The sequence below is a fragment of the Streptomyces sp. NPDC046716 genome, assembly GCF_040645755.1.
Taxonomy (GTDB): Bacteria; Actinomycetota; Actinomycetes; order Streptomycetales; family Streptomycetaceae; genus Streptomyces.
This window is the reverse complement of sequence record NZ_JBEYYU010000021.1, coordinates 44,726-130,675: the sequence shown is the minus strand read 5'-3', so window position 1 is coordinate 130,675 and position 85,950 is coordinate 44,726. Positions and strand designations below refer to the sequence as shown.

74 protein-coding genes, 1 tRNA gene and 1 riboswitch are annotated in these 85,950 nt (G+C 72.0%); of the genes, 53 read left to right on the top strand and 22 right to left on the bottom strand.

Translation table 11 applies throughout. The features are described 5' to 3' along the window. Nucleotides 1-105 precede the first annotated feature (105 nt). Nucleotides 106-1,587 (bottom strand): MFS transporter, encoded by a 1,482-nt coding sequence (locus tag ABZ930_RS18155; protein ID WP_361548794.1) that lies wholly within the window; start codon nucleotides 1,585-1,587, stop codon nucleotides 106-108. Nucleotides 1,588-1,880: 293 nt separating this feature from the next. Between ABZ930_RS18155 and ABZ930_RS18150 the strand changes: the two genes are divergently transcribed. From ABZ930_RS18150 to ABZ930_RS18135, 4 genes are all read left to right on the top strand, one after another. After that, a complete protein-coding gene (locus ABZ930_RS18150; protein WP_361548792.1) occupies nucleotides 1,881-2,669 on the top strand; it encodes an ABC transporter ATP-binding protein in 789 nt (262 codons plus the stop codon). Further along, entirely contained in the window at nucleotides 2,666-5,248 is a 2,583-nt protein-coding gene (locus tag ABZ930_RS18145) for an FtsX-like permease family protein (protein WP_361548790.1), read from the top strand. The genes ABZ930_RS18150 and ABZ930_RS18145 overlap by 4 nt, the downstream gene beginning before the upstream one ends. A 567-nt stretch (nucleotides 5,249-5,815) precedes the next feature. Further along, nucleotides 5,816-6,688: a 2-dehydropantoate 2-reductase N-terminal domain-containing protein gene (locus ABZ930_RS18140; protein ID WP_361548788.1), complete on the top strand. Its 873-nt coding sequence runs from the start codon at nucleotides 5,816-5,818 to the stop codon at nucleotides 6,686-6,688. A gap of 41 nt (nucleotides 6,689-6,729) precedes the next feature. Further along, on the top strand, nucleotides 6,730-8,001 hold the full coding sequence (locus ABZ930_RS18135) for a glycosyltransferase (protein WP_361548786.1): 1,272 nt from the start codon (nucleotides 6,730-6,732) through the stop codon (nucleotides 7,999-8,001). A 910-nt stretch (nucleotides 8,002-8,911) separates the two neighbouring features. Here ABZ930_RS18135 and ABZ930_RS18130 read toward each other — a convergent pair. Beyond that, the gene (locus ABZ930_RS18130) at nucleotides 8,912-9,070 is read right to left on the bottom strand and encodes a hypothetical protein (protein ID WP_361548784.1); all 159 of its coding nucleotides are present in this window, start codon (nucleotides 9,068-9,070) and stop codon (nucleotides 8,912-8,914) included. Between ABZ930_RS18130 and ABZ930_RS18125 the strand changes: the two genes are divergently transcribed. The 5 genes from ABZ930_RS18125 to ABZ930_RS18105 all read left to right on the top strand — a co-directional run bounded on the left by ABZ930_RS18125 (nucleotide 9,054) and on the right by ABZ930_RS18105 (nucleotide 17,101). After that, nucleotides 9,054-10,820 carry a right-handed parallel beta-helix repeat-containing protein gene (locus ABZ930_RS18125; protein WP_361548782.1) on the top strand — a complete coding sequence of 589 codons (1,767 nt, stop codon included), beginning with the start codon at nucleotides 9,054-9,056 and terminating at the stop codon, nucleotides 10,818-10,820. The two genes, ABZ930_RS18130 and ABZ930_RS18125, sit on opposite strands and share 17 nt — an antisense overlap. A 70-nt stretch (nucleotides 10,821-10,890) precedes the next feature. Next, on the top strand, nucleotides 10,891-11,775 hold the full coding sequence (locus tag ABZ930_RS18120) for a polysaccharide lyase (protein WP_361548780.1): 885 nt from the start codon (nucleotides 10,891-10,893) through the stop codon (nucleotides 11,773-11,775). A gap of 125 nt (nucleotides 11,776-11,900) precedes the next feature. Beyond that, entirely contained in the window at nucleotides 11,901-15,434 is a 3,534-nt protein-coding gene (gene mfd / locus ABZ930_RS18115) for a transcription-repair coupling factor (protein ID WP_361548778.1), read from the top strand. Nucleotides 15,435-15,578: 144 nt separating this feature from the next. After that, nucleotides 15,579-16,316, top strand: coding sequence for an HNH endonuclease family protein (locus ABZ930_RS18110; RefSeq protein WP_361548776.1), 738 nt, complete (start codon nucleotides 15,579-15,581; stop codon nucleotides 16,314-16,316). 23 nt (nucleotides 16,317-16,339) lie between these two features. Further along, nucleotides 16,340-17,101: an N-acetyltransferase gene (locus tag ABZ930_RS18105; RefSeq protein WP_361548774.1), complete on the top strand. Its 762-nt coding sequence runs from the start codon at nucleotides 16,340-16,342 to the stop codon at nucleotides 17,099-17,101. Nucleotides 17,102-17,148: 47 nt separating this feature from the next. Here ABZ930_RS18105 and ABZ930_RS18100 read toward each other — a convergent pair whose 3' ends face one another. Continuing rightward, nucleotides 17,149-17,994, bottom strand: a complete 846-nt coding sequence (locus ABZ930_RS18100) for a DUF4190 domain-containing protein (RefSeq protein ID WP_361548772.1) — start codon at nucleotides 17,992-17,994, stop codon at nucleotides 17,149-17,151. Nucleotides 17,995-18,197: 203 nt separating this feature from the next. Here ABZ930_RS18100 and ABZ930_RS18095 point away from each other — a divergent pair, with 203 nt between their 5' ends. From ABZ930_RS18095 to ABZ930_RS18070, 6 genes are all read left to right on the top strand, one after another. After that, on the top strand, nucleotides 18,198-20,297 hold the full coding sequence (locus ABZ930_RS18095) for an N-6 DNA methylase (RefSeq protein WP_361548770.1): 2,100 nt from the start codon (nucleotides 18,198-18,200) through the stop codon (nucleotides 20,295-20,297). 121 nt (nucleotides 20,298-20,418) lie between these two features. Beyond that, entirely contained in the window at nucleotides 20,419-21,105 is a 687-nt protein-coding gene (locus tag ABZ930_RS18090; RefSeq protein WP_361548769.1) for a hypothetical protein, read from the top strand. A 5-nt stretch (nucleotides 21,106-21,110) separates the two neighbouring features. After that, entirely contained in the window at nucleotides 21,111-22,670 is a 1,560-nt protein-coding gene (locus ABZ930_RS18085; RefSeq protein ID WP_361548807.1) for a serine/threonine-protein kinase, read from the top strand. A 105-nt stretch (nucleotides 22,671-22,775) separates the two neighbouring features. After that, a complete protein-coding gene (locus tag ABZ930_RS18080) occupies nucleotides 22,776-23,612 on the top strand; it encodes a glycoside hydrolase domain-containing protein (protein ID WP_361548767.1) in 837 nt (278 codons plus the stop codon). A 146-nt stretch (nucleotides 23,613-23,758) separates the two neighbouring features. Next, nucleotides 23,759-24,433 carry a SurA N-terminal domain-containing protein gene (locus ABZ930_RS18075; RefSeq protein WP_361548765.1) on the top strand — a complete coding sequence of 225 codons (675 nt, stop codon included), beginning with the start codon at nucleotides 23,759-23,761 and terminating at the stop codon, nucleotides 24,431-24,433. Between the two features lie 37 nt (nucleotides 24,434-24,470). Further along, the gene (locus ABZ930_RS18070) at nucleotides 24,471-25,442 is read left to right on the top strand and encodes a nucleoside triphosphate pyrophosphohydrolase (RefSeq protein ID WP_361548763.1); all 972 of its coding nucleotides are present in this window, start codon (nucleotides 24,471-24,473) and stop codon (nucleotides 25,440-25,442) included. Nucleotides 25,443-25,454: 12 nt separating this feature from the next. Here the strand turns inward: ABZ930_RS18070 and ABZ930_RS18065 are convergent, their stop codons facing one another. Beyond that, the gene (locus ABZ930_RS18065) at nucleotides 25,455-26,690 is read right to left on the bottom strand and encodes a cytochrome P450 (RefSeq protein ID WP_361548761.1); all 1,236 of its coding nucleotides are present in this window, start codon (nucleotides 26,688-26,690) and stop codon (nucleotides 25,455-25,457) included. A gap of 330 nt (nucleotides 26,691-27,020) precedes the next feature. Here ABZ930_RS18065 and ABZ930_RS18060 point away from each other — a divergent pair, with 330 nt between their 5' ends. From ABZ930_RS18060 to ABZ930_RS18020, 9 genes are all read left to right on the top strand, one after another. Further along, the gene (locus ABZ930_RS18060) at nucleotides 27,021-28,025 is read left to right on the top strand and encodes a transglycosylase family protein (protein ID WP_361548760.1); all 1,005 of its coding nucleotides are present in this window, start codon (nucleotides 27,021-27,023) and stop codon (nucleotides 28,023-28,025) included. Between the two features lie 181 nt (nucleotides 28,026-28,206). Continuing rightward, nucleotides 28,207-28,364, top strand: a riboswitch (cyclic di-AMP (ydaO/yuaA leader). Nucleotides 28,365-28,368: 4 nt separating this feature from the next. Then, nucleotides 28,369-29,070: a transglycosylase family protein gene (locus ABZ930_RS18055; RefSeq protein ID WP_361548758.1), complete on the top strand. Its 702-nt coding sequence runs from the start codon at nucleotides 28,369-28,371 to the stop codon at nucleotides 29,068-29,070. 276 nt (nucleotides 29,071-29,346) lie between these two features. Next, the gene (gene eno / locus ABZ930_RS18050) at nucleotides 29,347-30,633 is read left to right on the top strand and encodes a phosphopyruvate hydratase (protein WP_207827959.1); all 1,287 of its coding nucleotides are present in this window, start codon (nucleotides 29,347-29,349) and stop codon (nucleotides 30,631-30,633) included. Between the two features lie 123 nt (nucleotides 30,634-30,756). Next, nucleotides 30,757-31,257: a septum formation initiator family protein gene (locus ABZ930_RS18045; RefSeq protein WP_361548756.1), complete on the top strand. Its 501-nt coding sequence runs from the start codon at nucleotides 30,757-30,759 to the stop codon at nucleotides 31,255-31,257. Between the two features lie 26 nt (nucleotides 31,258-31,283). Beyond that, nucleotides 31,284-31,817 (top strand): DUF501 domain-containing protein, encoded by a 534-nt coding sequence (locus ABZ930_RS18040; RefSeq protein ID WP_361548754.1) that lies wholly within the window; start codon nucleotides 31,284-31,286, stop codon nucleotides 31,815-31,817. Then, complete coding sequence (locus tag ABZ930_RS18035) at nucleotides 31,814-32,758, top strand: Ppx/GppA phosphatase family protein (RefSeq protein WP_361548752.1); 945 nt, start codon at nucleotides 31,814-31,816, stop codon at nucleotides 32,756-32,758. Before ABZ930_RS18040 ends, ABZ930_RS18035 begins: the two co-directional genes overlap by 4 nt. A 41-nt stretch (nucleotides 32,759-32,799) precedes the next feature. Continuing rightward, nucleotides 32,800-33,534, top strand: a complete 735-nt coding sequence (locus ABZ930_RS18030) for a hypothetical protein (RefSeq protein WP_361548750.1) — start codon at nucleotides 32,800-32,802, stop codon at nucleotides 33,532-33,534. 378 nt (nucleotides 33,535-33,912) lie between these two features. After that, nucleotides 33,913-35,310 carry an NAD(P)/FAD-dependent oxidoreductase gene (locus tag ABZ930_RS18025; RefSeq protein WP_361548748.1) on the top strand — a complete coding sequence of 466 codons (1,398 nt, stop codon included), beginning with the start codon at nucleotides 33,913-33,915 and terminating at the stop codon, nucleotides 35,308-35,310. A 231-nt stretch (nucleotides 35,311-35,541) separates the two neighbouring features. Next, nucleotides 35,542-36,843: a cyclopropane-fatty-acyl-phospholipid synthase family protein gene (locus ABZ930_RS18020; protein ID WP_361548746.1), complete on the top strand. Its 1,302-nt coding sequence runs from the start codon at nucleotides 35,542-35,544 to the stop codon at nucleotides 36,841-36,843. Between the two features lie 98 nt (nucleotides 36,844-36,941). On the opposite strand, the gene ABZ930_RS18015 is transcribed toward ABZ930_RS18020, so the two are convergent. Continuing rightward, nucleotides 36,942-39,488, bottom strand: coding sequence for an FtsX-like permease family protein (locus ABZ930_RS18015; RefSeq protein ID WP_361548744.1), 2,547 nt, complete (start codon nucleotides 39,486-39,488; stop codon nucleotides 36,942-36,944). Nucleotides 39,489-39,606: 118 nt separating this feature from the next. Continuing rightward, the gene (locus ABZ930_RS18010; protein WP_361548742.1) at nucleotides 39,607-40,377 is read right to left on the bottom strand and encodes an ABC transporter ATP-binding protein; all 771 of its coding nucleotides are present in this window, start codon (nucleotides 40,375-40,377) and stop codon (nucleotides 39,607-39,609) included. A 408-nt stretch (nucleotides 40,378-40,785) separates the two neighbouring features. On the opposite strand from ABZ930_RS18010, the gene ABZ930_RS18005 reads away from it, so the two are divergent. From ABZ930_RS18005 to ABZ930_RS17995, 3 genes are all read left to right on the top strand, one after another. After that, a tRNA-Leu gene (locus ABZ930_RS18005) sits at nucleotides 40,786-40,868 on the top strand. A 258-nt stretch (nucleotides 40,869-41,126) separates the two neighbouring features. Continuing rightward, on the top strand, nucleotides 41,127-42,302 hold the full coding sequence (locus ABZ930_RS18000; RefSeq protein ID WP_361548740.1) for a 4-hydroxybenzoate 3-monooxygenase: 1,176 nt from the start codon (nucleotides 41,127-41,129) through the stop codon (nucleotides 42,300-42,302). Between the two features lie 136 nt (nucleotides 42,303-42,438). After that, nucleotides 42,439-43,335 carry a Bax inhibitor-1/YccA family protein gene (locus ABZ930_RS17995; protein WP_361548738.1) on the top strand — a complete coding sequence of 299 codons (897 nt, stop codon included), beginning with the start codon at nucleotides 42,439-42,441 and terminating at the stop codon, nucleotides 43,333-43,335. 82 nt (nucleotides 43,336-43,417) lie between these two features. On the opposite strand, the gene ABZ930_RS17990 is transcribed toward ABZ930_RS17995, so the two are convergent. Further along, nucleotides 43,418-43,648, bottom strand: a complete 231-nt coding sequence (locus ABZ930_RS17990; RefSeq protein ID WP_018529767.1) for a DUF4287 domain-containing protein — start codon at nucleotides 43,646-43,648, stop codon at nucleotides 43,418-43,420. Nucleotides 43,649-43,735: 87 nt separating this feature from the next. On the opposite strand from ABZ930_RS17990, the gene ABZ930_RS17985 reads away from it, so the two are divergent. Then, nucleotides 43,736-44,050: a hypothetical protein gene (locus tag ABZ930_RS17985; protein WP_361548736.1), complete on the top strand. Its 315-nt coding sequence runs from the start codon at nucleotides 43,736-43,738 to the stop codon at nucleotides 44,048-44,050. Between the two features lie 132 nt (nucleotides 44,051-44,182). Here ABZ930_RS17985 and ABZ930_RS17980 read toward each other — a convergent pair whose 3' ends face one another. The 3 genes from ABZ930_RS17980 to ABZ930_RS17970 form a co-directional block, all read right to left on the bottom strand. Next, nucleotides 44,183-44,989, bottom strand: coding sequence for a hypothetical protein (locus ABZ930_RS17980; RefSeq protein ID WP_361548734.1), 807 nt, complete (start codon nucleotides 44,987-44,989; stop codon nucleotides 44,183-44,185). Nucleotides 44,990-45,266: 277 nt separating this feature from the next. After that, nucleotides 45,267-46,487 carry an acetyl-CoA C-acetyltransferase gene (locus tag ABZ930_RS17975; protein WP_361548732.1) on the bottom strand — a complete coding sequence of 407 codons (1,221 nt, stop codon included), beginning with the start codon at nucleotides 46,485-46,487 and terminating at the stop codon, nucleotides 45,267-45,269. Nucleotides 46,488-46,913: 426 nt separating this feature from the next. Further along, the gene (locus tag ABZ930_RS17970; protein ID WP_361548731.1) at nucleotides 46,914-47,930 is read right to left on the bottom strand and encodes an SGNH/GDSL hydrolase family protein; all 1,017 of its coding nucleotides are present in this window, start codon (nucleotides 47,928-47,930) and stop codon (nucleotides 46,914-46,916) included. Nucleotides 47,931-48,118: 188 nt separating this feature from the next. Between ABZ930_RS17970 and ABZ930_RS17965 the strand changes: the two genes are divergently transcribed. Further along, entirely contained in the window at nucleotides 48,119-49,510 is a 1,392-nt protein-coding gene (locus ABZ930_RS17965) for a cystathionine beta-synthase (RefSeq protein ID WP_361548729.1), read from the top strand. Nucleotides 49,511-49,829: 319 nt separating this feature from the next. Here ABZ930_RS17965 and ABZ930_RS17960 read toward each other — a convergent pair whose 3' ends face one another. Continuing rightward, nucleotides 49,830-50,702 (bottom strand): MurR/RpiR family transcriptional regulator, encoded by an 873-nt coding sequence (locus tag ABZ930_RS17960; RefSeq protein WP_361548727.1) that lies wholly within the window; start codon nucleotides 50,700-50,702, stop codon nucleotides 49,830-49,832. Between the two features lie 141 nt (nucleotides 50,703-50,843). Then, nucleotides 50,844-52,322, bottom strand: a complete 1,479-nt coding sequence (locus ABZ930_RS17955; protein WP_361548726.1) for an aromatic amino acid ammonia-lyase — start codon at nucleotides 52,320-52,322, stop codon at nucleotides 50,844-50,846. A gap of 171 nt (nucleotides 52,323-52,493) precedes the next feature. On the opposite strand from ABZ930_RS17955, the gene ABZ930_RS17950 reads away from it, so the two are divergent. The 6 genes from ABZ930_RS17950 to ABZ930_RS17925 all read left to right on the top strand — a co-directional run bounded on the left by ABZ930_RS17950 (nucleotide 52,494) and on the right by ABZ930_RS17925 (nucleotide 57,896). Then, nucleotides 52,494-53,654: an ABC transporter ATP-binding protein gene (locus ABZ930_RS17950; RefSeq protein ID WP_361548724.1), complete on the top strand. Its 1,161-nt coding sequence runs from the start codon at nucleotides 52,494-52,496 to the stop codon at nucleotides 53,652-53,654. Next, the gene (locus ABZ930_RS17945) at nucleotides 53,651-54,295 is read left to right on the top strand and encodes an ABC transporter permease (protein ID WP_361548722.1); all 645 of its coding nucleotides are present in this window, start codon (nucleotides 53,651-53,653) and stop codon (nucleotides 54,293-54,295) included. The genes ABZ930_RS17950 and ABZ930_RS17945 overlap by 4 nt, the downstream gene beginning before the upstream one ends. A gap of 5 nt (nucleotides 54,296-54,300) precedes the next feature. Beyond that, nucleotides 54,301-54,981, top strand: a complete 681-nt coding sequence (locus ABZ930_RS17940; protein ID WP_361548720.1) for an ABC transporter permease — start codon at nucleotides 54,301-54,303, stop codon at nucleotides 54,979-54,981. A gap of 11 nt (nucleotides 54,982-54,992) precedes the next feature. Beyond that, entirely contained in the window at nucleotides 54,993-55,937 is a 945-nt protein-coding gene (locus ABZ930_RS17935) for an ABC transporter substrate-binding protein (RefSeq protein WP_361548718.1), read from the top strand. Between the two features lie 19 nt (nucleotides 55,938-55,956). Continuing rightward, the gene (locus tag ABZ930_RS17930) at nucleotides 55,957-57,378 is read left to right on the top strand and encodes a cytosine permease (protein ID WP_361548716.1); all 1,422 of its coding nucleotides are present in this window, start codon (nucleotides 55,957-55,959) and stop codon (nucleotides 57,376-57,378) included. A 68-nt stretch (nucleotides 57,379-57,446) separates the two neighbouring features. Then, the gene (locus ABZ930_RS17925; protein ID WP_361548714.1) at nucleotides 57,447-57,896 is read left to right on the top strand and encodes a hypothetical protein; all 450 of its coding nucleotides are present in this window, start codon (nucleotides 57,447-57,449) and stop codon (nucleotides 57,894-57,896) included. An 8-nt stretch (nucleotides 57,897-57,904) separates the two neighbouring features. On the opposite strand, the gene ABZ930_RS17920 is transcribed toward ABZ930_RS17925, so the two are convergent. Next, the gene (locus ABZ930_RS17920) at nucleotides 57,905-58,690 is read right to left on the bottom strand and encodes an SDR family oxidoreductase (RefSeq protein ID WP_361548712.1); all 786 of its coding nucleotides are present in this window, start codon (nucleotides 58,688-58,690) and stop codon (nucleotides 57,905-57,907) included. A 102-nt stretch (nucleotides 58,691-58,792) separates the two neighbouring features. Here ABZ930_RS17920 and ABZ930_RS17915 point away from each other — a divergent pair, with 102 nt between their 5' ends. Next, a complete protein-coding gene (locus ABZ930_RS17915; RefSeq protein WP_361548710.1) occupies nucleotides 58,793-59,635 on the top strand; it encodes a helix-turn-helix transcriptional regulator in 843 nt (280 codons plus the stop codon). 81 nt (nucleotides 59,636-59,716) lie between these two features. After that, entirely contained in the window at nucleotides 59,717-60,286 is a 570-nt protein-coding gene (locus tag ABZ930_RS17910) for a hypothetical protein (protein WP_361548708.1), read from the top strand. 30 nt (nucleotides 60,287-60,316) lie between these two features. On the opposite strand, the gene ABZ930_RS17905 is transcribed toward ABZ930_RS17910, so the two are convergent. The 5 genes from ABZ930_RS17905 to ABZ930_RS17885 form a co-directional block, all read right to left on the bottom strand. Then, nucleotides 60,317-60,691: a hypothetical protein gene (locus ABZ930_RS17905; protein WP_361548706.1), complete on the bottom strand. Its 375-nt coding sequence runs from the start codon at nucleotides 60,689-60,691 to the stop codon at nucleotides 60,317-60,319. A gap of 71 nt (nucleotides 60,692-60,762) precedes the next feature. Continuing rightward, complete coding sequence (locus ABZ930_RS17900) at nucleotides 60,763-61,299, bottom strand: roadblock/LC7 domain-containing protein (protein ID WP_361548704.1); 537 nt, start codon at nucleotides 61,297-61,299, stop codon at nucleotides 60,763-60,765. A gap of 65 nt (nucleotides 61,300-61,364) precedes the next feature. Continuing rightward, nucleotides 61,365-62,138 carry a transcriptional regulator gene (locus ABZ930_RS17895; RefSeq protein ID WP_361548702.1) on the bottom strand — a complete coding sequence of 258 codons (774 nt, stop codon included), beginning with the start codon at nucleotides 62,136-62,138 and terminating at the stop codon, nucleotides 61,365-61,367. Continuing rightward, on the bottom strand, nucleotides 62,135-62,548 hold the full coding sequence (locus tag ABZ930_RS17890; RefSeq protein ID WP_361548700.1) for a hypothetical protein: 414 nt from the start codon (nucleotides 62,546-62,548) through the stop codon (nucleotides 62,135-62,137). Before ABZ930_RS17890 ends, ABZ930_RS17895 begins: the two co-directional genes overlap by 4 nt. A gap of 263 nt (nucleotides 62,549-62,811) precedes the next feature. Continuing rightward, on the bottom strand, nucleotides 62,812-64,185 hold the full coding sequence (locus tag ABZ930_RS17885; RefSeq protein ID WP_361548698.1) for a diaminopimelate decarboxylase: 1,374 nt from the start codon (nucleotides 64,183-64,185) through the stop codon (nucleotides 62,812-62,814). Between the two features lie 168 nt (nucleotides 64,186-64,353). On the opposite strand from ABZ930_RS17885, the gene ABZ930_RS17880 reads away from it, so the two are divergent. The 3 genes from ABZ930_RS17880 (at nucleotide 64,354) to hutI (ending at nucleotide 68,330) form a co-directional block, all read left to right on the top strand. Further along, a complete protein-coding gene (locus ABZ930_RS17880; protein ID WP_361548805.1) occupies nucleotides 64,354-65,565 on the top strand; it encodes an allantoate amidohydrolase in 1,212 nt (403 codons plus the stop codon). Then, nucleotides 65,556-66,902 carry a formimidoylglutamate deiminase gene (locus ABZ930_RS17875; RefSeq protein WP_361548803.1) on the top strand — a complete coding sequence of 449 codons (1,347 nt, stop codon included), beginning with the start codon at nucleotides 65,556-65,558 and terminating at the stop codon, nucleotides 66,900-66,902. Before ABZ930_RS17880 ends, ABZ930_RS17875 begins: the two co-directional genes overlap by 10 nt. A gap of 255 nt (nucleotides 66,903-67,157) precedes the next feature. Then, nucleotides 67,158-68,330, top strand: coding sequence for an imidazolonepropionase (hutI, locus tag ABZ930_RS17870; protein WP_361548696.1), 1,173 nt, complete (start codon nucleotides 67,158-67,160; stop codon nucleotides 68,328-68,330). 20 nt (nucleotides 68,331-68,350) lie between these two features. On the opposite strand, the gene ABZ930_RS17865 is transcribed toward hutI, so the two are convergent. Continuing rightward, nucleotides 68,351-69,490: a peptidoglycan bridge formation glycyltransferase FemA/FemB family protein gene (locus tag ABZ930_RS17865; RefSeq protein WP_361548695.1), complete on the bottom strand. Its 1,140-nt coding sequence runs from the start codon at nucleotides 69,488-69,490 to the stop codon at nucleotides 68,351-68,353. 232 nt (nucleotides 69,491-69,722) lie between these two features. Between ABZ930_RS17865 and ABZ930_RS17860 the strand changes: the two genes are divergently transcribed. Both ABZ930_RS17860 and ABZ930_RS17855 read left to right on the top strand, forming a co-directional pair. Beyond that, complete coding sequence (locus ABZ930_RS17860) at nucleotides 69,723-70,391, top strand: DUF4097 family beta strand repeat-containing protein (RefSeq protein WP_361548693.1); 669 nt, start codon at nucleotides 69,723-69,725, stop codon at nucleotides 70,389-70,391. Between the two features lie 17 nt (nucleotides 70,392-70,408). Next, a complete protein-coding gene (locus ABZ930_RS17855) occupies nucleotides 70,409-71,239 on the top strand; it encodes a class I SAM-dependent methyltransferase (RefSeq protein WP_361548691.1) in 831 nt (276 codons plus the stop codon). 113 nt (nucleotides 71,240-71,352) lie between these two features. Here ABZ930_RS17855 and ABZ930_RS17850 read toward each other — a convergent pair whose 3' ends face one another. Next, nucleotides 71,353-72,282: an RNA polymerase sigma factor SigF gene (locus ABZ930_RS17850; RefSeq protein WP_361548689.1), complete on the bottom strand. Its 930-nt coding sequence runs from the start codon at nucleotides 72,280-72,282 to the stop codon at nucleotides 71,353-71,355. 264 nt (nucleotides 72,283-72,546) lie between these two features. On the opposite strand from ABZ930_RS17850, the gene ABZ930_RS17845 reads away from it, so the two are divergent. The 6 genes from ABZ930_RS17845 to ABZ930_RS17820 all read left to right on the top strand — a co-directional run bounded on the left by ABZ930_RS17845 (nucleotide 72,547) and on the right by ABZ930_RS17820 (nucleotide 77,962). After that, nucleotides 72,547-72,918 (top strand): STAS domain-containing protein, encoded by a 372-nt coding sequence (locus ABZ930_RS17845; protein WP_361548687.1) that lies wholly within the window; start codon nucleotides 72,547-72,549, stop codon nucleotides 72,916-72,918. 243 nt (nucleotides 72,919-73,161) lie between these two features. Beyond that, entirely contained in the window at nucleotides 73,162-73,653 is a 492-nt protein-coding gene (locus tag ABZ930_RS17840; protein WP_361548686.1) for an ATP-binding protein, read from the top strand. Between the two features lie 147 nt (nucleotides 73,654-73,800). Next, the gene (locus ABZ930_RS17835; protein WP_361548684.1) at nucleotides 73,801-74,532 is read left to right on the top strand and encodes an LPXTG cell wall anchor domain-containing protein; all 732 of its coding nucleotides are present in this window, start codon (nucleotides 73,801-73,803) and stop codon (nucleotides 74,530-74,532) included. Then, the gene (locus ABZ930_RS17830; RefSeq protein WP_361548682.1) at nucleotides 74,533-75,486 is read left to right on the top strand and encodes a hypothetical protein; all 954 of its coding nucleotides are present in this window, start codon (nucleotides 74,533-74,535) and stop codon (nucleotides 75,484-75,486) included. It begins immediately after the preceding gene. Then, the gene (locus tag ABZ930_RS17825) at nucleotides 75,483-76,604 is read left to right on the top strand and encodes a hypothetical protein (protein ID WP_361548680.1); all 1,122 of its coding nucleotides are present in this window, start codon (nucleotides 75,483-75,485) and stop codon (nucleotides 76,602-76,604) included. Before ABZ930_RS17830 ends, ABZ930_RS17825 begins: the two co-directional genes overlap by 4 nt. Before the next feature lie 38 nt (nucleotides 76,605-76,642). Continuing rightward, nucleotides 76,643-77,962: a hypothetical protein gene (locus tag ABZ930_RS17820; RefSeq protein ID WP_361548801.1), complete on the top strand. Its 1,320-nt coding sequence runs from the start codon at nucleotides 76,643-76,645 to the stop codon at nucleotides 77,960-77,962. Between the two features lie 69 nt (nucleotides 77,963-78,031). Here ABZ930_RS17820 and ABZ930_RS17815 read toward each other — a convergent pair whose 3' ends face one another. Next, nucleotides 78,032-79,525: an oligopeptide:H+ symporter gene (locus ABZ930_RS17815; protein WP_361548678.1), complete on the bottom strand. Its 1,494-nt coding sequence runs from the start codon at nucleotides 79,523-79,525 to the stop codon at nucleotides 78,032-78,034. Nucleotides 79,526-80,020: 495 nt separating this feature from the next. Here ABZ930_RS17815 and ABZ930_RS17810 point away from each other — a divergent pair, with 495 nt between their 5' ends. Then, entirely contained in the window at nucleotides 80,021-80,698 is a 678-nt protein-coding gene (locus tag ABZ930_RS17810) for a response regulator transcription factor (protein WP_018529729.1), read from the top strand. Between the two features lie 169 nt (nucleotides 80,699-80,867). Next, the gene (locus tag ABZ930_RS17805) at nucleotides 80,868-82,136 is read left to right on the top strand and encodes an ATP-binding protein (protein WP_361548676.1); all 1,269 of its coding nucleotides are present in this window, start codon (nucleotides 80,868-80,870) and stop codon (nucleotides 82,134-82,136) included. 8 nt (nucleotides 82,137-82,144) lie between these two features. On the opposite strand, the gene ABZ930_RS17800 is transcribed toward ABZ930_RS17805, so the two are convergent. Then, a complete protein-coding gene (locus ABZ930_RS17800) occupies nucleotides 82,145-82,681 on the bottom strand; it encodes a GtrA family protein (protein WP_361548674.1) in 537 nt (178 codons plus the stop codon). Between the two features lie 183 nt (nucleotides 82,682-82,864). Between ABZ930_RS17800 and ABZ930_RS17795 the strand changes: the two genes are divergently transcribed. From ABZ930_RS17795 to ABZ930_RS17785, 3 genes are read left to right on the top strand one after another with little or no spacing between them, the layout of a single operon-like run. Next, a complete protein-coding gene (locus ABZ930_RS17795) occupies nucleotides 82,865-84,004 on the top strand; it encodes a 5-(carboxyamino)imidazole ribonucleotide synthase (protein ID WP_361548672.1) in 1,140 nt (379 codons plus the stop codon). Further along, nucleotides 84,001-84,525: a 5-(carboxyamino)imidazole ribonucleotide mutase gene (gene purE, locus ABZ930_RS17790; RefSeq protein ID WP_361548670.1), complete on the top strand. Its 525-nt coding sequence runs from the start codon at nucleotides 84,001-84,003 to the stop codon at nucleotides 84,523-84,525. Before ABZ930_RS17795 ends, purE begins: the two co-directional genes overlap by 4 nt. Nucleotides 84,526-84,538: 13 nt before the next feature. Further along, nucleotides 84,539-85,726, top strand: a complete 1,188-nt coding sequence (locus ABZ930_RS17785) for a dipeptidase (protein ID WP_361548668.1) — start codon at nucleotides 84,539-84,541, stop codon at nucleotides 85,724-85,726. Nucleotides 85,727-85,950: the final 224 nt, after the last annotated feature.

Sequence of the window (85,950 nt, the reverse complement as noted above, 5' to 3'; positions counted from 1 at the left end):
CGGCAGCGCCTCCGCGATGAGCTGCGGGGTGAACCCCTCGTCGACGACCCCTTCGGGGGCGCGGGGAACTGCGCGAGAAGCGGCCACCGGCCCGCGGGCGAACGACTACCTGGGGGCGCGGGGAACTGCGCGTTCCGGCTGGGCCGCGGGCTGCGCCGAGAGGACCGGGAAGCGGCGCGGGGCCAGGGCCACCAGGACGGCCAGCGCCACAGCGGCAGCGCACGCCGCGCCGATGTACACGGCGTCGACGGCCGCGTCGATCGCCCGCCGCACCCCGTCCGCACCGGTGTCCCGGGCCACCGCGTCGAGGTCGGTGCCGGCGCCGAGCCGGTGCGAGATCACCCCGTTGGCGACGGCGCCGAAGACCGCCGCGCCGACCGTCTGCCCGATCTGCCGGTAGAAGAGGATCGACGCGGTGGCGGTGCCGCGCTCCGCCCAGCCGACCGTGGACTGCACACCGATGATCAGCGGCAGCTGGAACAGGCCGAGCGCCGCCCCGAGCAGCAGACTCAGCAGCGTGGGCTGCCAGACGGCGCCGGGGTAGGGCAGCAGCGGGAACGCGATCAGCAGTCCGAGCGCCGCCGTCATCCCGATCAGCGCCGTGTCCCGGAAGCCGATCCTGCGGTACACGTGCTGGCTGAGCGCCGCCGAGACCGGCCAGCTCAGCGTCATCACCGAGAGCACGAACCCGGCGGCCGTGGCGGAAAGGCCGAGCACCGACTGCGCGTACGTCGGCAGGAACGTGGTCGGCGCGACCATCAGGAACCCCATCGCGCACAGCGCCAGATTGACCGCGGCGATGGTGCGCCGCCGCCACACCCACCCGGGCAGGATGGGCTCCGCGGCCCGCCGCTCGATCAGCACGACCGCGCCGATCAGCGCAACGCCCGTACAGAGCAAAGCGATCGAGGTCCCCGAGCCCCAGGCCCAGGCCACCCCGCCCTGCACCAGCCAGGTCAGCAGCACCCCGCCCGCCGCGAACACCGCGAGCGCGCCCGCCCAGTCGATCCGCGGGCGCGGCGCGGCCTCACGGGCCGGCTCGTGCAGATGCCGTACGACGAGGAACAGCGCGACCGCGCCGATCGGCAGGTTGATCAGGAAGATCCAGCGCCAGCCCGCCGTCGACGCGAGCAGCCCGCCGAGCGCCGGGCCGAGGACGGACGACGTCGCCCACACCGTCGACAACTTGGCCTGGATCTTGGGGCGTTGTTCGAGCGGATAGAGGTCGGCGGCCAGTGTCTGCACCGTGCCCTGGATCGCGCCGCCGCCGAGGCCCTGCACCACCCGGAAGGCGATGAGCGCGCCCATGTTCCAGGCGCTCGCGCAGAGCAGCGACCCGGCCAGGAACAGCACGCTGCCCGCGATCAGGACGGGCTTGCGGCCGAGGGTGTCCGACAGCCTGCCGTACACGGGCAGCGTGACGGTCACCGCGAGCAGATAGCCGGAGAACAGCCACGAGAAGACCGAGAAGCCGCCGAGGTCCCCGACGATCTGCGGGACCGCCGTGGAGACGATGGTGGAGTCGAGCGCCGCCAGCGCCATCGACAGCATCAGCGCGGCGACCACCGCTGTCTTCTTCTCCGGCATGTGTTCCCCCTGCACGTATCTACGGTCCGGAGCTTATGCGGGTGGAGGCGACCCTGAGTAGGGCTCCACCGAGGGGTGGACTCCCCCTAGGGGTACCTCCGTAGATCGGACCGGGGACGGTTCGTCCCGCCGGAGGACGAGCGGGGCGGGGGTTCTTCCTACCTTCGAGGGGTGGGGTTTTCCCCCGGGAAAGACGGTGACTTCCACCAGCGCGCCCGGGGCCCCGCGTCACCAGACTTGAGAGCGCAGCGCGGACAGGTGTGGATCCGCGTAACCGACATAGGAGACTTACCGTGACATCGGCTGTGACCATTCCCAGGACCGGGGGCACTGGAGAGCGTACGGCCGTTGCCGCGCGGGCGCGGCAGGTCGTGAAGGCGTACGGGTCGGGGGAGACCCGCGTCGTGGCGCTCGACCATGTGGACGTGGACATCGCGCGGGGGCAGTTCACCGCGATCATGGGCCCGTCGGGCTCCGGCAAGTCCACGCTCATGCACTGCCTCGCCGGGCTCGACACCGTGACCTCCGGCCAGATCCACCTCGACGAGACCGAGATCACCGGCCTCAAGGACAAGAAGCTCACGCAGCTGCGCCGGGACCGGATCGGCTTCATCTTCCAGGCGTTCAACCTGCTGCCGACGCTGAACGCGCTGGAGAACATCACGCTCCCGATGGACATCGCGGGCCGCAAGCCCGACCGTGCCTGGCTGAACCAGGTCGTGGAGACCGTCGGCCTCGCCGGGCGGCTCAAGCACCGGCCCACCCAGCTCTCCGGCGGACAGCAGCAACGCGTCGCCGTGGCACGGGCGCTGGCCGCACGGCCCGAGATCATCTTCGGCGACGAGCCGACCGGAAACCTCGACTCGCGGGCCGGCGCCGAGGTCCTCGGCTTCCTGCGCCGCTCCGTCGACGAGCTCGGCCAGACCATCGTGATGGTCACCCACGACCCCGTGGCCGCCGCCTACGCCGACCGCGTCCTGTACCTGGCCGACGGCCGCATCGTCGACGAGATGCACCGGCCGACCGCCGACGCCGTCCTGGACCGCATGAAGGACTTCGACTCCCGGGGCCGTACGTCATGAGTGCCAACACCGTCATGAAGACGTCGCTGCGCAACTTCGTCGCGCACAAGGGCCGGATGGCCCTCTCGGCGATCGCCGTGCTGCTGTCCGTCGCGTTCGTCTGCGGGACGCTCGTGTTCACGGACACGATGGACAAGACCTTCGACAAGCTGTTCACGGCCACGTCCTCGGACGTCACCGTCAGCCCGAAGGACTCCGGGACCGAGGGCAGCGCGACCGGCCGTCCCGAGTCGCTGCCCGCCTCCACCGTCGCCGCCGTGGCGAAGGCGAAGGGCGTCAAGTCGGCCGAGGGCGCGGTCAGTTCGATGAACGTGACCGTCGTCGACTCGAAGAACAAGAACATGGGCTCGGAGAACGGCGCGCCGACCATCGCGGGCGACTGGACCAGGAACGACCTCCGCTCCATGGAGATCGCCTCCGGGCACGCCCCGCGCGGCCCGACCGAGGTCATGGTCGACGCCGACACCGCGAAGAAGCACCACCTGAAGCTGGGCGACGAGCTGCGCACCATCGCCGCCACCGGCGACCTCAAGGCCCGGATCGTCGGCGTCGCCGCCTTCAAGGTCACCAACCCGGGCGCGGCCGTCGTCTACTTCGACACCGCCACCGCCCAGCGCGAACTCATCGGGAAGACCGGGCGGTTCACGCAGATCAACGTCGTCGCCGCCACCGGCTACACCGACGCGCAGGTCAAGGCGAACGTGAAGGCCGCGCTCACCACCCCGTACAAGATCCAGACGCAGCAGGAGGCCGCGGACGCCAACGCCTCCGACGTCTCCTCCTTCATGGACGTCATCAAGTACGCGCTGCTCGGCTTCGCCGGGATCGCGTTCCTCGTCGGCATCTTCCTGATCATCAACACGTTCTCGATGCTGGTCGCCCAGCGCACCCGCGAGATCGGCCTGATGCGCGCCATCGGCTCCAGCCGCAAGCAGGTCAACCGGTCCGTGCTCGTCGAGGCGCTGCTGCTCGGCGTCGTCGGCTCCGTCGTCGGCGTGGCCGCCGGTGTCGGACTCGCGGTCGGCCTGATGAAGCTGATGTCCGCCGCCGGCATGGACCTCTCCACCGACGACCTCACCGTGAAGTGGACGACCCCGGCGATCGGCCTGCTGCTCGGCATCGTCGTCACCGTCCTCGCCGCCTACCTGCCCGCACGACGGGCCGGCAAGGTCTCCCCGATGGCCGCCCTGCGCGACGCCGGCACCCCCGCCGACACCAAGGCCGGTGTCGTCCGCGCCGTCCTCGGCATCCTCCTCACCGGTGGCGGCGGATACGCGCTCTACCTCGCCACCCAGGCCGACAAGGCGAGCCAGGGCTCGCTGTGGCTCGGCGCCGGCATCGTCGCCTCGCTCATCGGCTTCGTCGTCGTCGGCCCGCTCCTCGCGGGTGTCGTGGTCCGCGTCATCAGCGCCGTGCTGCTCCGCTTCTTCGGCCCCGTGGGACGGATGGCCGAGCGCAACGCGCTGCGCAACCCGCGCCGCACCGGCGCCACCGGCGCGGCCCTGATGATCGGCCTCGCGCTCGTCGCCTGCCTCTCCGTCGTCGGCTCCTCGATGGTCGCCTCGGCCACCGACCAGCTCGACAAGTCGGTCGGCGCCGACTTCATCGTCGAGCCCGCCAACGGCGCCATCACGCCGCAGGCCGCCGCCGACCTGAAGAAGGTCACGGCGTCCGGGGACGTCAGCCACGTCACCGAGGTCAAGTACGTGAAGACGACGCTGACCACGCCCGGCGGGGTGAAGGAGGAGGAAGAACTGGTCGCGGCCAGCCCCTCCTACGCCCAGGACCTGCGCCGCGAGACCACCTCCGGCGAACTGACGGCCGCGTACGGGAAGAACGCGATGTCGGTCGGCTCCGAGTTCGCCGAGAAGAACGGCCTGAAGGTCGGCGACCTGATGACCGTCGCCTTCGACCACGGCCGCACCGCGAAGCTGAGGATCGCGGCGATCACCTCCGACGACACGGTCTTCGACAAGGGCGCGATGTACACCGACATCGCGACCGCGACCCGGTATCTGCCGAAGGACCGCGTCCCGCTGAACGGGATGATGTTCGCCAAGGCCGCCGAGGGCAAGGCCGACCAGGCCTACGCGGCGCTCAAGAAGTCCGTCGCCGCCGACCCGACCGTCAAGGTCAAGGACCAGACCGACTACAAGGAGACCCTCAAGGACCAGATCGGCCAGCTCCTCAACATGATCTACGGGCTGCTCGCCCTCGCGATCATCGTCGCGGTGCTCGGCGTCGTGAACACCCTGGCCCTGTCGGTGGTGGAGCGCACCAGGGAGATCGGTCTGATGCGGGCCATCGGCCTCTCCCGCCGCCAGCTGCGCCGCATGATCCGGCTGGAGTCCGTGGTCATCGCCCTCTTCGGCGCGCTGCTCGGTCTCGGCCTCGGCATGGGCTGGGGCGCGACCGCCCAGAAGCTCCTCGCCCTGGAGGGCCTGGGCGTCCTGGAGATCCCCTGGCCGACGATCCTCTCGGTCTTCGTCGGCTCGGCCTTCGTGGGACTGTTCGCGGCGCTGGTCCCGGCCTTCCGGGCGGGCCGGATGAACGTCCTGAACGCGATCGCGACAGACTGACGCGTTCCTTTCCCGGGGGACGGCTCCCGGCGCACCCACCGTGCGCCGGGAGCCGCTTTCATGTCCCGGAAGGTACGGACTGCGGGGGAAAATCCCTGCTGACAGGAAAACTCACCTTTTTGAGACATGCGCAATTAGTAGCCATATCTCAATTCTTCTGGCCCTCCGGGGGGTTCAGGTCCTAATGTCTGACCCGGAGGGGTGAACGCCCGAGGGCGTTCAACATTCATGCAATGCAGGGGGGTTGAGGGGGAGTGCTCTCGTCTTCGCCCGCGGTCGCCCGCGCCGCCGATGCCATCGGCCATGAGCTGCGGGAATCCGGGGGATCGAGAGCACGGGTGGCGGACGGATCCAGAGCGAACCGGCCCTGAGCCGGCGCTCCGGCGTCCGCTCCAGAAATTCACTTTTCCGCGCCCGTATGCCGGTCCTCTCTCGATCTTCCCGGTCTTCTCCGGTCCTTCCAGGCCCCTTTGCGGGCCTTTGCAGGCCGGCCATGGGCGCATTCCTGTGACGTTTCCGCCCGCGCGGTCCACAGGGCCGCGCATTCGACCGGGAGACGAACTCGCCATGTCAAGGATCTTCATCGTCGGTTCCGGCGTCGTCGGTACCGCCACCGGCAAGGGTCTGCTTCGTGCCGATCACGAGGTGACCTTCGTCGACGTGTCGGCCCACCGCCTGGACCACCTGCGGTCCCAGGGACTCGACGCCCACGACTCGCTCGACCTGAAGGGGGCGCCCGACGCCTTCATCTTCCTGACCCTGCCCACCCCGAGCACCGGCCACGGCTACGACCTGAGCGCCTTCCAGGACGGCACCGCCTCGGTCGGCCGGGCCCTGTCCGACGCCACCGCCCCGCACGTCGTCGTGGTCCGCTCCACCGTGCCGCCCGGCACCGCCGAGGGCATGGTCAAGCCGCTCCTGGAGAAGTACTCGGGCCGCACGCCCGGCGAGGACTTCACGCTCGCCAGCAACCCGGAGTTCCTGCGCGCCGCCTCCGCCGTCGAGGACTTCCGCCATCCCTGGATGACGGTCATCGCGGCCCGCAGCACCCGCACCCGCGAGCGGCTCGCCGCGCTCCTCGCCCCGTTCGGCGGGGAGATCCGCTTCTTCACCGACCCGGCCGAGGCCGAGTTCGTGAAGTGCGCCCACAACATCTACAACGCGACGAAGATCAGCTTCTGGAACGAGATGTGGCTGGTCAGCCGCACCCTCGGCCTCGATCTGGACCCGATCGCGCAGACCGTGGCCCGCTCCGCCGAAGCCTCGTACAACCCGTACTACGGCATCCGCGGCGGCAGCCCGTACGGCGGTGTCTGCCTGCCCAAGGACACCCGCGGGTTCCTCGCGCTCGCCGACGGCCTCGGGGTCGACATGCCCCTGCTCACGGCGGTCGTCCAGGTCAACGAGGTGCTGTCCGCCTCCAGTCTCGGGCGGCCCTGACCGCCGCTTCCGCGCCATCACCAGGAGGACGGACACGGATCATGAGCAGATTCCTCGAGTTCGTCGACAGCGCGCTCGGCGATCTCCGCTACTACCTCGTCTACCTGCCGCTCGGCATCATCGGCCTGGTCCGCTGGGCCTCCTGGCTGGTGCGGCGGGTGCCGGCGGCGCTGTACCGGCCGGCCCGCGGCGACGTCCGGGCCACGCTCGGCGTCGTCGTCCCCGTCTACCAGGAGGATCCGGAGATCTTCCGCCTGGCCATCGAGTCCTGGCTGGCCAACGAGGTCGACGAGGTGGTCCTGGTCATCGACGTCACCGACGACGTCTGCCGGCGGGTGGCGGAGGGCTACCCCGTGACCGTCCTCGTCACCGATGTACCGGGCAAGCGCGACGCGCTCCGGCGGGGCTGGGAGGCCTGCCGGTCGGAGCTCGTCGCGCTGGTCGACTCCGACACGGTCTGGGCCGACGACGTCGCGGCCGAGGTGCGCAGGCCGTTCGCCGACCCGCGGGTCGGCGGGGTCGGCACCCGGCAGAACGTCTACAACCCCCGCGGGTTCCTCCAGCGGGTCAACGACATGTTCCTCGACTACCGGTACTTCGACGAGAACGCCGCGCAGACCGTCCTCGGCCGCGCCGTCTCCTGCCTGTCGGGGCGCACCGCCGTCTACCGGCGCGCCCTGCTCCTGGAGATCTCCGACGACTTCATGCGCGAGACCTTTCTCGGGGTGCCGTGCATGTCCGGCGACGACAAGCGGCTGACCACGCTCGTCCTGGAGCGCGGGCACCGCACCTACATGCAGCGCTCCGCGCGGGTCTGGTCGACGTTCCCCGGCACCCTGCGCGTCTTCTGCAAGCAGCGGCTGCGCTGGGCCCGCAACACCTGGCGCTCCGATCTGAGAGCCCTGTCGCGGCGCTGGGTCTGGCGGCACCCGTTTCTCGCCTACAGCATGATCGACAAGAGCGTCAGCAGCTTCACGCTGCTGCTGTCTCCGTTCTTCATGACGTACGCGATCGTCCGCCAGGACTGGTTCTTCGTCGCCTGCCTGGGCGGCTGGTGGTGGGTCAGCCGCTCGATGAAGATGCTGCCGCACCTCGTGCGCCGGCCCACGTCGTTCTTCCTGGTGCCGGGGTTCGTGGTGATGTCCTTCCTGATGGCCCTGATCAAGATCTGCGCCCTGCTCACCGTGCGCCGCCAGCGCTGGCTCACCCGCCAGGTCTCGGTCGAGAACGGCGTCGTGGTCCGCACGGCCCCGGCCGCCGGGACGCCCGCGTCGTCCTCGGCGCCGTCGTCCGGAGCGGGGGCGGCGGCGTGAGGCGCCGCGGGGTGGGGGGCCGGGGTGCGTGGTTGCGGGGTGCGGGTGCGGGTGCGGGCGCGAGGCGGACGGGGGGTGCGGCTGTGCGGAACGGTGCGAGGAGGGCTCGGGGTGCGGGCGGCGCCGGGGGCGCGGCCGTACGGAAGGCGGCGCTCGGGGTGTCGGCCGCCGTGCTGCTGGTCGCACCCGTGGTGGTGCCGGGGGTGACGGCGTCCGCCGGGTCGCCGACGGCTTCGCGGCCGGGGGAGCCGGGGGTTCCGGGCGACGCGGGGGAGCTGAATGCGGGCTCCCCGGGGTCGGCCGGGGCTTCCGGGGAGCCGGCCGCGGGGTCCGGGGGGCCGGGTGCGGGTTCGGGTCCGGGGGCGGCGACCGGGGTTGCCGGGGCGCGGACTTCGGGCCCGGGTGCGTGGACCGGGGATCCGGGGGGTCCGGGTTCGGGTCCGGGGGATCCGGGCGGGGATCCGGGGGCGCCGACTTCGGGCCCGGGGGAGCCGACGGGAGACCCCGGGAATCCGGGTTCGGGTCCGGGAGAGCCGACGGGGGATCCGGGGGGTCCGGGGCGTCCGACCTCGGGTCCGGGAGATCCGGGGGGTTCGGGGCCGGGGCCGGGGGAACCGAGCGGGGATCCCGGGGCGCCCACTTCGGGTCCGGGGGAGCCGACGGAGAATCCAGTGGGTCCGACCTCGGGCCCGGGCGAGCCGACGGGAGATCCCGGGGGTCCGACCTCGGGCCCGGGGGAGCCGAGCCAGGGGCCGACTTCAGCGCCGGGTGAGCCGACGCAGGCGCCGACCTCGGGCCCCGGCGAACCAAGTCAGGCGCCGACCTCGGGCCCCGGCGAGCCCAGTCAGGGCCCGACATCGGAACCGGGTGAGCCGACGCAGACGCCGACCTCGGGTCCGGGTGAGCCGAGTCAGGCGCCGACCTCGGCGCCGCCCGAACCGACGCAGGCGCCGACCTCCTCCGCCCCGGCCCAGCCGGCCCCGGCACCGACCACCTCCGCGCCGGCCCAGCCGACGCGAGGCCCGACAAGGTCGCCCGGGGTGCCGACCTCGGTGCCGACGGCGCCCACCCCGGTGCCGGTGGCGCCGACGCGGGCGCCCGAGGTGCCGGTGCCGGAGCGGCCCGGGACCGAGCGGGCCCGGGCGGGGCGGGATCCCGACGTCGCGGCCTGGACGCGCAACGGCAGGCCCGAGCGGCTGGTCGTCCTGCGGCCGGGCACCATCGCGCTGGTGCAGCGCGGAGCCGTGGTGCGGCGGCTGTATCCGGGACCCGGCGCCGTCACCCCGGGCTGGCTCGCCGCCAACGCCGGGGCGGGCTGGATCACGTACCACCCGGGACGGCACCCCACGATGCGGGTGCGCGCCGCGATCCTGCTCGCGCCGGGCAGCGCCCTGCAGATCCGGCCCGCCGACGGCACCGTCCTGCTCTCGACGGGACGGACCGCCGCCTCCGGCACCTGGATCAAGGGCTCCCGCGCCCTGCTCGACCTGACCGGCGCCACCCTCCGCTCGACGGGTCCGGGCCCGGCGCGGCCCTATCTGGCGATGGGCGCGGGCGGCCGGATGGACATCGTGCGCTCGACCGTCACGGGGTTCGGCCGTGCGGGCCCGGCCGCGCAGTCCGGGGTCACCTGGGGCCGGGGCAGCACCGGCCGCGCCGTCGCCTCGACGTTCCGCGGCAACCGCACCGGGCTGCGCCTCACCGGCTCCCGCGGGGTCGGGCTCGACCGGGTCACCGTGACCGGGTCGGCCGAGGACGGCGTCGTCCTGAACGGCGACCGCGGCACCACCGTGCGCACCCTGTCCGCCGTGGCCGGCGGGCGGCACGGCGTCGTCGTCGGCGGCACCGACGGCCGCGTCCTGACCGGCGTCACCACCCGCGCCAACCGCGGTACGGGCATCAAGGCGACGGCCCAGCGCCGCCTCACCCTGACCCGCCCGGCCGCGTACGGCGACGGAGGCGGCGGCATCCGCCTGATGTCCTGCGCCTCCTGCACCGTCCGCGGGGCCGTGGTGGGCGCGACACCGGCCGCGCTCGTCGTGCTCGGGGCGGGCTCCCGGGTGACCGTGAGCGAGCCCGACCTGGCCGGCGACGGCAGCGGTACGGGGATCTCGCTGGCCGCGGGCATCGACGGCGCGACCGTCCGCGGCGGCAGGGCGACCGGTTTCGCCCGCGCCGTCGAGGTCGCCGGGGCCCGGGTCGTCGTCGACGGCACCGCGCTCGACGACTGCGTCACCGGAGTCGCCGTGCGCGGCCGGGCCGGACCGGTCGCGCTGCGCGGCCTGGACGTACGGGCCCGCCGGTTCGGGATCACCGCGTCCGGGACGACCCGGGACGTGTCCCTGACCGGGGTGCGGATCGGCGGCACCGCCGTGAAGGGACTGTCCTCGGCGTCACCGGGGCTGCGGGTCAGCGGCGGATCGGTCACCGGCGCCCGTACGGCCGTCGACCTGCGCGGCTCGGCCCGCCTCGACCAGCTCACGGTCAGCGGGGCCCGGCGCGGGGTGCACCTCGCCCCGCAGGCGCGGGTCACCGCCGTCGGCCTGGACGTGCTGGCCCGGCGCAAGGGCGTCGACGCCGAGGCGGGCGCCCGCCTCGACCTGACCGACTCCCGGGTGCGGGCGGCCGTCGCGCTCTCCGGGGACGGCTCGGTGCGCCGGCACGGCGCCACCGAGATCAGCCTGCCGCCCTTCCCGTGGCTCGGCCTCGCCGCGCTGGTCGCACTCGGCCTCGCGGTACTGCTCCAGACCGTCCACCAGGTCCGGCACCGCAGCACCGCGCCGCCACGGGTCGCGAGCCATGTCCGAAACACGGCGTGACGGCACACCGAGAACCGGAGGGAACGGCGCACGAGCGGCACAGTGGACGGGGGCAGGGAAGGGGGCAGCCATGCGCAGGCGGCAGTTCATCGTGGCGGGGGCCGCCGCGGCCGGAGCGGTGCTCGTCGGATGCTCGTCCGACTCGGGGGACGACGACCCGTCCCCCACCGCCCCGCCCGCGCCCACCTCCCCGACGGGCCCGCCGCCCACCGGTGGCGCGCGGGCCGTGGCCCGGTTCTTCGGGGCGCAGGTCAGCGCCCGGCACGCCGGTTCGTTCGGCCTCGACCGGGCCGAGCTGCTGACCGGCGGCGGGCCGGTGCCGGGCCCGGTCCTGCGGGTGCACTACCCGGCCCGCTCGGCCAGCCCCACGGTGGCCCGCACCTACGACCGGCCCCAGGGCGGCGTCCAGGTCTACCTGCCGCTGCGCTCCGGCCCCGTCGACCGGCTGCACCTGCGGTACTGCCTGCGCTTCCCGGCCGGCTTCGACTTCGTCAAGGGCGGCAAGCTGCCCGGCCTCTACGGAGGGACGGCCACCAGCGGCGGGCACATCCCGGACGGCGACGACGGCCTGTCCACCCGCTACATGTGGCGCTCCGGCGGCCGCGGCGAGGTCTACGCGTACCTGCCCACCTCGAAGGTGCACGGCACCTCGCTCGGCCGCGGCTCCTGGTCCTGGCCGGTCGGCCGCTGGACCTGCGTCGAACAGTCCGTGGTCCTCAACCGCTCCGGCCGCCGCGACGGCTCGGTCACCGTGGACCTCGACGGACGCCGGGTGCTGCACCGCGACGGCCTGGAGTTCCGCACCACCGACGAGCTGCGCATCGCGGGGGTCTTCTTCTCGACGTTCTTCGGCGGCGGCGACCCCAGCTGGGCGACCCCGCGCACCCAGTACGCGGACTTCACCGCGTTCACCGTCGCCTCCCGCCCCATCGGCCCGCCGCCCGGTCTCCGCTAGGCCCGGGGCCGCCCGGTCCCGTCCGGCGACGGTCGGTCCGGCGACGTACTCTGGAGAACCCCGGCCCGTGAGACGTGTCGGGCCCTTTGCGTTGCCCACCCCGGACGGGAAAGGCCTAGGCCCCCATGAGCCTGCACGGACTGCTCGACGCCGTCGTCAAGGACGCGGCCCTCACCGAAGCGGTGAAGGCCGCAGGCGACGGCAACCGCATGCACATCGACCTGGTGGGCCCGCCCGCGTCCCGCCCCTTCACGGTGGCCGCGCTCGCACGCGAGGCGAAGCGGCCCGTGCTCGCCGTCACCGCGACCGGCCGGGAGGCCGAGGACCTCGCGGCGGCGCTGCGCTCGCTGCTGCCCGCCGACGGCATCGTGGAGTACCCGTCCTGGGAGACGCTGCCGCACGAGCGCCTCTCCCCGCGCTCCGACACGGTCGGCCGCCGCCTCGCCGTGCTGCGCCGCCTGCGCCACCCGCGCGCCGACGACCCGGAGACCGGCCCGGTCTCGGTGGTCGTCGCCCCGATCCGCTCGGTGCTCCAGCCGCAGGTCAAGGGCCTCGGCGACCTGGAGCCGGTGGCGCTGCGCACCGGCGAGTCCGCGGATCTGAACGAGACGGTGGAAGCGCTCGCCGCGGCCGCCTACGCCCGCGTCGAGCTCGTCGAGAAGCGCGGCGAGTTCGCCGTGCGCGGCGGCATCCTCGACGTCTTCCCGCCGACCGAGGAACACCCGCTGCGCGTCGAGTTCTGGGGCGACGACGTCGAGGAGATCCGCTACTTCAAGGTCGCCGACCAGCGCTCCCTGGAGGTCGCCGAGCACGGCCTGTGGGCGCCGCCCTGCCGCGAGCTGCTGCTCACCGACGACGTGCGCGCCAGAGCGGCCGAGCTGGCGGAGCAACACCCCGAGCTGGGCGAACTGCTCGGCAAGATCGCCGAGGGCATCGCGGTCGAGGGCATGGAGTCGCTGGCCCCCGTCCTCGTCGACGACATGGAGCTGCTGCTCGACGTGCTCCCGGCCGGGGCCATGGCGGTCGTCTGCGACCCCGAGCGGGTGCGCACCCGCTCGGCCGACCTGGTGGCGACGTCGCAGGAGTTCCTCCAGGCGTCCTGGGCGGCGTCCGCGACCGGCGGCGAGGCCCCCATCGACGTGGGCGCGGCCTCGCTGCGCTCCATCGCCGACGTCCGGGAGCGGGCCCGCGAGCTGGGCATGATGTGGTGGTCGGTGTCGCCGTTCGCCGCCGACGCCTCCGGGCTCGACGCGGACACGCTCCAGCTCGGCATGCACGCCCCCGAGACGTACCGGGGCGACACGGCCCGCGCCCTGGCCGACACCAAGGGCTGGCTCGCCGACGGCTGGCGCGCGGTCTACGCCACCGAGGGGCACGGCCCGGCCTCCCGCACCGTCGAGGTGCTGGGCGGCGAGGGCATCGCCGCCCGCCTGGAGAAGGATCTGGGCGAACTGGTGCCCTCGGTCGTCCAGGTGGCCTGCGGCAGCCTCGAATTCGGCTTCGTGCACCCGGAGTTGAAGGTCGCCGTCCTCACCGAGACGGACCTCACCGGCCAGAAGACGGCCGGCAAGGACGGCCAGCGGATGCCCGCGCGGCGTCGCAAGACCATCGACCCGCTCACCCTCGAGTCCGGCGACTACATCGTGCACGAGCAGCACGGTGTCGGCCGCTACATCGAGATGGTGCAGCGCACGGTCCAGGGCGCGACCCGCGAGTACCTCGTCGTCGAGTACGCGCCCGCCAAGCGCGGCCAGCCCGGCGACCGGCTGTACATCCCGACCGACCAGCTGGAGCAGATCACCAAGTACGTCGGCGGCGAGGCCCCGACGCTGCACCGGCTCGGCGGCGCCGACTGGACGAAGACGAAGGCGCGCGCGAAGAAGGCGGTCAAGGAGATCGCCGCCGACCTGATCAAGCTGTACAGCGCGCGCATGGCGGCGCCGGGCCACGCCTTCGGCGCGGACACGCCCTGGCAGCGGGAGCTGGAGGACGCGTTCCCGTACGCGGAGACGCCCGACCAGCTGACCACGATCGCCGAGGTCAAGGACGACATGGAGAAGACGGTCCCGATGGACCGGCTGATCTGCGGCGACGTCGGCTACGGCAAGACGGAGATCGCCGTCCGCGCGGCCTTCAAGGCGGTCCAGGACGGCAAGCAGGTCGCGGTCCTCGTGCCCACGACCCTCCTCGTCCAGCAGCACTTCGGCACGTTCTCCGAGCGCTACTCCCAATTCCCGGTCAGCGTGAAGGCGTTGAGCCGTTTCCAGACGGAGACGGAGTCCAAGGCGACGCTCGAAGGGCTGCGCGACGGTTCGGTCGACATCGTCATCGGCACGCACCGCCTGTTCTCCTCCGAGACCAAGTTCAAGGACCTGGGCCTGGTCATCGTCGACGAGGAGCAGCGGTTCGGCGTCGAGCACAAGGAGCAGCTGAAGAAGCTCCGGGCCAACGTGGACGTGCTGACGATGTCCGCGACCCCCATCCCCCGTACGCTCGAAATGGCCGTCACCGGCATCCGCGAGATGTCGACGATCACGACGCCGCCCGAGGAGCGCCACCCGGTCCTCACCTTCGTCGGCCCGTACGAGGAGAAGCAGATCGGCGCGGCCGTCCGCCGCGAGCTGCTGCGCGAGGGCCAGGTCTTCTACATCCACAACCGCGTCGAGTCCATCGACCGCGCGGCCGCCCGGCTGCGCGAGATCGTGCCCGAGGCGCGCATCGCGACCGCCCACGGCCAGATGTCCGAACAGGCCCTGGAGCAGGTGGTCGTGGACTTCTGGGAGAAGAAGTTCGACGTCCTCGTCTCCACGACGATCGTCGAGTCCGGCATCGACATCTCGAACGCGAACACGCTCATCGTCGAGCGCGGCGACAACTTCGGCCTGTCCCAGCTGCATCAGCTGCGCGGCCGGGTGGGCCGTGGCCGCGACCGCGGTTACGCGTACTTCCTGTACCCGCCGGAGAAGCCGCTGACGGAGACCGCCCACGAGCGCCTCGCGACCATCGCGCAGCACACGGAGATGGGCGCCGGCATGTACGTCGCGATGAAGGACCTGGAGATCCGCGGCGCCGGAAACCTGCTCGGCGGCGAGCAGTCGGGCCACATCGCGGGCGTCGGCTTCGACCTGTACGTGCGCATGGTCGGCGAGGCCGTCGCGGACTACCGGGCCTCGCTGGACGGCGGTGTGGAGGAGGAGCCGCCGCTGGAGGTCAAGATCGAGCTGCCGGTCGACGCGCACGTCCCGCACGACTACGCGCCGGGCGAGCGGCTGCGCCTCCAGGCCTACCGCTCCATCGCCTCCGCGAACTCCGAGGAGGACGTCACCCACGTCCGCGAGGAACTCACCGACCGCTACGGCAAGCTGCCCGAGCCGGTCGAGAACCTGCTGCTCGTCGCGGGCCTGCGCATGCTGTCCCGTGCGTGCGGGGTGGGGGAGATCGTCCTCCAGGGCAACAACATCCGCTTCGCGCCGGTGGAGCTGCGGGAGTCGCAGGAGCTGCGCCTGAAGCGCCTCTACCCCGGCACGGTCATCAAGCCGGCCACCCACCAGATCCTCGTCCCCCGCCCGAAGACGGCCAAGGTCGGCGGCAAGCCGTTGGTCGGCCGCCAACTGCTCGCCTGGGTGGGCGAGTTCCTGACGACGATCCTGGGGTCGTGACGCCGCGCGTCCCATCCGTCGGCCGGACATCCGCGCGCCCGGGGCACCCCCGCATCCCCCGGGCGACGCGGGGCATTCGATACCGTGAACCGGCGTAACCGGTACGACGGGTAACAGAAGTGAACATGTGGGAGGGGTGTCGTGATGCGAGGCGCGGGGCGGGGTGTGGTGGCCGTCGTGCTGGCCGCCGTGGCGGTCACCGGCTGCAAGGCCGAGCTGGACGCGGGCGGGGACGGGACCGAGAGCGGGAAGCCGGGAGCCGGGGCGCAGGGCAAGGCGGGCAGTGCGCTGGCCGCCGTCGACGAGCTCACCGTCAAGGGGCGGGCGCCCAAGACCGGTTACTCGCGGGAACGATTCGGCACCGCCTGGGCCGACACCGACTCCAACAAGTGCGACACCCGTGACGACATCCTCAAGCGGGACCTGAAGGACGTCCGGTTCAGCGACGGCACGTGCAGGGTCGCGGGCGGCACGCTCTCCCCCGACCCCTACGGCGGCAAGGACATCACCTTCACCCGCGGCGCCAGCAAGGTCGACATCGACCACCTGGTCGCGCTCTCCGACGCCTGGCAGAAGGGCGCCTTCCAGTGGGACCCGAGCAAGCGCATCGCGCTCGCCAACGACCCGCTGAACCTGCTCGCCGTCGACGCGAGCCCCAACCGCAGCAAGGGCGACGGCGACACCGCGACCTGGCTGCCGCCCAACAAGGGCTACCGGTGCAGCTATGTCGCCGGGCAGGTCGCCGTGAAGAAGAAGTACGGGCTGTGGGTGACCGGCGCCGAGCGCGACGCCATGAAAAAGGTGTTGACCGGGTGCCCGGACCAGAAGCTACCGTCGGGCGGCAATCCCACCGAGGCACCCGCGCGCTTCCACGCCCGCTGAGCCGTTCCCGAAAGACGTACGACATGAGCGCCGAGCCGGACCTGACCCTCACGACGCTCGCCGAGCGGCCCGGACTGCGCGAGGCGATGTGGACGATGGAGGACACCTGGCCGGTGTTCGTGCAGCACGATGCGGTCGGCTGGTCCTTCATGGGCCGGATCGCCGTCGACTTCCCCGAGTACGTCGTCGTCGCCACGGACGAGGCCGGTGACGTGGTCGCCAAGGGTGTCAGCGTGCCGTTCGCGCAGCACGTCGAGGGGCGCGGGGGAGTGCTGCCGGACCGCGGCTGGGACCGGATGGTCCAGTGGGCGTTCTCGGACCTGCGGCGCGGAGTCGAGGCAGACACCGTCAGCGCCGTCGAGATCACCATCGTGCCGCGCATGCTGGGCCGCGGCCTGTCCGGACGGATGCTCGCGGCGATGCGGGAGAACGCGCGCTCGCGCGGCTTCGCCGAGGTCGTCGCGCCGGTGCGGCCCAGCGCCAAGCACCGGGAGCCCGCGGCCCTGATGAGCGAGTACGCGTACCGGACGCGGGAGCCGGACGGGCTGCCGGAGGACCCCTGGCTGCGGGTGCACGTCCGCGCGGGCGGTGTCATCGACAAGGTGGCGCCCGCCTCGATGACCGTGTCGGGTTCGCTGGACGAGTGGCGGCGGTGGACCGGGCTGCCCTTCGACACCGCGGGGCCCGTCGAGGTGCCCGGTGCGCTGGTCCCGGTGCACTGCGCGCCGGAGCGCGACAACGCCGTCTACGTCGAGCCGAACGTGTGGGTGCGGCACGCGCTCTGAGCGCGTGCCGCACCGCGGGCCCGACCCCCCTCGGGCCGTCCTGAGGGTTACAGCTTCAGGTCCCACTGCGTGCCGTCGTACTCGAAGCTCGGCGTGACCTCGACCGTCAGGTTCCTGGCGTCCGCCGGGGCGTCGAAGGCGTAGACGACCGTGGCCTTCTTGCCGGGCAGGATCGTGCCGTTGAAGCCCGCGCCGACCTTGTCGTCGAAGATCGCCTCGGCGGTCACGCCCTCCTTGCCGGCGCGGGCGTCCGCGGTCAGCAGCGTCGCGTCGAACTTCGCCTTGCTGTCGTTGGTGACCGTGACGGTGACCTTGTACGCCTTGTTGCCCTTGGTGTGGCCCACGGCGTACTCGTTCGGGTTGAACGTCACCGCGTTCGACACCGCCACCGTCAGATCGTCGTCGTAGATCACGGAGTCGCCCGCGTCGAGCGTCTTGCCCGCGGCCGGCTTCTCGTCCTTGTCCTTCGCGTCGCCCTTGGCGTCGCCCGCGCCGGCCTTGTCGTCGGCCTTGGTGTCCTTGGCCTTCGTGTCCGACACCGACTTGTTGATCTCGTCGACCGCGTCGCCGACGGCCTTGAACGTCGTGTACGCGCCGAAGACCGCGAGGCCCATGGCGACCAGGCCGAGGATCGCGCCGGTCAGCGCCACGCCCTTGTTCGTGGCCTCGCCCCGCTTCGCCCGGCCGCTGCCCGTCAGCCCCAGGATCAGGGCGATCACGCCGAGGATGCCGGCCAGCCAGAACAGGAAGGGGATCACCCCGGACAGGGCGCCGATGATGCCCAGGATCAGCGCCGCCGTCCCCAGCCCGTTCCGCGCGGCCTGCTGGGGCTGGTGCGGCGGCTGCTGGAACGGCGGGTACTGCGGGTGCTGCTGGGGCTGGGTCTGAGACATGACTGTTCCTCCGTGATGAGAGACGCCAACCTCCCCCCGGCTTTCCGTGTATCCGGCGGTTGGCTGGGTCAAGAACACCATCATCTGTGAACCGAGTCAACCGCGTACACAAGAATCGCGTTGTGAACAGTTGTGAATGCGGCTCTTAGGTGAAGCTCGGTAGGGTCGGGTGTACACGCCATGCCACGAGGGGAGCCGAAGCGGTGCAGGACAACGCGACAGAGGTGACGGCCGCCGGAATCGCCCGGCTCGCCGGGGTCGGCCGGGCCGCGGTCTCCAACTGGCGGCGACGGCACGCCGACTTCCCCAAGCCCGTGGGCGGCACCGACACCAGCCCCTCCTTCGCGCTCACCGAGGTCGAGGAGTGGCTGCGCGAGCAGGGCAAGCTGGCCGAGGTGCCGCTGCGCGAGCGCGTCTGGCAGCAGCTCGCCGGACACCCGGCGGGCCCGGTCACCGGCCTGCTGCACGCCGGAAGCGCCCTGCTGCTCGTCCACGACCGGCCCACCGAATGGCTCGCCCTGAGCGCCACGGCGGACGACCACGCCCTCGCCGAGCGGCTGCCCGCCGCCCTCGAAGGCGTCCTCACCCCCCGCTTCGGGCCGCCCGCCGGGCGCGCCCTCACCACCCCGGCCTCCGCCGCCCTCGTCCCGTCCGTGCCGCTGCTGCGCGGCGCCGCCGAACTCGCCGCCGACATCGGCGCCCGCCGCGCCTTCGGCTTCCTGCTCGGCCGCCACCTGGACGCGAACCCGCGCCAGTACACGCTGACCCCGCCGGGACCCGCCGCCCTGATGGCCGCCCTCGCCGGCCCCGCCGCCACCGCCCTCGACCCGGCCTGCGGCACCGGCGCCCTGCTGCACGCCGTGCGCACCCACGGCGTCCGCACCGAACAGCGCCTCTACGGCCAGGACTCGGCGCCCGAACTGGCCGCGCTGACCGCCCTGCGCCTCGCCCTCGACGGGCCCGCCGGGGAGGGCGGGGGCCCCACCGTGCGCACCGCCGCCGCCGACACCCTGCTCGCCGACGCGCTCGGCGACGTGAGCGCCGACGTGGTGCTCGCCCACCCGCCGTTCAACGAGCGCGGCTGGGGCCACGACGAACTGGCCTACGACCCGCGCTGGGAGTACGGCTTCCCGGCCCGCACGGAGTCCGAACTGGCCTGGGTGCAGCACGCGCTGGCCCGCCTCAGGGACGGCGGCACCGCCGTCCTGCTGATGCCGCCCACCGTCGCCTCCCGCCGCTCGGGCCGCCGCATCCGCGCCGACCTGCTGCGCCGCGGCGCCCTGCGCGCCGTGATCGCGCTGCCCGCGGGCGCGGTCCCGCCGAACAACATCCCGCTGCACCTGTGGGTCCTGCGCCGGCCCGCCGGATCGTCGGGGCCCGCGCCCGAACTGCTCCTCGTCGACACCACCTCGCTGGCCGCCCCCGGCGACGTACGGGAGAAGCAGGCGTGGACCGCCGTGCAGGACGCCGTGCTCGACGCCTGGCACACCTTCGACCGCGCCGGAACGCTGAAGGAGCGCCCCGGAGTGGCCCGTTCGGTGCCGGTCATCGAACTCCTCGACGACGAGGTCGACCTCGCGCCCGCCCGCAGGCTGCCCCCGCCGGCCGCGGGCGGGGGCGGCGCCGCCGAGCTGACCGCCGTGCGCGAGGACCTCGCCGGCACCCTGCGCCTGACCACGAAGCTCACCCCGGCGTCCGCCGTCCCCGCCGCCGAACCGGCCCGCTGGCCGCTGACCACGATCGGCGAACTCGCGCGCGCGGGCGCCCTGTTCATGCGCACCCCGGCCGCGTCGGGCGCCGACTCCCGCTCCGGCGGCCCCGCGCGCACGGCGGTCCCGGTCCTCACCGACCACGACGTGCTCACCGGCGCCGCCCCCTCCGGCACCTTCACCGGGGACGACGAGCCGTTCCTGCTGCGCGCCGGGGACGTCGTCGTGCCCGTCGTCGGCGGCGGCGCCACCGCGCGCGTCGTCGACGAGGCCACCGCGGGCGCCGCCCTCGGCCGCGGCCTCGCCCTGCTGCGCCCCGACCCGGCCGCGCTCGACCCCTGGTTCCTCGCCGGGTTCCTGCGCTCCACCGCCAACAACCGGCAGGCCAGCAGCTACGCCTCCACCGCGACCCGGCTCGACGTGCGCCGGCTGCAGCTGCCCCGCCTTCCCCTGCCCGAACAGGCGGGATACGGCGAGCGGTTCAGGGCGCTGGCCGCCTTCGAGGACGCGCTGCGGCTCGCCTCCCGGCTCGGCGGACAGCTCGTCCAGGGCCTCCACGACGGTCTGACGGACGGCACGCTCGCGCCGGAGTGAGGGCCGCCGGGTGAGCAGGTCCACAACGGTTCGGTACAACCCTGGGCCGGTTGTCGCAGTCGGCCTATACGCTCGATGGAGCAAGCCGTTCGAACACCAGCCACAACCAGCAGGAGCACCCATGCACGGCCACGGCTACGCGCCTCCGCCCAGACCCCCCTCGTCCGGAGGGCAGGCGGGCCTGCGCGTGCTCTTCGTGGCCATCGCCGTGCTGTCGTGCGGCTTCCTCGCGTTCGTGCCGGCGCTCCGGCTCGCCGTGACCACGCGCAGGAAGACCGACTGGAGCGTCTTCGCCGGTGTCGCCGCGGTGCAGTTCATCTGCTGGGTGGGCGTGATCAGCGACCCGGGCGCCGACGAGTTCACCACCTGGTGGGGCAACGCCGCGATGGGGCTCATGTTCGTGAACCTCATCGTGTCGGTCTCGTACTACCTGGTCTGCGACATCCGCTTCGTCCGCACCCACCCGCTGCCCATGGGTCCGGCTCCGTACGGCATGCAGCCGCCGCCCGTGTACGGCTACCCGCAGCCCCAGCCCCAGCCCCAGCCGCAGCACCAGCCGCACCAGCCGCAGCACCAGCCGCACCAGCCGCATCAGCCGCAGCCCCAGCAGTACTCGCAGCCGCCCGCCGCGCCGCCGATGCACGGGATGACCACGCAGACGGGCGGCGCCACGCCCACCCCGATGCCCAACCCCGCCCCCGCGCCCCAGCCGAACGGCCAGGGCCAGCCCCCGCAGCGCATCGACCAGGTCCGCGCCGAGCTGGACGAGCTGAGCGACTACCTGCGCAAGCAGGACGGCGGTCGGTGACACCTTTGCCACCTCTGTCCGGTCTCCCCACCACCGGCGGCCACCGCATCGCGGGCCGCTACGAACTGTCCTCGCTCATCGGCCAGGGCGGCATGGGCCAGGTCTGGACGGCGTACGACCAGCGCCTGGACCGCCGTGTCGCGGTGAAGCTGGTGCGCCCCGACCGGGTCGCGGGCGCCGAGGCCGAGGAGCTGCGCCGCCGCTTCCTGCGCGAGTGCCGCATCACCGCCCAGGTCGACCACCCCGGCCTGGTCACCGTGCACGACGCGGGCACCGAGGACACCGAGGGCGGCACGTCGTTCCTGTACCTCGTCATGCAGTACGTCGACGGCTCCGACCTCGCCGACCACCTCGCCGAGCACGACCCCTACCCGTGGCCGTGGGCGGTCTCGGTCGCCGCGCAGCTGTGCGCCGTGCTGTCGGCCGTGCACGCGGTGCCGATCGTCCACCGCGACCTCAAGCCGCGCAACGTGATGGTGAAGAAGGACGGCACCGTCACCGTCCTCGACCTCGGCGTCGCCTCCGTCCTCGACACCGACACCACCCGCCTCACCCACACCGGCTCGCCCATCGGCACCCCCGCCTACATGGCGCCCGAGCAGGCGATGGGCGGCGCGGTCGGCCCGTACACCGACCTGTACGCGCTCGGGGTGCTGCTCCACGAACTCCTCAGCGGCGACGTCCCGTTCGCCGGAACCACCGCCCTCGGCATCCTGCACCGCCATCTGTACGAGGCCCCGGTCCCGGTCCGCCAGCTGCGCCCGGAGGTCCCCGAGGCGCTGGAGCAGCTGGTCCTGCGGCTGCTCGCGAAGGACCCGCAGCACCGGCCGGCGTCCGCCCAGCAGACGTACGAGGAGTTGCTGCCGCTGCTGCCCGCGCGGGGCGTGCCCACCGGCCGTCCGCTCGACCCCACCCGCCCGTTCCTGCGCCCGCACGCCCCCTGGCCCGACCGGGCCGTGACGCCCGCGCCGCAGCCCGCGGGCTCCGACGTCCAGGGCGACCGGCCCGACGTGGCCCGCGCCGTCGACGAGGTCAAGCGCCTCCTCGGCGAGGGCCGCATCACCCAGGCCGTCGACATCCTCGGCGCGATCCTGCCCGCCGCGGCCGCCCAGCACGGCGAGCACTCGCCCGTCGTGCGCACCCTGCGCAAGCAGTACGCGGCGACCCTCATGGACGACGGCCAGTACCGCCGCGCCCTGCCCGAGCTGCGCCGCCTCGCCGACGAGCGCGCCGCCGAGGCGGGCCACGCCGACCCGCAGTCCCTCCAGTTCCGCTACGAGGTCGCCCAGTGCCTCGAAGCCCTCGGCGAACCGGCCGCGGCGCTCGCCGAGTACCGCTCCCTGCTGCCGTACTACGAGAACCAGTACGCGACCACCGACCTGCGCCTCGCCCTCGAAGTGCGGCGCCGCATCGGCCAGTTGCTGCTCGCCGTCGGCGACCGGGGCGCCGCCCAGGAGACCCTGGTCCGGCTGCTGCACGACGCGGAGCGGATGCACGGCCCGGCCCACCCGTTCCCCTCCGAGGTCCGCCGCACCCTGCAATGGCTGGGACAGGTCAGGGGCTGACGCTTCCCGGCCCTCCTTTTGCGTGCCCTTGGCACACCGCCTGTCATGATCTCCTCGGCGCACCGAGCGCCGGGGGAATCACGTTCGACAGGGGTGGGGACCATCATGTCCAAGGCCGGGAGCCACAGACTCTCCAAGCGCAACCGCTACATCGCCTGGAGCGCGGCGGGAGCCGTCGTCGTGGCGGGCGGCGCCTTCGCCGCGACCACCGCGTCCGCGGCCACCACCTGGCCCGCGCAGAAGACCTTCACCGGCCGCGCCTTCGACACCTGCACCGCGCCGTCCGCCGCCGCGATGAAGGCCTGGAACACCGGGTTCTACGGCGCGGCCGCCGTCTACGTGGGCGGCAAGAACCGCGGCTGCGCCCAGCCCAAGCTCACCGCGTCCTGGGTCAAGACGGTCAGCGCGCAGGGCTGGAAGCTGATCCCGCTTTACGTGGGCGCCCAGCCGCCGTGCCAGACCGGCACCCGCAACGAGAAGATGACCACGTCCAACGCGGCCACGCTCGGCACCGCCGACGGCAAGGACGCCGTGGCGAAGACGGCCGCGCTCGGCATGAAGGCGGGCAGCGCGATCTACCTGGACATGGAGCCGTACGACACCGCGAACAGCTCCTGCAACAAGGCCGTCCTGAACTACGTCCGCGCCTTCGACAAGGTGCTGCGCGGCAAGATCTACCGGGCCGGCTACTACGGCTTCTCCAGCTCCAGCGCCGCCGCGGTCGCCACCGCCACCGACCGCACCGACCTGCCGGGCAACCTCTGGTACGCCAAGTGGGACAAGGTGAACACCACCACGTCCGACTGGCCGTGGGCGAAGTCTCTGTACACGAACCACAGCCGCGCTCACCAGTACATGGTCAACAGCAAGGAGAAGCGCGGAAGTTACACCATCACGGTGGACCGCAACGCCTGGGACGCGCCGGTCGCCATCGTCGGCTGAGCCATCGGGGTGGGCGGGGCGGGGGCGATACCTCATCTCCCGACGAATCGTTGTCGAATAGGTGGCCGAGCCCGCGGTCACCTCCTAACATCGATCACCGCCGGACTTTGTGCACCGACGCACAAACTCGCCGCAGGGAGGCCACCTTGCACCGCCGCCGCACCGCGCTCGTCCTGTCCACCGCCGCCATCGCCGCGCTCCCCGCCCTCACCGCCTGCGGGAGCGAGGCGCATCCCGGAGCCGCGGCCGTCGTCGGCGGCCAGCGCATCACCGTCTCCCAGCTGGAGAGCCGGGTGAGCGAGGTGCGCAGGGCGCAGCAGGACGCCACCGCCGACAGCGCGCAGTACGAGCAGGCCGTCGCCAAGTCCGGCGGCCTCACCCGCAACACCCTGCACACCATGGTCCTGGACCGGGTGCTGCACCGCGCCGCCACCGACGCCGGCGTCTCCGTCTCCCGCAAGGAGATGCAGGAGATGCGCGCGGGCCTGGAGCAACAGGCGGGCGGCGCGAAGCAGTTGGAGGCCGCCTGGCTCCAGCAGTACAACGTCGCGCCCAAGCGGCTCACCGAGTCGCTGCGCACCGAGATCGAGGCGCAGAAGCTGGCGACGTCGCTCGGCGTCGACACCCAGACGCCCACGGGCCAGGCCGCCTTCTGGAAGGCGCTCTCCCAGGCCTCCAAGGAACTGAACATCGACCTCAACCCCCGCTACGGCAGCTGGGGCGTCACCAAGGCCGGCACCGTCGGCCGGGTCGACGCCAAGACCCCCTGGCTGACGCAGGTCACCCAGGAGGCTCCGGCGGACCAGCAGCAGACGGCCTAGCGCAGACGCTGTCGGCGGCCTGCGTTACGTTCGAGGCGTGAACGACGACATCACTTCCGACGCCGGCCGCGTCGTCCTGCTCACCACCAGCCACCGGGTCGCCCCCGGGCTGCTGTCCTGGCAGGCCTGGCAGATCCTGCACGCCGCCGACTCCGTGCTCTGCGCCGACCCCGAGCACCCGCAGCTGCCCTACCTGAAGGAGGCGGGCGTCGAGGTCACCCTCGGGACGCCCGCCGCCCGCGACCTCGTCGAGCGCTGCGCCGACGGCGGCCGCACCGTCGTCGTGCTGACCACGGCCGAGGGCGACCGCCGCCTCACCGACGGCCTGGCGACGCTGGCCGGCTCCGGCCGCGTCGCGATGCCGTCCCTCGAACTCCTCCCCGGCTCCTACGACCTGCCGGGTGCCCGCCTCCTCGACCTCGTCCAGGTCATGGACCGCATCCGCCGGGAGTGCCCCTGGTCGGCGCTGCGCACCCACGAGGACCTGGCGAAGTACGTCATCGAGGAGGCGTACGAGCTGGTCGAGGCGATCGAGGCCGGTGACCGGGAGGAGCTGCGGGAGGAGCTGGGCGACGTCCTGCTCCAGGTCGTCTTCCACGCCCGGATCGCCGAGGAGGACACCGAGGAGCCGTTCTCCGTCGACGACGTCGCGGGCGGCATCGTCGACAAGCTCGTCCACCGCCATCCCCATGTCTTCGGCGACGAGAGCGCGGCCACACCGGAGGAGGTCCGGGAGATCTGGCTGCGCAAGAAGGCCGAGTCGAAGCGGCGCGACTCGGTGACGGACGGCGTGCCGGTCGGCCAGCCGGGCCTGGCCCTCGCGGCGAAGCTCGGCTCGCGCGTGCGCACGGCGGGCCTGGACGTCCCGGTCCCGGACGGCGAGGACGTCGGCGCCGAACTGCTGGCCCTGGCGCTGCGCGCCGAGGCGTCCGGCGTCGACCCGGAAGCGGCGCTCAGGGCGGCGGCCCGCGCCTACCGGGACGCGGTGCGCGCCGCCGAGGGGCTGTGACCCGGCGACCGGTCAGCGCGGGGTGAACTCCACGGGCAGCGTCCGCAGCCCCCGCATGATGAGCCCGCCGCGCCAGCGCAGCTCGGCGGGGTCCTCGGCGAGGCGCAGATCCGGCAGCCGGGTCAGCAGCGTCGCCAGCGCCGTGTGCCCCTCCAGGCGGGCGAGCGGGGCGCCGATGCAGTAGTGGATGCCGTGCCCGTACCCCAGGTGCTTGTTGTCGCCGCGGGCCAGGTCGAGGGTGTCGGGGCGGTCGAACCGGGCGGGGTCCCGGTCGGCGGCGGCGAGCACCACGAGCACCGGGTCGCCCTCGCCGACCGCGACCCCACCGATCTCCAGGGCCTCGGTCGCGTACCGCCAGGTCGCCATCTCCACGGGCCCGTCGAACCGCAGCAGCTCCTCCACGCCCGTCTCCAGCAGACCGTGCTCGCCGCGGGCGAGGGCGGACTGGAGCACGGCCCGCTGCTCGGGGTGGCGCAGCAGGGCGTGGGTGCCGTTGCCGATCAGGTTGATGGTCGTCTCGAACCCCGCGAAGAGCAGCACGAAACACATGGCCACCACTTCGTCCTCGGTGAGGTGCTCGCCGTGGTCGGAGGCGCGGATGAGGCCGGAGATCAGGTCGTCGCCGTCGCCGAGCCGCTTGCGGTGGATGAGGTCGGCGAGATACCGGCGGATCTTCTTCACGGCGCGGGCGACCCCGCCGCGCGGCCCCTTGCCGTGGCGGATCATCATGCCCGCCCAGTCCCGCAGGTCGTCCTGGTCCTCGCGCGGGACGCCGAGCAGGTCGCAGATCGCGTAGATGGGGAGCGGGAAGGCGAACTCGTGGATGAGGTCGGCGCTGCCGCGCGCCGCGAAGCCGTCGATGAGGCCGTCCGTCAGTTCCTGCACGCGCGGCGCGAATTCGGCGACGCGGCGCGGGGTGAACGCCTTGGAGACCAGCCGCCGCAGCCGGGTGTGGTCCGGCGGGTCGATGTTCAGCAGATGGGTCATCAGGCCCGCGCTGCGCTCGCCGGGGATGCCGGTCTTGCTCTTGCCCTGCGCGTCGTCCGCGTGGTGCACCGGGTTCTTGGACAGCCGCTGGTCCGCGAGCGCCTGCCGCGCGTCCGCGTAGCGGGTCACGAGCCAGGCCTCGACGCCGCTGGGCAGCGTGGTGCGGTGCACGGGGGAGTGCTCGCGCAGCCAGGCGTAGGCGGGATACGGATCGGTGGCGAACTCCCAGGTGAAGAGTTCGGGGGCGGGCGCGGTGTTCACATCCCGACCGTACCCGGGGGCGGATGGCGCACGGGCGACGCGTGTGACCGGTGCCACTCGGGGCCGGTGGGGCAGCGCCGTGGGGTGGTTTGTCGTGATCTTGAAATGCCGCGAACTGGACCCATTCGCCGCACAGTTCGCGACCCCTCACAGGTGGTTGAAAACTGACGTTGTGTCAAATCTGTGATGGTGACGTGATCTGCGCTGCATCGACTTGTGACAAGCGTTCGAGTCCCGCTACGTTCACCAGTCATCGCGACACACGCACAACAGGCACCACACGTCCACCCTGTCGCGTGCAGCAGTATCAGTCTCGCGAAAGGCAACCGCATGCTCTCCGGGAACGGCCGACACCGTCGCCCCCGCCAGGCCCCTGCTCTCGTCGTCGCCGCCGGAGTCACCGGCAGCGCCATCGCGATCCCGCTGCTCGGCGCGACGGGCGCGAGTGCGGCGACCGCCACCACGTGGGACAACGTCGCCGCGTGCGAGAGCGGCGGGCAGTGGAGCCTGGACTCGGGCGACGGCTACTACGGCGGCCTGCAGTTCTCGCAGGAGGTCTGGGAGCAGTACGGCGGGCTCGACTACGCCCCGCGGGCCGACCAGGCCAGCCGCTCGCAGCAGATAGCCGTCGCCGAGAAGGTCCTCGACGACAAGGGGCCGGGCGCCTGGCCGGGCTGCTCGACGACGGCGGGGCTCGTCCAGGGCGACGGCTCGGCGGACGTCGACCCGGGTGCCAGTGCCTCCCCGCAGCCGTCGGACACGGCCGGCTCGTCGGACAAGGGCGCGGACGCCGACACGGACTCCGACTCCGGCGACGACTCGGGTTCGGACTCGGACTCGGGAGAGAAGAGTCACGACGAGTCCGGCACATCGGACAAGTCGTCGGCCGACGCCTCGGACGAAGCGACGGCCGAGGCGTCCGACGGACCGTCAGCCGACAGCTCCGCCGATACCTCGGGTAACGGCAAGGAGGGCGGGGTGAGCGGCGACGCGACGACCCCGTCCGCCACGGAGTCGGGCTCCCCGTCCGTCGCCGACTCGGCGTCCTCCGGCGAGGATTCGGCCCGTGGCCGCCACCGGGGCGACCGCGCCGACGACGACGGCGCCGACTCCCGTACGGGGGACGGCCGGCACGCCTCCCGGGCCGACCAGCGTGACGGCGAGGCCTATGTGGTCCGCTCGGGTGACAACCTCTGGGACATCGCCGACGCCCATGACGTGCAAGGCGGGTGGGCCGCGCTCTACGACGCGAACAAGAAGACGGTCGGCACCGACCCCGACCTCATCCTTCCTGGTCAGAGTCTGGATCTTGGGCTCGAATCGGTCGAAAAGTAGCGGGAGTTACGGGGTCTTTGAGGCTTGTATGTCCACTTTTGTTCGAGTGAGACATGAGTCTCAAAGACCCTGATCGTCTTTGAAATCGGACGGATCGACTGCTTACGGTCGTGACCGCTCGCCACAGCGGGCCCCGCCGGACGTCACGCCGAATCCTGCCAACGTCCGTACGGGAACAGTCGACGCGTCAGCGCCGTAGGCAGGAGCGGGGGACCCAGGTAAGCCGCCGTCGAGGGAGACCGAGACGGCTTGGGGTTAAGTCGCGCACAAGGATGCGCGGCCGGGCACTCACTGGCCCGAACCCGACAGCTCACCTCGTAGGCGTCGGTGAGGGGATCTCTCCATGCTGCTTTCCAGCAAGGGCAAGCACCGCCGCCCGTCCAAGGCAGTCCGTGTCGCCACCCTCGCGGGTGTCGCCGGTGCCGCCGTCGCCGTCCCGCTGATGGGCGCCACCTCCGCCTCCGCCGCCTCCACCTCCGAGTGGGACCAGGTCGCGCAGTGCGAGTCCGGTGGCAACTGGTCGATCAACACGGGCAACGGCTACTCCGGTGGCCTCCAGTTCTCGCCGTCCACCTGGGCGGCCTACGGCGGCACGCAGTACGCGTCCTCCGCCGCCGGTGCCTCCAAGGCCCAGCAGATCTCGGTCGCCGAGAAGGTCCTCGCCTCGCAGGGCAAGGGCGCCTGGCCGAGCTGCGGTGTGGGCCTCTCCGGCGCCTCCACGGGCAACTCCGCCCCGGCCGCCGAGCAGGACACCCAGCAGTCGCAGCCGCAGCAGAGCCGGCCGCAGCAGCAGGAGCAGAAGTCGACCGAGCAGCACACCGACTCGTCGGCCGCCTCCCGCTCGCAGTCCCGTGACACCGTCACCACCCCGACCGGCCAGAAGGTCGAGAAGGGCGACGGCGAGTACAAGGTGAAGACCGGCGACACCCTGAGCAAGATCGCCGACGCCCACGGCACGAACTGGCAGAAGGTGTTCAAGCTCAACAAGGACATCGTCAAGGACGCCGACCTGATCTTCCCGGGCCAGCAGCTCCACCTGAAGTAAGCAGCACCCCGCGGGAGCGCCACGGGCCCGGCATCGGCGGACGCCGAGCCCCCGCCGCACCCCCGTCCCCACCCCCAGTGGGCCGCTCACCTGAGCAGCCCCCGCCCCATGCAGTGGGCGGGGGCTGCTGTCTTTGTTCCATTAAGAAACATTTCGCTCCGGGCTTTGTCCACGAGCCGGGCGGTCGGCTGGCCGATGCCCCGGAGCCGGTTAGGCTCAGTGGGTCGGGACCGAACCATCCGGCCCCGCACAGTCCGCGTCACATCCCAGAAGGAGATGCTCGTGCCGTCCATCGACGTCGTCGTAGCCCGGGAAATCCTGGACTCCCGAGGCAACCCCACGGTCGAGGTCGAGGTCGGCCTCGACGACGGCAGCACGGGTCGTGCTGCTGTTCCGTCCGGCGCCTCCACCGGAGCCTTCGAGGCCATCGAACTCCGCGACGGTGACCCCAACCGTTACCTCGGCAAGGGCGTCGAGAAGGCCGTCCTCGCCGTCATCGAGCAGATCGGCCCGGAGCTCGTCGGCTACGACGCCACCGAGCAGCGCCTGATCGACCAGGCGATGTTCGACCTGGACGCCACGGACAACAAGGGCTCGCTCGGCGCCAACGCCATCCTCGGCGTCTCGCTCGCCGTCGCGCACGCCGCCTCCGAGGCCAGCGACCTGCCGCTGTTCCGCTACCTCGGCGGTCCGAACGCGCACCTGCTGCCCGTCCCGATGATGAACATCCTCAACGGTGGGTCGCACGCCGACTCCAACGTCGACATCCAGGAGTTCATGATCGCCCCGATCGGCGCGGAGTCCTTCTCCGAGGCCCTTCGCTGGGGCGCCGAGGTCTACCACACCCTCAAGAAGGTGCTGAAGACCAAGGGCCTGTCCACCGGCCTCGGCGACGAGGGCGGCTTCGCCCCGAACCTGGAGTCGAACCGCGCCGCGCTCGACCTCATCCTCGAGGCGATCAAGGAGGCCGGCTACATCCCCGGCCAGCAGATCGCGCTCGCGCTGGACGTCGCCGCCTCCGAGTTCTACAAGGACGGCAAGTACCAGTTCGAGGGCAAGGAGCGCTCCGCCGCCGAGATGACGGAGTACTACGAGGAGCTCGTCTCCGCGTACCCGCTCGTCTCCATCGAGGACCCGCTGTACGAGGACGACTGGGCCGGCTGGCACGTCATCACCGAGAAGCTGGGCGACAAGGTCCAGCTCGTCGGCGACGACCTCTTCGTCACCAACCCGGAGCGCCTGGCCCGCGGCATCGAGGAGAACTCGGCCAACGCCCTCCTGGTGAAGGTCAACCAGATCGGCTCGCTGACCGAGACCCTGGACGCCGTCGAGCTCGCCCAGCGCAACGGCTTCAAGTGCATGATGTCGCACCGCTCGGGCGAGACCGAGGACGTGACGATCGCGGACCTCGCCGTCGCCACGAACTGCGGCCAGATCAAGACCGGCGCCCCGGCCCGCTCCGAGCGCGTCGCCAAGTACAACCAGCTCCTGCGCATCGAGGAGATCCTGGACGACGCGGCCGTCTACGCCGGCCGCAGCGCCTTCCCCCGGTTCAAGGGCTGACCAGCCCCGACGGCCGCTTGAGGCAGTAGTTCCGTACGTCCCCGCACTCGGTCCCGTACCGTGTGCGGGGACGTACGCACGTAGGAACACAGCCAGGCAGACGGACGGGGAGGCGGAGAAGCCATGCCGGGAAAGCTCCGAGACAGGGGCCGTGACGACTCGGCCCGTTTCTCCACGGCGACCCGCCTGCGCCTGCTCGGCGAACAGACCGCCGAGCGGGTCTACCGCTCGCAGACCAAGCGCCAGGCGCGCCGCTCCCGGCTCACCGGCCGCGCGGCACTGCTCGCCCTGGTCGTCTGCACCCTCGTCGTCGCGCTCGCCTATCCCATAAGGCAGTACGTCTCCCAGCGCGGCGAGATCGCGGACCTCCAGCGCCAGCAGCAGCAGGCCAAGGAGCGGGTCGACCGGCTCCGCGACGAGAAGGCCCGCTGGCAGGACGACGCGTATGCCGAGCAGCGGATCCGGGAGCGCCTGCACATGGTGATGCCGGGCGAGACCGGCTACGTCGTGCCCGACGCGCGGGCCACCTCCTCCGGGCGCCCGGACCAGAGCCCCGCCGAGCGCGCCTGGTACTCGAACGTCTGGGACGGCGTCGACAAGGCCGACCAGGCAGCAGCCAACTGACACACGAAAGACACTCGAGAACAGTCATGGACACGCCCCCGCCCCAGACCGAGCGCACCGAGCCCACGGACGCCGACATCCACGCGTTCAAGGAGCAGCTCGGCCGTCCGCCGCGCGGCCTGCGGGCCATCGCGCACCGCTGCCCGTGCGGCAACCCGGACGTGGTCGAGACGGCCCCGCGCCTGGAGGACGGCACCCCGTTCCCGACGACGTACTACCTGACGTGCCCCCGCGCGGCCTCCGCCATCGGCACGCTGGAGGCCAACGGCGTCATGAAGGAGATGACGGAGCGGCTGGGGACCGACCCGGAGCTGGCGCGCCAGTACCGCGCCGCCCACGAGGACTACCTCGCGCGCCGTGACGCCATCGAGGTCCTGGAGGGCTTCCCCAGCGCGGGCGGCATGCCGGACCGCGTGAAGTGCCTGCACGTCCTGGTCGGCCACTCCCTCGCGGCGGGCCCGGGCGTCAACCCGCTCGGCGACGAGGCGATCGCCATGCTGCCCGAGTGGTGGAAGAAGGGTCCGTGCGTGAGCGCCTGCGCCGTGGAGGAGAGCGAATGACCCGGGTCGCCGCCATCGACTGCGGTACGAACTCGATCCGGCTCCTCGTCGCGGACGCGAATCCGGAAACGGGCGAGCTGGTCGACCTGGACCGCCGGATGACCATCGTCCGGCTCGGCCAGGGCGTCGACCGGACGGGCCGGCTCGCCCCCGAGGCGCTGGAGCGCACCTTCGCCGCCTGCCGCGAGTACGCCGCCGTGATCAAGGAACTCGGCGCCGAGAAGGTCCGCTTCGTCGCGACGTCGGCGTCCCGCGACGCCGAGAACCGCGACGAGTTCGTCCAGGGCGTCCTGGACATCGTGGGCGTCGAGCCCGAGGTGATCACGGGCGACCAGGAGGCCCAGTTCTCCTTCACGGGCGCGACGAGGGAACTGACCGGCCGCGCCGACCTGGACACGCCGTTCCTGGTGGTCGACATCGGCGGCGGGTCCACGGAGTTCGTCGTCGGCGGGGACGGTGTCGACAGCGCCCTCTCCGTCGACATCGGCTGCGTCCGCATGACCGAGCGTCACCTGGTGGGCGAGGACGGGCAGATCACCGACCCGCCCGCCGCCGCGCAGATCGAGGCGATCCGCGAGGACATCGTCGCGGCCCTCGACAAGGTCACCCAGGTCGTCCCGCTCCGCTCCGCCCGCACCCTGGTCGGCCTGGCCGGCTCGGTGACGACGGTGGCGGCCCTCGCCCTCGGCCTGGACGCGTACGACTCCACGGCGATCCACCACTCCCGGATCCCGTACGAGAAGGTCGCCGAGCTGACCGACTGGCTGCTGGCCTCGACCCACGACCAGCGCGCCCTGAAGCCGGTCATCCACCCCGGCCGGGTCGACGTGATCGCCTCCGGCGCGCTGGTGCTGCGGCTGATCATGGAGTGGACCGGCGCGCGGGAGGTCGTGGTCAGCGAGCACGACATCCTCGACGGGATCGCCTGGTCCGTGGCCTGACCCCGGCCCTCGCGGCGCGGCGCCCTTGTAGGGTGCCGCGCATGGGGGAGACGACGGCGCGGTACGGCGCCTATCGGACCGATCCGCTGTGGGCCGTGGCAGGGATCTGTCTCAGCGCCCTGGTGGTCTGCTCGGGGCTCGCGCTCTTCGGGATGATGGAGTTCGACGAGCGGTGCATGCAGGGGCTCATCAAGGGCTCGGGCGCCCTCGGCGACGTGCGGCAGCAGGCGTTCCCGCCCGCGACCGTCTGCGAGTTCGCCGGCGGGGACGTCACGTCCATCGGGGGACGGTGGCCGCTCGCCGCGCTGCTGTGGCTGGCCATGGCGGGGTTCGTGGGGTGTCTGCTGGTGGCGCTGGTCGCCGAGTGCTTCGAACCGGCCCCGGGCCGCGATCACGTGATGCCGATGTCCAGAGCGGCCAAGCTGACCCGCACCGGTACGGCGTTCTTCGTGACCGGCGCGGTCTTCGCCGGGTTCTACGCGCTGGTGGGATGGCGGCTCCTGGCCGGCCCCTCGTCGGCGTGCGCGGCCGGGGCGGACTGGGGCTCCAGCCCGCCGGAGACCCTCGATCCGGGCTTCCTCCCGCCCCAGGCGACCTGCCGCTACACCAGTGGCATCACGAAGCAGCTGAACCCCGACTGGATGGCGTCCCTCGCCGTCGAACTGGCCGTCCCCGCGGTGCTCGCGGGCGTCGGATTCGCCCTCGCGTGGTGGCGGTGGCGGCAGGAGCGCAGGGCCGCCGACGCCCCACTTCTGAGCACGCCGCACGGCGTCTGAGCACCCCTGGAGGGGCCCGCGACACCCCCCGGCGACACTCCGTCGGGAAAGTTCGTGAAGTTCTTCACAAGGAATTCGGCCCTGTTGGACGCCGTTACGGGCCCTTGGGTCCGTCCGGGGCCCGCGAAGGGCTCTGGCGGAGGTGTCCGGCGGGGTTCCACAGGTGTTACGCGCGGATGAAATCCGGGAGTGGTCCAGTACCGCCGAATGCCCACTGTCGCTGCTCAAGAGGGGTGTGCAACGACTGGCGAGGCCGCGCGGTTCCCCCGGCGGACCATGACATGGGTCACGTGGGCGGCGAAGTGTAGCAGAGGGGTGGTCGAACCTTGTGAAGGGGCGCACGAGCACCCCCCTCCACTCGGGTGGATACTCGATGGCATGAGCACCACGGAGCGTCCCAGGATCCTCATTGTCGGGGGTGGGTACGTAGGCCTGTACGCAGCGCGTCGCATCCTCAAGAAGATGCGTTACGCGGAAGCGACCGTCACGGTCGTGGACCCGCGCTCGTACATGACGTACCAGCCCTTCCTCCCCGAGACCGCCGCCGGCAGCATCTCGCCGCGCAACGTCGTCGTCCCGCTGCGACGCGCTGTGCCGGGAGCCGAGATTCTCACCGGCCGCGTCACCACCATCGACCAGGACCGCAAGGTCGCCACGGTCGCCCCGCTCGTCGGCGAGGCGTACGAGGTGCCCTTCGACTACCTGGTGATCGCGCTCGGCGCGGTCTCCCGCACCTTCCCGACGCCGGGCCTCGCCGAGGTCGGCATCGGCATGAAGGGCGTCGAGGAGGCCATCGGCCTGCGCAACCACGTCCTCGAGCAGCTCGACAAGGCCGAGTCGACCACGGACGAGGAGATCCGCCGCAAGGCGCTCACCTTCGTCTTCGTCGGCGGTGGCTTCGCGGGCGCCGAGACCATCGGTGAGGTCGAGGACCTGGCGCGCGACGCGGCCAAGTTCTACAAGAACGTGAAGCGCGAGGACATGCGCTTCGTGCTCGTCGACGCCGCCGACAAGGTGCTGCCGGAGGTCGGCCCGGACCTGGGCACGTACGGCCGCAAGCACCTGGAGTCGCGCGGTATCGAGGTCTACCTGAAGACGACGATGCCGTCCTGCGTCGACGGTCACGTGGTGCTCAGCAACGGCCTCGAGGTCGACGCCAACACCATCGTGTGGACCGCCGGTGTGAAGCCGAACCCGGCGCTCGCCCGCTTCGGTCTCCCGCTCGGCCCGCGCGGCCACGTGGACACCGCCGCCACCCTCCAGGTGCAGGGCACCGACTACATCTGGGCCGCGGGCGACAACGCCCAGGTCCCGGACCTCGTCGGCCGCGCCGCGGGCAACGAGAACGCCTGGTGCCCGCCGAACGCGCAGCACGCCATGCGCCAGGCCAAGGTCCTCGCGGACAACGTGGTCTCGGGCATGCGGGGCTTCCCGCAGGGCGAGTACAAGCACGCCAACAAGGGTGCGGTCGCCGGTCTGGGCCTGCACAAGGGCGTGGCGATGATCGTCATGGGCAAGATGAAGATCAAGCTCAAGGGCCGTCTCGCCTGGTACATGCACCGTGGCTACCACGGGCTCGCCATGCCGACGTACAACCGCAAGGTCCGTGTGATCGCCGAGTGGACGATCAACATGTTCCAGAAGCGCGACATCACCGCGCTCGGCGCCCTGGAGACTCCGCGCGAGGAGTTCTACGAGGCCGCCAAGCCGGCGCCCAAGCCCGCCGCGGCCGAGGCGCCCAAGGCCGAGGAGAAGGCCGAGGCCAAGGCCTCCTAGCCGCACGCCGTACCAGCCCGAAGGGGCCGCCTGCCATCCGTGGTGCAGGCGGTCCCTTCGGCGTTGCCGGACGGGCGCAACCGGACAAATTACATGGTGGCTACATGTATTTTGCCCTTCCGTAACCCGGTAACGGGACTGCGGAAGCGGTCGGTCGGTGTTTACCTCTTGTTGGACCGGACCGCTTTTTCGGGGCGCTCCGGTATCTCCGACGACACGGAGGTGTGCGCCATGCAGGACGCCGCACAGCGGCTGAAGAATCTCGCCGAGCAGTTGCTCGGCACCGAACTCCCCGTGCGCCTTCGCGCCTGGGACGGCTCGGAGGCCGGGCCCCCGGACGCACCCGTCCTCGTCGTACGCCACCGGCGCGCCCTGCGCCGCCTGCTGTGGAAGCCGGGCGAACTGGGCCTGGCCCGCGCCTGGGTGGCCGGCGACCTGGACGTCGAGGGTGATCTGTACGAGGCGCTGGACGTGATGGCGGGCCTCATCTGGGAGCACGACGACGATGCCCCGGGCAGGAGCCTCGCCGAGGCGCTCAAGGACCCGGGTGTCCGGGCCGGGGTGCGCGAGCTGGTGAAGCTGGCGGGCCCGTACCCGCCGCCCGCGCCGCCCGCCGAGGAGATGCGCCGCAAGGGCCGTCTCCACCTGCACACCAAGGGCAGCGACAAGCAGGCCATCAGCCACCACTACGACGTCGGCAACGACTTCTACGAGCTGGTCCTCGGCCCGTCCATGGTCTACTCCTGCGCCTACTGGGAGTCGCCCGACGCGACGCTCGAATCCGCCCAGCGCGACAAGCTGGAACTGATCTCCCGCAAGCTGGACCTGAAGCCCGGCATGCGCCTGCTCGACGTGGGCTGCGGCTGGGGCTCCATGGCCATCCACGCGGCCCGCGAGCACGGGGTGAGCGTCGTCGGCGTCACTCTCTCGCAGGAACAGGCCGCGTTCGCCCGCAAGCGCGTCGCCGACGAGGGGCTGACCGACCGGATCGAGATCCGCGTCCAGGACTACCGCGACGTGCGCGACGGCCCCTACGACGCGATCTCCTCCATCGGCATGGCCGAACACGTCGGCTCCGACCGGTACCTGGAGTACGCGCACGATCTGTACGCCCTCCTGGCCCCCGGCGGGCGGCTGCTCAACCACCAGATCGCGCGCCGCCCGCAGCGCGACGAGTCGGCGTACGAGGTCGACGAGTTCATCGACGCGTACGTCTTCCCCGACGGGGAGCTGGCGCCCGTCGGCACCACGGCCGGACTCCTGGAGCGGGCCGGGTTCGAGGTGCGCGACATCGAGGCGATCCGGGAGCACTACGCCCTCACCCTGCGCCAGTGGGTGCGGAACCTGGAGGCCCGCTGGGCCGAGGCGCTGAAGCTGGTCAGCCCCGGCCGGGCCAGGATCTGGCGGCTGTACATGGCCGCGTCGGCCCTGAGCTTCGAGCGCAACAAGATCGGCGTCAACCAGATCCTCGCGGTGAGGACCACGCCGGGCGGGGCGTCCGGGATGCCGCTGCGGGCCCGCACCTGGAACTAGGCCCTGGTACGTCCCGCACGCGCTTGCACGTGTCCGTACGCCGAGGGGGCGCCCGGTGAAACACCGGGCGCCCCCTCTTCGTGCGTGCGTCGGGTCCGCTACTCGGACTTGATCGCGGCGAGCATGTTCAGCCGGGCCGCGCGGCGGGCCGGCCACAGGGCCGCCAGGATGCCGACCACCGCGGCGAGCGCGAGGAAGATGCCCATCCGGCCCCAGGGCAGGATCAGTTCGTACGTCGACATCGAGTTGCCGATCAGCTGTCCGGCCGCCCAGCCGAAGAACACGCCCAGGCCGATGCCGAGCACGCCGCCGAACAGGGAGATCACCAGGGACTCCAGGCGGACCATCCGCTTGATGCCCTTGCGGTCGATGCCGATCGCGCGGAGCATCCCGATCTCCTGCTGACGCTCGAAGACCGACATCGCCAGGGTGTTGATGACGCCGAGGACGGCGACGATGACCGCCATGGCGAGCAGGCCGTAGAGCATGTTCAGCATCAGCGTGAAGATCTGAGCGATCTGGTTCGAGATGTCCTGCTTGTCCTGGACCTGGATCGCCGGGTTCTCGCCGAGGGCCTTGGTGAGCTTGTCCTGGTTGGCCTCGGTGGCGCCGCCGGACATCTTCACCATGACCTGCATGTCGGTGGCCGCGGTGCCTTCGGTGAGGTGCGGGTTCAGGGTGGCGGAGTCGATCAGGACGCCCCGCATCATCTCGTTGCCCTCGTAGACGCCCGCGACGGTCAGCCGCTGCTTCTTGCCGTCCTCGTAGGTCGTGGTGAAGGACGAGCCGGTCTTCCAGCCGTACTCCTTCGCCGTCTTGCCGTCGACCACGATGTCCGAGCCGTCGACGGTGAACCGGCCGCTGTTCATGTCGAGCGCGGCGAGCTGCCGGATCGTCCTGCCGTTGACCCCGGTCAGGTACTCGGTCTCGTCGCCGACGCGGGACGGGGAGTTGGTCAGGCCGGTGGACGCGGTGACGCCGTCCGTCTTCTCCACGGTCTTCAGGACGTCGGGGGACAGGGCGTTCCCGTTCGCCATGGAGACGACGTAGTCCGCCTTGATGGAGTCGGCGGCCATCTTGTTGATCGCGCCCTGGACGCTGCCCGCGATCACCGTCAGGCCGGTGATCAGGGTCAGCCCGATCATCAGCGCCGAGGCGGTGGCGGCGGTGCGGCGCGGGTTGCGGACCGAGTTGAGCCGGGCCAGCTTGCCCGAGATGCCGAAGGCGCGCAGCAGCGGGGCCGCGGCGGCGATCAGCGGGCGCGACAGCAGCGGCGTCAGGATGAAGACACCGATGACGAGCAGGCCCGCGCCGAGGCCCATGGGGGCCTGGCCGGAGCTGCCGCTCATGGTCGTCGCGGCGAGCACGGCCACGACACCGGCGGCGGAGACCAGCGCGCCGAGCGTGTTGCGCAGGACCAGCGACTTGGCGGTCGGGGCGGCGTGCACCGCGTTCATGGCGGCGACCGGGGGGATCTTCGCGGCGCGGCGGCCCGGCAGCCAGGCGGCCAGCATCGTGATGAAGACGCCGACGACGAGGGCCGAGACCACGGTGCTGGGCGAGATCACCAGCGGGCCGTCGGGGATGACCGCGCCGGTGCCGTTCATCAGCGTGCGCATGCCCGCGCCGATGCCGATGCCGACCGCGAGGCCGGTGACGGCGGCGACGGCGCCCACGAGGAACGCCTCGAGCAGCACGGACCGGGTGACCTGGCGGCGCGAGGCGCCGACGGCGCGCAGCAGCGCCAGTTCCTTGGTGCGCTGGGCGACCAGCATCGTGAAGGTGTTGGCGATGATGAAGATGCCGACGAAGAGCGCGATGCCGGCGAAGACCAGCAGCATCGTCTTCATGGAGCTCATCGACGTGGCGATCGACTTCGCCTGGTCGTCGGCGAGCTGCCGGCCGGTCTCGGAGTCGACGGCGGTGCTGCCGAGCGCCTTGTCGAGCTGGGACTTCAGCTGGTCCTGGCTGGTGCCGGCCGCGGCCTTGACGTCGATCTCGTCGTACGCGCCCGGCTTGTGGAAGAGCTGCTGCGCGGTCGCCGTGTCGAACAGGGCGAGGGAGCCGCCGGCCGCCACGTTGCCGTCGTCGGTGGTGAAGACGCCGGTCAGGGTCGGGGTGAGGACCGGGCCGTCGACGGACATCCGGACCTGGTCGCCGACCTTGTACCCGGCGCGCTCGGCGGTCTCGGAGTCCAGGGCGACCTGGTTCGCGCCGTGCGGGGCGGCGCCCTGGGCGAGCGGGTAGCGGTCGTCAGGTTTGCCGGTGGTCCCGGAGTAGTTGCCGCCCTTGGTGGAGAAGCCGTTGCCGACCAGCTTGCCGTCCTGGTCGGCGACGGCCGCGTAGCCGCTGACGACGCCGGTCGCCGAGGCGGCGCCCGGCACGCTCCCGGCCTTCTTCAGGGTGGCGTCGGTCAGCTTCACCTCCTTGCCGACCTTGTCGCCCTCGGCCTTGGTGAAGCCGGGGGTGAGCGCGACGTCGACGTGGTCGAAGCCCTTGGCGGAGGACTTCTCCAGCGCGGAGGAGATGGTGTTGGTGAAGACGAGGGTGCCGCTGACGAAGGCGACGCCGAGCATGACGGCGAGCACCGTCATCAGCAGGCGGGCCTTGTGCGCGAACACGTTGCGCAGGGCTGTTTTGAACATGGGTCAGCTCAGTCCAGGGTGAGTAAATCCAGCCCCTCCGGCGATTGAGGAGCGGGGTCCGGGGCGGAGCCCCGTGGCGTGTGCGCCGTAGGGGCCGAAGTCTCGTGGGCCGGGTCGGCTAGCTGGTGCGGCCCTTGGTGTCGAAGCGCTTCATGCGGTCCAGGACCGTGTCCGCCGTCGGCTGGTACATCTCGTCGACGATCCGGCCGTCGGCCAGGAAGATCACGCGGTCCGCGTAGGCCGCCGCGACGGGGTCGTGGGTGACCATGACGACCGTCTGGCCCAGCTCGCGCACGGAGTTGCGCAGGAAGCCGAGGACCTCGGCGCCGGAGCGCGAGTCCAGGTTTCCGGTGGGCTCGTCGCCGAAGATGATGTCGGGCTGCGAGGCGAGCGCGCGGGCGACCGCGACGCGCTGCTGCTGGCCGCCGGAGAGCTGGGAGGGGCGGTGACCGAGGCGGCCGGAGAGGCCGATCATCTGGATCACGTTCTCCAGCCACTGCTTGTCGGGCTTGCGGCCCGCGATGTCCATGGGGAGCGTGATGTTCTCCAGGGCGGTCAGCGTCGGCAGCAGGTTGAACGCCTGGAAGATGAAGCCGATCTTGTCCCGGCGGAGCTTGGTGAGCTGCTTGTCCTTGAGCGAGCCGAGTTCGGTCTCACCGATGCGGACGGAGCCGGAGGAGAAGGTGTCCAGGCCCGCGACGCAGTGCATCAGCGTCGACTTGCCGGAGCCCGACGGGCCCATGATCGCGGTGAACTCGGCCTGCCGGAACTCGACGGAGACCCGGTCGAGCGCGACCACCTGGGTCTCGCCCTGTCCGTAGACCTTGGAGAGATCCGTGGCGCGGGCGGCCGCCGTGGTGGTCCGGCCTGCGAGGGGGGTGGTGGTCACGGGTGGGTGCTCCTGTCCGTCGGGGGAGAGGTGATCGGGGACTGATTCCATCGTCCGTGCCGATCGCGCCGCCGGAGTCAGCCGCAGTTCCCGTTCCGGGGGGCGACTTCCGGCGGACCGGGAGCGCCGGAGTCATCCCCAGGTATGACACGGGACCCTGAGGGCGCCGCCCGGGAACCCCGCTGACCGGAACCTGCCGTACCGCACATGGGGCGGAGGTGAAATTCCGTCAATCCGCGAGCGGGGGCACGCGTCCGTGGAAGGGCCTCCGGCAAGTGCGGATAGCCTCCGTCAGGGGCTGATGCACCCTCAGACGTCAATAAAATAAGACAACATCGGGCTGTTGTTCCGCTGTTCGGGGGATGCCGCCGGATAGGCTCGGAAGGTCGACGCGGAGCCGCTCAGCCTGCCCGGATGGTGGAATGCAGACACGGCGAGCTTAAACCTCGCTGCCCCTCGCGGGCGTACCGGTTCAAGTCCGGTTCCGGGCACCTCCGCCGCATCCCGACGACCCTCTCACGGGGCGCTCCTGATGCTCCGTCATATGCCACCGGCGCCCTGCTCCGAAGCCCCGCCGCCTCGCGCGGTCCGCGCCCCTCACGTTCCCCGTGTTTCCGAACCATTGACACTCATGCGCGCCCGGGCGGATGATCCACGGCAACCCGTGATGAACGAAAGTTCGCTACGCGAACAGGATGGATGGGCGGGATCGCGGGCGCACGCAACGAGGCGAGGCGAGAGGGATCCGTATGCGCACCACCGTCGGCATCGTCGGAGCGGGACCGGCAGGGCTGCTCCTGGCCCGGCTGCTGCACAACGCCGGGATCGAGTCCGTCGTCCTGGAGAGCCGGGACCGCCGTTACGTGGAACAGCGCCAGCGCGCCGGAATCCTGGAGCAGGGCACCGTCGACGTGCTGCGCGCGGCGGGTGTCGGCGCCCGCATGGACCGCGAGGGCCTCCCGCACGACGGCATCGAGCTGCGCTTCGACCGCCGCCGCCACCGCGTCGACTTCCCGGCCCTGACCGGCGGCCGGCAGGTGATGGTCTACGCCCAGACCGAGGTCTGCAAGGACCTGATCGCCGCCCAGCTGGCCGACGGCGGCCCCCTGCTGTTCGAGGCCGAGGCGCTGGCCGTGGAGGGCGCGGAGACGGACCGCCCGCGCGTCCGGTTCCGGCACGAGGGCCGCGAGGACGTCCTCGACTGCGACTACGTCGTGGGCTGCGACGGCTTCTGGGGAGTGGCCAGGAAGGCGGTCCCGGCCGCGCTCTCGGCCACGTACGAGCGCACGTACCCCTTCGGCTGGCTCGGCATCCTCGCCGACGTCGCCCCGTCCCACGACGAGCTGGTCTACGCCCGCAGCGAGCGCGGCTTCGCCCTGCTGAGCATGCGCTCCCCGTCGGTCACCCGCGCCTACCTCCAGGTCCCCGCGGACACGGACGCCGCCGACTGGTCCGACGAGGAGGTCTGGGACGAGCTCGACCGCCGCCTGGAGGTCGACGACCCGCACTGGCGCCTCGCCCGCGGACCCGTCACCTCGAAGTCCGTGACACCCATGCGGTCGTACGTGCACGAACCGATGCGGCACGGCCGGCTCTTCCTCGCCGGGGACGCCGCCCACATCGTCCCGCCGACCGGGGCCAAGGGCCTCAACCTCGCCGTCGGCGACGTCGTCACCTTCGCCCGCGCCCTGATCGCCCGGCGCGACAAGGGCGACAGCACGCCCCTCGACACCTACTCCGAGACCTGCCTGCGGCGGGTCTGGCAGGCCGAGCGGTTCAGCTACGCCATGACGACGATGCTGCACCGCGCACCCGACGCCACGGCCTTCGACGACAAGATCCAGCTCGCCCTGCTCGACCGTGTGACCTCGGCACACTCCGCCGAGACGGACCTCGCGGAGGCGTACACGGGCTTCCCGCTGTGAGCCGGAACACCGGGGGGTCGCACGACGTTCATCCGTAACAGGATGGGAAAGATCCTCCTTGAGCACTAGGGTCGTATCTTTGCCAGACCATTACTCTTGATGGCAAGGCCATACACGGTGGCCACGGAGGAGTGAAATGAGGAGCAGCAACCCGGTCTTCTCGCGACGGGGGTTCAGCCGCGACAACGGCTACGCGCAGTTCAACGCGCAGCCGCAGGCCGGGGGCCCCGCTGTCGGCACGGCCGAAGGCAACCCGTACGCGCAGGCACCCACGGGCAACCCGTACGCGCAGAACCCGTACGCGCAGACGGACGTCCAGCACGGCGCCCCGCAGGCGCCGGCCACCACCGGCCGCATGACGATGGACGACGTCGTCATGCGCACCGCCACCACGCTGGGCACCCTGGTCGTCACCGCGGCGCTCGCCTGGGCGCTGCTGCCGGTCGACGCCGACAACCTGCCCAAGTCGTACGGCATCGCCATCGGCGCGGGTCTGATCGCGATGATCCTGGGCTTCGTCCAGGCGTTCAAGCGCAAGGCGTCGCCGCCGATCATCCTGGCGTACGCCGCCCTGGAAGGTGTCTTCCTCGGCGTCGTCTCCAATGTCGTCGACACCCACATCGCCAGCGGCGCGGCCATGCAGGCCGTCATCGGCACGATGGCCGTCTTCGTCGGCGTCCTCGTGGCCTACAAGGCGGGCTGGATCCGCGTCAACCGCCGCTTCTACGGCTTCGTCATGGCCGCGGCGATGGGCTTCATCCTGCTCATGGCCGTGAACCTGCTGTTCGCGGTCATCGGCGGCGGCGACGGCCTCGGCTTCCGCAGCGGTCCCCTCGGCATCCTGTTCGGCGTCATCGGCATCCTGCTCGGCGCGTGCTTCCTGGCCCTCGACTTCAAGCAGGTCGAGGACGGCATCGCGTACGGCGCCCCGAAGGAAGAGGCGTGGCTGGCCGCGTTCGGCCTGACCATGACCCTCGTCTGGATCTACATGGAGTTCCTGCGGCTCATCGCCATCCTCCAGGGCAACGACTAGCGGTAGTCCTACCGCAGTTCCGGGCCCGCGCACTCCGGTGCGCGGGCCCTTTGCCGTGTCGGTGCGGGGGGAGTCGTGGCGGTTATCCGAACCGCCGGGCGGCGCGCCTCAGGTCGTACTCATGGACGATCGCCTTGGCGTGGCCGTACGCGAGGTCGTGCTCCCCGCGCAGCCAGCTGACCTTCTCTTCGAAGCGAAGGAAGCACGGGCCTTCTTCTACGGTGCGCAGCCAGTCGGAGACTTCACGACCGGTGCAGTGGGGGATGCGGGCGAGCAGATTGCGGTGGGTCTCCTCGGAGAAGACTTGGGACATCGGCGCCTCCGGAACGCTTCGATGTGGCCGGGTCTTCACGTCACCGTGCCTGAGCATCCGGGCCTTGTAAACAGCTACAGTCGCCAAGTGCTTGATACGACGCCTTTGACTGCCGCGGTGGATCTGTTCGCGGACCGGCTGCGGGCCGCGCCGCAGAGCCGGTTGCAGCGGGGGGCCGCCGCGGCGGCTCTGGAGCTGGCCAGGGAGTTGTCCGGGTGGGCTCAGCGGCTGGAGTCGCCGGGGGCGGCTGCGGTGCGGGAGATGCCGGATGCCGGGATGTTCGCCGCCGCTGATCAACTCACCGTTGCGGGGCGGGATCTCGGGGTGGCTCTGCGCGATGCCGACGATCTCGTACGGGCTGTCGAGATGGTCGAGGCCGGGATGAAGCGGGCCGGGGTCTAGGGCTCGTCCTCCGTCTGCGGCTCTCGTCGTGGCCGGCCGCGCAGTTCCCCGCGCCCCTGAAACGAGCTTCGCTCGTTTCAGGGGCGCGGGGAACTGCGCGAGAAGCGGCCACCGGGCCGCGCCTGGAGGCGGTCAGGCGGAGGCTATGACTCGGTCCGCCAGGATGTAGACGGAGTCGGCGCCGCACTCGAAGGTCAGGGCGTAGGCGCCCGAGACGCCGGAACCGCCGAGCAGCACGGGGATGTCCCCGGCGCGGAGCGCGTCGGCGAGCCGCTCCGCCGTCTCACGGTGACCCGGGGTCATGCACAGCGTCGTACCGTCGGCGAAGACATAGACGTCGAGCGTGCCGAGCGGCCCGGGCCGGACATCGGCGAGAGCCGTGCGCGCCTGCGCCAGCTCCTCCAGGCAGGCCACCGTGCGCTCGTGATCGCTGACGACCGGCGACTGCACCGGCACGAAGTCCGGGTGCGAGGGGTGGCGGCGCCGCGCGGCGGCCAGCTCGGGGGAGTCGTCGGCGAACTCGTCCTCGGTCTCCAGCATGGGTTCGAGGATCGGCTCGGCGACCGGCTCCAGGCCCGCGAAGTCGGCCTGCCGGGGCATGAAGAACTCCTCGCCGAGCGTGCCGCCCGCGAGGAACGGCGGCAGGTCGGAGGTGTCCCGCGCCTCCTGCGCCGCCCAGAACGCCCGCGCCTCGGCCAGCTCCCGCTCCCGCTCCTCGGCGAGCGCGTCGGCGACGGCGGCGCGTATCGCGTCGGTGTCGGTGGTGGTGCGGGCCGCCGGAACGGTGGCCGTGTGCGCGGCGGTCGCGCGGCCCCGGGCCAGCTCGTCTCTCAGATCCGCGAGCTGCCGGCGCAGACCCCGCACGTGGTGCAGAGTGACGGCGCCGACGGCCGTGGCAGCGGCCGAGGCGAGCAGCAGGACACTGAGGGTGGCAGGCATGGCGCTCACTGACGTACTCCCGGTTTCAAGTCGACCCCCGACTTCCTACATCAGCTTGAAGCCTGGACGAACCCCCTGTCAGTGCATTACGTCACGAATTGGACAGGTCTTTTGGCCGGGTGTTTAGCCCCTATATGGCCTGGGTACCGACCTGACCTGCGAAAATCCGTTTCCCCCATGATGCAGATCACATCATGGGGGAATTTGGATCACGATTGGATAGACGGATTCCGGTCAGCTTCGGCCCGGAACCGGTCCGTCCGTGACCGGACCGGGGTCAGCTGAGGCGCTCGATGACCATCGCCATGCCCTGGCCGCCGCCGACGCACATGGTCTCCAGACCGAACTGCTTGTCGTGGAACTGCAGGCTGTTGATCAGCGTGCCGGTGATGCGGGCGCCGGTCATGCCGAAGGGGTGGCCGACGGCGATGGCGCCACCGTTCACGTTCAGCTTGTCCTCGTCGATCCCCAGGTCGCGGGCGGACGGGATGACCTGCGCGGCGAACGCCTCGTTGATCTCGAACAGGTCGATGTCGGAGACGCCGAGCCCGGCGCGCTTCAGCGCCTGCTTGCTGGCCTCGACCGGGCCGAGGCCCATGATCTCGGGGGACAGGCCGGAGACGCCCGTCGACACCACGCGGGCGAGCGGGGTCAGGCCGAGCTCGCGGGCCTTGGTGTCGGACATGATCACGAGGGCGGCGGCGCCGTCGTTGAGCGGGCAGCAGTTGCCGGCCGTGACCAGTCCGTCCGGGCGGAAGACCGGCTTGAGGCCGGAGACGCCCTCCAGGGTGACGCCGGCGCGCGGGCCGTCGTCCTTGCTGACGACCGTGCCGTCGGGGGTCGTGACCGGGGTGATCTCCCGCTCCCAGAAGCCGTTCTTGATGGCTTCCTCGGCGCGGTTCTGCGAGCGGACGCCGAAGACGTCCATGTCCTCGCGGGTGACGCCCTTCAGGCGCGCCAGGTTCTCGGCGGTCTGGCCCATCGCGATGTACGCGTCCGGGACCAGGCCGTCCTCGCGCGGGTCGTGCCAGGTCGTGCCCTCCTGCTGGGCGACGGCCGCCGTGCGGGCCTCCGCCTCGGCGAAGAGGGGGTTGCGGGTGTCGGGGAGGGAGTCGGAGTTGCCCTTCGCGAACCGCGACACCATCTCCACGCCGGCGGAGATGAAGACGTCGCCCTCGCCCGCCTTGATCGCGTGCAGCGCCATGCGGGTCGTCTGCAGGGAGCTGGAGCAGTACCGGGTGATCGTGCAGCCCGGCAGGTGGTCCATGCCCATCTGCACGGCGACGATCCGGCCGAGGTTGTTGCCCTGCTCGCCGCCGGGCAGGCCGCAGCCGAGCATCAGGTCATCGATGTCGTGCGGGTCGAGTTCGGGGACCTTGGCGAGCGCCGCCTGGATGATCGTGGCGGTCAGGTCGTCGGCGCGCAGATCCTTGAGCGAGCCCTTGAAGGCACGGCCGATCGGGGAACGGGCGGCTGAGACGATCACTGCTTCGGGCATCACGGCTCCAGGAGTTCGTTGACCTTTTCAGGTGGGACCGTGTGGGAAGTTACCCGGACGTATGGCGCGGGTCACCGTCCCGGGCGTGTGACTCCGACCGCATTTTTCTAAGCGCTTGCTCAGCCCCTGCCGGGGGGACCTGGCTTGCGGGGCACTCTGAGATCGCGGGTCACTCCCCACGCCAGGGGTGCGCTGTGGTCGCGGGTCACTATCCGCCCCGACAGGGGCGCGGGGAACTGCGCGAGAAGCCCCACCGGGGCCGCACCCGCCAACGGCGCTGCACTGACCCCCTCTGAGGCGCTCACCCCGCGCCGGGGTGCCGCCTTGCCCACCCTGCCGCCCCAGGCGGCAGACTGCCCAAGGCTAGGGGGACTCGCCAGAGACGGCCGGGCGGGGCGGCGAACAACGCGCGGGGGCGGGCCCGGACTAGGACGTGAGCGGGGCCGGGTCCTGGGTGGGGACGCGGCGGCGACGACGCCGCTTGAGGAGGGCCCAGGGCCCCCGGGGCCCGGTGGGCATGGCCCCCGTGACCTCGGTACCCCCCTCGGCGGCGGCCCGCGCAGCAGCCCGCGCCACCGGCAGGAACCCCTCCTCGCGGGCCACGTCGGGCCGCTCCTCCTCCGGCCACAACCCCAGCGCGGCACACAGCGTCGGCAGCATCGCCATCGCGGCCGTCGCATACCCCTCGGCGGACGGATGGAAATTGTCCGGCCCGAACAGCTCGCGGGGATTCGCCGAGAACTCCGGCCCCAGCAGATCCCCCAGCGACACCGTGCGCCCGCCCTGCTCCACGGTCCCGATGGTCTGCGCGGCGGCCAGCTGCCGCGAGGCCCGCCGGGCGATCCAGCGCAACGGCTGCTGCACCGGCTCCACCGACCCCAGATCGGGACAGGTGCCGACGACCACCTCGGCCCCCGCCGTGCGCAGCCGGCGTACGGCGGCCGACAGATGGCGCACCGACTTGGTCGCCGGGATCCGGTGGGTGACGTCGTTCGCGCCGATCATGATCACGCAGACGTCGGGCAGCCACCCCGGATCGCCGAGGACCAGCGCGACCTGCCGGTCCAGGTCGTCGGACTGGGCGCCGGGCAGCGCCACGTTGCGCAGCTCCACGGCGCGCTCCGCCACCGCCGCGAGCCCCGAGGCGAGCAGCGCCCCCGGCGTCTGCCGGGCCCGGTGCACGCCCTGCCCCGCGGCGGTGGAGTCGCCGAGCACCGCGAACCGCAGCGGAGCGCTGCCCACGGTCTCGTAGACCCTGCCGTACAGCCCGTCGGCGGACGGCACATGGACCGGATCGGGGCCGTGGTTGCCGACCTGGCGCCGTGCCATCTGCACCTCCGCGACCACCACCCCGACCGCGGCGGCCCCGAGAAGCCCGATCCCGCCGCCGCCGTACGCCGCGCCCGCGGCGATCCGCCGTGCCACCCTCGCCCTGCTCGACATGTTCCGCGGCCACCTGCCTTTGCGATCCGCCTGTGATGGGACTCTTCTACGGCTACATGAACTCCTTGCCCCGTAATCCCTGTCGGCCAATCGCAAGGGGAGATGAAGGGCCGGTGCGCGCAATACTCTGGCCGCATCCCGCAACAGGACATGTGGCAGGACATCCACCGGCAGACCCGGAGTAGAACGTGCAGATCCACGACTCGATGATCAGCCTCGTCGGCAACACCCCGCTGCTGAGGCTCAACAAGGTGACCGAAGGCCTCCAGGCGACCGTCCTGGCCAAGGTCGAGTACTTCAACCCCGGCGGTTCCGTGAAGGACCGCATCGCGCTGCGCATGATCGAGGCGGCCGAGCAGAGCGGGGAGCTGAAGCCCGGCGGCACCATCGTCGAGCCCACCAGCGGAAACACCGGTGTGGGGCTGGCCATCGTGGCCCAGCAGAAGGGGTACAAGTGCATCTTCGTGTGCCCCGACAAGGTGAGCACCGACAAGATCAATGTGCTGCGCGCGTACGGCGCCGAGGTGGTCGTCTGCCCGACGGCCGTCGACCCGGAGCACCCGGACTCGTACTACAACGTCTCCGACCGCCTCGTACGCGAGACGCCCGGCGCCTGGAAGCCCGACCAGTACTCGAACCCGAACAACCCGCTCTCCCACTACCACTCGACCGGCCCCGAGCTGTGGGACCAGACGGACGGCAGGATCACCCACTTCGTCGCGGGCGTCGGCACCGGCGGCACCATCTCCGGCACGGGCCGCTATCTGAAGGACGCGAGCGAGGGCCGGGTCCAGGTCGTCGGCGCGGACCCCGAGGGCTCGGTCTACTCCGGGGGCTCGGGACGGCCGTACCTGGTCGAGGGCGTCGGCGAGGACTTCTGGCCGACCGCGTACGACCGTGACGTCGCCGACGAGATCGTGCCGGTGTCCGACAAGGACTCCTTCCAGATGACCCGCCGGCTCGCCAAGGAGGAGGGCCTGCTCGTCGGCGGCTCCTGCGGGATGGCGGTCGTGGCCGCGCTGCGCGTCGCGGAGCGGCTCGGTCCCGACGACATCGTGGTCGTCCTGCTGCCGGACAGCGGCCGCGGCTACCTCAGCAAGATCTTCAACGACGAGTGGATGGCCGACTACGGCTTCCTGGACGACTCCGGGACGAGCGCGCGCGTCGGCGACGTCATGAAGGACAAGGCGGGCGGCGCGCTGCCGGAACTCGTGCACATGCACCCCGAGGAGACGGTCGGTCAGGCCATCGACGTACTGCGGGAGTACGGCGTCTCGCAGATGCCGATCGTGAAGCCGGGCGCCGGGCACCCGGACGTGATGGCCGCCGAGGTCATCGGATCGGTCGTGGAGCGCGAGCTGCTCGACGCGCTGTTCACCGGGCGGGCCTCGCTCGGGGACGCGCTGGAGAAGCACATGTCGGCGCCGCTGCCGCAGGTCGGTTCCGGGGAGCCGGTGGCCGACCTGATGAGCGTGCTCGGCACGGCCGACGCGGCGATCGTGCTGGTGGAGGGCAAGCCGACCGGTGTCGTGAGCCGTCAGGACCTGCTGGCGTTCCTGGCCAAGGACGCCGTCAAGTAGCTGCGCCGGGGAGGTTCGCGAAAACGGTACGAGCGCGTCACGTGCCCGCAGCACACGCTTAACACGGGTCCGGCAGATTAGGGGATGTCGGAAGGGGCGGGAGCGGCTCCCCGCCCCAGCCGGCACCGTAGCGGCGTCAGGACCTCCGGAGCGGCTCCCGGACCTCCAAGGACGCCCTGGACGTGGCAGCCCGGCCCTGACCGGGCTGTGCGCGTCCCTCGCGGGGACCGCCGTCGTCCCGCCCCCCGTCACACGGGGGTGCGGCGGTCCCCGCGCAACTCTTTCCGGCGCCCCCGGGCTGCGCCCCCGGGCTGCGCCCCTACTCCACGAACAGGCCGCGCTCCGCCGCCCGTACGTCGAACTCCTCCAGGCGGGCCTGGGCCTGCGGCAGGCCGTCGCACATCGCCTCCAGCAGGACGCGGCCGAGCAGCATCGGCGCGCACGCCGTGTCGAAGGCGAGGCCGGTGCCGACGGCGGCCGGCAGCAGGAGGTCGCTGTGCCGGGCGACCGGGGCGAACGCCGAGTCGGCGACGGTGACCACGGTGAGGCCCGCCGACTGCGCGTAGGCGAGCGCGTCGACGACCTCGCGGGGGTGGCGGGGGAGCGCGAAGCAGAGCAGCGCCGTGGCGCCCGCCCTGACCGCCGCGTCGATCCGGTCGGCGAGCATCGTGCCGCCCTCGTCGAGCAGCCGCACGTCCGGGTGGACCTTGGCCGCGAAGTACGAGAACCCGTACGCCTGCGAGGCCGCCGCCCGCAGCCCGAGGACCGGCAGCGGGCGCGAGGCGGCGAGCAGCCGTCCTGCCCGCTCCACGGGGGCCGGGTCGGCGAGCAGGTCGGCGAGGTGGCGGAGATTGGCGATCTCGGCCTCCACCGCCTGCTGGTACTCGTTGGTCCTGGCGGCCGCGGCCGGTGCGGCCGGGGTCACCTCGCGCAGGTGCTTGCGCAGCGCCGGGTACCCGTCGAAGCCGAGCGCGACGGCGAACCGGGTCACGGAGGGCTGGCTGACGCCCGCGAGTTCGGCGAGCTCGACGGACGACAGGAACGGCACGTCGGCCGCGCGGCGCACCATGCAGTGCGCGATGCGGCGCTGGGTGGGGGTGAGCCGGTGGCCCTCGAAGAGGTGCTGGAGGCGGGCGGCGGGGCTGTGGGCGCCCGCGCCGGTGCCGGTGGTCTGTTCGGTCTGCTCGGTCATGGCTCCCCGTCCGTCCCCGCCGCTCCATTCACGGGGATTGAGTCGTGCATGAGCTTATTCAAGGGGGTGGGGCGGCGCCAGGGTGTGTTGCCGGGTGCGGGGAACTGCGCGACCAGCCCCCACCGGCCGTCGGCCGACGAACTACTCCGCGAACCGCTCCAGCATCGCCGCCGCCCGCTGGACATCGGCCGTCAGCGGGCGGTCCGCCATCTCGGGGTCCAGCTCGGCGTCCGCGAGAGCGAAGGCGCGGCCCACCGGGAGGTCCGGGTCCAGGCGAAGGTCCCGTAGGCGCAACGCCCGTACCGTCGCGACGAGTTCGCAGCCGATCACCTGGCGGTAGGCCGCGCACAGGCGCAGGGTCTGGCGGGCCGCCAGGGAGGCGAAGCTGGCCTGTTCCTCGACGCCGCGGGAGAGGACGGCGTGGCCGAGGGACGCGGGGGCGGCGAAGGCGCGGAGGTCGGCGAGGGCGCCGCCGGCCGCGTACTCCAGGATCATCACGCCGGACGCCGCCGCCTCGCCGTCCGCGAGGAAGGGCCGCAGGCGGGTGAAGTTCGGCTCGTTCAGGGTGGAGAGGCGGGACGTGGAGAGGCGGGCCACCTGGGTCATCGCCAGCCTGAAGTGGTCCAGGGCGAGAGCGAGTTGGGCCATGTAGAAGCCGCCGTGGTGGTACGCCGCCATGTCCTCGGGGGAGATCAGCGGGTTCTCCGCGGCCGCGTTGATCTCGACGGTGAGGACGTCCTCGAGGGCGTCGGCCGCGTCGTGCGCCGGGCCGTGGATCTGCGGCACGCAGCGGAAGCCGTACGGGTCCTGGATGCGGCCGAGCGGCGGGGTGGGGTGTTCGTCGGCGCCGAGGATCGCGCGCATGCTCGCCGCGACGCCGTAACTGCCCTTGTGGTGACGGGCCTCGTGGACCGGCAGCGCGTACGCCTCGTAGGAGCCGTCGACCGCCATCAGGCTCATCGCCGCGACCAGCCGGGTCGCGGTCAGCAGGTCGCGCAGTTCGTGCAGGGCGAGCGCCGCCTGGCCGAGGGTGAGGGCGTTGGAGGAGATCAGCGCCAGGGCGTCGTTGTTGTCGAGGGGCTGTGGTTCGGGCGGGGTGCCCTTGCCGCGCCAGGGGTGTTCGCCCGCGAGCGCCAGGCCCATCTGGGCGAGCGGGGCGATGTCGCCGGTGCCGACCGAGCCGTGTTCGTTGACCGCGGGGTGCGCGCCGTTGGTCAGGGCCTCGCACAGCGCCGTGACGACCGTGGGGCGCAGGCCGGCGCCGCCCGCGAGCAGCTGGTTGGCGCGGACCGCGAGCATCGCCCGGACCTCGCGCTCGGGCAGCTCGTCGCCGATGGCGCCCGCGTGGCTGCGCAGCAGGCGCAGGCCGTGGTCGGCGGCGGCCTCGGTCGGCACGTCCTCGCTGCGGTTGGCGCCGACGCCGGTCGAGCGGCCGTAGACCCGGCCCCACGCGGCGATCTCGCGGGCCGCGTTCCAGGACTCCTCCACCCGTTTCATGGCGTCGGTGCCGGGCACGGGGCGGGCCTCGGAGTGCGCGAGGCGGACCACGTCGGCGACGGGCAGGCCGTGGCCGTCGAGGACGACGACCGGGCGGGCGACAGAAGGCGACTTCGGGGGCATAACGGGCTTTTCCTTCTCAAGCGGTCGTGCGCGTCTCACAGTTCGGTCGATCTGGGGTGATCCGGCGGCGATTTACCAGCGATTTACACCAGCCCATTGACAACTTATTCATCCACCGAGAACTCTGCATGACGATATGCAGGACGGGCAAGAGGACTCCAGAGGCGCTCCATGATTCAGTTCGAAGCGGTCCACAAGAGGTTCCCGAACGGCACGACCGCGGTGCACGACCTCTCCCTCGACATGCCGGAGGGAGGCGTCACCGTCTTCGTCGGCTCCTCCGGGTGCGGCAAGACGACCAGCCTCCGGATGATCAACCGCATGGTCGAGCCCAGCTCCGGGACGATCCGGGTGGGCGGACGCGACGTCCTCGACCAGGACGCCGCCGAGCTGCGGCGCTCCATCGGGTACGTCATCCAGCAGTCCGGGCTCTTCCCGCACCGGACCGTCCTCGACAACGTCGCCACCGTGCCGCTGCTGCTCGGCTGGGGCCGCAAGAAGGCCCGGACGGTCGCCGCCGAACTCCTGGAGCGGGTCGGGCTCGCCCCCGAGATGGGCAAGCGCTACCCGCACCAGCTCTCCGGCGGTCAGCAGCAGCGCGTCGGCGTGGCCCGCGCGCTCGCCGCCGATCCGCCGGTGCTGCTCATGGACGAGCCGTTCGGCGCCGTCGACCCCGTCGTGCGCACCCAGCTCCAGGACGAGCTGCTCCGGCTCCAGCAGGAGCTGAGCAAGACCATCGTGTTCGTCACCCACGACATCGACGAGGCCGTGCGGCTCGGTGACCGGATAGCCGTGTTCCGCGAGGGCGGGCACCTGGTGCAGTGTGCCGCCCCGGCCGAGCTGCTGGCCCGGCCCGCCGACGACTTCGTCGCGGACTTCCTGGGGGCCGAGCGCGGGCTGAAGCTGCTGTCGCTGACCGATCTGCGTGACGTGCCGCAGGGTTCGGCCCCCGAGGGCGGTTCCTGGGAGCTGGTGCTCGACGCGGCCCGCAAGCCGGTGGCCTGGCGGGCGAAGGGCTCCGGTGACGAGACGCCCGTACGACCGCTGCGCGACACGGATTCCCTCCTTTCCGCGCTGAACGAGTCCGTCGCCTCGCCCGCCGGGCTCGTGGCCCGGGTCGACGTGGACGGCGTCCTCACCGGAGTGTCGTCGCGGGACGACATCCACGGGCGGGCCGGGGTCGCGCACGCCGAGGCCCTGACGGGCGCACCGTCCCGGGGCTCCGCCCCGGACCCCGCTCCTCAATCGCCGGAGGGGCTTGATGTGGCCGAGGCTGCTTCCAAGTCGTCCGGGCCGGAGGGGCTTGATTCAGCGGAGGCCGGTAGCGCATGACCATCGACTGGACCTGGATATCCGAGCACGGCTCGGATCTCACCAGCCTCACCCTCTCCCACCTCCAAGCAGCCCTCAGCGCCGTCCTGTTCGGTCTGCTGATCTCCCTGCCGCTCGCCGTCGTCGCCCACCGGGTCCGCCCCCTGCGCGGCTTCCTGCTCGGGCTGTCGAACGTGCTGTTCACGATTCCGTCGATCGCGGTGTTCGTGCTGCTGCTCCCGGTCTCCGGGCTGACCCGCACCACGACCGTCATCGGCCTGACGATCTACACCCTGGTCGTGCTGCTCCGGAACACCGTCGAGGGCCTCGACTCCGTGCCGCAGAAGACCAGGGAGGCCGCGAAGGCCATGGGCACGCGCCCGATGCGCACCCTGCTCACGGTCGAACTGCCGCTCGCGCTGCCCGTGATCATGGCGGGCGTCCGCATCGCCACCGTCATGTCCATCTCGCTCGTCTCCGTGGCGACGTACATCGGTGACGGCGGCCTCGGCCAGCTCTTCACCGACGGGTTCCAGCGCAACTTCCCGACCCCGGTGATCGTCGGTGTCGTGCTGACGCTGCTGCTCGCGCTCGTCGCCGACGCGATCCTGGTCGCCGTGCAGCGGCTGCTCACGCCCTGGACCCGGACCCGGAAGGGCTGACCGCCATGTACGAACTGTTCAAGAACCTCGGGTCCTGGCTCGTCAGCGGCGAGCAGTGGACCGGCCCCGACGGCATCGCGCACCGGCTCGCCGAGCACCTCCAGTACTCGCTGATCGCCACGCTCGTCGCCGCCGCGATCGCGCTGCCGGTCGGGCTGCTGATCGGGCACACCGGACGCGGCGCGTTCGTCGCGATCAACCTGTCGTCCTTCGGCCGCGCACTGCCCACCGTGGGGCTCGTCGTGCTCGTCTTCCTGGCCAGCGGGCTGTCCATGTGGCCCGTCTACATCGCGCTCGTCGCCCTCGCCGTGCCGTCCATCGTGACCAACACCTACGCGGGCATGACCGCCGTCGACCCCGAGGTGCGGGACGCCGCGCGCGGCCAGGGCATGCGCGCCCACCAGGTGCTGTTCCAGGTCGAGCTGCCGCTCGCGCTGCCGCTGATCATGACCGGGCTCCGGCTCGCGCTGATCCAGGTCGTGGCGACCGCCACCATCGCCGCGTACGTCTCCTTCGGCGGGCTCGGCCGCTACGTCTTCGACGGGCTCGCCCAGCGCGACCTCGTCCAGGTCCTCGGCGGCGCCGTGCTCGTCGCGGTCGTCGCCGTCGCCCTCGACCTCGCCCTGTCCGGCCTCCAGCGCCTGCTGTTCCGCCACCGCCCCGCCGCCACCCCCAAGTCCGCCTAGGAGCACGCCAGATGAGCACCTTCAACCGACGCACGCTGCTCGGCGGGCTCGCCGCCGCGGCCTCCGTGCCCGCACTCGCCGCCTGCTCCAGTGGCATCACCTCCCTGAACGGGGAGGGCGGCGCGGGCTCCGGCTCCGGGTCCAGCAAGGGCGGCGTCACCATCGGCACCGCCAACTTCACCGAGAACCAGGTCCTCGGCTACCTCTACGCGGCCGTGCTCGACGCCGCCGGGGTGAAGACCACCGTGCGGCCCAACCTCGGCACCCGCGAGATCCTCATCCCCGCCCTCAGGGGCGGCGACATCGACCTGCTGCCCGAGTACCAGGGCGCCCTCCTGCACTACCTCGACACCAAGTCGAAGGCGACCGAGGAGGGCGAGATGCAGAACGCGCTCGCCATGGTCCTGCCGGGCGGCCTGCAGATCCTGCCGTACGGGATGGCCGAGGACTCCGACGCCTTCGCCGTCACCCGCGAGACCGCCGCGAAGTACAAGCTCAAGTCCCTCGCCGACCTCGCGAAGCACAACGGCAAGCTCGTCATCGGCGCGGCCCCCGAGGTCAAGAAGCGGCAGGTCGGCGCCGTCGGCCTGAAGGACGTCTACGGCGTCGAGTTCAAGGAGTTCAAGTCCCTCGACTCGTCGGGACCGCTGGTCAAGGGCGCCCTGAAGAAGGGCGATGTCGACGTGGCGAACCTGTTCACCACCGACACCGACATCGCCGCCAACCACTGGGTCGTCCTCAGCGACCCCAAGAACCTCGTCCCCGGCCAGCACATCGTGCCGCTGATCGCCGACCGCAAGGCCGACTCGACGGTCCGCAAGGCGCTGGCCCGTCTCGGCAACGTCCTGACGACCGAGGACCTGACCGAGCTGAACCGCCTCGTCGACAAGGACAAGAAGGACCCCGAGGACGTGGCGAACGACTATGCGCGCCGGCACGGCCTGCACAAGAAGTAAGACGTAAGGAGGCCATCGAATGGCAGCGGTAGTGGAGCAGCACTCCATCGACGTCGTCCCCGACAGCGAACGGCACGGGCACCCCTTCAGCCAGTTCACCCTCTGGCTCGGCGCCAACCTCCACATCACGGCCGTCGTCACGGGCGCCCTCGCGGTCGTCTTCGGCGGCGACGTGGTCTGGTCGCTGATCGGGCTCGTCGTGGGCAACCTGCTCGGCGGCGCCGTCATGGCCCTGCACTCGGCGCAGGGCCCCAAGCTCGGACTGCCCCAGATGATCCAGTCCCGGGCGCAGTTCGGGGTGAAGGGCGCCGTCGTACCGCTGCTCCTCGTGATCCTCATGTACGTCGGCTTCTTCGCCAGCGGCAGCGTGCTCGCCGGGCAGGCGACCGCCGAACTGACGCACACGAGCGATGTCACCGGCATCGTGATCTTCGCGCTGGTCACGGCCGTCATGGCGGCCGTCGGCTACCGCGTCATCCACGTCCTCGGCCGGGTCGCCAGCGTGGTCTGCGCGCTCGCCTTCGTCTATCTCGGCATCCGGCTCCTGGACCGCGTCGACCTCGGCGCGCTCCTCGGCGACGCGCACTTCTCCTTCCCGATGTTCCTGCTCGCCGTCTCCCTCTCGGCGTCCTGGCAGCTCGCGTTCGGCCCGTACGTCGCCGACTACTCGCGCTACCTGCCGCGCACGACGAGCGCCAAGGCGACGTTCTGGTGGACGCTGTCCGGCTCGGCGCTCGGCTCGCAGTGGTCGATGGCGTTCGGTGTGCTGGTCGCCGCGAGCGCCGGTGAGGCGTTCATCGACAACCAGGTCGGCTACGTCGTCTCGCTCGGCGGCGCCGGTCTCGTCGCCTCCGTCTTCTACTTCGTGATCGCGCTCGGCAAGCTCACCATCAACGTGCTCAACACCTACGGCGGCTTCATGTCGATGGTGACCGGCATCAGCGGCTTCCGCGGCCAGCGCACCCTCGGCCCGCGCGGCCGGGCGGCGTACATCGCGGTCATCATGGTCGCCGGCACGGCCGTAGCGCTGCTCGGCAAGGACAGCTTCCTGAACTCCTTCAAGGACTTCCTGCTGTTCCTGCTGACGTTCTTCACGCCCTGGTCCGCGATCAACCTCGTCGACTACTACCTGATCTCGCGCGAGCGCTACGACATCCCGGCCCTCGCCGACCCGCGCGGCCGCTACGGCGCCTGGCGGTGGGACGCGCTCGCCGTGTACGCGGTCGGCGTCCTGGCCCAGCTGCCGTTCCTGGCCACGTCGTTCTACACCGGCCCGTTCGTCGAGCCGCTCGGCGGCGCCGACGTCTCCTGGATCGTGGGCCTCGTCGTCCCGGCCGTCCTGTACTGGCTGCTGGCCCGCCGCGACGTCTCGCACGTGCCCGACGAGACGATCCTCGGTCTGCCGCACGAGAGCGAGCCGGTCGGCGCGGGCCGCTCCTGACCCGGCGGTGGATTTCCGGGGGTTAGCCCCACTGTCCCGGCGCCCCCGGATCCGTACCGTACGAGAGTATGGAAGCCCGCGAACGCGCACGCGATGCCGAACTCAAGAAGGAACTCGACGCGACCCTCCAGGCCCGCAGGGAGCTGGGGCCGGAGTACGAGTCGGCGCTCGTCGACTCGTTCCTCGACAAGGTCGACCAGCGGCTCGACTCGGTGGTCGACCGCCGGGTGCGGCGGCAGCTCGCCGAGCAGCAGATGACCGCGGCCCGCGACACCCGCCGCGGCCGTCCCCGCGGCGACAGCTGGGGCGAGCGCTTCGGCTTCGCCGTCGTCTCCCTCGTCCTCGCGATCCCGCTGTCCGCGATCGCCGTGGTCAACGCCGACCTGCCCGGGCTGCTGATCGCCTGGGGCGGCATCGTCGCGGTGAACGCGGTGCACAGCGGGGTGTGGCCGGACGGGCTGCACATCGGGCGCCGGTCGCGGGAGCGGGAGCGCGGCGACTCCGACTGGGAGGGGTAGGCGGTCGCTCACGCCTGGCGCGTGGGCAGGGCGATCACCTGGCGCAGATTGACCCGGCGGGGCCTGCTGGCCGTGTACGCGATCAGGTCGGCGATGTCGTCGGCGGTGAGCCCGGCCAGCGCCTCGAACATGCCGTCCAGCTGGGCGGAGAGGTCCGCGTTGTCGACGTGGGAGGCCAACTCGGTGTCGGTCAGGCCCGGTTCGAGGTTGGTGACCCGGACGTCGTGCGGGCCGAGTTCGGTGCGCAGCGACTGCGAGAGGTAGGTCAGCGCGGCCTTGGTGGCCCCGTACACCGCGTAGTTCGGGAACGGTACGTGCGCGCCGATCGAGGAGATGTTCACCAGGTCCGCGGTGCCGCCCGCCGCGGCCGCCGCGATCAGGTCGGGCACGAAGGCGCGGATCACCCGCAGCGCGCCGGTGACGTTCGTGTCGAGCATCCGCTGCCACTCGTCGGCGCGGCCGTCGGCGACCGGATTGGGCAGCATCACGCCCGCCGCGTTCACCACGAGGTCCACCGTGCCGTACGCGGCGTGCACCCGGTCGGCCGCCGCGTCGACGGACGCCTGGTCGGTGAGGTCCGCGGGCACGGCCAGGGCGCTGCCGCCGTCCTTCCCGATCCGCGCGGCCAGCTCCTCGAGCCGGTCCGCGCGGCGGGCGAGCAGCGCGACCCGGACCCCGTGCGCGGCCAGCAGCCGGGCGGTCGCCGCGCCCATGCCGCTGGCGGCGCCGGTGATCAGGGCGGTGCGCCCGGCAAGGGCGGCGTACGGGCTGTGGATGTTCTCTGTCGTCGTCATGACCACGACTCTGCGGCGCGGCGCCGGGCCTACCCAGTGCAGAGCTTTTCCTGGGTCTGCCAGTACCAGGATGGCGGCGCGGGCCCGTCCTAGGATCGGGCCATGGACGCAGACGGGGAACTGGGCGGCATAGGGGACTTCCTGCGGTCGCGGCGGGCCCGGATCCGGCCCGGGGAGGTCGGGCTGCCGGAGTACGGGCGGCGGCGGGTGCCGGGGCTGCGGCGCGAGGAGGTGGCGCAGCTCGCGGGGGTCAGCGTCGACTACTACATCCGGCTCGAACAGGGGCGCGGGCAGTCGGTCTCCGACGCCGTCCTGGACGCCGTCGCACGGGTGCTGCGGCTCGACGGGACCGAGCGGGCGTATCTGCGGTCGGTGGCGCGGCCCGCACCGGCCCGCCCCCGGGAGACCGGGCAGCGGGTGCGGCCCGGACTGCGGCTGCTCCTGGACACGATCGACAGGGCGCCCGCCTTCGTCCTCGGCCGGCGCATGGACGTCCTCGCCTGGAACGCGCTGGGCGACGCCCTGCTCGGTTTCTCGGCGATGGCGCCGGAGGACCGCAACATGCCGCGGCAGGTGTTCCTCGAACCGGCCGCGCGGGAGCTGTACCCGCAGTGGGCCGCGGTCGCCGCGGAGACCGTCGCGCATCTGCGCCTCGACGCGGGCCTGCACCCGGGCGACCCGCAGCTGGCCCGTCTGGTGGGTGAACTGTCGCTGGCCAGCGCGGACTTCCGGCGCCTGTGGGCCGACCACCAGGTGAAGCGGAAGACGGCCGGCGCGAAGCGGATGCTGCACCCCGTCGTCGGTGAACTGGACATGCCCTACGAGACGTTGACGGTCGCCGGTGAACCCGACCAGTCCCTCGTGGTGTACACGCCGGAGCCGGGATCGGTCACGGCGGACCGGCTGCGGACGCTGGCCGGCCGGGCCGCCGTCTCCGTGGTCTGAGCGTCCGGAGCTCTCAGGAAGAACTCAGATACGCGCACTACGCTCCCCGCGTCCGAACGGCGGACGCGGAGGGAGCGGACGGTGGCACGCGGAGCGCAGGGGCTGGTCAGGACGGCCGTCGTGGTGCGGGCGGGAGCCGCCCCGCTGTGGTGGCTGGGTGTGCTCGCGGCCGGGACCGGGCTGCTGCCCGGCGGTGTCACCGGTCGCCGGATCGGCGTCATGGCGGGCGCGGCGCTCTTCGTCGTGGTCGCGCTGTGGGTCGCGTACAGCCGCCGCGAGCGGTATCTGAAGCTGGCCCGCGGGGCCACCCGCGCCGGGCGGCACGACGTGCTCCAGGACCGGGCCGTGACGGTGCGCAACTGGCGGCGCGGGCACCGCTGGTGGCTGGCGCTCGGCTTCCTCGCGGCCGTCAGCGGCTCCTTCGCCGTGCCCGCGGCCGGCGGCATGGCCCTGGCCGGCGCGGGGGCCGGGCTGTGGTTGAAGGCGGTCTGGCTCGGGCGCAGGGAGGCCGACGGCGACGCGCTGGTGTGGCTGCGCGTCGACTGGCTCGGCGCACGGTCGGGCGGACCCGTCGGCAAGCAGGTCAAGGGATACCGGGCGACCGGGACGGCAGCGGGAGACGCCGCGCCCGGTGGGGCGCGGCGTCGTTAGGGTCTGTCCGGCGGTGCGACCCGCACGGGCTCAGACCTCCAGTTCGGCCTCGATCTTCTTGAGCTGGTGGCGTGCCATCGCCAGGTTGGCGCGCGAGGAGTCGAGCACCAGGTAGAGGAAGAGCCCGTTGCCCCCACGGCCTTTGATCAGGCGGATCAGGTGGTACTGGGTGTTGAGGGTGATGAGGATGTCCTCGATCTCGTCCTTGATGCCGAGGTGTTCCATGGTGCGGAGCTTGGCGCGGACGACGTCGGTGTTCCCGGCCGCCGCCACCTCCAGGTCGAACGACTTGGAGCCGCCGATCGTCCCGAGGGCCATGCCGCTGGTGTAGTCGACCAGGGCGGCGGCGCTGGCGCCCTCGATGGAGGCGACGGCGTCCTTGAGAGCGGTCTCGGCGTTGGTCATGGTGGTGGTTCCTTTCGTGTACGGCTTCTCGGTGTCGCGTTCTGGGTGCCCGCCGGGCCGCCGACGAGGTGTCAGCGGGCCGTTCTGGGCTGGAGCTTGGGTTCGGCGTGCTTGGCGAGGTCGGACGGTTTGGCGGTGCGGACCGGGAGCCCGCTCTCGGTGGTCGGGGCCGGGTCGGACGCGGCGGTGCGGGCCCGGGACCTGCCCCTGGTCCGCATCACCGGTTCGGGCAGCTCGGCGGCCTCGGCGACGAGTTCGCCGACCCGGGATCCCGCTCTGCGGCCCTCCAGGTGGAGCCGTCCGACGTTGACCCGGTTCTCGGCGAGCAGGGTCAGCACGGCGGTGTCCCCGGCGGCGTACGTGGCGACGTAGCCGTTCGTGCCGCGTACCAGCAGTTCGCGGAAGGCGCCCTGCCCGGTGGCGTCGGAGAGGCGCTGGGCGACCCCGAGAGCGGCGGCGGTGAGCGCGGCGACCCCCTCCGGCTCGACGCCGGAGGTGTCCTGGGCGAGGACGAGCCCGTCGACGCTGGCCGCGAGCGCCCCCGTGACCTGGGGCACCCGCACTCTCAACCGCTGTAGTTCGCCGAGGACTTCGGCCTCGTCCGCCATCGGCGGTCTCCCTTCGGAGAGTTCGGAGGATGCGGCGGGGCCCCGCGTGCCGCGGCGGAGGCGGATCACAGGGCCTCCAGTGCGTTGCGCAGGCGGCGCAGCAGGGCCACGTCGGGGTCGTCGACGGCGGCCTTCGCCAGCCACTCGGGCGGGGCGGCGACGGCGGCCGGAGCCGGGGGCGCGGTGGTGACGAGCCCGCCCGCGGCGAGCCGCCGCAGGTCCACCAGGGTGTGGAAGGCGGGCCGGCCCAGGGTGAGCGCGATCTGGGACGCGGTGCGCTCGCCGTCCACGAGGTCGAGGACGCGGCGCCGGCGCGGCGGCACCCGCACGTCCCGGGTGCCGGCCCGGGTGAGGGGCGCGGTGTCGGTGTCCGGCTCGGGCCAGATCCGCTGGAGCAGATCGCGGCGGCGTAACGTCTCCCGCTCGACGGAGGCCACCGGCACCGGGCGCACCGCCCCGAACCAGTGCGAGACCCCGTAGCGGAACCGGGTCGGGCCGCTGCTCGGGGCGAGGGTGAAGTACGCGGCGTCGAACAGGGCGCCCAGATGGCACAGTTCGAGCGCGCCGTCGCTCAGTCCGCCGTGCTCGACGAGATAGCGGCCGACACCGCGCCGGGCCCCGGCCCGGTCGACCGCCTCCCACCAGCCGTCGGCGTGCACGGCGCCGCCCGCGGTGAGCAGGACGTCCATCCCGGGGGTGGCCGGGGACTCGGCGTGCACGATCCGGCCGTCGGCCAGATAGAGCGTGCCGTGTTCCCGTATCAGCGCGCCGGTCGCCTGCTCGGCGGCGAGTCTGCTGAGCATCGGGGAGACGCCGGCCGGCGCGGGGGCCGTGGTCATCCCAGGACCAGGCGGTCGGCGAGGTCGGCCAGGCGTATGCGGGACAGCGCGAGGTTGCCCTCGTCGCGGTCGAGCCACAGATGCAGGAAGACGCTGCTGTCGAAGGTGGTCGGCACGAAGCGCAGCAGGTGGTAGCCGTCGCGGCTGGTGACGATGACGTCCTCGACCGGCGGCGACTTGTCGCCCGCGGGGCTCTGGGTCCAGTCGTTGCCGTCGGCCGGGGCGAAGGCCCGGTGCTCGGCGGCGAGCCGGGCCAGCTCCGCGGCCTCGGTGGCGGTGGCCTCGTGGTCGCCGTTGGGCGACTCCCCGATGGTGCCCAGCGCGAGCCCGCTGGTCCAGTCGACGACGGAGGCGCCGCGCGCTCCCGGCAGCCGCATGGCCTCGAGCAGGCACTCGTCGATTCCGGGCACGCCTGAAACCCCCCACCTTCGCCGCGTTTCGTGTACCGCTGATGCGTGTGTGACGGAGACGCTACGCACGGTACGGCGACCTGGTGAGCGTTCTGGCATTTTCCGGCGGAACATTCGAACCGGGTCTAGAATCCGCCAACCCGTCCGGAAAGTACGTGTGTTCGAGATACCTGCGGCATCCAGGGGAGGCTGCGCGCAGCGCATGCCTCAGGGGCGCGGGGAACTGCGCGACCAGCCCCCACCGGAGCCGCGGCCGACCGGAGTCAGAGATCCAGCAGTGCCCCGCGCAGGGCGCCCCCGGACTCCGCGACGATCTCGTCGGCCGTCTGCGGCTCCCGCACGGTCGCGAACCGGACGTCGCCGTCGGCGTCCGCGGCGAATCCGTAGATCCCGGGCCGGGCCAGCGAGTTGTACGCGTAGTGGTGCGCGAAACCGTAGGCGCCGGTGTCCAGCGCGGCCACGTGGTCGCCCGCCGCCAGGAGCGGCAGGGTGCGGTCCGCGGCGAGCAGATCGCCCGCGAAGCAGGCGGGCCCCGCGATGTCCTGCGCGACCTCGGGCCCGGTCGCCGGCCGGCCCTGGGCGTCGTACGCGGCGATCCGCAGCGGCCACGCCTCGGGCAGGTACACGGTCCGGGTCGCCACCTGGACTCCCGCGTGGGTCACGGCGATCGGGCGCCCGCCGCTCTCCTTCGCGTACTCCACGCGCGCGAGCGTCGTGCCGTGCTTGGCGAGCAGGGAGCGCCCGAACTCGGTCACCAGGCCGTAGCGCCCGTCGAAGAGCCCCGGCACCCGCTCGGCGAGCAGCTTCGCGTACCCGGCGTGGTCCGGGACGTCCTCGTCGGAGCCGAAGTTCACCGGGAGGCCGCCGCCGATGTCGAGGGTGTCGATCTGCCGGCGGCCCGCACGGCCGTTGATCTCCTCGGCGAGTTCGTACGCCGTGCGCACCCCCTCGGCAAGCAGTTCCAGCGGCACCCCCTGGGATCCGGAGTGCGTGTGCAGGCGGGTCAGCCACGGCCGGTCCAGGTACGCCCGGACGACCCACTCGCGGGCCCCCTCGTCGCGCAGCGCCACGCCGAACTTGGAGGTGGCGGTCGCGGTCGACGTGGCGCCGATGGATCCGGCGCCGGTCTGCGGGTTCACCCGCAGGCCGACGGGGGAGCGGGTGGGCGCGGAGGCGACGAGGGCGTCGAGGCGGGCCAGCTCCTGGAGGTTGTCGGCGTTCACGGCGATGCCGAGCGCGAGCGCCTCGCGCAGTTCGGCGCCGGTCTTGGCGGGGGAGTCCAGGACGGTGCGGGCGGGCGGCACCCCGGCGGCGCGGGCGAGGGCCAGCTCGCCGGGGCTCGCCACCTCGGCGCCGAGGCCGGCGCGGTGCAGCAGCCGCAGCACCGGCACGAGCGGGGTGGCCTTCACCGCGAAGGCGTGCAGGATCTCGGTGCCGGGCGCGGCGACCGCGTCGAAGGCGGCGCGCAGGGCGGCCGCGGAGGCGCGGATGCCGGTCACGTCGAGCAGCCCGGCGACCGGGGCGCCGGGCCCGACGAGGCCCTGGGCGACGGCCGCGCGCACGGCCAGATCGCGATCGCGCGCGCGACGGGCGGGAAGTCCGGGCAGGGGAAGGGTGGACGCGTCCGTGGATGCCATGCGCCCAGGCAACCACCGGGGAGGCGCCGGAGCGAGGTGTTGACTAGGTCTATTCAAGTAGCCAGGATGTGAATAGCGAAAGTATCAGGGAGCCATGGGAGAGGACGGCAGTCAGTGAGCACTCAAGCCCCGTCGGGGGCGCGGGACGGTGGCCCGGGCTTCCTGGAGATGTGGCGGGACCTCCTCCCCGTCGGCCGGGACAAGGACTCCGGCGGCTACCGCCGGCACGCCTGGACGGGCGCCGACGCCGACTGCCGCGCCTGGTTCAAGGACCAGGCGGAGTCCCGCGGCCTGACCTACGAGCTGGACCGCAACGGCAACCAGTGGGCCTGGCACGGCGACCCCGAGGCCGGCGGAGCCGTCGTCACCGGCTCCCACCTGGACTCGGTCCCCGACGGCGGCGCCTTCGACGGCCCCCTCGGCGTGGTCTCCTCCTTCGCCGCCCTGGACGAACTCCGGTCCAGAGGAGCGGAGTTCACCCGGCCCTTCGCCATCACCAACTTCGGCGACGAGGAAGGTGCCCGCTTCGGCCTGGCCTGCGTCGGCTCCCGCCTCACCGGCGGCCACCTCACCCGCGAGCAGGCGTACCGGCTCACCGACGCCGACGACGTCACCCTCCCGCAGGCGATGGAGCGCGCCGGGTACGACCCCGAGGCGATCGGCCCGGACCCCGAGCGCCTCGCCCGGATCGACGCGTTCATCGAACTCCACGTGGAGCAGGGCCGCGCCCTGGACCTGTCCGGCGACGCCGTCGGCATCGCCAGCTCCATCTGGCCGCACGGCCGCTGGCGCTTCGACTTCGCGGGCGAGGCCAACCACGCGGGCACCACCCGCCTCGTCGACCGCCGCGACCCGATGCTGCCCTACGCGGAGACCGTCCTGGCGGCCCGCCGCGAGGCCCGCCTCGCGGACGCCGTCGCCACCTTCGGCAAGATCTCCGTCGAGCCGAACGGCGTCAACGCCATCCCCTCCCTGGTCCGCGGCTGGCTCGACTCCCGCGCCGCCGGGCAGGAGGCCCTCGACCGGACGGTCACCGCCATCGAGAAGGCCGCCCGCGAGTACGGCGAGGCGCACGGCATCGACGTCACGCTCACCCGCGAGTCGTTCACCCCGGTCGTCGAGTTCGACCACGCGCTGCGCGACGAGCTCTCCCGCATCCTCGGCCTCGAAGCGGGCCGACCCGGCCTCGACGTGCCCGTCCTCGGCACGGGCGCGGGACACGACGCGGGAATCCTCGCCTCGTCGATCCCCACCGCCATGCTGTTCGTACGCAACCCGACGGGCGTCTCGCACTCCCCGGCCGAGACCGCCGCCGAGGACGACTGCCTCGCCGGGGTGCGCGCACTGGCCGACGTACTGGAAGGGCTGGCCTGCAAGTGACGACGTACTGGCTCGAACACGCCTGGCTCGGCACCCACGTCGAGCCGAACGTGGCCGTCGACGTGGCGGAGACGGGCGGCACCGGCCGCATCACGGCGGTCCGCACGGACGTCACCACCCCGCCGCCCGGCGCGACCGTCCTGCGCGGCCTGACCCTCCCGGGCCTCGCCAACGCCCACAGCCACGCCTTCCACCGGGCCCTGCGCGCGACGGTGCAGGTCGGCTCGGGCACGTTCTGGACCTGGCGCGAGGTCATGTACGCGGTCGCCGACCGCCTCACGCCCGACACCTACCACGCCCTCGCGCGGGCGGTGTACGCGGAGATGGCGCTGACCGGCATCACGGCCGTCGGCGAGTTCCACTACGTCCACCACGCCCCCGGCGGCACCCGCTACGCCGACCCCAACGCGATGGGCGAGGCGCTGATCGCCGCCGCGGCCGACGCGGGCATCCGCGTCACGCTCCTCGACACGGCGTACGTCTCCTCCGGCTTCGGCAAGGAGCCCGACCGCCACCAGCTCCGCTTCTCCGACGGCACCACGCAGGGCTGGGCCGAGCGCGCCTCCCTGCTGACCGACCGGCCGCACGCCCGGATCGGCGCGGCCGTGCACTCCGTGCGGGCCGTTCCGGCGGACCAGCTGGCGACGGTCGCCGAGTGGGCCGCCGACCGGGGCGCCCCGCTCCACGTCCACCTCTCCGAGCAGACCGCGGAGAACGACGCCTGCCAGGCCGCCCACGGCTGTACGCCGACCCAACTCCTCGCCGACCACGGTGTCCTGGGCGCCCGCACCACCGGCGTCCACAACACCCACCTCACGGACACCGACATCAAGCTGATCGGCGGCTCGTCCACCGGCACCTGCATGTGCCCGACCACCGAACGCGACCTGGCCGACGGCATCGGCCCCGCCGTCCGGCTCCAGCAGGCCGGTTCGCCGCTCTCCCTCGGCTCGGACAGCCACGCGGTGATCGACCTCTTCGAGGAGGCCCGCGCGATGGAGCTGAACGAGCGCCTGCGGTCCCGTACCCGGGGGCACTGGACCGCCGCCGCGCTGCTCCGGGCCGCCTCCGCCGACGGGCACGCGGCGCTGGGCTGGCCCGACGCCGGCACCCTCGAGCCCGGCGCCCTCGCCGACCTGGTCACCGTCACCCTCGACTCGGTCCGCACCGCGGGCGCCCTGCCTCGCCTCGGCGCTGAGACGGCCGTCTTCTCGGCGGGCGGCGCCGACGTCTCCGACGTGATCGCGGGTGGTCGGGTCGTGGTCCGCGACGGGCAGCACCTGGGGATCGGCGACGTGGCCTCGGCCCTGACGCAAGCCATCGCGGCACTGAGGTAGGGCTTCGTCGCCGGGTGCGCCTCTCGTCGTGGCCGGTCGCGCAGTTCCCCGCACCCCTGAAGGCCTGCGCTGCGCGCGCCTTCCCCTGTCCCTGGGCGAGCGGAGCTCGCTTCCAGGGGCGCGGGGAACTGCGCGAGAAGAGGCCACCGGCCCGCACGCGAACGACGACCCTTCAGGGGCGCGGGGAACTGCGCGACCAGCCCCCGCCGGGCCGCACTCTCGAAACAACCGTCCCACCCCCCCCGGAGAGGACCCATGACGACCACCACGGCCATCACCAACATCGGCACCCTGGTCACCAACAACCCCGACCTCGGCGACGGCCCCCTCGGCCAGATCAAGGACGCCGCGCTCGTCATCGAGGGCGACCGCATCGCCTGGGCGGGCCCGACGGCCGAGACCCCGGCGACGGACGACGCCCACGACGCACAGGGCCGAGCCGTGATCCCCGGGTTCGTCGACTCCCACTCCCACCTGGTCTTCGCCGGCGACCGCACCGAAGAGTTCAATGCCCGCATGTCCGGCCAGAGCTACCAGGCCGGAGGCATCCGCACCACGGTCGCCGCCACCCGCGCCGCCACGGACGCCGAACTCGAGGCGAACCTCACCCACTACCTCGCGGAAGCGCTCCGCCAGGGCACGACCACCTTCGAGACGAAGTCCGGCTACGGCCTCACCACGGCCGACGAGGAACGCGCCCTGCGCATCGCGAAGGCCCACACCGACGAGGTCACCTTCCTCGGCGCCCACATCGTCTCCCCGGACCACGCCGACGACCCGGCCGCGTACGTGGACCTGGTCACCGGCGAGATGCTGGACGCCTGCGCCCCGCACGCCCGCTGGATCGACGTCTTCTGCGAGAAGGGCGCCTTCGACGGCGACCAGGCGCGCGCGATCCTCACGGCGGGCAGGGCGAAGGGCCTGCTCCCGCGCATCCACGCCAACCAGCTCTCCTACGGCCCCGGAGTCCAGCTCGCCGTGGAGCTCGACGCCGCGTCGGCCGACCACTGCACCCACCTCACGGACGCCGACGTCGACGCCCTCGCCAACGGCGACACGGTGGCGACCCTGCTGCCCGGCGCCGAGTTCTCCACGCGCGCCGAGTGGCCGGACGCCCGCCGCCTGCTGGACGCGGGCGCCACGGTCGCCCTGTCCACGGACTGCAACCCGGGCTCGTCGTTCACGTCCTCGGTGCCGTTCTGCATCGCCCTCGCGGTACGGGACATGGGCATGACCCCGGACGAGGCGCTCTGGGCGGCGACGGCGGGCGGCGCGAAGGCGCTGCGCCGCACGGACGTCGGTCATCTGGCACCCGGGGCGCGGGCGGACCTGGCGTTCCTGGACGCCCCCAGCCACGTACACCTCGCGTACCGGCCGGGCGTGCCGCTGGTGTCGCAGGTCTGGCGGGCGGGAGTCCGCGCGGTCTGACGGACCGGTGCCGGGCGGGCTCAGCGGTGCCCGAGGTAGAACCCCAACGCCCGCTGCAGCACCCGCCCCTGGGGCCCGACCGGCAGCTCCCACTCGCCCAGGTACTCCACGGCCCGCGCGCCGGCCCCGGTCTTGAACCGGAGGCGGTCGAGCAGCCGGTTGTCCTCGGTGAGGAGCGGGCTGACGGCCCGCAGGTCGTACGCGTCCGCGCCCGCCGCCCGCGCGACGCCCAGCATCCGCCACAACAGGGCGTTGCCGGGCCGCAGTTCATGCCTGTGGGCGGCGGACGCGGCGTAGGAGTGCCAGAACCGGGTGCCGACGGAGATCATCAGCGCGGCGGACAGCGCCTCGCCGTCGTGCTCGGCGAGATAGAGCCGCAGCCGCTCGCCGTTCTCCGTGTTCAGGGCCTGCCACATCCGGTCGAAGTAGGCGGCGGGCCGCGCCTTGAAGCCGTCCCGGGCGGCGGTCCGGACGTACAGCCGGTGGAAGGCGGGCAGATCGGCGTCCGAGCCCCAGGTCACCCGGACCCCGGCCGTCTCGGACGCGTCCAGCGACTCCTGCCAGTGCGGCGCGAGCCCGGAGCGCACCTCTTCCGCCGACCGCCCGGCCAGCGGCACCTGGCACCCGTACCGCGGCTGCCCCACCCCGAACCCGGCGTCGTCGCCGTCCGCGCACGGCCGCCAGCCGAGCCGCCGCAGCCGCTCCCCGACCTGGAGGGCGGTGCCGTCGATGTGGTCGGCCGCCATGCCGTGCAGATGCCGTACGCCGCTGTCGGCGATGCCCTCCGCGACGGTGGCCGGCTCCCACTGCCGTACGACGAGCGGCGGGCCGATGCGCAGGGAGAACGCCCCGCGGGCCTCGACGTGCGCGATCAGCGGCTCCAGCCACCGGCCGAGCCGCGGGTCCCGCCAGTCGATCGACGGCCCGTCGGGCAGATAGGCGAGCGTGCGCCGGGTCCCGGGCAGCGCCCGGTACAGCACCAGCGCGGCCCCCACCCGGGACAGCCCCTCGAACCACCCGACGCTCTCCGACTCCCAGTCGGGCTTCACGGCGCCCCACTCGGGGATCTGGAGATGGCTCACACCGGGATACAGGGTGAGGTGGGCCAGATGCTCCGCGCGGGAGACGGCGCGTACGGAGAGAGCGGGCTGGCTGATCATGGCAGGTGAAGGCTCCTGTTCTGCGGCGGCCAGCCTAAGCCCTCCGGAGCGTTCACTCTCATTCATTGCAATGAATCTTCTGAGGGTGTTGCGTTAACCGTGAGCTTGATTGCAATGAATTCCCTATTCTGAGCTGCGAGTTCACTACTCAGTCGCAACAAAGCCATTGAGTAATCCATGAACGCAACGTAGCGTTTCTCTCATCGGAAACAGCGATTCCAAGGAGAGAACGATGCAGACCTTCACCACCCCCGCCCCGATCGCCGCCGTCCTCACCGTCCCCGCCGCCCGCATCGAGATCGTCGCGGCGGACCGCGCCGACACCACCGTCGACGTCCGGCCCGCGAACGCCAGGAAGAGCCGTGACGTGCGGGCCGCCGAGGAGATCACCGTGGTCTACGCCGACGGGGTGCTGCGGATCACGGCCCCCGAGGCGAAGAACCAGGTCCTCGGCTCGTCCGGCTCCGTCGGGATCACCGTCGCGCTGCCCGCCGGCTCCGGCGTCGAGGTCACCGCCGCCGCCGGTGAAGTGCGCGGCGCGGGACCGCTCGGCGACGTCGTCGTCGAGAGCGCCCAGGGACCGGTCGTGCTCGACGAGGCCGCGAGCGCCCGGATCACCCTCCAGGACGGCGCCATCACGATCGGCCGCCTCGCCCGGGGCGGCGAACTCGCCACCCAGCGGGGCGACCTGACCGTCTCCGAGGCCGTCGCCGGCGAGCTGGCGCTGAACACGCAGAAGGGCGACATCACCGTCGGCGCCGCCCACGGGGTCTCCGCCGCCCTGGACGCGGGCACCGGCTACGGCCGGCTCACCAACACCCTCAAGAACGACGCCGCCACCCCCGGCCTGACCGTCGCGGCGACCACGGCCTACGGCGACATCGCCGCCCGCAGCCTCTGAGCCGTAGCCTCGCCCGCATGACGACCGCATCCGCATCCGCTTTCGACACCCTTGAACGACGTATGTGGGCCGGGCGCGCCGCCTCCTACCGCCGTAGCGCGGAGCGGCTGTGCGCCCACCCGGTGCCCGGTCTCCTCGATGCCGCCCAGGTGGCCGAGGGGTCCGGGCATCTGGACGTCGGCTGCGGCACCGGCACCGTCGTCGAGGCGGCCCTGGCGCGCGGCGCGCGCGTCACCGCCGTGGACGCCGAGCCGGACATGGTCGCGGCCACTCGGGCGCGGATCCCGCGGGCCCGCGTGGTCCACGCGGTCCTGCCCGAACTGCCCTTCCCGGACGGCGGGTTCGACTCGGTCACCGCCAACTTCGTCCTGAACCACGTCGGCGACCCGATCGCCGCGCTCACCGAGATCCACCGCGTCCTGCGCCCCGGCGGCCGGGTCGCCGTCACCCTCTGGCGCAACCCCAACGCGGCGGGCCAGACCCTGCTCGGCCGGGCCGTGCAGGCGGCGGGCGCCACACCTGCCGCCGGCCGGCCGGGCCCCCGCGTCGACTTCGCGCGCACCGCGGACGGCGTCGCGGGACTGCTGCGCGCGGCCGGGTTCGGCGACGTGGCGGGCGCGGAGGTCGGCTGGGAGCACCGGGCGGACCGCGAGGAGTGGTGGGCCGGGTTCGCCGAGGAGGGCATCGGCACGGTCGGGGCGCTGCTCGGCGCGCTCACGGACGCGCGGCGGGCCGCCGTGAAGGAGCACTACGACCGGCTGGCGGGGGAGCTCGTCGACCCCGACGCCCCCGACGGGCGGCTGGTGCTCCCGCACATCGCCGTACTGGTCCGGGGCGGCAAGCCCTGACCGCACGCGAAACGGGTCCGTCTCCCGGGGATCAGGGAGGCGGACCCGTTTGCGCGAGGACCCGTCGGACGGGAGGACCCGTCGGACGGGGTGTAAGGGGCCGGGGGGCGGGCTCACTCCTCCACCGTCAGCCCCTTGCGCAGACGTACCAAGGTGCGCGACAGCAGCCGCGACACGTGCATCTGCGAGATGCCCAGCTCTTCGCCGATCTCCGACTGGGTCATGTTCGCCACGAAGCGCAGGGACAGGATCTTGCGGTCGCGCGCCGGGAGCTCGGCGATCAGCGGCTTGAGGGACTCGACGTACTCGATGCCCTCCAGGCCGTGGTCCTCGTAACCGATGCGGTCCGCGAGGGCGCCCTCGGAGTCGTCCTCCTCGGGCTGCGCGTCGAGCGAGCTGGCGGTGTAGGCGTTGGACGCCGCCATGCCCTCGACGACCTCTTCGTTCGACAGGCCCAGGCGCTCGGCGAGCTCGCCCACCGTGGGGGCGCGGTCGAGCTGCTGGGCGAGTTCGTCGCCCGCCTTGGCGAGGTCGAGGCGGAGTTCCTGCAGGCGCCGCGGGACCCGCACCGACCAGGAGGTGTCCCGGAAGAAGCGCTTGATCTCACCGACGATGGTCGGCATCGCGAAGGTGGGGAACTCGACGCCGCGGCTCAGCTCGAAGCGGTCGATCGCCTTGATCAGGCCGATGGTGCCGACCTGGATGATGTCCTCCATCGGCTCGCTGCGGGAGCGGAACCGGGAGGCCGCGAACTTCACCAGGGCGAGATTGAGCTCGACCAGTGTGTTGCGGACGTAGGAAAAGTCGTGGGTGCCCTCTTCGAGGGACTCGAGACGCTCGAAGAGCGTCTTGGAGAGCGCTCGGGCGTCGAGTGGGGCGACTTCGTCGTACGGGGGGATCTCCGGCAGGCCGTCGAGCCCTTCCAGGGAGTCCGTCGCGGTGCCGGAAGCGTCCGAAGCGGTGGCGTCGGCGTCGGCGCGGGGTTCCGGGGGGAGAGCCGACGACGCCTGGTCAGTACGCGATTCGTCGAGCCGGGGTGACATGATGTCCTCCATCGTTCTCGGCATATGGCTGCCGATGCCAATACGTGCACAGTGCGGTGTGCGGCGCCTCCAAAGCCGGCCGTGTCGATTGGTGTCCTTACTAGGCCTACCCGTTTTCCACATCGAGCCGCAAGTGCGCTTGATGGTGAAATGTCCGATTCCTAGGGGTTGTTCGGGTACCGGGGCGCGTACGGAAGGCGTAGGGTTCGAGGGCGTCAACCGCACGTCATAAGCAGTGCAGAGCTTGAGCGGGAGAGGGTCGTCATGGACCGCGGGACAGTCGGCAGCGCCAATAGGGGCCGGCTTCTGGTCGAGGTGCGGCAGGAGGGCTCCAGTGCCGTGGTGACACCGGCCGGTGAGTTGGATCACCACACGGCCGATCTGCTGCGCGAACCCCTGGATGAATGCCTCACGAACGGACTTTCCCGGCTGATTGTCGACTGTTCGCGCCTGGAGTTCTGTGACTCCACGGGGTTGAACGTGCTGCTCGGCGCCCGCCTCAAGGCCGAGGCGGCGGGCGGCGGAGTCCATCTGGCCGGGATGCTGCCGGTGGTGGCCCGGGTCTTCGAGATCACCGGTGCGGAGGCCGTTTTTGCGGTGCACGAATCACTGGAAGCGGCGCTCGCCGCGGAGTGATGAGAAGGCTCCGGAAGGGCGCGCACGCGCGAGACGCAGAAGTTACGCTCCAGTTGTCTCTGCGTGATCGAGGCGTTACCAGCGTCACAGGGTCTCCATCCAAGTGAGGGGTGTTCTCACCGTCCCTTCGGGCAGGAGACCCCCGACCGGGAACGCGGCACGGTCGACAGAGACCCCGACTCCTACCCCTGATACCCCTGAACTTTGAAGCTGACATTGGTGAATCGGTGAGGTGAAGTGCTGATGAGCGCCACCCGGCCTTACTCGCCGGGCGACCACGGCCCCGGGTCCGGCGACGAACCGGACGGTGACGGCCGTCTGGTCCGCAGGCTGAGCCTGGGCGGTGAGAGCGGCATCGTGCCGCTGGCCCGCGACTTCGCCCGGGAGGCCCTGCACGCCTGGGGCTGGCTGCCGGCCGCGACCGCGGACCGTCGCGCCGCCGCGGAGGACGTACTGCTGGTCGTCTCCGAGCTGGTCACCAACGCCTGCCTGCATGCCGAGGGCCCGGAGGAGATCGCCCTGTTCTACGGGGACTCCCCGGCCAACAAGGTGCTGCGCATCGAGATCACCGACCACGGCGCGGGCCAGCCGGCCCCCCGCACCCCGCACCGCGCGGGCCGCCCCGGCGGCCACGGCATGTTCATCGTGCAGCGCCTCTGCCTCGACTGGGGAGTCGTCCGCACCCCCGGGGTCACCGGCAAGACCGTCTGGGCCGAGGTGGGCGCCCCCGCCTGACCGCCCGTTCTGTACGCCTTCGAGAGCACGCCGGATCGTCTTCGATCCGGCGTGCTCTTTGTCTTCCCTCGACAAGGTCCCCGGCGTACCTTGAGCCACCCGCATCTGATGAACCGTCAGTAACCGTTTGGCTGAAGGGATTTCGAGGTGTCGTACCGGACGTACCAGAAACGAACCGCCGCGTTCGCGCTCAGCGCGGCCCTGGCCGGCTCGGCGGTGCTGATGGCCGCCCCCACCGCTTCCGCGACGGTGCAGGACGTCAACTATCAGTGCAAGACGCCGATCGGCGACAAGGCGGCCGTGTCCCCGATCGACATGAAGTCGGTCAAGAGCGGCAGCGGCTACAAGATCACGATGTCCTTCCAGAAGGGCGTCTCCTCCAGCCCGGTCGAGCTCGGCAAGGGCGCCATGAAGCCCAGCGCCGTGATCAAGCTGGGCGGCGCGGAGACCGGTCAGCTGGCCGTCTCCGGCCCGCCGAACTCGGAGGCGATCCCCGCCAACTCGCCGATCAAGATCAGTGACCTGAGCGGCACGTACACGCCGAAGAAGAGCGGCAAGGTGACGTTCACGGCGGGCGTGCTGACCATCAAGGCGCTGGGCACGACGACGACCTGCACCCCGTCGAACAACCCGAAGCCGTCCCTGGAACTGGACGTGAAGGCGGCGGGCGGCGGCGGTTCGGGCTCCTCGGGCTCGACGGGCTCCTCCGGCTCCGGGTCGACCGGCTCCGGATCGTCCTCCTCCTCAGGTGGCTCCTCGCTACCCCAGACGGGCCCGGAGGACTCGGCGATCGCCCTGGGCACACTGGGCGGCACGGTGCTCCTCGCCGGGGCGGCCGGGGCGCTCTGGCTGACCCGCAGGAACCAGTCGGCGCGTTAGATGGCGCCCCGTAAGGGGCGCGGGGAACTGCGCGAGCAACCACGCACGACCCGCACCCGCACAGGATTCCTGCGCTCCTACGGCGCGTGGGCGCTGGGCGCGACCCTGGTCGCGCTCATGCTCACGACCCCGGCCGCCGTAGCCCGGCCGGGTTGGACCATAGCCCCCTCGTCCGGCGGAGGCACCCGTGCCGCCGACCACGACGGCCGCCCCTACGTCTACGCGGAGGGCGCCCCCGGCACCGTCCTGGAGGACAAGGTGGCCGTCACCAACCCCACCGCCGAGTCGCTGCGCGTCACCCTGCGCGGCGCCGACGCCGACAACAACGCCGACGGCGCCCTCGACCTGCGGGCGACGGCGCGGGACACCGGCGCCTGGATCCGCTTCGCCGACCCCACCGTGAAGATCCCCGCCCGCACCCGCGCCGAGGTCCCCTTCACGGTGACCGTCCCCGCGGGCGCCACCCCGGGCGACCACCCGGGCGCGATCGTGGCCAGCGGCGGCGGCCGGGACGCCGGGGTCAGCGTCCGGCTGCGGGTCAGCGGGCCCACCCTCGCCGCGCTCACCGTCGAGCACGTCCGGGTCAGGGACGGCGACTCCATCGCGTACGACGTGGTCAACCGCGGCAACACCACCCTCACCCCGCGCCTGGCCGTGCGCGCCCACGGCGTCTTCGGCACCGTCCTCGACCGCCGCGCCCGCACCCTCCCCGTCGAGGTGCTCCCGGGCCGCCGCGTCACGCTCACCGAGCCCTGGCACGGCGCGCCCGCGCTCGACTCGGTGGACGTGCGGGTGACCGTCACCGCGGGCGGCGGCGCGGCGGACTCGGCGACGACGACCGCCCGGTTCGTGCCGTGGGGCGTGCTCGGCGGCGCCCTGGCGCTGCTCGCCGCTGCGGGCTGCGCCGCCTTCTGGTACGTACGCCATCACAGGGACCGAAGGGGAACGACATGAACCGCCGCAGCGCCCGCGCACCGCGGCTGCTGACCGTCCTGGCCCTCGTCGCCGCGCTGGTGGCGGGCGCCGCTCCCTGGGCGTCGGCCGCCGACGGCAAGCCCACCGTCACGCTCTCCAAGTCCCAGGCGGGGACCGGTGGTTCGATCACCGTGAAGGGCAAGGGCTGGGAGTCGAAGGCGCTGCTGATGCTGCTCGTCTGCGGGCAGGCGACCCCGGAGCGCGGGGTCGTCGGCGGCACCAACTCCTGCGCCAACGCGGACGGGCTCGCCGTCACCACCGACGCGTCGGGCACGTTCAGCAAGAAGCTGCCGGTGGCCGAGCCGCCCGCCGCGTGCCCCTGCGTCGTGCACGTGGCGACCGCGACCGGGCCCAAGGCGCAGGCGGACGCCGCCTTCCAGGTCGCCGGGCATCCGGTGAAGGCGCTGCCGAAGGAGTCCCCCACCGGGCGGCTCTCGATGGTCACCGACACCCGGCTCGACGGGTCGAGCGGGATCCTCACCTGGTTCGGGGCGCCGCCCTCGCGCTCGTTCGTCTTCACGGTCGGCAACGTCGGCTCGACCCCGGTGAAGGACCCCGTCTTCCAGGTCGGCACCTCGCACGGCGTGTTCGCGCCGCAGTGGGAGGAGCAGCAGTGGCGCGGCACCGTCGAGCCGGGCCGCAAGGCACAGATCAAGCTGCCCGTCGAGCTGACGGCCGGCGCCCACGGCAGCTATCTGGTGTCGCTGAAGTACGGCGGCAAGGTCCTCGCCGAGCAGCCCTGGGGCGTGGGCCGCCCCTGGGGCGTGACGCTCTTCTGGCTCCTGCTCTGCGTCGTCGTGCCGGCCGCCGTCTTCCGGATCGGCATGGCGGTCGTGGACCGGATCAGGCCGCGCGACCGGTACGGGGCGCAGGGCCGCCACCGCGGGCGCCGGCCGGTCGACATCACCGTACGCATGCCGAGGCTGAGGTCCCCCCAGCCGGCACCGCCGCCCGCCGAACGCCCCTCCGGGACGCCGGCGGACACCACCACGAACACCCTGCCCTGGTTCGCCCCGGACACCGGTCCCGGCGCACCCGAGGCCGGGCGGCTCTCCGCACCGTCCGACAACAGCCCGACGACGAAAGGAAACCCGTGACCACCCAACGGAGAGTGAGCGCGGCCGGCGTCGCCCTGATGCTCGGCGGGGCGGGACTGCTGTTCCTCGCATCCCCCGCGCAGGCCGCAGAGGTCTCGTACAAGACCGAGTGCATCCCGCCCGCGATCTCCGGCCTCGATCCCGTCGAGGGCACCACGCAGGTGGAGCTCACCGCGCCCGCGACGGCGAAGGTCGGCGACGAGGTCGAGGTGACCTGGAAGTTCGTGCAGGCCGCCTCCAAGAACCCCGACGTCCTCGACCTCGACGCGAACACCGTGCAGCCCACCGGCACGCTGAAGGCGGCCGGGGCGCAGACCGGGAACATCTCGATGACCGGGCCGCGGGAGAACCCGGCGATCCCGAAGAACAGCGCGATGAAGCTGTCCACGATGACGGGCAAGGTCAAGCTGACCGCGGCCGGTGACGTGACGCTGACCCCGGACGCGTACAACATCAACGTCAACAAGCCCATCTCGACGGACACCAAGTGCGCGCCGAAGGAGACCGTGAAGCCCGGCGCGACCATCAAGGTCTCGGACGGCGGCGGGAGTTCGGACGGCGGCACCACGGATTCCGGCGGTACGACCGATTCGGGCGGCACCACCGACTCGGGCGGTACCACCGACTCCGGCGGGACCACCGACACCGGCGGCACCACCACCGCGGGCGACTCCGGAGGGGCCGGTACCTCCGGCGGCTCCGGCGGGCAGACCGACTTCACGGGCAAGGAGGTCTCCATCCCCTACGCCTGCAAGACCCCCATCGGCGACAAGAACGCGACGTCCCCGGTGCAGATCAACGCCAAGAAGGACGGCGGTAACTACGCGCTGACCGTCCAGTTCAAGAAGTCCGTCATGGACAGCCCCGCCGACATCCCGGCCGACTCGGTCAAGCCGTCGATGGAGGTGAAGCTGGGCGGCGCCGACAAGGGCACCGTCCATGTCGAGGGCCCGACCAACAAGGAGCCCATCAAGTCCGGTGACCCGATGACGATCCCGGACCTGACCGGCACCTACAAGCCGGGCGCCGACGGCAAGTCGACGCTGTCCCCGGGCGTCCTCACCGTGGAGGCGCTGGGCACGACCACCACCTGCACGCCGACCACGAACGCGGTCTCGCTGGAGATCGACACGACGGCCGTAGAGGGCGGCGCCTCGGGCTCCGGCTCGGGTTCGGGCTCGGCCGGCGGTTCGGCCTCCGGCTCGGCGGGCGGCTCGGCCGCGAGCGGCGGCCTCGCCGAGACCGGCGCCTCGAACGACGGCGCGCTGCGCGCCCTCGGTCTGGTGGCCGGCACGGTGATCCTGCTGGGCGGCGCGGTGTTCACGTTCCTGCCGCGGCGCCGGGCGGCCAGGAGGTAACGCACAACGGAGAAAGGGTCCGGCCCGCACCGAGTGGTGCGGGCCGGACCCCTTCGTGTGCGGGTCGCGTCAGCTGACCGAGCCCATGAGCTTCTTGACCTTGCCGCGGTACATCCAGAAGCCGACACCGGCGGCCACGGCGATGAGCACCTCGACGCCGACGGCGCCCTTGGTGTTCAGGTTCACCCCGGCCGTGGAGAGCAGTGCGGTGACCGAGTCGCCCGCGGTGACCGCGAGGAACCAGACGCCCATCATCTGGCCGGTGTACTTGGCCGGGGCCATCTTGGTCGTGACCGACAGGCCGACGGGGGAGAGGCACAGCTCACCGACGGTCTGGACGAAGTAGATCGCCACCAGCCACATCGGGGAGACCTTGCCGCCGTTGGTGGCGGTGTCGATCAGCGGGATCAGGAAGACGGCGAAGGAGATGCCCATCAGCACCAGCGACGAGGCGAACTTCACCGCCGTGCTCGGCTCCTTGCCGCGCTTGTTCAGCCACAGCCAGATCGAGGCGACCACCGGGGCGAGCGCCATGATCATGATCGGGTTCAGCGACTGGTACCACGAGGTCGGGAAGTGGAAGCCGAGCAGCGTGTTGGTGGTCGACTCCTCGCCGAAGATCGACAGCGTCGAGCCGTTCTGGTCGTAGATCATCCAGAAGATGGCGGCGACGACGAAGAACCAGATGTAGCCGGAGACCTTCGACTGCTCGTCGTCCGTCAGCTCCTTGTCGCGCTTCATGCGCGCCAGGACCAGGACCGGGATGACCAGGCCGATGATCGACAGCGGGACCAGGATCCAGTTCAGCGTGTAGTGGCCGGTGCCCACGACGATCAGGTAGAAGACGGCCGCGCCGATCGCCCAGTACAGCGACTGCTTCAGCGCCTTGGCCCGCTCCTGCTTGGTGGCCGGCTTGACAACGGTGTCGCTCTCGGCGCTCAGGTGGCGGCTGCCCAGCAGGAACTGGACCAGGCCGAGCGCCATGCCGATCGCGGCGAGCGCGAAGCCGAAGTGCCAGTTGACGTTCTCGCCGACGGTGCCGATGGTCAGCGGCGCCAGGAAGCCACCGACGTTGATGCCGATGTAGAAGACGGTGAAGCCGGCGTCACGGCGCGGGTCCTGCGGGCCCTTGTACAGGTGGCCGACCATCGTGGAGATGTTGGCCTTCAGCAGACCCGAGCCGAGGGCGACCAGGCCGAGACCGGCGAAGAAGGAGCCCGAGGAGGGCAGCGCCAGCGTGATGTGACCGAGGATCACGATCGCGGAGCCGATGACCACCGTCTTGCGGGGACCCCAGAAGCGGTCGGCGAACCAACCACCGGGCATGGCGAGCAGGTAGACCAGCGACAGGTAGACCGAGTAGATCGCCGTCGCCGTGGCACCGTCCATGTGGAGGCCGCCGGGGGCGATCAGGTAGAGGGGAAGCAGGGCCCTCATGCCGTAGAAGCTGAAGCGCTCCCACATCTCGGTCATGAAGAGAGTGGCCAGTCCGCGGGGGTGGCCGAAGAAGGTCTTCTCAGAGCCAGGGGTGCTGGCCGAGTCCTTCGTCAGGCTGGACGCCATGGTCGATCCTTGTGGGGTGTCGGGACGCGCGCCGCACAGCGGCTGAGCGCCCGGTGGGGGGCGGCCGGCACCGGAGTCCCGCCTCCCTCTCCACGCCCGACGGGAGAGGTGCACGGCGGAACCCGGGATCCACACCCCGTCCACGCTTCCTTACGTGTTCCGGGGCCCGGCCACAGGTCATTGCTTTTCACGGCACATGAAGAAGGACCTTCGGGCGCAGTGCGCTCCAAAGGTCCCCCAGTAGTGCATCAGGCGTTTGGTCACCATACGACACGACAGTGCGGCATATGGAAGGACTTGAGAGATGGATCACAGGTCCAGACGGAACCGTTCTGCTGATTCCAAGGTTTTCACCAGGATCGCACTTCGAAGTCGGATGACGTAATCGCGGAGGTCGGGACTCCGCTTGCCCGGGGGCCCCGCGCGGACCCGACGCCGGACGCGTACCCGCGGATCACCCCACGACCCTCGTCCGGCGCGGACTACCATCACTCCATGACCCGTGTACTGCTCGCCGAGGACGACGCGTCCATCTCGGAGCCGCTGGCCCGCGCCCTGCGCCGGGAGGGGTACGAGGTGGAAGTGCGCGAGGACGGCCCCACCGCCCTCGACGCCGGACTGCAGGGAAGCATCGACCTCGTCGTCCTCGACCTCGGCCTGCCCGGGATGGACGGACTCGAGGTGGCCCGCCGGCTGCGCGCCGAGGGGCACACGGTGCCGATCCTCATCCTGACCGCGCGCGCCGACGAGGTGGACACGGTCGTCGGCCTCGACGCCGGCGCCGACGACTACGTCACCAAGCCGTTCCGCCTCGCCGAACTGCTCGCCCGGGTCCGGGCGCTGCTGCGGCGCGGCGCCGCCGAGCCCAAGGAGGCCCCGGCCACTCACGGCGTCCGGATCGACGTCGAGTCGCACCGGGCCTGGATGGGCGACGAGGAGCTCCAGCTCACCGCCAAGGAGTTCGACCTGCTGCGGGTGCTCGTGCGGGACGCGGGCCGGGTCGTCACCCGTGACCAGCTGATGCGCGAGGTCTGGGACACCACCTGGTGGTCGTCGACCAAGACCCTGGACATGCACATCTCCTGGCTCCGCAAGAAGCTCGGCGACGACGCGGCGAACCCGCGGTACATCGCCACCGTGCGCGGCGTCGGCTTCCGGTTCGAGAAGAGCTGAGCGGATTTAAGCCCCTGCGGCGATTGAGCAGCGGGGTCCGGGGCGGAGCCCCGGGGCCTGCGCGCCGCAGGGGCTGAGCTGCCTTCGGGGCCGCCGGCCGGTGGGGCTTCTCGCGCAGTTCCCCGCGCCCCTGGCGGGGCGCTGCCCACCTTCCGGGAAACTAGGACGTATGCGCCGCCGACTGATCAATTCCACGCTCGCCGTCGTCCTGGTCGTGATCGCCGTGTTCGGGATCTCCCTCGTCATCGTGGAGACCCGCACGATCACGAACAGCGCCCAGGAGCGCGTGCAGTCGGAAGCGGTCCGGCTGGCCTCCATCGTCGACAGCCGGATGCTCAGTGACGAGCTGATCAGCGGCGACGTCCTGAAGAACCAGGTCGCGGTGGAGCGCTACGCGCGGATCGAGCTGTCCGGCCGCGGCCCCATCGAGATCGGCACGCGCCCGACCGGCGAGACCATCAAGTACACCGCCGAGGGCGAGCAGGGCGAGAAGGTCACCGTCGAGGAGCCCCGCTCCGAGGTGACCGCGGAGGTGGGCCGCACCCTGCTGCTCATCGCCGGGGTGGCGCTGCTCGCCATCGTCGCCGCCGTGCTGCTCGCCGTACGGCAGGCCAACCGCCTCACGTCCCCGCTCACCGACCTGGCCTCCACCGCGGAGCGCCTGGGCTCCGGCGACCCGCGCCCGCGCCACAAGCGCTACGGCGTGCCCGAGCTGGACCGGGTCGCCGACGTCCTGGACGGCTCCGCCGAGCGCATCGCCCGCATGCTGACGGCCGAGCGGCGGCTCGCCGCCGACGCCTCGCACCAGCTCCGTACGCCCCTCACGGCGCTCTCCATGCGCCTGGAGGAGATCACCATGACCGAGGACCTGGCCGAGGTGAAGGAGGAGGCGACGATCGCCCTCACCCAGGTGGAGCGGCTCACCGACGTCGTCGAGCGGCTGCTGACCAACGCCCGCGACCCGCGGACCGGCTCCGCCGTCACCTTCGACCTGGACGAGGTGATCAAGCAGCAGCTGGAGGAGTGGCGCCCGGCCTACCGCAGCGCGGGCCGCGCCATCGTCTCCTCGGGCAAGCGCCATCTGACGGCGGTCGGCACCCCGGGCGCGGTCGCCCAGGTGCTCGCGGCGCTGATCGAGAACTCGCTGATGCACGGCGGCGGCACCGTCGCCCTGCGCACCCGCGTCACCGGCAACCAGGCGGTCATCGAGGTCACGGACGAGGGCCCGGGCGTCCCCTCCGAGCTGGGCTCGCGGATCTTCGAGCGGACGATCAGCGGGCGGAACTCGACGGGCATCGGCCTCGCGGTCGCCCGCGACCTCGCCGAGGCGGACGGCGGCCGCCTGGAGATGCTCCAGGCGAGCCCGCCGGTCTTCGGTCTGTTCCTGTCCCGTACGCCGCTGAAGAAGCAGTCCGGGGACGCCGAGACGATCCGGTAGGCGGGCGCCTACTTGATGCGCTGGACCCGCTGGACGGGGGGCGTCGGATCGTCCAGGAACGATTCCGCGCTGGCCACGGCCTCCTTGGCCGGCAGCGTCCGGAACACCCAGGTGCGGTAGGACCAGAAGCGGAACAGGGTCGCGAGGCCCATGCCGAGGAACTTGAAGATGTTGCTCTGCAGCGAGCTGTCCCAGCCGAAGCCGTACGTCGCCGCGTACAGGACACCGTTCTCGATCACCAGGCCGACCACGCTGAACAGCAGGAACAGGGTGAGTTCCTTGGCGCGGCCGCTCTTGTCGCGGTCACGGTAGGTGAAGTAGCGGAACCCCACGTAGTTGAAGACGATGGCGACGACCGTGGCGATCACACTGGCCCGCACCACCTGGAGGTCGGTCCCGTGCCGCATCAGGTTGAAGACCGCGAAGTTCACGAAGACGCCCAGGGCGCCGACGACGCCGAACTTGGCGATCTCCCGGGCCAGGGCGGCGAACCGCACCCGCAGTGCGCCGATGCCCTTGGCCGGCCGGCCGGTCGTCACGCTCATAATCGTCGCCTCTACCCCCGTCGTCCCCGTGTCTTCGGTCACGCGGCCCCGCAGGGCCGACCCAGTCATGCTAACCACGGGCCCTTCCGGGCGCCTGCGGACGACGTCGATGGTCTTACCTCGTTCTTTCCTACAGAAAGAGGGGCGCGTGGGAACCAGTCATTTGGCCGATACCCTGGGGATGTGACGTTTCCGGTAGTCGGCATGGTCGGCGGTGGCCAGCTCGCTCGTATGACACACGAGGCGGGCATCCCGCTCGGCATCAGATTCAAGCTCCTCAGTGACACTCCGCAGGATTCCGCGGCACAGGTCGTCGGCGACGTCGTCGTCGGCGACTACCGCGACCTGGAGACGCTGCGCGCCTTCGCGCGCGGCTGTGACGTGATCACGTTCGACCACGAGCACGTACCCACCGAGCATCTGCGGGCCCTGGAGGCGGACGGCATCCCCGTCCGCCCCGGGCCCGACGCGCTGCTGTACGCCCAGGACAAGGGCGAGATGCGCGCGAAGCTGACCTCGCTCGGCGTGCCCTGCCCCCGGCACCGGATCGTGCGCGATCCCGCCGACGTGGTGGCCTTCGCGGAAGAGGGCGACGGATTTCCCGTCGTCCTCAAGACCGTGCGCGGCGGCTACGACGGCAAGGGCGTGTGGGTCGTGCGGTCCGAGGCGGACGCGGCGGACCCGTTCAAGGCGGACGTGCCGGTCCTCGCTGAGGAGAAGGTCGACTTCGCGCGGGAGCTGGCGGCCAACGTCGTCCGCTCGCCGCACGGCCAGGCCGTCGCCTACCCCGTCGTCGAGTCCCAGCAGGTCGACGGCGTCTGCGACACCGTGATCGCACCCGCCCCCGACCTCGACGAGGACCTCGCGGGCGCGGCGCAGGAGCTCGCGCTGCGCGTCGCCAAGGAGCTCGGCGTCGTCGGTCACCTGGCGGTCGAGCTCTTCGAGACCCGCGACGGACGCATTCTGGTCAACGAACTGGCGATGCGGCCGCACAACTCCGGACACTGGACCCAGGACGGCGCGATCACCTCGCAGTTCGCCAACCACGTGCGCGCGGTCCTCGACCTGCCCCTCGGCGACCCGCGCCCGCGCGCGAAGTGGACCGTCATGGGTAACGTCCTGGGCGGCGACTTCCCGGACATGTACAGCGCGTACCTGCACTGCATGGCCCGGGACCCGCAGCTGAAGATCCACATGTACGGCAAGGACGTGAAGCCCGGCCGCAAGGTCGGTCACGTGAACACCTACGGCGACGACCTGGACGACGTACTGGAACGCGCTCGTCACGCAGCCGGATACCTGAGGGGAACGATCACCGAATGAGCCCTGTGGTTGGCATTGTGATGGGGTCCGACTCGGACTGGCCCGTCATGGAGGCCGCGGCCAAGGCCCTCGACGAGTTCGAGATCCCCTACGAGGTCGACGTCGTCTCCGCGCACCGCATGCCGCACGAGATGATCTCCTACGGCGAGCACGCCGCCGAGCGTGGCCTGAAGGCGATCGTCGCGGGCGCGGGCGGCGCCGCACATCTGCCCGGAATGCTCGCCTCGGTGACGCCGCTGCCGGTGATCGGCGTGCCCGTGCCGCTCAAGTACCTCGACGGCATGGACTCCCTCCTGTCGATCGTGCAGATGCCGGCCGGGGTGCCGGTCGCGACCGTCTCGGTCGGTGGCGCGCGCAACGCGGGGCTGCTCGCCGCGCGCATCCTCGCCGCGCACGACGAGGACCTGCTGGCCCGCATGAAGGAGTTCCAGCAGGAGCTGAACGACCAGGCCACCGAGAAGGGCAAGCGGCTGCGCGCCAAGGTCGAGGGCGCGGGGTCCGGCTTCGGCTTCGGAAAGTGAGTGCGGTAGCCGTATGAGTACGTCTGTGGAGCGGGCCCGCGAGCTGCTCGCCGAGTTCCCCGTCGTCGACGGGCACAACGACCTGCCGTGGGCGCTGCGCGAGCAGGTCACCTACGACATCGACGCCCGGGACATCGCCGCCGACCAGAGCGCGCACCTGCACACCGACCTGGCCCGGCTGCGGGCGGGCGGGGTCGGCGCGCAGTTCTGGTCCGTGTACGTCCGGACGGATCTGACGGGTGACGCGGCGGTCAGCGCCACGCTCGAACAGATCGACTGCGTCGACCAGTTGATCGCGCGGTACCCGGGTGATCTGCGCGAGGCGCTGACGGCTGCCGACATGGAGACGGCGCGGCGGGAGGGGCGCATCGCCTCGCTCAAGGGCGCCGAGGGCGGCCACTCCATCAACAACTCCCTCGCCACGCTACGGGCGTTGTACGCGCTCGGCGTGCGCTACATGACGCTCACCCACAACGACAACATCGCGTGGGCGGACTCGGCGACGGACGTCCCGGGCGTCGGTGGGCTCTCCGCGTTCGGCCGGGAGGTCGTGCGCGAGATGAACCGCGAGGGCATGCTCGTCGACCTGTCGCACGTCGCGGCGACGACGATGCGCGCCGCGCTGGACGTCACCGAGGCGCCGGTGATCTTCTCGCACTCCTCGTCGCGGGCCGTCTGCGACCACCCGCGCAACATCCCGGACGACGTCCTGGAGCGGCTGTCCGGCAACGGGGGAGTGGCGATGGCTACCTTCGTGCCGAAGTTCGTCCTCCAGGCCGCCGTCGACTGGACCGCCGCCGCCGACGAGAACCTGCGCGCGCACGGCTTCCACCACCTGGACTCGTCCCCGGCCGCGATGAAGCTGCACCGCGCGTTCGAGGAGACGAACCCGCGCCCGGTCGCCACGGTCTCGACGGTCGCCGATCACCTCGACCACATGCGCGAGGTCGCGGGCGTCGACCACATCGGCATCGGCGGTGACTACGACGGCACGGCGTTCACCCCGGACGGCCTGAACGACGTCTCGGGCTATCCGAACCTGGTCGCCGAACTCCTCGACCGGGGCTGGTCGAAGGACGACCTGTCGAAGCTGACGTGGCGCAACGCGGTGCGGGTCCTCGATGCCGCCGAATCGGTCTCCCGGGACCTCCGGCTCCGCCGCGGCCCGTCGAACGCCACGCTGCCCCAACTGGACACGTAGCCTCCGACACCGCCCCGCCTTGGGCTACCGCCCAGCCCCGCCGCCGCCTCGGGCGAGCCCCCTCGCCTTGGGCTGGCGCCCAGCCCCGCCGCTTTGGGCGAGCCCCCTCGCCTTGGGCTGGCGCCCCGCCCCGCCGCTTTGGGCGAGCCCCCTCGCCTTGGGCTGGCGCCCCGCCCCGCCGCTTTGGGCGAGCCCCCTCGCCTTGGGCTGGCGCCCCGCCCCCC

What these genes read in the sequence shown, in the direction of transcription:
- ABZ930_RS18155 (WP_361548794.1), bottom strand. Translation starts at nt 1,587, where the DNA reads ATGCCGGAGAAGAAGACAGCGGTGGTCGCCGCGCTGATGCTGTCGATG.
- ABZ930_RS18145 (WP_361548790.1), top strand. Translation starts at nt 2,666, where the DNA reads ATGAGTGCCAACACCGTCATGAAGACGTCGCTGCGCAACTTCGTCGCG.
- ABZ930_RS18140 (WP_361548788.1), top strand. Translation starts at nt 5,816, where the DNA reads ATGTCAAGGATCTTCATCGTCGGTTCCGGCGTCGTCGGTACCGCCACC.
- ABZ930_RS18135 (WP_361548786.1), top strand. Translation starts at nt 6,730, where the DNA reads ATGAGCAGATTCCTCGAGTTCGTCGACAGCGCGCTCGGCGATCTCCGC.
- ABZ930_RS18120 (WP_361548780.1), top strand. Translation starts at nt 10,891, where the DNA reads ATGCGCAGGCGGCAGTTCATCGTGGCGGGGGCCGCCGCGGCCGGAGCG.
- mfd (WP_361548778.1), top strand. Translation starts at nt 11,901, where the DNA reads ATGAGCCTGCACGGACTGCTCGACGCCGTCGTCAAGGACGCGGCCCTC.
- ABZ930_RS18110 (WP_361548776.1), top strand. Translation starts at nt 15,579, where the DNA reads ATGCGAGGCGCGGGGCGGGGTGTGGTGGCCGTCGTGCTGGCCGCCGTG.
- ABZ930_RS18105 (WP_361548774.1), top strand. Translation starts at nt 16,340, where the DNA reads ATGAGCGCCGAGCCGGACCTGACCCTCACGACGCTCGCCGAGCGGCCC.
- ABZ930_RS18100 (WP_361548772.1), bottom strand. Translation starts at nt 17,994, where the DNA reads ATGTCTCAGACCCAGCCCCAGCAGCACCCGCAGTACCCGCCGTTCCAG.
- ABZ930_RS18090 (WP_361548769.1), top strand. Translation starts at nt 20,419, where the DNA reads ATGCACGGCCACGGCTACGCGCCTCCGCCCAGACCCCCCTCGTCCGGA.
- ABZ930_RS18080 (WP_361548767.1), top strand. Translation starts at nt 22,776, where the DNA reads ATGTCCAAGGCCGGGAGCCACAGACTCTCCAAGCGCAACCGCTACATC.
- ABZ930_RS18060 (WP_361548760.1), top strand. Translation starts at nt 27,021, where the DNA reads ATGCTCTCCGGGAACGGCCGACACCGTCGCCCCCGCCAGGCCCCTGCT.
- ABZ930_RS18055 (WP_361548758.1), top strand. Translation starts at nt 28,369, where the DNA reads ATGCTGCTTTCCAGCAAGGGCAAGCACCGCCGCCCGTCCAAGGCAGTC.
- eno (WP_207827959.1), top strand. Translation starts at nt 29,347, where the DNA reads ATGCTCGTGCCGTCCATCGACGTCGTCGTAGCCCGGGAAATCCTGGAC.
- ABZ930_RS18045 (WP_361548756.1), top strand. Translation starts at nt 30,757, where the DNA reads ATGCCGGGAAAGCTCCGAGACAGGGGCCGTGACGACTCGGCCCGTTTC.
- ABZ930_RS18040 (WP_361548754.1), top strand. Translation starts at nt 31,284, where the DNA reads ATGGACACGCCCCCGCCCCAGACCGAGCGCACCGAGCCCACGGACGCC.
- ABZ930_RS18035 (WP_361548752.1), top strand. Translation starts at nt 31,814, where the DNA reads ATGACCCGGGTCGCCGCCATCGACTGCGGTACGAACTCGATCCGGCTC.
- ABZ930_RS18030 (WP_361548750.1), top strand. Translation starts at nt 32,800, where the DNA reads ATGGGGGAGACGACGGCGCGGTACGGCGCCTATCGGACCGATCCGCTG.
- ABZ930_RS18025 (WP_361548748.1), top strand. Translation starts at nt 33,913, where the DNA reads ATGAGCACCACGGAGCGTCCCAGGATCCTCATTGTCGGGGGTGGGTAC.
- ABZ930_RS18020 (WP_361548746.1), top strand. Translation starts at nt 35,542, where the DNA reads ATGCAGGACGCCGCACAGCGGCTGAAGAATCTCGCCGAGCAGTTGCTC.
- ABZ930_RS18015 (WP_361548744.1), bottom strand. Translation starts at nt 39,488, where the DNA reads ATGTTCAAAACAGCCCTGCGCAACGTGTTCGCGCACAAGGCCCGCCTG.
- ABZ930_RS18000 (WP_361548740.1), top strand. Translation starts at nt 41,127, where the DNA reads ATGCGCACCACCGTCGGCATCGTCGGAGCGGGACCGGCAGGGCTGCTC.
- ABZ930_RS17995 (WP_361548738.1), top strand. Translation starts at nt 42,439, where the DNA reads ATGAGGAGCAGCAACCCGGTCTTCTCGCGACGGGGGTTCAGCCGCGAC.
- ABZ930_RS17990 (WP_018529767.1), bottom strand. Translation starts at nt 43,648, where the DNA reads ATGTCCCAAGTCTTCTCCGAGGAGACCCACCGCAATCTGCTCGCCCGC.
- ABZ930_RS17980 (WP_361548734.1), bottom strand. Translation starts at nt 44,989, where the DNA reads ATGCCTGCCACCCTCAGTGTCCTGCTGCTCGCCTCGGCCGCTGCCACG.
- ABZ930_RS17975 (WP_361548732.1), bottom strand. Translation starts at nt 46,487, where the DNA reads ATGCCCGAAGCAGTGATCGTCTCAGCCGCCCGTTCCCCGATCGGCCGT.
- ABZ930_RS17970 (WP_361548731.1), bottom strand. Translation starts at nt 47,930, where the DNA reads ATGTCGAGCAGGGCGAGGGTGGCACGGCGGATCGCCGCGGGCGCGGCG.
- ABZ930_RS17960 (WP_361548727.1), bottom strand. Translation starts at nt 50,702, where the DNA reads ATGACCGAGCAGACCGAACAGACCACCGGCACCGGCGCGGGCGCCCAC.
- ABZ930_RS17955 (WP_361548726.1), bottom strand. Translation starts at nt 52,322, where the DNA reads ATGCCCCCGAAGTCGCCTTCTGTCGCCCGCCCGGTCGTCGTCCTCGAC.
- ABZ930_RS17950 (WP_361548724.1), top strand. Translation starts at nt 52,494, where the DNA reads ATGATTCAGTTCGAAGCGGTCCACAAGAGGTTCCCGAACGGCACGACC.
- ABZ930_RS17945 (WP_361548722.1), top strand. Translation starts at nt 53,651, where the DNA reads ATGACCATCGACTGGACCTGGATATCCGAGCACGGCTCGGATCTCACC.
- ABZ930_RS17940 (WP_361548720.1), top strand. Translation starts at nt 54,301, where the DNA reads ATGTACGAACTGTTCAAGAACCTCGGGTCCTGGCTCGTCAGCGGCGAG.
- ABZ930_RS17935 (WP_361548718.1), top strand. Translation starts at nt 54,993, where the DNA reads ATGAGCACCTTCAACCGACGCACGCTGCTCGGCGGGCTCGCCGCCGCG.
- ABZ930_RS17930 (WP_361548716.1), top strand. Translation starts at nt 55,957, where the DNA reads ATGGCAGCGGTAGTGGAGCAGCACTCCATCGACGTCGTCCCCGACAGC.
- ABZ930_RS17925 (WP_361548714.1), top strand. Translation starts at nt 57,447, where the DNA reads ATGGAAGCCCGCGAACGCGCACGCGATGCCGAACTCAAGAAGGAACTC.
- ABZ930_RS17920 (WP_361548712.1), bottom strand. Translation starts at nt 58,690, where the DNA reads ATGACGACGACAGAGAACATCCACAGCCCGTACGCCGCCCTTGCCGGG.
- ABZ930_RS17915 (WP_361548710.1), top strand. Translation starts at nt 58,793, where the DNA reads ATGGACGCAGACGGGGAACTGGGCGGCATAGGGGACTTCCTGCGGTCG.
- ABZ930_RS17905 (WP_361548706.1), bottom strand. Translation starts at nt 60,691, where the DNA reads ATGACCAACGCCGAGACCGCTCTCAAGGACGCCGTCGCCTCCATCGAG.
- ABZ930_RS17900 (WP_361548704.1), bottom strand. Translation starts at nt 61,299, where the DNA reads ATGGCGGACGAGGCCGAAGTCCTCGGCGAACTACAGCGGTTGAGAGTG.
- ABZ930_RS17895 (WP_361548702.1), bottom strand. Translation starts at nt 62,138, where the DNA reads ATGACCACGGCCCCCGCGCCGGCCGGCGTCTCCCCGATGCTCAGCAGA.
- ABZ930_RS17885 (WP_361548698.1), bottom strand. Translation starts at nt 64,185, where the DNA reads ATGGCATCCACGGACGCGTCCACCCTTCCCCTGCCCGGACTTCCCGCC.
- ABZ930_RS17880 (WP_361548805.1), top strand. Translation starts at nt 64,354, where the DNA reads ATGTGGCGGGACCTCCTCCCCGTCGGCCGGGACAAGGACTCCGGCGGC.
- hutI (WP_361548696.1), top strand. Translation starts at nt 67,158, where the DNA reads ATGACGACCACCACGGCCATCACCAACATCGGCACCCTGGTCACCAAC.
- ABZ930_RS17865 (WP_361548695.1), bottom strand. Translation starts at nt 69,490, where the DNA reads ATGATCAGCCAGCCCGCTCTCTCCGTACGCGCCGTCTCCCGCGCGGAG.
- ABZ930_RS17860 (WP_361548693.1), top strand. Translation starts at nt 69,723, where the DNA reads ATGCAGACCTTCACCACCCCCGCCCCGATCGCCGCCGTCCTCACCGTC.
- ABZ930_RS17855 (WP_361548691.1), top strand. Translation starts at nt 70,409, where the DNA reads ATGACGACCGCATCCGCATCCGCTTTCGACACCCTTGAACGACGTATG.
- ABZ930_RS17850 (WP_361548689.1), bottom strand. Translation starts at nt 72,282, where the DNA reads ATGTCACCCCGGCTCGACGAATCGCGTACTGACCAGGCGTCGTCGGCT.
- ABZ930_RS17845 (WP_361548687.1), top strand. Translation starts at nt 72,547, where the DNA reads ATGGACCGCGGGACAGTCGGCAGCGCCAATAGGGGCCGGCTTCTGGTC.
- ABZ930_RS17840 (WP_361548686.1), top strand. Translation starts at nt 73,162, where the DNA reads ATGAGCGCCACCCGGCCTTACTCGCCGGGCGACCACGGCCCCGGGTCC.
- ABZ930_RS17830 (WP_361548682.1), top strand. Translation starts at nt 74,533, where the DNA reads ATGGCGCCCCGTAAGGGGCGCGGGGAACTGCGCGAGCAACCACGCACG.
- ABZ930_RS17825 (WP_361548680.1), top strand. Translation starts at nt 75,483, where the DNA reads ATGAACCGCCGCAGCGCCCGCGCACCGCGGCTGCTGACCGTCCTGGCC.
- ABZ930_RS17820 (WP_361548801.1), top strand. Translation starts at nt 76,643, where the DNA reads ATGCTCGGCGGGGCGGGACTGCTGTTCCTCGCATCCCCCGCGCAGGCC.
- ABZ930_RS17815 (WP_361548678.1), bottom strand. Translation starts at nt 79,525, where the DNA reads ATGGCGTCCAGCCTGACGAAGGACTCGGCCAGCACCCCTGGCTCTGAG.
- ABZ930_RS17810 (WP_018529729.1), top strand. Translation starts at nt 80,021, where the DNA reads ATGACCCGTGTACTGCTCGCCGAGGACGACGCGTCCATCTCGGAGCCG.
- ABZ930_RS17805 (WP_361548676.1), top strand. Translation starts at nt 80,868, where the DNA reads ATGCGCCGCCGACTGATCAATTCCACGCTCGCCGTCGTCCTGGTCGTG.
- ABZ930_RS17800 (WP_361548674.1), bottom strand. Translation starts at nt 82,681, where the DNA reads ATGAGCGTGACGACCGGCCGGCCGGCCAAGGGCATCGGCGCACTGCGG.
- purE (WP_361548670.1), top strand. Translation starts at nt 84,001, where the DNA reads ATGAGCCCTGTGGTTGGCATTGTGATGGGGTCCGACTCGGACTGGCCC.
- ABZ930_RS17785 (WP_361548668.1), top strand. Translation starts at nt 84,539, where the DNA reads ATGAGTACGTCTGTGGAGCGGGCCCGCGAGCTGCTCGCCGAGTTCCCC.